Here is a 115,343-nt window from a genome sequence, read left to right as displayed (position 1 = left end):
AGGATAGCCAAAAGCAATCCGCTCATCTATTCCATCTACTTATATAGGGCTCAAGATCAAACGATCCTTTCAGGAAGTTATGTCGAGAAGCTTGATAATTTCCCTGATAAGAAATATGTGCAGGACATGGAAAAGAATCCCCAGAAACTACGTTGGTCGCCTATTCGAAGTTACACAGAAATTCCTATGATCGATCCGCCTGAAAGAGTCATATCTATTTCCAAAAATTATATGGGGAATCAAGGAATAATCGTTTTAAATGTAAAAGTCGATTTCCTGTTATCAATGGTAGATAAACTCAAGGATAGTAATAAAACATTCATGAACATCTATGACATTCAAGGCACACCTGTTTATTCTTCAAATCCCAACCTTCGTCAAGCAAAAACGATAACACACATGGATTCTGATTATATGGGCTTGAGTTTTATAAGCGGGATTACAAACAACCATATATTTAATCAGGCCGTTTTACTTTCTCGAACCCAAATTATCGCCGGAATCGTTTCCATTCTTATCATTATCGCTGTAATCATGTACATCTCAAAAAGGAACTACAGGCCAATAGAAAAAATAATGCGCAGGATTTCTGCTGAAAACCACTTGATAAAATGCAAACAATTTTTCATGGAATTACAAGAAGAGGAAAAAACAATTTCAATGCAAGAGTGGCAAACTTATGCATCGCATTTCGAACTGAATAAGAAGGGTAATCATCTATTCATCGCGATTATTGAGATCGATAAATACATCCCCATTCTACAGAGTGATAGGCAGGGAGTTCTCTCAGACAAAAAGAGATTAACTGATGCAGTTCATAATGGGGGGGATCCGAATGGAAAGGCCGTTTGTTTGGATTGGATATCAGGAGATAGATTGGCCATCTTAATTCATGGCGTTCCGGAACAGCATACGGAATCTCATGCAAATTATGAAAATTTGGACAAGCTGCGGATATGGGCAGAAAGAGAATTGTGCTTCTCAGTGACAATTGGTATCGGTTGTACGGCAGTTGATATCCCAGACATTAAAAGCTCTTGCCGGGAAGCATTAACTGCGTTGCAATATAAAATATCGGCTGGAAGTAATAGGGTCATAATTTTTAAGCATATCAAAGACGAGGAGAATAAGGTCAGTTCGCTATATTTCAAATGGTTGGAAGATCTAATTCACCATTTCAGAATGACCTCGCCCGAATGGGAAATGGTATTAGCCCAGATTTTTGATCATTTGGAAGAGATTTTGCTGAAAGATGAAGTCATGCAGCAGTTGCTAAATCATTTGGTACATCGATTTGCCCGGGATATGCGAGAAATATCGCTTGAGATCGATGAATATTGGAACAATGTAACGCATCCACGTTTGAACAATTCCTTAAACCAATCCGAATCCATGCAGGAAATCCGGAACTTGTATCTATCGTCATTAAAGCAATTATATGAACAATACGTGATGATTCTTGAATCCAAAGATCAAAACAAACTTATCTATGAAGTGAGAAAATATATTGAAACCAATTATGCTAATCCTGATTTGTCCTTAAATCATATTAGCGACCGATTTGGAATTAATGGCAAGTATGCCAGTCAGTTGTTTAAAGAAGAATTCGGTATTAAATTTATGGATTTTCTGCTAGGGCTTCGAATGGAACATGCAAAAAAAATGCTGGTTGAAACGGAAATATCAATCAATGAGATTTCTCTGAAGGTAGGATACGTACATACCATTTCTTTCGGGAGAACCTTCAAAAAAATGTTAGGAGTATCACCAGGTGACTATCGGAAGCAGATGGTTTTACCGTAAATTTACAATAAGGCATTTTCAGCCTAAATGTATGCTAACGGAATATTGTATATGATGCCTGAATATCCTCGCTTCTAGTATAATCTGCTTTTTTGTATGAGTCGCTGAATCTTGTAAATTGCTCTCTCTCCTTTATCACTGCTATAACTGAGTCGTAACTACCAACAAAAAATATAGGATGAGGTGTGTCATGGAGAGGCGAACAATGTCTACACTGATGGCGGCTGTATTAACGTTAGGTATTTTGGGTGGCTGTACAAGTGGTAAAGATCAATCAAGCGATAGCACAGGCAGTTCAAGCAGTTCAAAGTCAGGTGATCCGGTTACGTTGCGGGTGGGTATTTTCGACAGAGGCAATTCGCCGGCAGGCGTAACGGTTTCAAATAACTATTGGACCAATTGGGTGCAGAAAAATTTCGGGGATCCGAACAATATCAAAGTAGAATACGTACCTATCCCACGTACCGACGCTACTGGAAAACTGAATGCAATGATGTCTAGTGGCGATGCACCAGATATCGCATTCGCTTCAACGGACAATCTCTTACCCTACAACTATGCGAAACAAGGCGGGCTGATGGATATTACCCAGCTCGTTGATCAATATGGGCCTAATTTAAAGAAATATTTGGGAGAGACCTTAAATTACGGTAAAGTGGACGGCGTTCAATATTCCATTCCGGGAAGACGGGTCAACTTGGGGAAATATGATTGGTTAATTCGTCAGGATTGGTTGGAAAAGTTGAATATGCCGATGCCGAAGACCACAGACGAAGTTTATCAAACTTTAAAAGCTTTTAAAGAAAAAGATCCTGGTCAAACGGGGGGGAAAACAATTCCACTGGGTTTCAGTTTAACAGCTGCATCCATTGAACCACTGGTCTGGTCATTCCTTAATAAATCTACGGATGAACAAAGATATACACTATCCCAGAAGATCGGTTATCCAATCTTATTGCCGGGACATAAGGATGCTGTCCGGTTTATGAATAAATTGTATAACGAAGGACTCATGAGTCCTGATTTCGCCTTAGATAAGGATAGGAAAAAACTTTTACAGGATGTGATGACGGGGAAAGTGGGTATGTACAGCGAAGACCTTGGCCAAAGCTTTCAGGACAATCCAGGTGTTATGAAGGTTCTTACCCAGAACATCACCGGCGCAAATCTTACTCCCGTCGATCCTTATACGAATGAAGAAGGGAAGCATCTCAAACCGCAGTATGTCTCAACCGGATTTTATTTGATGGTTCCAGCATCAAGCAAACGTGGTGTCGAAGCCATCAAATATTTGGATTGGATGGCCCAAGACGATGTGATGTTCACGCTAATGCACGGTGAAGAAGGTAAAGATTATAAGATGGTTGACGGGCTGCCGCAACGGATAGAGTCTGCGGAAACAACTAACAAAATGTACAATTCTAATGATATTGTGATGATCACCCAAGGTGAAGACTTCGGCAGCAAAGAGAAAAATCTTCAGTCTGTTGCTGCAGCTGTCCCTGTTCAGTTCCGGGAAAATTTGAAAAAAGCTTATGAAATGTCGATGACGGACACGATTGATTATGCGAATTTCGAAAAACCGATCGAGGCCGAGGTTAAATACGCGCCGACTTTACAAGACAAATATTATGAGATCATTGTAAAAAGCGTTATGAGCAAGAAAGAAGATTTTGATAAAACCTATGATGAAATGATCAAGGATTACATGGAAAGCGGCGGAGATGCCATTATGAAAGAACGTACTGAGGCCTATAAGGCTATGAAGAAGTAATTGGAGTGAGAATAATTGAAAAAAACGGGATTATCTCTCCATCGTCATTGGCAATTATATGCACTTCTTTTACTGCCACTTATTTACTTTATCATATTTAAATACGGTCCTATGTACGGTGTAATCATTGCTTTTAAAAATTTCAATCTATTTAAGGGAATAGCGCAAAGCCCGTGGGTCGGACTGGATGTGTTTAAGGAAGTTTTTCAGATGCGAAGCTTCTATTCCGCATTGAAAAACACATTCATGCTGAACTTTCTGGATTTGATTGTATCCTTTCCCGCACCGATTATTTTGGCGCTTATGCTAAATGAGATAAAGGCACGCCTGTTCAAAAAGTTCGCGCAAACCGCCCTGTATCTTCCTCATTTTCTTTCTTGGATTATTATCGGAGGCATTATGTATCAGGTTTTTGCGACAAATTCAGGTATAGCCAATTTGCTGCTTGGTCACCTCGGGTTCGATCCGATTCCATTTTTGACAAACAAATACTACTGGCTGATTACTTATTTAGCTGTTGGAATCTGGCAGAGCGCAGGTTGGGGAACCATTATCTATCTGGCTGCCATTACCGGGGTGAATAAAGAGTTGTATGAAGCTGCTGCAGTCGACGGTGCAGGTAGATTTGGTAAAATGCGGCATGTGACGATTCCGGGAATCAAGTCCACTATTGTTATCCTTCTCATTCTCAAAATCGGAGAAATTGTACAAATCGGCTTCGATCGTCCGTATGTGATAGGGAATGTGAGTGTCAATGATTTCTCGGAAGTAATCAGCACTTTTGTATACAAAGTTGGCATACAGACATCACAATTTTCCATAGCAGCTTCCGTCGGATTGTTCCAGGCTGTCGTTGGACTCGTACTTCTTTTAACAGCTAATTATATGGCTAAAAAAATAACGGAAAATGGCATATTTTCTTGAATGCGATGAAGGGACAACAGATGATGAACGTGAAAGACGGCAACCGGATTGTTGATTTCGTGAATACGTGCTGTATCACACTGTTTGTAATATTGTGTCTTGCCCCGTTATTGCATATTGCTTCAATATCATTAAGTTCCAATAAAGCCATTCTGTCGGGAGAAGTGACTTTGCTCCCTAGCGGCATCAATTTTGAAGCTTATAGTAAAGTATTTCAGGATAATGCCATGCTGAGGTCGCTTCTCCTCACACTGATATTGACGGTAACCTTTACGATTCTCTGCATGCTGATGACTATTGCTGCCGCATATCCTCTTACGAAAAGGGTATTGCAAGGCAGGAAAGTGTTTATGTTTCTGATTGTGTTCACCATGTTTTTTAGCGGAGGAACGATTCCGGAATATTTACTGATAAAGGATTTACACCTGACTAACAATTTATGGTCTCTTATATTACCTGGATTGATTAATCCGTTTTTTCTCATCATCTTGATTTCTTTTTTTCGCTCCATTCCGCAAAGTTTACCAGAGGCGGCTGAAATCGATGGATGCAGTCATTTCGGAACTTTGTTTCGTATCATTCTGCCTTTGTCGATGCCTGCGATTGCTACGTTGAGTCTCTTTTACGCTGTGGGCCGATGGAACGGTTTTATGGATGCGCTAATGTATATCTCGAAACCTCAGCTGTATCCGATCCAACTCAAGCTGTATCAAATTGTTATGAACAGTATGATGAGCGATACGATATCAAGAGAAGGCGACCCGTATATTGCGGTTATGCCTGAAAGTTTAAAAGCAGCCAGTATTATGTTTGCGACGGTACCGATTCTAATTGTATATCCTTGGCTGCAGAGATATTTCATCTCGGGCGTTATGCTCGGTTCTGTTAAGGAGTAAGAAAATATCGAATTTGAAAGGATGTATAACTACTATGAACATTGAACTGATCTCAAAATACGCGCCGTATATTTATTTCGATCAAAAAGAACCTTTTTTTCCTGTCCGCATAGGGGCCACTGTTCTGGAAGAAACCGGTGATTCCCCTTCTTTTCGCAGAAGCTTTTCATTTGAAGATCCGAAACTGAGGTATGTTATTGAATACGCCATCTATTGGGATTTTGATATTCAACATTTATATGAATTGGAACATATTTGGATTTATGTGGGTCATGATGGGGAAGTGCTCGATTGCGATGCAAGCTTTCATGGGCGATATTTTAAAGGACTGCTCAAGGACCGCAGCAACTTGCTTGACGAAACGCATGTTAAGCTCTATTCCCAGCCTGGAAAACATGCCTTTCTTCCCAGAGAAGACATGTTTCAATTGCTTCCCAATTTGATGACTTGTACGGACGAAGACGCTGGGATCAGGGGATTACTCATTACCGGCCCATTTCAAGGGGTATACACAACAGATGATGAAACCAATTTAATGGTGGAGCGCTATCTGCAGAAGTTCAGATTTAAACCATCGCTGAAGTTTACTGAATACCGTATTGATCCGAAGCTGTACGTTACTTGGCCGGAGCTGCACCAAGAAATTCCCGGACGTATTAAGGACAGGCTTGAGGAAATGTTACAACAACAATCCAATTAGGAGGTACCTGTTATGAACAAAAAGTTAAAGGTTGCTATCATCGGCTGCGGGGGAATTGCTAACGGTAAACATTTACCGAGCTTGAGTAAGTTGAATGAAGTAGAGATTAGTGCATTTTGTGATATATCGCTCGAAAAGGCCCAGCTAGCTGCAGATAAATTCGGGGCCGCAGGGGCGAAGGTGTACGAGGAGTATCAGGAACTGCTAGAAGACAGTTCCATCGATATCGTTCATGTGTGTACCCCGAATGATATCCATGCAGAGATTACCATTGCGGCATTAGAATCCGGCAAGCATGTATTGTGCGAAAAACCAATGGCCAAAACAGCCGCCGACGCACGCCGTATGGCGGAAGCGGCCAAACGTACGGGGAAAAAGTTGACGATTGGCTATAATAACCGCTTCCGTCCCGACAGTATGTACTTGAAACAAGTTTGCGATAACGGTGAGCTGGGTGAAATTTATTTCGCCAAAGCGCATGCTGTTCGTAGGCGTGGTGTACCGACCTGGGGCGTATTTTTAGATGAAGAGAAACAGGGTGGCGGACCGCTCATTGATATCGGCACGCATGCGCTTGATTTAACGATGTGGTTGATGAATAATTATGAACCACGTGTGGTTCTTGGAACGGCTTATCATAAGTTGTCGCAGAAAGAACACGCTGCTAATTCCTGGGGTTCCTGGGATCCGAAGACCTTTACTGTAGAGGATTCCGCATTTGGGATGATTGTGATGAAGAACGGCGCGACGATTATGCTTGAATCTAGTTGGGCTTTGAATACGTTGGATCCGAAGGAAGCGGTATATACACTTTGCGGGACAGAAGGCGGAGCAGATGTGAAGGATAAGACATTACGTATTAACGGTGAGAAATATGGACGACTGTTTGCAAACCATGTTCAGTTCGAAACCAAAGGTGCCGATTTCTATGAAGGCAAGCATGAAAAAATGTCGGATAAAGAAATTCGCCTTTGGATCGACGCCGTATTAAACGATAAGGATCCCATGGTTACCCCGGAGCAAGCATGCGTGGTATCCGAAATTATCGAGGCCATCTACGAGTCGAATAAAACAGGTAAAGCAGTTTACTTCAATTAGCAGGCGGAATGAGGAGGATTACTCATGATTAGAGTAGCAATGTTAAGTTTCTGGCATGTGCATGCCAAAGACTATGCACGCCAAGCTGAAATGAATCCGCATACCCAGATCGTAGCGGTCTGGGATGAGGAACCTGAGCGTGGGCGGCAGAAGGCTGGCGAATATGGCGTTCCCTTTTATGAGGATTTGCAGGAGCTTCTGGCAAATCCGGACATTGATGCCGTCATCGTGGATACCCCAACGACGATGCACCCGGAGGTATTGATCGCTGCTGCCAAAGCAGGGAAGCATATTTTCACTGAAAAAGTTGTAGCTACCACCACCAAAGAGTGCAATGAAATCTTATCGGCTGTCACGGCTGCGCAGGTGAAATTGACAGTATCGCTACCTCGTGCATCCACCGGTTTTACTGACGTTATATTGCGTTCGATTCGTGAGGGTTACCTCGGAAAAGTAACTACGGTTAGGATACGGCTTGCGCATAATGGTGCTCTTCCGACGGAGAAGCATCCGAACGGATCGCTGCCTTCCTATTTCTTCGACCTTGCTCAGTGCGGGGGAGGAGCTTTGATGGATCTCGGCTGTCATCCGATGTACTTGACACGATTATTTCTAGGTTTACCTGAAAGTGTCAGTGCCAGTTTTGGCTACATCACGGGTCGTGAGGTAGAAGATAGCGCTGTAGCCATACTACGATATCCTAGCGGTATGCTAGGCATTGTGGAAGCAGGCTTCGTTAACAGTTACTCGCAATTCGACATTGAGTTGCAGGGGACAGAGGGGAGCATGAAGTGCTCCAGGACGGATAACACCGTGTACATTCGAAGTTCCAAACTAGGCGGCGAAGCCTCTGGGTGGCAAGCCATATCGGAGTTAAGGGAGAACATCCCTACTCCTTTTGAACAATGGGTGTCTCATATACAGCATGGAACGACGGCCACGGAGAACATTGGATTAGCACTTGATTTGACTCGTTTGATGGAAGCATCAACGATATCAGCAAGAACGGGAGCGGCTGTTCAGCTGCGAGATTTGACTGAATAAAGCTCCCGTCCAGTGAAATGGCCAGGTCATCTCCTTGCAAATAGTGTAAGGGTGATCTGGCCTTTTTCGATATTTTACTTATGCGAATGATTAGGAGGAAGATAGATGATCAACAAAGGGGAGTATTCCTTTTCAACCTGCTGGAACATTAAGAAACATACGATTGGCCGGGAAATGATTGAAGAAATCAAAGAATTAGGATTCCGCCATGTAGAGCTGAATTACAATGTGACCGAAGAGATGATGAGAACCATTGAACCGATGATCGACAAAGGGGAAATTGGCGTTTCGAGCGTGCATAATGTATTTCCATTCATTGACGATAAAGATTACGATACGGATTCCGTCATGCTGGGTTTTGATGATGAAGAAAAGCGCAAGCGCTCCGTAGAACTGCTGATTCGATCCATGGAATATGCGAACAGATATGGCGCCAAAGCCGTCGTTGTACATCCGGGTGAAGTGCCATTTGCTTATAATATTGACCTCGATTTGAAGAAGCTCTATCGTGATCATGGGAGGGCATCAGTTGAGTATCAAGGGTTGTGGAAGAACATGCTGGAAAGACGCGAGAAATTAAGTCAACGGTATACGAAAAGGATTCAGGACAGTTTGGAAGAAGTGAGCGATTACGCGGAGAAAAAAGGCTGGAATATCGCGATTGGCATCGAAACGCGTTCAAGATCGTATCAGATGCCAACCCTGATGGAAGCAAAGACGATCTGCGACAATTTGGAAGGCAGTCCCGTTCGTCTATGGTACGATATCGGTCATGCCATGATGATGGACCGAATGGGATTGTACGAAAATTTGAAGGAGCTGCAGGAAGTAAAGCGCTATATTTATGGTGTTCATATTCATGAAACGCTGGAGCTGTCGGACCATTGGTGTCCATATGTGCATAGTAAGGATCTGCATTTCTTTGATCATTTCCTTGAAGTCATCGATGCAGCTGAGGTTAAAGTATACGAGCTGAAGGCATCATGTCTGCCGGACGAGATTGATGAAAGTCACAGGCTGATAACAACTAAAATTGCAGAGATGAAGCAGGCGAAATGAGTTGTGTAATTTCGGGATGGGAAGTTGAGTGAAATTGGTTAGGTAGGTAAAAGAACCGGATCTCCATTGGAGTTCCGGTTTGTTATTTTTCATTTAGGCACGTGATTAAACTTAACGGGTTGTTTAGTTCCAATATGTGGTAAAAAAGCGCCCTTGAATGCCACAGCCGATGCACTTCATTCATCCTCTAAATATCAATCTCAGACACAATTTAATAGATGTTCGTGCATTTCCAATTGTAAACGCATACATTATGATTTGAATTATAGACAGTCCTACTAATTTTCAAGAATTGGAAAGGGTGTGTAGATGATGAGTAAAAAGTGGTCATCGATTGCTGCGGCAATTTCGTTAACAATCGCGTTAACTGCATGTACGCCTAATGTCGGAGAGTCTACATCTGGCGAAAATAAAAAAAATGAGCAAACAAATGCAGACGGGAAAAAGCTAACATTATGGGTGTTTGCAGAGCCTCATAAACGGTTCTTTGAGGCCGTGAAGGAAGAATTTAAGAAAAAACAGCCAGATGTTACGGTTGAAATTAATTTAATGGAAAGCACAGCACTTGTCGATAAGTACTTAGTTATTTCCAAATCTGGAGGAGATGGTGCACCCGATCTTATCGATATTGAACAAGGACAGTTTCCTAAATTTATTCGCGGTGACATCCCCTTCGTGCCCTTGAATGATTATTTAAAAAGCGACAATCTAACTGAAGTGATGTCTAAAGGACGGCAGGCGCTGTATACCATTAACGACAAGCAGTATGGGATCGAGCATGCTGCAACTGCCTCTGCTCTTTATTATCGCAAGGATTTATTTGATAAAGCTGGAATTAACGTATCCGAGCTAAAAACGTGGGATCAATTTACGGATCAAGCTAAAAAACTAGTAGGTGATAAACATTTTATTTTTCCCGGAAACTCCACAACGAAAACAGGAGGGGACCAAACGTATTTCGAGCTGTTCATTAAGCAAGAGGGCGGAGATATTGTCACGAAAGATGGCCAACCCGGATTTAATACTCCGGAAGGCCAAACAGCTTTGAAGCGGATGTACGCGTGGAAAAAAGATGGCATCATGGATAAAAACTATTATGACGGCCCAGCCTATTGGGATCAATTCAAGAAGGGGAATTACATAGCGGCTTTCGGTCCAGATTGGTGGGTCAATCTGCTCGCGGATAACGCACCGGAATTGGAGGGCAAATGGGCGGCTGTTCCAATGCCTTTGGGCGGTCCCCAATCAGTTCCGACTACCGTATGGGGCGGAACAGGCTTAATGATTTCAAAGTTTTCCAAGAATCAAGCGTTAGCCTGGGAGTTTATGAAGCTTGCTCAATTAACACCGGAAAACTCAGTCAAGCGCTTCCAAATTGTTAACCTGTTCCCTGCACTTCTGACTTCCGTCAAGGAGAAAGGCTTGCATGAGCAAAGCAAATATACGAAGTATTTCGGCGGACAGGATTTGGGAGATCTGTATGGGAAGCTGGTAGCTGTAGCTCCGAACCAAAACCAGGCTTGGTGGCGGACCTTATTCGCGGATGCTTGGAATAAGTATCGATTTGAATTGGAAGAAGGCAAGTTGACTCCCGAGCAGTTTCTGCAAAAGGTTGATGATGAGTTGAAGCAGTTGATTAAGAAAAATGAAACTGCCGGTTAGATGGCAGGCAGATTGAACGACAAAGGAGATGAGGGGAACCTGCTTCTCCTTTCTTCTTGTTAAATGAGGTTTGGATATTGGGTTAATAGGAGGTCTGAATGTTGTTAATCAAACAGTCTAAGTGGTTTAAGCTTGCACCCTATCTGTTCATTAGTCCTTTTTTCATTCATTTCGCCGTGTTTAGCTTATATCCGACTCTGTACGGGTTCTGGCTCAGCTTATACCAAGGTGTCAGCAAGCTGACCTATGCAGGATTCAAAAATTACTCACTTGTTATGAATGATGACGTTTTTTGGAAATCGATGTGGAACGGGCTGAAGGCGACAGGGGGCAGTGTCTTTATCATTTTACCCATTGCTCTAATGGTTGCTCTGCTCATAAACCAGCCCTTCATTGATAAGAAGAAAGGGTGGTTTGCAACCTTCTTTTTTACTCCCAATATTACATCTGCTGTTGCGGTAGCAATCATTTTCGGATTCATCTTCAACAGATCATTCGGTATTTTAAATACATTGCTTGCTTTTGTTGGCATGGATCCGATCGGTTGGCTGGAGAATCCAAGGTGGACTCTCCCCGCATTAATCATTTTATTAACATGGAGATATTTGGGCATTAATATCCTTTATTTCATGGCAGGCCTTCAGAACATCCCTAAGGAGCTTACCGAGGCAGCCAAAATCGATGGGGCTAACGCGATCCAAAGGCTATGGTATGTGACTTTACCGTTGCTGAAGCCTATCATGACCTTTATCGTCTTTCAAGCAATTATCGGCTCATTCACCATGTTTGCCGAGCCGTTTGTGCTAGCTGGCCCAGGCCAGTCAGGACCCGAGCAATCGCTGTTATTCCCGACGATGTACATTTACCAGCAAGCCTTCCGGTTACAAAACTTCGGTTATTCTTCAGCTGTTGGTTATGTGTTTACTGTCATCCTACTGATCGTAGGTAGCATTCAAATCCGGTTGTTTCAGGAAAAAAAGTAAAGGGGGGAATGCCACAATGATAGCAAGCCGAGTTCATCGTATAGCTGTATATACTGCTTTGGCTTTATTGAGCTTATTATTCAGTCTCCCTTTTCTTTATATGGTGGGAGTGTCATTTAAAACCTATGATGACATCGTTGCTTCTCCGTTGAATCCGATCCCCATGCATCCAACCTTGGACAACTTTATCTTGCTGTTTGAGAAGATACCGTTTTGGACACAATTTTTCAATGGAGTTTTTATTGCAGTAGCGGTCTCTGTGCTCTCTATGATTGGTAATGCATTGGTTGCTTATGGCTTTTCACGGTATGATTTTAAAGGGAAAAATGTGCTGTTTACTATTGTTATTGCAACGATTCTGATTCCTTCGCAGATGACACTGGTTCCGAGTTTCATTATGTTCAAACAGTGGGGCTGGTTGGATACGTTCTTTCCTTTAATATTTCCGGGAGCCATATCGGCCATTAACATTTTCTTGATACGCCAAGTGATGGCGGCGATACCTAAGGAGCTGTATGAAAGCGCACGTGTGGATGGTTGTACGGAATGGAGGACGTTTATGAGTATCGCAGTTCCTTTGTCCATGAGCAGCATCGGAATTGTGGGTCTTCTCAACTTTATGAGCTCGTGGAATGACTATTTAAGCCCGTTGATATTTCTGACTTCGGAGCACAAAATGACGCTATCTGTAGGAATTTCGACGATGAATAATCCCTATAAAGAGGATTATGCTACGCCGATTACAGGAGCGTTTCTGATGGCGGTACCCGTTTTGATTCTTCTAAGTATTGTGGGAAGGAAGTATTTTATCAGTGGAGTTGCGGCTGGAGCGGTAAAAGGATAATTCACTAAGCCCGTACTGCGCTTTGAAAGCGTGGCCGGGCTTTTCTTGATTATATGTGAGGATTAATCCTGAACAGGAGTAGTGTGACTATTCGCCCCAGAGCGATAGGGCTTGTTGTAGTGCTCCTTACGGATTTCACTCGGTGTCAGGCCGGTATGACGTTTTATGGTTCGTGCAAAATGGTAGGAGGTTTTAAAACCGGACTGTTCGGCAACTTCACCGATATTCAAGCCTGTACTGCGCAGTAATTCCAAACCTTTTTTTACCCGATACTGCCACAAGTATTGGATAGGCGTTACCCCTTCATCGCGCTGGAACAGGCGTATCATATGCTCAGGCGTTTTTCCAGTAATCTGGGATAATTCGTTAAGGCTTAGCTCTTCACCAAATCTTTCGTGTATGGTTTCCACAGCAAGGAGAACAGCCGGATGTTTCAGGTGATTCAGGCCCAAATGCAAATATTCCGTCGCATACAACCACACAGCAGATTGACCTAGTGCTTTTACCACTTCATCCCCCGTAGAGCAGCCATCGTTTTGCAAAGACATTAGCATATTCGTCAATTGATTTAGTCGCGTCGTCAAAGGGATGTAAAGCGGTAGAGACTCGAAATAAGTCGCTGCATCCGGTAATAGTGGCTCGACAGTCACAGCAATCCAACGGTGCCACGTGTCACGTTTCTCATTAAAATGAAACATCTCCTCATGACCCGGTTTGAGCAGCGCAATGCTCTCTGGAGGAACAGAGAAGGGCACGCCGTCTATTTCTACAATCATGGAGCCGCTATGTACCAGGACAAGCTGCAGATCCATCTGAATACGGGGACCGTATTTCCCGCCGGGGCCATAGACCACGGTACCTGCGTAAGTATTGGTTACAACAAAAGAAGGTGGAATGACTTCCACCTTGGATTCTGTTTCCATTTGAACATTCCATCCCTCTCTGGCAGCCTTTTCTTTCATTATACAAGAGGGATTTTCTTTTTTAAATCTTCTCTCTCAATCGTTGAGTCATGACGGATGTAGTGGCATACATAGGAACGTCTCCAGCGGTTGGAACGGTTCCGTGTAGAAGAGTGGATAAGGTTGCTGTCAAAAATTAATACATCTCCTTTATCCAAGATAACCGGAATTTCCTTGCTTAAATCAATGTCTTCCACCTCATGAGTCCAAGCTTCATGTTCCTGTAAGTTTTTCACATCGCCGTGGGGTAGAACTCCGAGTTTCTGAGAACCGGGGATGACATACAGACAGCCGTTTTCTTCATTTGTATATTCCATGGCAACCCATGCGGCTGTCAACGTATTAGGATCATTCTTAATATAGTAATAGTCTTGATGCGCAGCTTGCCCTGGAGAGCCGGGTTCTTTGTAAAAGTACATGCTTTGTACGCCGGAGGCTTCATCGCCCAGAACTTGGGCAAGTGCCCCGCGTACTACCGGCAACTTCATCATTTGCAAAGAAAAACCGTCATGCAGATGAGGATTGAACAACCGGAGAGAAAAGCGGTCCTTGTCATCCACCACGGCTCCGCCTTTTCTTGGTTTTGCCCATTCGGGCATAGCGTCGGAAGAGCGGATAGAATGAATATGCGAATTAAAAGCATCTATCAGATCGTCGCTGCAGCCTTTTTTAATAATCATATAGCCGTCTTCGTGGTACTGCTTGATCTGTTCCGGTGTTAGTGGATTTACTCTCTCCGTGTGCATTTGAATATTCATAAAAAAGCCTCCTTTGTTAGTATGAAACTGATGTGCAATTCCTTTATATGTATAATTTTAGTTGATTTAAAATGGGAATAAAATGCACGTGAGTTAAAAATTTTGTGTCTGTAATTGATAATTTTGAAATGAAAAGGGGAGGACAAAATGGGTCCTCCTCTATTTGCCATTATGCTAACCGGTAGAGGGAGGAGCGCTTGAACACTCCGAAAAGGGCACGTTGCAAGACTAAATTCAACGACGAATGGACGAAGCTTTCAATTTGAAACCGTTCATACACGTATCCCAAGCTTGGTTAAATCCTCTCCAGTCTTCTCCTTTCGGTAGGAGCACCGAGCTAATTCCACCCAGCCCCCAATCCTCGTAAATCACGTCTTTGCTATCTTTCTGGTGGTTATTCACGATCAGAAGGTGGAACTTTCCATGCATCAGCTTTTTTAATGCAGCGTGTAGCTCCAGCGCTTCCTTTCTTTCAGCATTTGTTCGAATAAAAAGAATAGGTCGAGCTTGAATAGTTCTCAAAAACCGATCTACGCGTCGATTGAGCTTTTGTTTAAACGCGGGATAAGCTTCCTGCCACCGCTCCGCAGTGAGATAAAGAGGAAAGTCATGGAAAGATATAACGTCATTTGCGTGATCTCTTACCACAAAGCATTCATTGGTAGTGCCAATGAGTTCAAGCTGGCTAAGTTCCATAAATCCGTTGAAACGATGATCTATCAAGCGAATCACTCCCCCGATCGAATCGGAAACAAACCAATCTAAGGGACCCGCATATTTTCGTAAGCCCAGTCTTTTAAGCTGATATGCTGTTTGACATGTAGAACCCAGACTAATGTAGGCCGTATATGCACCCAGGGAATCGCGCCATTTCATAAATCTCACTCCCGTTTCAACAACCGATCTCCTCCACAATGACGAGTAGAATTAAAATATGCAAAAATTAAAATTGCGCTTGGGCAAACATACAGCAACGGGGGCATTTGTTTAATAAAGTAACCAGGGCGAGTTTGCAGGCATAATCGGCATCTCATGGGCCGTTGATTTATATTAGTGCTATAATATTCGTGAAATAAGTGATGCACTCGTGACATTCGTCCAATCAATCCGTATTTAGTGAACATATATTTATTCCGTAGTGACAAATCACTAGAGGGGAATGAGTAAATATGAGTGGTGCAAGTTGTGCAGGTTATGGTGTTAACAACGCAGCAGCTATTTTGGTTCTTTATATTCTTTTGGTTATTATCTTAATGACTTTTGCATTTTAAAATAACGTCACAAAAAACAAAAACGGTCTTATCGCTAAATAGATGCGATTACAGACCGTTTTTTTCTTGTTTAAATGAAGGCGACGATGGCTCCGCTATAGGTTGATACCCATTTCGTGAATACATGAGAGCTGCCGCATGGCGGCCCTCACTCCGTTGACGCGCAGGATAATTTCATAGAAATGGATGCGGATGCGGATTGAGTTGCCCGGCAGTCAGCTGCTTTTTCGCATATCCAAGCTCCACCGGCACCCGAAGCACTCTCTTCAGGCCCGTCAAACGTTGTAAGTGATGTCCGAACGTCATCGGCAGCATTCCCGGGATCAAAATTTTCACGCAATGCAGCCCGTTTCGCAGCGTTTCCATCGACGACTGATCCACCACAATCACATCGAGGTTCAATCGGCGAAACACATCGATGGTGTCCTTCAGATCATCGGTCAGATCCGCATGACTTGCCTTACGCTTGAATTCCTCGTCAAATGTTCGGAGCGGACGTTGTTCGTCCAGCAGAAATTGCAGCCGTTCCTCTGCTTGCGGCAAACCGTACAGCATGGCATGGTCCTCCATTTGCAATACGAGAGACGGATCGTCGAGCATTTGTTTAAAATGTTCCTGGCCCGCCTCAAATTTCTCTTGCAGGAAGGCTAACCTGCCGGCCAATTCGTGAATGGCGCTTTTCGCGGCCCGTAACGGATCCAAATGAGCTCCCGCTGCACAGATAAGATTCATCTTCCCGGGGCTGATGCTTTTCGCGAGCGCCCAAATGCAGGGAATCCCATTCTCCATCGTCATGTTAAATAAATATACATCGTATTCGGCAACTGTGCGCATCCTTTGGAGCATGAGCAGCAGTTCCTGATCGTTAGCGGAATAGGGGTCCAAGCGAGGGATAGGCAACTGCGCGTACCAAGTCATCAGGAACGAGTCGCGCTCCGCCACTTCCAAAATCCCATGTAAGACGGCTTCTTCCAGGCTTCCGCCTAAAGCACACCCGTTGGAACCTTCCTGAACAAAGCCGCTGCCGAATCCCGAACTGTAATAAGCAAGACTCTCCGGAACAAGAATCGGACACTCTCGCACTAGCGAATAGCCCCATACCCAATCGATCGGGAGGTCGGGATCAAAGGGTTCGAACGTGAAATCAGGCTGCGCGTACTGTTCCTTTGAATATAGCCCAACCTTGGACGGGTCAAGCGCTTGATCCGCTACCTGGTTAAAGCTATCGTAGATTATGGTACGTTTGCCGCGGGGGGTTATACCGCAGTGTCGCTCCAATCCTTCCAAGATTGCGGTCAATTCGCTTTCTGCATAAGAGAAGCTGCGGCCTCCCGTTACCTCATCTCCCATCAGAAATGACGGCAGATTGACCCCCACTCCGGCAAAAGGTGACACGAGGTCAAGCATCTTGGCATTAAAAACGCCTGTCCGAGAATCCATATAATCCTTGGCCAAATGTGGTTTCAGGTCGTCTATCGGACGGCAGCGGTAACTATCAGCGCTTATCTTCGGTCTCGGCTTGAGCGAAATGTTGGATGCCGCCGATGAATCGTCGGGCAAGCTGCCGCACACCTCACAGAGCGGGTCAGGCAGAATGAAGTGGAGCGAGCTATTCAGAGTTCTCAGGTTAACGATATACATATGCTCCTCTGTATGGGCTCGGCTGCCCTGCAACACTCGCTCTATCTCGGCAATCAACAATTGAGCTGTATGCCAAAGTCCCGAAGGTGAAGATTTTACACTTTGTGTGTCCCCGGGCGACGCCGTGAAACGTCGGTTATCTGCGCACTGTGAGCATCCTGGCGTGCTCGGACGAACCAGCGGTCCGACTATGCCCTCATCCATTGAAATAAAGCCGCGCAACCACGGGATGCCGGCTTGCTGTAGAACCTCTTCAGCCTCGAAGAAACCGGAGGAAGGCCAGTCATCGTGCAGCACCACTACCAATTTTGCTGCTTTCGGTATGTCTGAAGTGAAATCTGACTGTCGAACGAACGCATAACGGTCTAATAGCTCTCCACATACGTAATCGGCCAATAAACCTTCTCCGACAACTGATATGAAAGCATTCACGTAGTTCACCCCATCTCACAGCAATATGTCCGCACGTATCATCGAGTATCTCCGCTAATCTCCCCGTAATGAAAGGTGAAATCCTCATATGTAAGTTCATTTTATCCTAATATCAGCCCATCTTTAAGATGATTTCATTATATATGAGCGATGACTAATATATGCACGTATTGGACAATGTGCTTACAATTTTATTGGTTTTGTTTGTTCGACCCTCACGACCGGATCTGTGAGAGTCCAATGCTAATGCGCTTGGGCCTACTCGGTATAAGACATGAGGGACAAATAGCTATACATAAAATTACTTGTAAAGAGAAGGGAAAGATCGGGAATGACGAAGGAGGAATACAATGATAAATTTGAACCATTCGATCCATGCTCACCGCTTTCAATTCAATCGTCAGACCAAAGTATTGGCGGTCGGCTCTGGTCCATTTTTGATTGCGGTTATTTCTGCGCTGCTTGTATCCGGAATGCCCAAGTTTCACGTGCTAGTCTCTGGCTCAGAGCCGACTGATCGGCAACGGATGTTAGAACTAGCGGTACATGCCCGTAAAACAGACCCCGAGGTGACAATAGAGGAAGTTACCCTGCAGAAGAAGGGGCTTAGTAGTTGGCGGAAGGCAGTGAGGCCATTTGATTCAATTTTGTTTGTGTCACAGGAGGGTGATATCGAGGAATTGCGGATTCTTCACGCGGTTTGCAGGGAAGAAAGAAAGGTATTTCTTCCCGCAGTGTGTCTGCAGCAGGTGGGTCTGGCGGGTCCGATAGTGCATCCAGACTGTGAGGGATGCTGGGAGTCAGCATTTCGCAACATTCACGAATCTGCGATATATAAAGACCCTCAACTGCACACCTTTTCCTCCACAGCGGGAGCGATGTTAGCGAATGTGATCGTGTTTGAATTATTAAAAAAGATTACGGGAGCGAACGATGCGGAACAAAGTAATCAAGTCTTCCTGCTTAATCTGGAGACATTCGAAGGAAAATGGCATTCGTTCATGCCTCATCCTCTTGTGACAAGACGTACCGCAGCTGGATGGATGCACGATTTCGATCTGCAGCTCGAGCGGAGATCAAGCAAAATTGAGAACGGATTGTTTCCTTACTTCAGCCGGTTGACATCGACTGAATCAGGGATTTTCCATATTTGGGAGGAGGGAGACTTAAAGCAGCTACCGCTATCTCAGTGTCGTGTTCAGGCAATCGATTCCCTATCGGAAGGCCCGGCTAGGCTTTTGCCAGACATTATTTGTACAGATTTGACGCATGAGGGAGCGAGGCGGGAAGCGGGGCTGGCTGGAATTGAAGCGTATGTATCTCGAATGTCAGATCTGCTCGTTTCGACGCTTCCATCCTCTCAGGAATCTGAGTGCAAGAGGATAGGTCAGCAGGAATTTATCGGCGTTGGAGCAGGAGAAACGGTTGCAGAAGGCATTGGCCGAGGGCTGCAAAGAAGTTTGACCGAGGTACTGAGAAAGCGACAGGCAGATCAGTTGCCTACGGTCTTTCGAGTACAGTTATCTACAGTAGAAGATAAACGCTGCCAGTTTTATTTGCAGGCTCTGACGACCATGAAGGGAGCACTACTGATTGGTTTAGGGAAAGAAGTATCCGGATTCCCTGTGATGTGGGTCGGTACAAATGATCGTTGGTATGGCGGTGTAGGCTTGAATGTGACCCTGGCATTGCGTGATGCTTTGCAACAGGCTTTGTTGGAGGAACAAAACCAACCCTCTTGCTTCAAATTGAAAGTGTTGGAGCTATCGTCCGTGCATCTAGCTGAACAATTGCCGTTAATCTTTGAGATCCCGTCATGTGAAGTGACGTTAAATTCGGATGTTCTACAGTCCGCCCTACAGGTCTTGGAACGGAACCATAAGCGGCTCTTGGTCTTGGATCTGGCAGTAGAACCGTTTTTGAAAGAGGAAATGGCAGGGGTGTTTGGCGTGTTACTGCGAGAAGGGTGAAGAGTGACTTTTTATATGATAAAAACAACGAGAAAAAACGACCACGCATGTTATCTCGCGGCCGTTTCTTCTTGTTATTCTTTGTGTTGGATTTAAGAAATTACCATACAAAAGCTGATGTGATGATTACCAAAAGAATAAAGAGAACCAAAATAGCTGCTGCGCTCGAACCGTATCCTGCACAACTTGCACCATAACCAACTGCTCCCATGTGTACTCATTCCCTTCTGGTGATTTGTCACTACGGTATAAGATATGTTCGATAAGTAGTGTGTGATTGGACGTATGTCCCGATTTGACTATAGAAAAGTAACCACAGATTCCCACTATGTGCCCACGCATAAGTTGTAAACTTGAATATTATATTTTAACCCGTCACACCACTCATCTTATATTTCACCTTCATTTACCATAAAAAAGTCACCCTGAGATTAAGATGAGGGGTGACTTTTTTTATGATAAAAAACAACGAGAAAAAACGGCTCGCATGTTATTTCGCGGCCGCTTTTTCTCATTGTTTTTTGTGTTGGTTAAGGAATTACCATACAAAAGCTGACGTGATGATAACCAAAAGAATAAAAAGAACCAAAATAGCTGCTGCGCTTGAACCGTAACCTGCACAACTTCCACCACAACCTACTGCTCCCATGTGTACTCATTCCCTTCTGGTGATTTATCACTACGGTATAAATTATGTTCGTTTATTAGTGATTGATTGGACGTTTGAACCAAATTAAATATTAGAAATAATTGGGTATTTATTATGAATATTTCGGATGGTCTAGGGTCGAACATCGCATAAAATAGATATTTATAGGGTATTTTAATTCATGGTATGGAAATATCGGTAATCAGGTTAAGCAAAAGCTAGATCTTACAAACGTTCCGCAAGCCCTCGAGTCCGTAATGGACTATCGAGGGCTTTTACACTTTAGCTGCTCAACGATTTGGCAGGATAGCGTGGGAAATTTCAGTTATAATTAAACCTCATATACATCACCACATTTCCTTGAAGGGGGACATCTGTTTTGGATGCGCAGTTTCTAGATTTATTGGCCCAGAATTATGATACGGAAGAAAAAGTTGTAACAGAAATCATCAACCTTGAAGCGGTCTCCAATCTTCCCAAGGGAACTGAGCATTTTGTCAGTGATTTGCATGGAGAGTTCCAAGCTTTTCAGCATGTACTAAGAAACGGTTCGGGTACCGTAAAAGAGAAAATCAAAGCTTTGTTCCGTGAGGTTTGGACGGATCATGAAATCAATGATTTTACGGCGTTAGTTTATTATCCGGAAGAAAAAATACAGCTGGTGAAAGGAGAACTGTGCAATAAACAAGCCTTGAATCAATGGTACAGACAAACGATTGAACAAATGCTTAAGCTCATTTCGTTTGCCTCTTCCAAATATACGCGCTCGAAATTGCGTAAAGCACTGCCGGAGCATTTTGTATATTTTGTAGAAGAACTTCTATACAAGACGGATTCGACCAACAATAAGGACCCTTATTATGAGGAAATATACCGGCAAATTATTTCCTTGGGTCAGGCGGACAAGCTCATTATCGGACTTGCTTATACGACCCAGCGCCTGGTGGTTGACCATCTTCATGTGGTCGGAGATATCTATGACCGCGGGCCGGACCCCGATAAAATTATGGACACGCTAATCAACTACCATTCCGTAGATATTCAGTGGGGGAACCATGATGTCCTGTGGATAGGCGCCTATGCGGGTTCCCTGGTCTGCCTTGCGAATATTATCCGGATCTGCGCCAGATACGACAATCTGGACATCATCGAAGACGTATATGGAATCAATCTTCGGCCACTGCTGAACTTGGCGGAGAAATACTATAATGACAATCTAGTCTTTAGACCGAAGCTGCAGAACGACCATAACGGGTCGGAGCAGGAAATCCTGCAGATTACCAAAATTCATCAAGCCATTGCCATGATCCAGTTTAAGCTTGAAATCCCTATTATCAAGAGACGCCCATATTTTAATATGTCTGAAAGGCTTTTGCTTGAGCAAATCGATTACGACAAAACTGAAATTAGGATCGGCGGAAAAACTTACCCGCTGGAAAACACCTGTTTCTCAACCGTAGATCCGCTGCAGCCTGGAAAATTGCTGGAGGAAGAACAGCAGGTGATGGAAAAACTGCTGTTCTCCGTTCAGCATTCCGAAAAGCTGGCTAGACATATGAATTTTTTTATGAAAAAGGGCAGCCTTTATCTAAAATACAACGGGAATTTGTTATTTCACGGCTGTATTCCTTTGGATGAAGAAGGAAACTTGGAAGAAATGCAGATTGAAGACAAGACGTATTCGGGCCGTAAGCTGCTCGATGTTTTTGAATATTATTTACGTTACGCCTTTGCGCATCCGGAAGAGACCGATGATCTGGCTACGGATATGGTATGGTACATCTGGACAGGGGAATGTTCCTCGCTCTTTGGAAAGAGAGAAATGACCACCTTTGAACGGTACTTTATCCAAGATAAAGATGCCTATAAGGAGAGAAAGAACCCTTATTACCATTTGCGTGAAAAAGAGGAGATCTGCCGGAAAATCCTGCTGGAGTTTGATATGAATCCGGATTATGGACATATCATTAACGGCCATACGCCAGTGAAAGAAATTCGTGGAGAGAACCCCGTTAAAGCAAACGGGAAATTGGTTGTCATTGACGGCGGGTTTTCCAAAGCCTATCAATCCACAACGGGTATCGCCGGATATACCTTGTTGTATAATTCCTTTGGCATGCAGCTCGTTGCCCATCAGAAATTTATTTCAAAGGAAGATGTGTTATGTAACGGAACGGATGTATTGTCTGTAAAGAGGCTGGTGGACAAAGAACTGGAGCGGAAGCTGGTGAGGGAAACCAATGTCGGGGAGAAGCTGCTGCAGAAAATCTCAAATTTGAAGAATCTCCTGGAATATCGCTACATGAAATGAAACAATCGCTAAATGAAACAAATTGTACAGCCGCGTTACGTAACTAACGGAAGAACTATAGTTTAGGATCTGCTTCTCGGCAGATCCCATTTTGTTTTTTGAACGGGATAATGTTCTCGTTTTCGTGAAAACGCCCTAGCTAAAAAAAGCCTATTTTAATGCTCAATTAAATTGATAAGAGGGACTTCTTGCTCCAGTTCCGGCTGATCGAGCGTATAGATCATCGCCGTATCATTTTTTTCATCAACAGTTTGAATGTAAATTGGAACTTCATTAAAAGTCACATTCGCCATTTTCTGGGATGCGGCGATTTCAAGTGCTCTGGATTTTTTCACGTCAAATCTCCTTAAAGGTAAATGTACAGACGGTCTTAGCATGCCCTCAAATAGATTGAATTATTAGTTTGTATTACTCCATAAGAGGATATCAGGACATAAATTTACCGTGTAATTAATTTCCCGCGATAACGATTCAAAATTTTAACAAGCATGGAGATTCCCCCTTCAAGTCCTATAATCTATTACTATGAAATTTAAATCGATATGGTTCGGGCTTGTATCACCTCTGATTTTTGAACAAAAAGGTATGATATTTAAACTAGCTTTACATCGATACATAACGTATCGTTAAGTAGAGATGTAATATCCATTAGTTACATTATTGAACCAGAGGAGGAGGAGGAAGATTTGGAAATTGGCGGCCAAGGTCGGGATGGCTTCGATCGAAGCTAATATCTACAGCGCAAACGATATGAGTGTTGGTGATCTGGATGGAGACAAACAGTATGAATTGATCGTCAAGTGGGATCTAAGCAACTCTAAAGATAACTCGCTATCGACCATCCTCGATCTCTACTAACCATGGCTAGGAGATACAACGATTGTTGATTAGCAACGAAAATTGGAAGCGTTTACACAATAAAAATCCACACGAACTAGTTAAACTCGCGGAATTCAGTTTAAGTGCCTTGACCTTTCGGCAGTATACTATAATTTTAGGAGGATAAAAAATATGGTTAAGTTGAGGCTGTCTTTCGCGCTATTATTGGCGATTGTTTTGACATTTGCCCTCGTCCAGTTTTCGGCATTGGCGGCAGAAGGAGAGGCTGAGGAAACGGTTGCAGCTGTATTGAATAATGATGTTGTGCTGAATAAAAGTCCCGGCATTGCCAACACGTGGAGGCTTAGCAACGGTACATTATCGATGGATATATCGACTACTAACGGACAAATAAATAATGTTAAAATTAACGGCAGTGCATCACTATCGGCACCTAGTTATCCGTTCACGATTACTAATAACATAGACAGCTTTACCGTAACAAAAGTGACGGCTGTTCTCGATACTACGGACGAGGTACATATAGCTTTGACATATGCCTATACGGCTGCCACTCAAAGGTTCAAGGCGGAGCGACATTTTGTCATGCGCAGGGGTGTCAATGGTCTATATGACTATGTAATCCTTTCAACACCGGAACAAAGGGGCGGAGCGGCGGAAGTGCGCACGCTGTATGGTTTTAGCCACAATCTCCTTCCCAATGGCTATAATAGCGAAATGAACCAAATAATACCTACCTGGAAGCCGGTTGTTCAGGATACTACATGGAAGGATCCTAATTCAGACACGATTTACTCCAAGTACGATTTTGTGGGTTATCACGCCGAGAATCCTCTTGTAGGCCACTACGGCAACAATTACGGTGCCTGGATGATTAATGCCAGCTCCGAGTACTTCTCCGGCGGGCCGTTAAAACAGGAATTGCTGGTACACGGAGATGATGCATTGATCCTTAACTACTTTACAGGCGGCCACATGGGCGGCGCTAATATGGACCCGCCTAACGGCTGGCAGAAGATTCACGGCCCATGGCTGATTTATTTTAATGATACTGCCTCCGTCGACGGTGGCGACCTTATAGCCGACGCTAAGAGGCAAGCGGCTGAGGAAAAAGCAAAGTGGCCTTATAATTTCGTAACAGATACTGCTAATACTCCAGGACTGTATCCTAAGGCGGACGAGAGAGCAACCGTTACAGGTAAGCTCAAAACTTCCGACGGCAGGGACTTGGGAGGCGCCATGGTGATCCTTTCCGAGCCGGGCGTAGAGGTAATTCGCCAGGTCAATGGCTATTACTTCTATGCTTACGCCGACGCGAACGGTAATTTCAGCATTCCTAACGTGCGGCCAGGGGACTATTCATTGTATGTGTTCCCACAGCATGGTTCCATAATAGGGCAGCTTGAGTATGAAGGCGTAAATATGACAGCTTCCGATGGAGGAACAACAAAAGAACTGGGAACCTTAACCTGGTCTCCTACCATAGACAACAACTATCTGTTCCAAATTGGCAAGGCCAGCCATTCCACGGTAGGCTTCCGAGGCAGCGACGAAAAGAGAAACTACTCTCTTATGCGCGACGCCCCCGCGAACTTAACCTATAACGTGAACACCAGCGTTACAAAAGATTGGTATTACGCTCAGGTAAAAACCGAAACCGTCGGCACCAGCCCCAATATATGGACTTCGACTGCAAACGCTTTTGGAGCATGGCCTGGCACTGGTCCATGGGCCGAAACCGGTGCATGGAAGATTGATTTTAATTCAACTAAAGCATATACGGGTGACGCACACCTGCGTATTGCCTTTGCTGCGGTGTCTAATCAGCCGATACTGGAGATCAAGGTCAACGGAACCGTTGTTAAAGTGCTGAACTACGTTGGCAAAAACGACCAGACCATATATCGCAGTGCAAACCGCAGCGGACGCTACCTCAGCGAGGATATCCTATTTGACGCGAGCTTGCTGACAAATGGCACAAATACGATAACCATTACGAATAAGTCGAGGGACCTTATTATTGACACGAATCCGCCGCCATTTTACCGGGGTTCGGTTATGTATGATACCATAATGTTGACAACAGATGAACAGGGCAATATTGATTCTCTTAAGCAACTTGTTAATAGCGGGAAAGGAGCGGGCGATATTACAGCTTCCGCTGTTACTGCGCTCCATAACTACCTTGATAATAACGCCGCTAACTTTAGCAGTGCGCTTGCCGGCTTTATATCGCTAATGGATACACAAAACGTAGGAAGCGACTATAAAGAATTGCTGACTATCAGCGCCAGAAATGTGGCGGATGGCTCCGGCGTCAACAAAACAACGCTTAAAGAGTTGGTCTCAACGGCTAATGCATTCGATGAAAGCGATTACAACCGCGAGCACTGGAATGATTTTGCACAGGCTCTGAGCGCAGCCAATGCTGTCATGGCTAATACTGGTGCCACTCAGAATACGGTTTACGCAGCGAGGGACAATCTGCAGCAGGCTATGGATAATCTCTCCCGTGCCTTACCTCCGGTTGCGGGCTATGAAGGACTTTATTACACCGATTTTGAGGACGACACCCTGTGGGGATTTGACAGAACGGAACCAGGTCATATCTTCGCACAGGTCGATAATGCCGATATAGCCGGGAACACTAGCAAAAAGTTTCAGCTTTATGCGAACAATGTGATTAACCTTTCCATGCGGAAGGCATTACCTAAACCTGTCGATAACGACAAAATGATGGTCGTATTTGACTGGTACCCCGCTCCGCCAAGAAACAATAGCACTGCCAAAAGTGCCGAACTGCGTATATTGGACGGCAACGGCGACATATTGGTCGCTCTTACAAACAGACACAACACCAATCTGGGCGCATACGCGCAACTCAGCCGTCCGAAAAATAATTACACAAGTGTTAAAAATACTACATTCAGCGATAAACTCGCTTGGTATACGGTAACCGTAGTTGTGGATAAGACGGCTAAGAAGATAACCGTCACCTACAAGAATAAAGCTACAAGTGTTGAGCAATCTTTGGATTTTGTTTACGATCCCTCAAAGAATGATGGCACGATTGCTTTCCTTGACGTAGTCATTCTGAGTGAGGATACTACAGGTCAAGTTATGACGACTTACTTGGATTCCATCGCTGTTTACGAAGCGGGGGCTGAAACGGCAGCAGCGTCTTTAACCGGTCCGGCATCTGTTGTATCAGGTACGCCATTTGATTTAAGCTTCAATATCCGTGCAGTGACCGATAGCGTTTATCAAGAAGTATATGCGCAAGATCTGACGATACAGTTCGATCCCAATGTACTGACATTCGTAGAGGCGAAATCACTGACGGAAGGTTTAGAAGTAATTGAGTCTAAAGAGCTGTCTCCGGGGAATATCAGATTCCTGACGGCTGCGCTTGTTAATGACCAAGTGACTCCAGCCAATGGCAATTTCGTTAGTTTTACATTCAATGCCAAACCTATCACTGAACCAGTTAAAGCTGCAGTAGCCGTTGGGAATGTGATCATTGCCAACAGTATGGGTCAGGAATTACAAATACAGGGATCCGCCTTCACATTCGACGTACAAATGAAACCTGTCGATATGGCTGCTCTTAAGACATTAATTAGTTCAGCGCAATCCAAGGTTAATGCCGCAGTAGAAGGCAGTGCCGATGGTCAATATGTAGTCGGGTCGAAGGCACTACTGCAAACGGTGATCGATCAAGCCCAAGCTGTTGTCGATCAACCCTTGGTAACTCAACAGCAAATCGATCAAGCTGCAACCAACTTAACATTGGCCATTACCGCCTTCGAATCATCCAGAATTTCTGCAGATGTTATCGGTGACGGCAAAGTAACCATCGGAGATTTGGCCGTTGTGGCAGCCGGGTATGGCAAGAAGTCGACTGACAGTGACTGGAATCAATTTAAAGCCGCTGACGTGAATAAAGACGGTGTAATAGACATCTATGATTTAACTGCAGTTGCGATGAAGATCTTGGAGTAATTACGTATTAAAATGGGGGGAGGAGTCTATACGATTCCTCCCCTTCCTTGTGCGGCCAGCTGAATAAAGACACCAAGGCAGCCGTCTATGAACTTTTGTAACATTCGTTTGGAAGGGATTAGTAATTCTTGATAGAATAAATAGGAAGATGATCAGGTAATAATTTGTACACATAAGGAGATAAAACTATGGAAAAAAACAAACTACTAAGAATGGACAATGTTGGCATCGTTGTAGAATCCCTTGATGACGCAATCTCTTTCTTCAAGGAGATTGGCTTGAAGCTCGAAGGGCGAGCTACTGTCGAAGGTGAATGGGCTGGTCGCGTAACCGGGCTGGGTTCACAGTGTGTAGAGATTGCTATGATGGTTACCCCAGATGGCCACAGCCGAATTGAACTTTCGCGATTTCTCACCCCACCTACTATATCAGATCACCGAACTGCTCCAGTAAATGCCCTCGGTTATCTACGCGTCATGTTCACTGTTGAAGACATTGACGAAATGGTATCCAGACTCACTAAGTATGGTGCTCAGCTGGTTGGGGAAGTGGTTCAGTATGGGGACTCATATCGGCTCTGCTACATTCGTGGAAATGAAGGACTTCTCATCGGTTTGGCGGAACAACTCGGAAATAAATAAGCGACGTTTAAAAGTAGGAAAGAGGACGGGTGATCAAGGGACCAGGTTAAAGTGATCGGTGGTGGTGGTGGGTTCTTCGTTTAATCTTAAAACATATTAAATTCAATTTGTTATACAATATGTTTCAAGTAATAAAAATTGATTACAGGAGGGTGAATGATGAATCAACGCTTAGGACAGTTGGATTCAATTAGGGGCATTACGGCGTTAACTGTTTTACTTCAGCACTTTCTGTACGTTTTCCCGAAATTTGAACCAGATACATTTAATGAGTCGGGCATGCCAATATTAAATGCTTTAAAATATTCACCTTTGCGTTTCTTTTTTGCTGGACACGAAGCGGTAATTATATTCTTTATCTTAAGTGGGTTTGTTCTTTCCATACCGTTTCTTAACAACCAACAACAAAATTACAAAACATTCGTGGTACGTAGGATATTCCGGATTTATGTACCCTACATTGTAGCAATATTTATTGCATTTTTGTTTAGTTCGCTATTCAATACTCAGAATATCGACTCCCTAAGTGATTTTTTTAATCGAATATGGTCATCTAATTTTTTGTGGAGTCTTATTGTAAATCATCTTGTCATGATCGGTGATTACGACACAAGAGCATACAATCCTGTTATTTGGTCGCTGACTCATGAGATGAGGATATCGCTGATATTCCCTATACTTATGATGCTTATCCGTAAATTTGGATATAAAATAAATCTACTTATTGCGTTATTTACTTCACTTGTGGCCTATGCATTAGTTATTCTGATATCTCCAGCTAATCAAACGAATATTCTTATGACTCTGTACTATACATCGATGTTTATTGTTGGAGCCCTTTTAGCTAAATACAAAGATCAACTCTCTAACCTCTTTGGAAAAGTAAACAAAGCTGTTTTTGGATGTTTGCTAGCCATTGCCTTGCTTTTCTACACCTACGCGTGGAGCTTACCTAATGTTGAGATCATTCATAAATTCATCATTAACGATTGGATGACAGTTATCGGAGCCTGCTTATTCATTGTCTTATCACAATCCTCACAGGGATTTACTAAGTTCCTTTTGCTCAAACCATTCACGTTCCTTGGGAAAATTTCATACAGTCTGTACTTATATCACATAGTTGTTTTGTTCACGTTGGTATTTACTTTACACGGTGTTATAGCTATACCGGCAATATTGGTAATATCTATGGCTATTAGCTTTGTAGTAAGTGCAGGAGCTTATAAATGGATCGAAATGCCAGCGATAAAAGCGGGAAAAAAAATTACTCAAAGATACACAGAACCGAAATCTCATTTGCAAAGAGCCGCAATGTAATTTATATTTTAAAACCCCAATGGTCTTTTTTTTTAGCGGCGGAGCGGGATAAGAAAGCAAATAAGGGTTGTTGCAAAAATGCCAAGCTTAAGTGTTAATACTGAGGAGGCCTTCATATGTCATTCCCCTTTGATTGTATTAGTGATTTTATGTTTTTCGAAACGGAGTTGGAACAGTCAGACATTATATTAATTCCAGGAGCAAGTCATCCTCAATTAATGGAAAGAGCCGCAACATTGTACCATAACGGTATCGCTCAATTTATTCTACCTTCTGGTGGTACTACCCCTCATGTAGCAACAACCGAATGGGAGTTTCTTAAAAATGTCGGGGTAGCGTTAGGAGTACCTTCAGAATCATTACTTAAAGAAGATAAAGCAACTAATACCTTTGAAAATGCACGTTTCTCACTGGAAGTATTGCAACAACAAGGAATTCACCCCCGACGCGTTGTTCTAGTCTGTAAAAATTATCACGCGCGTAGAGCACTATTAACGTATCAATTTGTTTTTCCAAGAGAGACTGTTTTTTATGTAAGCCCAGTGATAGACAAAACAGGGACTTCAAAAGATAACTGGTTTAAAGACGAAGAGAAAATAAAGTGCGTTATGAATGAACTAGAAAAGGTGGGGAAATATTTTAGACCTGCCATACACGAATTGGGATCGAATAGCTTGTTTGGCTAACAAGAACGGAGAATTTAATAACAACAAGAGAAGGCAACCGGATCCAAATGGATCGGTTGCCTTTTCTCAGCTAACGGGAGTTTACTATGGATTGAAGGAAAGTAGATAACAATATAGAAATACCAATTACTACAAGATTATTGGAGGAAGAAAATGTCGATTAAGAATGAGTGTGGACTATATACAATGTGCTTAGTACAAGATAAAGATAAGATATTATTACTAAATCGACCTGACAAACTGGGGTTCCCAGGGTATCTCGGTCCTGGAGGAAAAGTTGATTTCCCTGAGAGTTTAACCGAAGGAGCTGTTCGTGAGCTTAGAGAAGAAACAGGACTAATTGCCAAGCCAGAGGACTTAATTTTCAAAGGAATAGACGAATATGTCGTGCCTAAAACGAATTACAGATATATGGTCTTCAATTATCTGGTTAAAAATTTTGAAGGGGAATTACTATCTAATCCGCCTGAAGGTGAGTTGCACTGGGTAGATATAGACGACGCTATAAACCTACCGATGCAGTCATGGTTTAAACGTAGATTGCCACTATTTTTCGAAAAGGGAACTTTTGAAATATCTGTCGTATGGGATGAGGATAGTAATAGCTCGATTAAAGACAAGCTTAGGTTGCTCGGTTAGTTATTACGCTAACATATAAAGGTTAGTTCAGAATAAAACAACGGCAGCTGAATACGATCGGCTCCCGTTTCCATGCTACCTGGTAATTTTGATTGAGCTTAACAGTCAACAAATTGTTTTCTTAAATTGGGGGATTCTCGCAGAATGTACGAAATAGTGTTTTTTGATGTTGATGGTACGATATACAGTGAAGTGGATAGAGTAATCCCTAAAAGTACAAAAGTGGCGATTAAGAGACTTCATGAAGAAGGCATTAAGGTCGTAGTTGCAACAGGTAGACCACATAATTTATGTGAAGAACTAGTTTCTCTAGGTATTGATACATTAATCTCATCTAATGGCGCTCTTGTGAAAAACCAAAGAGAAGTCATTTATAAGTCAGTCATATCTCAAAAGACTGTTCATGAACTGTCGAGTTTTGCCGAGTTACACGGACAAGGTATTTCCTACTTTACAGATTCAATTTCAATGAATGGTATCGGAGTAGAAGAGAAACGTGTTAGGAATGCTCTAGAAGAGACCCTTGGTCTTGTCGATTATCCTAGCAAATTAAACACACTTCCAGAGGAGATTTACTGTATATGCTTGTATGCTGACGATAGTGAAGCTGAAAAATTTATAGCTAACTTTCCGCAACTTCAGTTTGTACGTTTCCACGGTTATGTAATGAACGTCCTTGAAACTCAAATTGTATCGAAATCGCATGCAATCAAAAGAGTGTTGGATTATTACGAAATTGACGTTTGCAATTCAATTGCATTTGGAGATGGTGGAAACGATTTGGATATGTTAGAGTTTGTTGGTTTGGGGATTGCTATGGGAAATGGTGATAAAATGCTTAAGCAAAAAGCAGATTTCGTGACCAAAAAAGCAAGCGAAGATGGTATACACTATGCTCTGACCCAGTTCGGAATAATATAATTCAGTTATTCATCATTAAACTAACTGTGAACGATAGTTAAACATAAGGGTTCCACATATTATATATGACTAATATGTGGAATCCTTTATTTCATCTGATAAACTAGGGAAAATTAGTATCAACCTACAAAATACTATGGAAGTCTCGGGCAGAATAGGATGAAATGTAAAACACTAAGGGAGGCAGCACTATGTCAGTTATTTTCCTGTCTGTTGATTTACAGAATGACTTCGCAACCGAAGGCGGTGCACAACATCAACCACGTTCGAGCGTGCAATTCATCCAGGACACATTACTCCCGTTTGCTCGGGAGCGAAGGTACACGGTTGTTGAGATTATATCTGATTATCGTATTAGCCAGCCTGGAGCTTCCGTATGTGTTCCCGGTACGTGGGGTTATGAGTCTATCATCCCCAACGACATAAAACACCCGTCTGTATGGGTGAAAGCCGAGCCGTCGCCAACTTGGATTCGTGAAGGAGCGGGTAAAGCGGATAGCGTCCCGGGTGTTCCTTATCCCTCGACGGATGGCTTCAGCAGGTGGTTGCTCGAAACAGTTGGACCACCAAGCTCAAAGCAAGAGCTCGTTTTGATTGGACTGGTGTTCGAAATCTGTGTTCTAAGTACGCTGCAAGAGCTGTTCTATCGCGGCTATCGTGCTAAGGTATTGTTCGAAGGTGTTGACACATACTCCGGCAATGTGGAACAGAAGAGGATGCTTTTCGGGACCCTCTTCCCATTCTGGGGCCAGCCTATCTATTGGGAGGAGGTTGAAGGAGTATATTAAACTTACGATGAGATGAGGGAGTTTCAATGAGGAATACGTTTTGACTAATTTATTTAAGCTATCGGGTAACTATAGCACAATACAGGATCCTCTAAGAGCGCTGCCGTGCAATACCATGTGCTCTAATTATTACGGCTTATTCTAGTAGCAGAAAGGGATTTACTTCAGGATTCGGAACCAGTTATCATTTCAGAGAGCATGTTAGTGCCGGTAAGATTTAGTTAGTGGAGAAATATGTTAAAATTGAATCGCGGCTGATATCGAACCGGGGTGAGATATCGTGGAATATTGAATGGCTTCCAATATTTTTCCTGCTTTTCAATGTAAAACTATTGAGAAGGGTGTTGAGGATGTCATGGAAATCAATTGGCTGGCAGAGGTGGAAAAAAGAAAAGATGATCTTTTAAAGGACTTGGAAGGCTTATTGCGTATTGCGAGTGTTAAGGATTTAACAACGAGTACTCCCGAATATCCAATGGGTGAAAAGATTGGCGAAGCATTGGATTATGTTTTGGGATTAGCCCAAAATGAGGGTTTTAAAACTAAAAACTTAGACGGCTTTGCCGGGTTTGCTGAATGGGGAGAGTCTGAAGATTATATTGGGGTAATTGCCCATGTCGACGTGGTTCCAGCTCCTGGGGAATGGACAACACCACCTTATGAGCCAACTATTCGAGAAGGAAAGCTGTATGCCCGCGGTACCATTGATGATAAAGGACCTGGAATGGCTGCATTTTATGCGTTGAAGATATTGAAGGAACTTGGCCTGCCCTTAAAAAGGAAGATCCGTATGATCTATGGCACAGATGAAGAAAGTGGTATGTGCTGTGTGAAACATTATCTTGACGTTGAGCCCGCGCCAACTTACGGTTTTTCTCCTGATAATGAATTTCCGATAGTGTACGCCGAAAAAGGGCAAATTAATGTGAAACTGACTTTAAGTGGCAGTGAAGAAGAAAAACATGGAACTATTTTAGTTAACTTTTCTTCGGGTGACAGGGGAAACATGGTACCTGGACAAGTCGCTGCTGAAATTAAAACGAATCAACCTGAGGAACTTGTGAACCGTTTTAAAACATATTGTAAGGAACTGGGACTACATGGTGAGGTCAGCAACTCCGATGAAACAATTACTTTAACTCTTTACGGTAAAACCGTACATGGTATGGAACCGCAAAATGGAGTGAATGCCGGACTTGAGTGCCTGCATTTCTTAAACACATTAAGCTTTGCGGATAGTGACCAATCATTTATCACATTTGCGGATAACTGCCTATATAGAGATCCTTTTGGGGAAAAGTTGGGAATCGAATACAGTGAAGATGTGCTCGGACCTTTAACGGTTAATGCCGGCATTTTCAATTACAATCATGCAGATGGTGGTTCCATTCAGTTGAACATTCGCTTTCCATTAAATAATGTTTACCAACATACCATTGAAATGATCAGGAAAAAAGCTGAGACCTGCCATTTCACAATTGCTGATGCGTGGCAATTCCCTACACATTATTTCCCTGCCGATCATCCTATGATTAAAACACTGCAATCGGCTTATCAATCAATTACAGGGGATGAACCTACACTTTTAACATCGGGTGGGGCAACGTATGCGTCGTTAATGAAAAATGCGGTGGCTTTCGGTGCGCTTTTCCCTGGTAAGGTAGATAGCTCTCACCAAATTGATGAATTTATTGAAATCGATGATTTAATCAAAGCGACAGCCATCTACGCTAAAGCATTATATGAATTAAGCCACATATAAAACATTGGGCTATAGAAAATGATTGGGACGTTGAACGATAGTTAAACAGTGAAGGGCTGCCGCGTGGCAGCTCTTTTGCTTAGCTAAACGGCAACCTTATTGAGCCGCAGACTTAATGAACTTATAGTGTTCTAAGTTGTATTTTTCAATTTAAAGAACAACTTTAATGTGAATGGATTGAAGTTGGTGGTAACAAGTGTTATTCTAACAACGGTAAACTCGAAGTCTGTGCTCTTTAATACATCTAATAATAGTCACTATTTTAGTTATAAAGAAAGGTAACACTATGATAAAAGTTGAAAACTTATCCTTCTCATTTCCACAAAAAGAACTATATACAAACATTTCATTCACGCTTGAAGAGGCACAACATTGCGCTTTTATAGGAACAAGTGGCAGTGGGAAAAGTACATTGATCGATATACTGATGGATCCAGAAAGATATTTGTTCGAGGGCAAGTTAGAAATTGACCCTACTTGCAATATTCGGCATGTAAGTCAATTCCCACAATTCGACAAAACGAAAGAAACAACAGTTTTTGAATATATAGGGGAAGAATTTATTAAGATACAAAATGAAATAACAGCTATTTGTACGGAAATGGAAACATCATCGGATATGGATGCGTTATTAGAAAAGTATCAATTAGCATTAGACACATTTGATACAATCGGTGGGGCTGATTTTGAAAGCAACATTAATAAGAAACTAAATCTAGCAAACCTCATGAAGCTAAAAGATCTTAGGGTATCCGACCTAAGTGGTGGGGAATTCAAACTTATTCAAGTGATGAAGGAAATGCTTAGTAGTCCAGACTTAATGATTATGGACGAACCCGATGTATTTTTAGACTTTGAAAACCTAAATGCGCTAAAAAATCTGATTAATTCTCACAAAGGAATGCTGCTAGTTGTCACGCACAACCGATATCTATTGAATCATTGTTTCAACAAAATTCTACACCTTGAAAACATGGAGATCCAAGAGTTTGATGGGCGATATATTGAATACAACTTCTCATTACTTCAGACAAAAATTGAGTTGCAAGAAATTGCAGTCGCTGAAAAAGAAGAAATTGAGAGATACGATAACATTATTGATAATCTTAGAGCTATCGCAACGTATAATTCAGAAGCATCTAGAGGGAGAGCATTAAAAGCTAGAGTTAGGTTTCAAGAAAGATTGGAAGCACGTAGAATTAAAGCGCCATTTGTTGATATTAAGCAACCTAAAATTAGTTTTGGTATTGAAAATGAGATGGAAGACACCATTGTTGTAAGTGTCAATAATTATAGTGTTACGTTTGATGAGTTGCTTCTAGACAATGTTAACTTTGAGATAAAATCTAGGGATAAAGTAGCCATTATTGGTCCAAACGGTACCGGGAAAACGACTTTACTTCGAGATATCTTTACAAATAATCATGATTCAATTGAAATAAATGCTGATGTTAAAGTGGCTTATTTATCTCAGATTCAAGGCGAAGTGCTAAAGGATTCTAATACAATACTAGAAGAATTCATCGATGCTGGGTTTAAAACGTATGATGAGGTTAGATCGTATATTTCAAACTATGGCTTTGAAGGAGAGATCGTTAATCAAAAGATAGAGTCTTTATCTGGTGGAGAAAAAAATATGCTTCAATTGGCTAAAGTTTCTGCCAGTAAAGCTAACGTATTGCTTCTTGATGAACCGACAAGCCATTTAGACACCTATACACAAATAGCACTGGAGAAAGCCATTGAAGACTATAAAGGTGCGATTCTCATGATTTCTCATGATTTCTATTCGGTTGTAAATGGTATGGATTATGTTTTAATCATTGACGATAAGACGATTAGAAAAATGAGTATGCGTAAATTTAGACAGATGATTTATGCTAGTCATTTTGATAAAGACTATCTAGAAGCTGAACAAAATAAAAAATCAGTTGAAATGAAAATAGAATTGGCTTTAAAAGATGCTAATTTTGAACTTGCAAAAGTATTGGTTGATGAGCTAGAAGAGCTGATTAAGTTGCTTTAAATCTTGGGGTGAATGATGAGACATTGGACACCAGGTTCTGGACTAATAAATGTCCGGAAGCATCTATGGATAAGACAGAGCTTACATTACAAGATGGCGACGATTTCTAGGCGCTTGTCGAATGTGGAAAGTGAGTTCAATATTAAAAGGGCTGCCGCGAGGCAGCCCTTCATTTTATTCATTAGAAAAAGGGGTTTATTGCAAAATATTGAATATTTATAAACAGGATGTCTTCATCATTGTAAACATGAAGAGAGGAGAGGGGACTTTGCAGAATACAATAGAGGTTGATTTAGTTGAAGTAGCGCCCTTCAAGGTCTTGGCAGTACGGACGGGGATGACACCTGACAAGAGTGGCACGCGAGAGGCGTGGAGCAAGCTTAGAGCACAGGTGCCTATTAAGGATATGAGACTCACTGATGTACCTTCTGCGTATGTACTCATTCCTCAGGAGCAATGGAGCAAGCAAGTCGATACGCTGTGGGTCGGACTGGCGGTTCATGAATTCGGAGATGTACAGGCTGGCATTGAGACTCTGGATGTAAGTGGAGGTCTCTGTGCGAGCGCCCGCGTGAATGGGAACGAGGCACACATGTGGCACGTATATGATGCAATGTTTGCTTGGCTAGAGCAGTCGCCAGATTACGAGATCGATCGGCGTGAAGGAGTACTCGGGATGGAGACGGTACCGCTTGAACCTTTGAACGCTCTGACAATCCCCTATTCGGAAATCGAAAAATTCGACTTTACGATGTTATACCCGGTGCGAAAAAAGACGATGCTTTAATACTTTAGTTAAAGAAGCGACTTATCTAAGCTAAAGCAAGAATAATGGACTTATTTTCAGCCGTTAACAATAGTAGAGGAGAAGAGTTACCTATGGAAGGTGTACATTTTGTTCTGGGATCGCCGAATGCCTATATTCAAGAAGCGGGAATTATTCGTAAAGCAGGAAAGTGGATCGCCAAGTATGGCAAATCCGTCATTATCGTTACAGGAACAAAATCGTGGAATAGCTGTGGTAATCAATTAACAGAGAGTTTAGATGAAGCTGGTATTCATTATGGCGTACATACATATCGAGGAGAGTGCTCATATGAGGAAGTATCCCGATTGAAAACTCTCACGCCACCCGAAACTGAATTGATCTGCGGTGTCGGTGGCGGGAAAGTGATGGATACCGCAAAAGCGCTTGCGAATGAGCTTAATAAGCCTTTTATTGCCATACCAACACTTGCTGCAACTTGCGCAGCTGTGGCTAATTTATCGATTATGTATACAGAAGAAGGTGTTTACATTAATTTTCCCGTTTTTGTACGTGGAACGCTGCTTTGTCTTGTCGATACCGAGGTTATTGCCAAAGCTCCGGTTCGTTTCTTGGCAGCCGGAATCGCGGATACGCTTGCGAAATGGATCGAGGCCCCGATGTCCGCATCCGGGAAAAAACAAAATTTAGCAACACTTGGCGGGCTGCATATGGCTAAACTCTGTTATGACACATTAATAGAATATAGCGGACATGCAGTAAAGGATGCCGAAAGGGGCACACCAAGCGAAGCGTTGCAGCGTGTTATCGATGCAAACATATTATTTAGCGGAATGGTCGGTGGACTCGGGGAGGATAATTGCCGTTCTGCGGCGGCCCATGCCATTCATAATGGTCTTACGGTCATCCCGGAAACACACAAAGCTTATCATGGAGAAAAAGTGGCTTACGGAATTCTCGTTCAATTAGTTCTTGAAGATCGCCCTCAGGAGGAGATTAAGGAACTTTGTGATTTTTATAGATTGATCGGGCTGCCGCTTAAGCTAAAGCAGCTAGGTATCAATCGCGAATTATCTCAAGAAGAATTGAATGAAATTTCGAGAATATCGCTTCTTCCAGAAAGCACAATGGGAAATATGAACTTTCCTGTCACTTCTGAAATGATAATTCGAGCTATTAAAACAGTAGAGGGTTTGTAGTACAAAGTAATCCAATAAGAAAAAGCTTGAGACATCAGGCTTTTTTTTATGGGCAAAAGGACTCGCAAGCGTAGCATTCATTACAACATTTTATCATCCTAAAAAAAACGTTTTATTAAAAACCCCTTCATATAAATGGTATGATAGGAGTCAAACGAAAAAAAGGGAGTGCTTCCTTGGTTGATAATTCTTGGAAACGTAATCTTTTCGTACTGTGGGTAGGGACTTTCCTTGTCAGTATGGCCTATACGGTATCCATCCCGTTTATGTCTCTATTTTTACAGGACGATCTCGGTGTACAAAGCCATCTGGAACTATGGACGGGTGTTGTATTCGCTATTACATTTCTTGCTGCAGCTTTAATCGCTCCGTTCTGGGGCTCCATGGCCGATAAGTATGGCCGGAAGCCCATGATGCTTCGCGCCGGGATTTGTCTAGCAATCGCGTATTTTTTATACTTCATCGTGCAAAATCCATACGAGCTTATTCTCATAAGAATTATGGAAGGATTGCTCGCAGGATATATTCCGTCAGCCATCGCTTTGGTAGCAACCAATACGCCGGAGAAGCAAGTCGGCTATGCACTCGGCATTATCTCCACCTCCAGTGCAGCTGCTTCCGTACTAGGACCGCTTCTGGGGAGGGGTAGTAAGCCACCTGATCGGCACGCGTGAAACCTTTTTGCTGGCAGGCGTGATGGTACTGATTGCCTTCGTTATCGCATGGGTTTGGGTGAAGGAGCCTTTCTTTGTTAAATCCGAAGCGAAGCGGTCCGCGGTTCTTAACGACCTTAAGGAAGCGGCGGCCAATCGGACGCTCGTATCCGCGCTGTTCATTGTTTTTATTACATCGACGTCGATCATGATTTTGGAACCGCTGCTAACGATTTACGTGCTGAAGCTGGGCTCCAGTCAGTCGTCCGCATCACTTCATGCGGGGATCATTTTCTCTGCGGTAGGAGTCGCTACATTGATTGCAGCACCTCGTTGGGGCAAAATCGGCATAAAGGTGGGCTACGAGAAGGTGTTGTTCATCGGTCTTATCGGCGGAGGGATCGGGAATTTGCTGCAAATATTGTTTCACGATTTGATCGGTTTCGGAACGCTGCGGTTTGTTTACGGTCTCTTTTTCGCTGCCGTATTTCCGGCGCTTAATGCTTTTATTGCTACCCATACGGAACCGGGATTTCGCAGCCGTGCGTTCAGCCTGAATCAATCGGCCAATCAAATGGGCCTGTTATTGGGTCCGCTAATTGGAGGATTTCTCGCAACCCAATTGTCAATTCCCGTCGTGTTCGTCATCAACGGCTGCCTGTTATTACTGGTCGCTGTTCTGCTCAAGCTGCCGAAGTTTTCTTTCCAGCGTAGTACATCCGCAATCAAGGAGATGTCGAAATAACGACAATTCAATCACAACACAACGGCAGCCATCACTGAATGGCTGCCGTTGTCTGTTAAAGTCTAACGTGGCCTCCAAGCGGAGAATGTCGTAAAACTGTAATACAGAAATTCCAGCCTGTTCTTGACGATATGTCAAGAGCGGGCTTTTATTATTTCTTTTCCATGAAGTTACTGAACTCTAACGGACAGGAGAATTTAACAATAGCTGTTCTCTATCAACCTAAACTTAAATAATTTGTTATCATGTTAGATAGTGAGACCATTTTTTGGGTCAATTTTACTACTTAGGAGGAAAATACAATATGAGTATGCCTATTCAAATCCGTCCAATGACATTGAGCACTATTGATTTGATATATTTGGGGTTGTCTGGTCATGACATCAGTAAACCTCGTGATTATGTTGAAAGATGCTGGGAAGAGAACCAAAGTAAAGAAAGAGTCACACTCTTAGCGTTTAATGAGAGTGAGTTTGTAGGGTGGGGACATGTAGTATACAAATCAAAATACCCTTATTTTGTTGAAAACGGAATACCTGAAATTCAAAACTTTGACGTCATTCCTCCATATAGGAAACGTGGTATAGGAAGTATACTAATTGAAGCTCTTGAAGAAAATGCTTTCTCTAAATCGGATTCTATTGGGATTGGATTTGGGTTATATGCTGACTATGGAACTGCGCAAAGGCTCTACATAAAGCGTGGTTTCATCCCCGATGGTAGAGGAATAATATACAATAACATGCCTGTCAAACCTGGAACTCAAGTTCGCGTAGATGATGATTTGGTCTTGTATCTTACAAAATCGAAAGTGAAGTAAGGAGTTCTTCATATGTTTTTTGTATGCGCTGAGTAGGATGTTTGTACTTAATCGTAAACGTAAGAGAAACGATTACCAAATGAGAGGAATTTATGAATGACGATACAACGTAGTAGCATGAGCGTGGAAATTACAAAAAATGTACAGATTGATTATCTCATTTCTCATCCAGAAGGATATGCAGACTTAATTTGTGAGTGGGGACTTATTTTTTTTTTACATGGAATGGATATGAGGGGCGAAGACGTATCCCAATTATCGAATTATGGACTACTTGAAACAAGTAACGAGGGTGAATTATCACTACCATTCATAGTTGCAGTCAATGAATGAGTTTACTTACTATACTTTCGTTAAGTATGTAAATAAAATTTCAGTACTTTTAAAAGAATACCGTGTGCTTTATCATTAGGTAGTCAAGATAGTAGAACAAAATGGAGGGAATAGTGCACATGAAATACCGGAGATTAGGCAAATCGGGACTAAAGGTTAGTGAGATTAGCTTAGGCAGTTGGCTGACATACGGCGGTTACGTCGAAAAGAAAAATGCAGTAGATTCGATTCACAAAGCATACGATCTGGGTATCAATTTTTTTGATACGGCTAACGTGTATGAACGTGGAGAAGCCGAAAAAGTGGTAGGAGAGGCTCTCAGCGCTTACTCCCGCGATTCTTATGTGCTTGCGACCAAAGTGTTTTGGCCAATGGGTGCTGGTCCCAATGACCGGGGATTGTCCCGTAAGCATGTGTTCGAGCAATTACATGCCAGCCTTAAGCGTTTGAATACGGAATATGTGGATATCTATTATTGTCACCGTTTTGATCCTGAAACTCCTGTAGAGGAAACGCTTCGAACCATCGATGATATGGTGAGACAAGGCAAAATTTTGTATGCTGGAGTCAGCGAATGGACTGCTGTACAAATGGCAGAAGCACTAGCAGTAGCTGATAAATATTTGCTTGATCGCATCGTCGTCAATCAACCGGTTTATAACATGTTCAACCGCTATATTGAAAAAGAGGTGATCCCACTCGGCGAACAAAAAGGCATCGGCCAAGTCGTATTCTCGCCGCTCGCTCAGGGTCTTCTTAGCGGGAAGTACACATCGATCTCCGAGATTCCTGCAGATAGCCGTGCCGCTAAACTGGAAGGTATGCGGAACGGGATCACGGAGGAGAAGATCGCCAAAGTCGGACAGCTCGATGGTATCGCTAAGGAGCTAGGAATCTCTGTAGCTCAACTAGCATTAGCTTGGATTTTGAGGCAGCCTAATGTTGCGAGTGCGCTAGTGGGTGCAAGCCGCCCAGAGCAGGTAGAAGAAAATGCGAAGGCATCTGGTGTCGAGCTCTCATCGGATGTACTTGATAAAATTGAATCCATATTGGCTTAAAAGAATGTTGGATATAAACTTTCGATAATTTTAATAGAAATTTGAAGCCGGCCACAATGGCCGGCTTTTTGCTTCATGAATCGAGTGTGAATTCAGAGAAAAGTTTATGAGACAATAGTTAACTGCAGGTAACTTAGTTTAAAAGTTTTCACTTCTTCTCATAACAGGAATGATTATCTATAATTGATAATGTTAGATCATATGTTTTGGGAGGATGAATATCTTTCCTAAAACAGAAACGCACATGTTTGTGACAAGTATTCTTATTCTTTTTAACGAAAGGTGAGAGATTATGGAATATGTAAAACTTGGAAAGTCTGGCTTGAAGGTATCTCGCATTAGCTTGGGCTGCTGGAATTTCGGTAGCGCGACCCCGCGTTGGGGAAAGCCGGGCAAGGTGAGCCCGGAGGATTCGATACGGATTATTCATGCCGCAGTTGATAAAGGAATCAATTTGATCGACAATGCCAATCGGTATACAGGCGGCGAAGCGGAAGAAATTCTCGGCCGAGCGGTCAAAGGAATGAGAAATAGGGTTGTCATAGCTACGAAAGTACACGGAGAAGTAGGGAGTGGTCCGAACGACAAAGGGCAATCCCGTCAACATATTATGAGAGAAGTCGAAAATAGCCTTCGGCGTCTTGGAACAGACTATATCGATCTTTATCAGGCTCACGGTGTAGATTGGGATACCCCTCTAGAGGAATCACTACGTGCTTATGACGATTTGATTCGTCAAGGCAAAGTAAGATATATAGGATGCTCTAATTTTCCGGCATGGGTCCTCGCCAAATCGCTATGGGTCAGCGATGTCAACAAGATCTCAAGTTTTGTATCCGTTCAGCCCAATTATAGCCTGATCAACAGGGCTGTGGAGAAGGAGCTGCAGCCGCTCTGCGTGGATCAAGGAGTTGGCATGATTCTGTACAGCCCTATAGGAGGAGGGATTCTCTCTGGAAAGTACGATAATGTGATTCCCGAAGGAAGCCGTGGATACATGGAGCCGGCAGTTGCCGAAAGGGCGGGAAATGTTCAGGACGCGGTCAAGCAGTTGAGGGCAATAGCAAACGAATTGGGAAAAACTCCTGCACAAGTCAGCTTGAACTGGATCATCCATCGTCCTGCCGTATCTTCGGCAATCATAGGTGTGAGTCGATTAGAGCAGCTGGAGGAAAACGTTGGGGCGGTCGGCTGGGAGCTCTCCGAAGAGCATGTACGTCAATTGGATGAAGCTTTCGCCGTATAAAACTCCTAAACATAAATAATCTCTATCCAATGCTGCCGAAGAATTTGATATGAAGCTGCCGTTTTAAAATAACTTGTACTTGTAAGGAGATTACTATGATGACAATACCTTTATTGTTCGGTCCTTACGGTAGCGCAGACCTGCCCGATAATGTGAAAGATTATGGGGTTAATGCTGTCTGGTTTCACGGTTTCAACGAACAATCGTTTGCATCTTGTGAAAGACGAGATTTGCATGCCTGTGTGGAATTTAAAACGTTTCGAGCAGATTTTGATCAGCATCCTGAACTTATACCAATTGGAAAAGACGGCAAGCCGATTCGATATGGCAAACTGGTGCAGGGCATATGCTTATCGCAAAAGGAGTATCTGTCCCAAATCGAGGAGCAATTGACAGAGGGGTTGAAAAGATTTCAACCAAGAGGCATTTGGCTCGACTATTTGACCTACGGAGGTTGGTTCGAAGAGCCGGAACCCGACTTGCAGGAAAGCTGTTTTTGTTCCACATGTATCGAGGATTTTTGTCTTCATACAAATATTGATGCAAGGACACCGGATGAAATTTTATTAAAATATCCGAAGGAGTGGACATTACACAACTGCCGGAAAATAGCCGGATTTGCGCTTCAATATACGAAGATAATAAAGAGCAAATTACCAGAATGTATGATTGGTGCTTACATGTGCCCTTGGACTCCGGAACAATTCGACGGAGCTTTGACAAGAATATTCGCACAGGACTACAGATTGTTAAAAAAATCCATTGACGTTTTCACACCACTCATTTACTGCAAAAAAAGCGGCCAAAATCCGGGATGGGGAAGGACTTGGCTCGAGCATTCGCCTAATTTCGTACCCCAAGATTGTAATGTACAACTGATCCTGGATGTTTTGGATTTTCCGATGAGTCTTACGAGAACAGCGACTTCTCAAGTACCGTCTTTTGGATTGCAAATGTTTGCTGGAGCCCCTTTATTCCAAGATCGGGATAAAGCCCTATTGTTTAAATTCTCAGTTGAAGTGATTAAGGAGCGTCTGAGTCAATGAACGCGTACGGGAGGGTTGTGCATTTACGGGATGGGCGATTGAGTGAGACTGAATAGGTGGATAAGACCGGGACCTGAAGGGGTTCCGGTTTCTTATTTTGTTATTATGGCTTTGGGATTAACCAAAAAAAATGCTTACCCAACAATTACGAGAACTGGAGTATAACGATATCGTTCATCGTGAAATATATCACCAAATTCCCCCGAAAGTGGAATACTCCATTACAGAATACGGGAAAGGTATGGCATCGGTCATGCAGGCATTAAATGATTGGGGTGTAGGTCATGTCGCTCATTTGGAGGAGAAATACGGTGCGAACCGTTCAATGGAATCATTCGCATTAGACAAAAGAGATAAAAGATTATGAAGTAATGGGGAATCAACTAACCTATATTAATCTTCTTCGTGGTGTTCTTTATTAGCATGTTTTAAATGAAGGGGTTTTACTGGAAATTATTCTTCTCCGCATACATACTATTGGCATCTATTGGAAATCATAATGCCTAATTATTGTTTGTAGAGGAGTGTTCTAGATGAATGATTTGATCAAGAATGCAGTTTCGCTCGGTCTGGGAATCACGATAGTGACCAAAGAAAAATTGGAGAACTACGTCAAAGAGCTTGTGGTAAAGGGAGAAGTTGCCCCTGAAGAGTCGAAGGCGTTGGTAGCAAAGTTGATCAAGAAGGGGGAGGAGCAACAGGACGCTCTTAAAGAAATCGTACGCGTACAGCTTCAGAAGCTGCTGGTTGATTTGCATCTGGCGACCGAGGAAGATATTAAGCGGCTTGAACAGCGCATCGACCAAATGGAACACAAGCTACAGGCATAGTCGATTATGAGGAAAAGGATACGGCAGTTACAACGATACCGGGATATTGTTATTGCTTTGGTTCGCCATGGTTTCGGCTTCTTGGTAGAAGAGTCAGATGTGCTGCAGCGGCTTCGTATTCCAATTAGAAGATTTCAAGTGGATGACGATACAGACCGTAAATCGCTTGGACTGCGAATTAGGGATGTCGTTGAAGTGCTCGGACCAACCTTTATAAAACTGGGACAGATCGCCAGCACCCGTAGTGATCTCCTTCCGGAAGACATTGTAAAGGAGTTGGAGAAACTTCAGGATGATGTGAAGCCCATCCCTTACAAACAGGTAAAGGATATTATTGAGGCTGAACTAGGACAAAGTATCGGGACGGTTTATGACCGCTTCGAGGAGCAGTCACTTGCAGCGGCATCCATCGGGCAAGTGCACCTTGGCGTGCTCCACACCGGAGAACATGTGGCTATCAAAATCCAACGACCTCAAGCCGCAGAATCAATCCGGATCGATCTTGAAATTCTAGCGGATTTGGCTGCGATCGCCGAGCGACGCTTTGCATGGGCGCGCCGGATTCAAATGGAGGTCCTCATTGCGGAATTCGGCAAATCGCTCTTAAATGAGCTGGATTATACCAAAGAGGCTAGGAATGCGAAGAAGATAGCTGAGCAGTTCGAGGGTGTCGCCCATATCAATGTGCCGCTGATTTATAGCGATTACAGCTCGAAAAAGGTCATAACGATGCAGTATATCGAGGGTGTTCGGCTGTACCAAGAGGATCAACTCAACGCACATGGGTATGACCGAGCGCGAATTGCCAATCGGCTCATTCAAGCATTGTTTCATCAGATATTCGTTGAAGGTTTGTTTCATGCAGATCCTCATCCAGGGAACATAGTCATACAGCCGGGCGAAGTAATCGCTTTGCTTGACTTTGGCATGGTGGGCCGGCTCACGGCGGAGTCAAAATTTCATTTTTCCTCACTGATTATTGCTCTTATGCGCCAGAACACCGATGGGGTGATTAAGGCGATCTACCGGATCGGACTTATTGACGAGGAAATCGATATGGCGGAGCTGCGTTTTGATATTGAGGAGCTTAGAGAGCGATATTTCAGAGTCCCTCTTAGTCGTGTAAGCCTGGGGGGAATCGTCAACGATCTGTTCGAGGTGGCGTACAAGTACCATATTCGCGTTCCGGCGGATTTTATCTTATTAGGGAAAACGCTGGTAACGATTGAAGGGGTTGTCACAAAGCTAGATCCTACGATCAGTATCGTAAAGATAGCGGAACCATTCGGCCTCCAACTACTGTTGGAACGACTGCGCCCGAAAAATCTGACAGCAAGTTTACTCAAGGATGTCACGGATTATGGGGACTTGCTAATTGATTTTCCAAGACAGTCCCGAGAGTTATTTTCATTGATAAAAAAAGGGAAGCTGCATATGAATATTAGCGTCCCTGATGCCTACGATTTCCTGCGTAAGCTGGATCGCATTGGCAATAGGATCACGTTCGGCATCGTTCTCTTGTCTTTCAGCCTCATTATGATGGGACTCATCATCGGTTCTTCCATTGTTGGCCGGAAGCATTATTTCTTGCTGAACGTGCCAACCATCGAAGTGGGGTTCGTATTGGCATCTTTAATGAGTCTCTGGCTGTTATTTTCGATTTTTAAATCGGGCAGATTCTAGAAATAGTCCTTTGTCAGCGCTTAGAGAATGAAGAAACGACTGCCACACGCTGGTCAGCCGTTTTTGTAAAGCACCTAATTTAAGATCCGCCTAAAAGGCGGCTTTTTTATTTTACCGGAACATATTCTTGTCATTTTACAATGTCAAGAATATGTTCCGATTGCCGAGGATCCGCGACTGCTCCCTGGCTTCATTCATGTAACGGAAGTTTAATGCAATTTCAATGTGGTACAATGTGGGGTAAAATTAGATGAAAACAGTTAATTGAGGTGAAACTAATGGAGATATTAGTAATTCGACATGGTGAATCTGAAGATGAGATAGTAAATGTACTTGAACCGTTAACAAGCTTAGGAATTGAGCAAAGCAAAAAAATGTCTGTACGTGTTTCAAAAGAATTTCCACCAGAGTTAATTTGGTCAAGTACACTTCAACGTGCAAAGCAGACGGCGAATATTTTAGCGAACATCGTTGATTGTGAAGTGAAATACCTTGATCATTTATGTGAGCAGAAAGTTGATGAAAGTGACTTGAAATTCTATGAGCGAGTCCAGCAAATCTTTTCTTACATAAAAGAAAATAGCAGTCAATATAAAAGAGTTGCCATTGTTTCTCACGGAGGAACTATTACAAAACTCATTGAAAATTTTCTTCAGTTACCTTCAAATAATAATGTCTGGTTCCATACCAACAACACCGGGATTCACTTCTTACACTATCATCCCAAAGCAGATATTTTAAAATTTTCTAATAGCACCAGTCATTTAAACTGACTCAGAATGATACATTTCCTAATTGAACTTTTTTCGCTTCTTGAATTATCAACAATAACGCGACAGTAGGTAAAAGTAAGTAGAGCCGTTGCGCTAACGGACAACTATAGTTCAATCACGACATGACGGCAGCCGGTACACGATCGGCTGCCGTTGTCCGTTGAAGGAACGGGAGATTAGCATGGTGAACTATAAACTTTTTCCACTTATTTCCGTCAATAATTAAGTAGTCATTAATCTTAAGGGGGCGTCACTTTGCCTAAGTTAATTGGTGCAGCAGCAGTTGTTTTGGATTCTGAGGGAAGAGTTTTATTGGTAAAACATAGCTATGGCAAAAATAATTGGGATCTGCCTGGAGGAAAAGCTGAAGAGAATGAGTCAGCTGAGGAAACTGCAAAAAGAGAAGTTCACGAAGAAGTAGGGTTAGAAGTCGGTATTGGGCAATTAACTGGTATATACTACGATCCAAACTATGACATGCATCATTTCGTTTTCATTGCGAATAACGATACTAATCAAATACCTCAGCCAAGCTCACCTGAAATTTTAGAATGCAGATTCTGCTCAAGAGATGAACTTCCTAAACCGATTAGTGATTTCACATGTAAGCGTATTGAGGAAGCATTAAATCATGAAAGACAGCATCTTTTCCATACTGTGGGACCAAGACAGTGGATTGAATAATAAGTTGTTCCAATAAAGGCTTTCAGTGTTCAAGTTAAGGTGACAGGAAGCTCATCGTTTGGTGGAGTTGAATTATTCTTAGTTAATGAAGTTTCAAAATCATTTATCTGGGTGAAGAAAAGTTAGTTTTTCCAGTAAATTACTGTAATTAGGAAATATTTGTATTGCACGTTCGATGCATGTAATATAATCAATAAGAGCTATACTTGTAGTCGAATATGCCATCAGCTGGTGAGTTTAGAAAATACAAGGATGGGGAGTGTACAGATGGACATTAAATTTGCGAAAGAAGTTTATCAAAAACTTGAGTCTAAAGGTTTCACTGTTTTTGAGGGTGAAACTTCTGACATAATTGCCATCTCTAAAATTCTACATAACCAAACTGGGCATTCATATGATTTAGCACTTACGTTCAAAGATGGGAAATATGATGGGTTTACTTTAGGTGGCGATCAGGAATTGAATAATGAAACGTTTAAAAACTATGAGACAATGGGGATCATGGATTTGATTATTAACACCATAAAAGAGGTTCTATTTAGACGATGAAATGAACTGTTTTAAGAGAGTTATCTATTCAATTAAATACATCATAACGGGAGACTATAGTTGAATGACGAAGCTGCCGGCACGGTCGGGCAGCTTCGTTACGTTAACGGGCAATAGTGCAATCAAACTATCTTATTTGACATTAGGGTATGGAAGTTTTGATCTTTTGATTTGGAACTAATCATTACGAATTATTAGATAAACAATTAGTCCTATGATTGGGAAAAACAACATCGCCAGCAGAATAATTAATGCAAATTCCGTGCTTTTACCTCTTCTTTTACTATCTCGATATGCCCATACGCATAAAACTATGTGTGCCAAAAACAGCGCAAAGGATGTTAAAACAAATAATAAAATAATACCTGTGCCAAATGCAACATTACTAGACAAGTTTGCCCCCCCCCCCCTTTTTTTTTGAATTATTAATGTTACGAAATCACAGTGAGAAAGTTTCAAGGTTTTACCAAATTATATAGTAAAAAGTCTGTTGTACTGCCGAGAGCCAATCACCGCTTTTGTAAGGCAATCGCAAGTAAATCAGAACAACTTCTTGTCGCGCATGATCGTAGTTATATTGAAGGTCGTGATTAGTAATAGTAATCGGGCAGGATCCTTGAACAAAAGCGAAAATTCTACAAGCACTAAAACGTCTTATTTTCAAGGGATTTATTATGCTGATAACGAAAGTAATGCTACCATAGGGGGCAGATTGTTGAAAGAGGGTAAATTAACTTTTATTACACTTACAATTTTGTTACTGTTTATTGGATTCTTAGCTTTTTATTTTATCGATAATCATCAACTGTATGGAAATGATAAAGTTTCCGCCACGGCAGTTTTCTCTTTTGTCATAAAGCTATAGGCAGTATTGCGGAATACTGTACCAATTGGGATTACATAAAATAAATAGATATAGAGATGTGCTAAAGCGTTCGTATCAGTTAATGCTAGTTCGAACTCTTTTTTTGTTCTCTAATATCAACTTTTTAGAGCGCTTATCCGAATAAGAAAGCCACCCATTCCTTCATGAATTGCAACCAAGTGTTTCGACAATCGTAATATAGCATATAATGATGTACGGAGGTGCTTGAAATGGATTTTCTAAAGGATTTAGGCAAACTGGCAGGCGATGTGACAGGCAAAGTGCTTGGAGGAACTGTCCGTGTGGCAGGGGAGCTTGTTCGCAGTGATTATATAAAGGAAATCGGGAATGATGTAGAACAGGTCACGGCCAAAACTGGTGAGATCGCAGGCCATGCAGCGAGCGGTGTATGGGATTTAGGCGCAGGCTTAATTACCGCTGATAAGCAGCAATCGAAAGCTGGACTTCATGAGCTTGAACAAACGGTCATTACGACGGCAAGAGGAGTAGGCCATGGCATTGAGTATGTGGTCGAGAGCGGAAAAGATGTCGTGACAGGCTTCAAGGACAGCGATAAAGCGCGGTTGAAAGACGGCGTGAAAAAGCTGGGAAAAGCGGCCGCTATCAGCATTCTGGCTATCGGTGTGATCGATGTCGTTGATGGTCCGGACGTACCGGATTCCTCAGGTACGGTATAAGACATGTGCCTTCATAAAAACAGACCCAACGAGATATCGTTGGGTCTGTTTTTAGTATTGGTGTTAGTTAGCGTACCAGAACAGTGGACACTTTCTGTCTATGGGCCCAGCGTTTTTCAAAAATAATAGCTAACCTTGCAAGGATTTAGATCACCCTTATGTAGAAATTAAAGGATATATTGATGAAATGGAAAGTGAGAATGTATTTCATATTGGACACGGTACTTAACATCGTGAGCCGTCGTTTTTTCTGTGAAGGGAGTTGTGTATGTTATATGCAAAGAGCAATAATTGTCAGTTACTTGACCGACCAGCAAACCCTTTAGTTTGTTCGCTTCTTTACACTTCAAATCATTATTGGCATCCAACATCCACTCAATATTCGTTGACAAATAATGATTTGTCCCTAATGAAAACACACTGGGTCTAACCAAACAATAGCTATATCAGTCGATACAGTAATAGGCGTGTTAAGAAAGATTGGCGGGATGCGGTATGATTAAAAAAGCCGTGACGCCTGATTGATGTTTAGCTATTGTTACCTCTTGACTTGCGTACGTTCTTGGCACCTGTCGTCCGGGCGTTGATGATCTTGACCAATTGCTCCTGCATGTAAGCAGGCGAATAATGGTAATTATGCTCGATCCAATAAAATACGAGTCCAAGTAGCGCATGCATGGAGTAAACAACGTGAAGCTCTTGATTGATTTGATCGTCGTTCTCTTCCAGCAGCAGCTCGTCCTTCAAAATATTTTTTAAGGAAACGAGCATGATTTCCTTGACCTTCGGGAGGACATCGCTCTTCAGCAGCATCGTATAGAGAGAGCGGTGTTGATAGAAATGATCGAAAATTAATACGGAGTTGGCTGACAATTCCTTGATGCAAAACACCTCGGACGACTCGTAAGGAGCTCGGAATGAGCGAAGTAAATCTTGGATCAAATCCGCTATGATGTCGTCTAGCAGCATCTCCTTGCTTTCGTAATGCGTATAGAACGTGCCGCGGTTGTAATTTGCCAACTCCACAATTTCGGTAATTGAGATGGAGCTAAAGCTTTTGCTATCCATTAGTTCCAGCAGCGCGCGTCGAAGCGCCTCCTTGCTGCGCAGGATGCGGCGGTCGGTTTTCGGTTCGAGCTCAGCCATAAGATTTCCACCTTTGCATATGTTATTGAACAACTTCAAGAATAGTGTGCGTTAGCGTACAAATGAGAGTGAATTACTGATTGTAATCGCCTCCAAGGATGATTATACTCGTTTTATACAGATGAATGTTAATGAACATTTGTTCAAAAAGGTCAATCATTCTTAACCTGTTGCGCGAGGTTAAAAGGCTAGCGGAAATCCATACTATATGAAAGTGGAGGTATCATAATGAGACTTAATGGAAAAGTAGCAGTTGTTACGGGTGCGGCATCGGGCATGGGTAAAGCAATCGCTGAATTATACGCATCCGAAGGAGCCAAAGTTGTTGTGGCCGACCTGCGGTTGGAACCGGCTCAAGCCGTCGTAGATGGAATTACGGCCGCTGGCGGAATGGCAATTGCGGTAGCTGCCAACGTTACCAAGGAGGAAGACGTAGCGAAAATGATCGATACGGCCGTCCAGGAATACGGCACGCTCGACATTTTGGTCAATAATGCGGGCATCATGGATAATTTCGTGCCAGCCGCCGATTTGACGGACGAGCTATGGGAACGGGTATTTGCCATCAATACGACGGGGCCGATGCGGACCACTCGCAAAGCGCTACCGATTTTCTTGGAGAAGAAAAGCGGGGTAATCGTCAATATCGCGTCTGCAGGCGGCTTACAAGGCTCCCGTGCCGGAGCGGCATATACGGCTTCCAAGCATGCGGTCGTCGGGTTCACGAAGAATGTCGGCTTCCAATACGCGAAATTGGGTATTCGCTGCAACGCGATCGCGCCGGGCGGAGTAAATACAAACATCGGTACGTCCATCAACGAGCCGAACGCATTCGGGATGGAACGGGCGATGGCGGGCATGGCCTTAAATCCGCGCGGCGGCGAACCAATCGAAATCGCGAAAGTGGCGTTGTTTCTAGCATCCGACGACGCCGGTTTCGTTAACGGCACGGTCGTTACGGCCGATGCAGGCTGGACGGCATACTAACGCACTTCTTTCATTAAGGGCCGCTTAAATCGCGGCCTTTTTTGTTTTATGCGCAGGAGTAGTACTGAACGGAGCGGTATCATTCATGGGAAAGAATCCTGGAAAGTGAGATTTGCATTTGAATTGGCTCTCTATCTGTCTCATCGAAATGGTACAAGCGTATTCAAAGATATAACGTGTCACTAGAGGACTCGAACGTACTTTCCACCTTGCGGTTGATGGTGCCATTATGTAAAATGGAAACTATAGAAACCAGTATGGTTTCCGCAGTGGACAGGAGGTATCGTACGATGGATGAATCGATCCGGTCGCGCATTGTGCAGGAGGCGGCATCTCTGTTTAATGCCAATGGGTATCGCGGAGTGACGCTGAACGAGTTGGCGTCACGGCTGGGGATGAGCAAGAAGACGCTCTATTTGTATTTTAGCGGGAAGGAAGAGATCGCTGAAGCGGTGCTGGACACTATTATGAAAGCGATTACAATTCATGTGAAAGAGCATATGGAGTTCCCCGGCGATCCGCTTGACGTATTCGAGCGTGTGTTCATGAGCATTAAGGGTGAGCTTGTCAAATTGCATCCGTTATTTTTGAACGATATCCAAAAATATATCCCAAACTTATGGTCGAAGCTTGAAGCGTTCCGCAGCGCACAGCTCACATTTATAGAAAAGCTTCTTCAGCGGGCGATGCAGGAGGGGCATATCCGGAATGTGAATCCGAGGCTGGTGACAGCCATTATGCTGGAAAGCATTCAGCGCATGGCGCGGCCGGATATGGCTGCCAAGTACGGGGTGACGATGGTCGAGATGGGCGAAACATTGTTCAGTTTGTATATGCACGGTCTTCGAGCAGACCAATCCAATAAGAGGAGCGAATAAGCATGAGCGTTTATGTGCTTGATTTTGAACATCTGGATAAGAGCAGCCTTCCCCTCGTCGGAGGCAAGGGGGCTAATTTGGGGGAAATGATGAAGGCGGGCTTTCCTGTCCCCTCGGGCTTTTGTCTCACCACGGAAGCGTACAGATCCTTTCTTAAGCAGAGCGACGTCATGGACGGTTTTTTTGGGCGATTGGACAGGGTTGAGGCGGATCAGCTTGAGGAAATCATGGCGTTGGGGCAGGACATCCGTGAGCATCTGGTAACATTGCCGATTCCAGATGACATTCGTACCGCAATCATCCTGGACTGGAGCAAGTCCGGAGAGGATCAAGCATATGCGGTGCGCTCGAGCGCCACGGCGGAGGATTTGCCGACGGCTTCATTCGCCGGTCAGCAGGACACCTATCTGAATGTATGCGGGGAAGACGCGCTGCTGGACGCAGTCCGCAAATGCTGGGCGTCGCTTTTCACCGACCGGTCGATATCGTATCGGGCCCGCAACCGATTCGAACACCGTGCCGTGCAGCTGTCCGTCGTTGTGCAGCGCATGGTGTTCCCCGAGGTATCCGGCATTATGTTCACCGCCGATCCGATTACGGGCCACCGGGATACCGTGTCGATTGACGCTAGCTTCGGCTTGGGGGAGGCGCTTGTGTCTGGGCTAGTCTCCGCGGACCTGTATCAGGTGCGATCAGGGAAGCTGCAGAGGAAATCCGTCTCCCGCAAGAAGCTGGCTATATATGCCCTACCAGAGGGAGGAACCGTCACGACGGAACTTCCTGAGGCGGAGCAGGAGCTGCAGGCGCTAGACGATGCGCGTGTCCTGGAGCTCGCGGCACTAGGCGATAAGATCAAGCGGCATTATGGGTCGGAGCAGGATATCGAGTGGTGTTTTGCGCAGGGGAATTTCTACATCGTTCAGAGCAGACCGATCACCTCGCTGTATCCGCAGCCAGAATTGAACATTCCGGCAGGGGAGAGCCCTCATCTGCTTGTTTCCTTCGGCCATCAGCAGATGATGACGGATGCGTTGAAGCCAATGGGCTTGTCCGTGCTTCGTACTCTTTTTCCTTTCGGGAAAACGGGCATCCGGATGATGAACGAACATACGGCGGCTGTTGGCGGAAGAGTCTACGTCGATATTACCAAGCTGCTAACGGTGAAGCAGGCCCGTGTTATTTTGCCGAAAGTATTGACCAACGTGGATGAAATGATCGGCCTCGGCGTGGCGGAGCTCGTGAAGCGAGAGTCGTTTATCCAGCATTTGCCTTCAGCTCCTGGTGTGAAAAAAGGCGTTATCCGCTTTATTCGTCCCGTTCTGCGGAGAGTGGCACGCAAGCTGCTTTATGCTCCTATCACTGAAGCGCATCCTGAGGTAAATGCGTACTTCAAAACGTCGATCCAAAAAGGGAAATCTCGGCTTTCCGGCGTCACCGGTCCGGAACGGGTCCTCCGAATACAGGAGCATATAGGCATGCTGCTACTGACCATTTTCCCCCAGCTGATCCCTTATCCGCTCGCGGGTATCATTTCGTCCCGACTGGTAAATGCGCTGTCAATCAAGTGGTTGGGTGATACCGAGCTCGTGCATATACTGAATCGTGGGCTGCCCGGCAACATCACGAGCGAAATGGGGCTTATGATCGGCGACCTGGCAGATGCAGCAAGATCGTATCCGCAGGTGATCGAGTTGATCACGCGCGGCGATCCCCATCAGTTCCGCGAACAGCTGAGACAGGCAGAGGGCGGCGACGCGTTCGGGCTGCTGTGGGATCAGTTCATGGCATTGTACGGGATGAGATGCCCTGGGGAAATCGACATTACGCGGCCACGCTGGCGAGAGGATCCGAGCACGCTGCTGCCGTCGATTGCCAGCCATATGCGGAACATGGAGCCTGGGGAGCACCGGACCAAGTTCACGGAAGGAACCTTGGAAGCTGAAGCCGCATCAAGTGACTTGCTGAAGCGCTTACGTGAACAGCCTTTCGGGAGGCTCAAAGCGAAGCTGATGTCGCGGCTGGTAAGCGTATACCGCGGGTTGATGGGGCTGCGGGAGCATCCCAAATATTTGATGATGCAACATTTTGGCCTCGTGAGAGAAGGGCTGCTTGACGAAGGACGATCTCTGGTCAAGGCTGGCGTGCTGAAGAAGACGGATGATGTATTTTATTTATCGCTAGATGAGTTGCTGAGACTGACCGAGGGCGAGCGGTTGCCCGGGCTTGCGGCGCTTGTCGAGCAGCGGAAGGAGGAGCTAGAGCGATTCCGAGGCATGACGCCACCAAGGCTGATGACGAGTGAAGGGGAAATCATTACTGGCCGGCGCAAGTTGCAGGATTTCCCCGAGGGGGCATTGGTCGGAACGCCGGTATCCGCTGGCGTCATAGAGGGCGTCGCCCGTGTGGTACTGCGGCCGGAGGAGGCGAAGCTGAATAGGGGTGAGATTATGATCGCCCCTTTCACCGACCCGGGCTGGACTCCGCTGTTCCATTCCGCTGTCGGGCTGGTGATGGAGGTCGGCGGACTGATGACGCATGGCGCTGTGGTCGCCCGGGAGTACGGGCTGCCATCGGTCGTCGGCATTGACGGAGCGACTACTTTGATCCGAGACGGTGACCGCATTCGCTTGGACGGGACGCGCGGCTATGTACTAGTGCTAGAGCGGAGCGAGTGAGGCTTCAATTACGCAGAATAAAAGCGGCAATCTGAGACTTTATTTTTCAAGTCAAAGTTTGCCGCTTTCAAATGGGTGACTAATGCAGAACTATGGTAAAAACCGGAGACACATTTGTTCTCGGGTGACAAGAACTTTGTAACATCCCCGACTGAACTGTCTTTAGCAAAATCCTCTAACGTGAGGTTAACGCAACTACCAAGCAATGGAATCGTATAAAGTTTAACGAGGAGGAAGTGAAAGGGGAATTTAGTGGGAAAACCTAAATTGCTTACAACTATAATGGTGGGACTCACTTAGTTCCAGTTATTTTTGAATGAAGCATTAGCCATTAAGCTAAAGGGAGTTTAGTGTGGTGTTTGATGATGAGAGGGGACTTGAAATGAGCAAAAATAACATTCATGAAACCCAACCCAAAAAGGAACTTTTGTACAGTAACGATAATTATGTCGATGAAAACCTTGGCTCTATTCAAAATATTGAGGGTGGAGGACCAATGAAAAAAATCGATTTAAATTCAATGCCGCGTCCTCTTAAGAACTTCGGCTATTTTGTGTTTTCAATTATATTGTTAATGGGTGGGGCAGCATTCTTAATTAATTTTATACGATAAAATTAACAACATTACCTCGCTGCTCAACTAACGAAGAAAGATATTTAAATATCAGAAGGGCTGCCGTGGCGGCTCTTTTTTAATTGGAATACGAGAATAGGAGTTTACAAATGGATACTGATCGGGTAATATGAATTTATTACTTATTTACGTAATTACGTTATTTAGTAATAATAGAAATAAGGTGTAAAGGCGAGTTGAGCAGAGATTACGGTGCGAAATTGGAGGCTATGTCATTTAATGCTTTCTCATAAAATGTATTGACTCGATGTGCACTCGTGTTTAGCGACGTCTACCACTCGGCTTTGATTAAAAATATTCGTAACTGAAAAATTTTCATATAGAAAGAAGATGTTGAAAAGATGGATAGATGTGATTCACTTGCTCTCAGAGGCATACCAATGACTGCGATGTACGCTCCCGAACGAACATCCACTCACGGGCATTCCGTTCAACTCAATAACATTGAGATGCACTATGAGGAGTACGGAGTCGGAAAGCCCCTGGTGCTCTTGCATGGGTTCGGCGGTTGTTCACAGAACTGGTATCCATTTACCGCCCAGCTCTCAGAGCGCCATCGACTGATCGTCGTGGATTTGCGAGGCCATGGTTACTCTACCAATCCCGAGAACAAGTTCAGCCATCGGGAAGCGGCCATTGACGTGTTCCTGTTGCTTGATAAGCTAGGGGTGGATCAATTCTCGGCTATGGGGATGAGCACTGGCGGGATGACACTCCTGCACATGGCAACGAGCCAACCCAAGCGCATCGACTCGATGGTACTAATTAGTGCAACTTCCCATTTCACCGATCAGGCAAGGGCCATAATGCGCCGAGCTTCGTTTGGCACCATGCCCCAACAAGTGCAAGAAATGTATCGAGAGTGCGCAAAACGCGGTGACACACAGATTCGCGAACTCATTTCTCAGTTTAACGCCCTGGGCGATAACTACGACGATATGAATTTTACTGCACAAGGTTTATCAACCATTACAGCACGTACACTCGTTATACATGGTGATCGCGACCATTTTTTCCCCGTTGAAATTCCTGTGAACATCTACCGTTCTATCCCGGATGCCGCTTTATGGATTATTCCTGGCGGTGATCACGTTCCTATTTATGATTCCATGGTTCCATTTACCTCAACAGCCCTGCGATTCCTTGATGGACCAGACTCAACGCCGGATTCCACTTCCGACTGACCCACCTCCCGGAATGAGCGTCGAGCCGATTAACGATGGCGGGGCCGCTCATCGAATAAACCAGAAATCAAACTTATACGATGATTTAATCAAACGAACAGCTGTTTTTGGATTGGGGAAAGTTGTTTCAAACTAGCCCTATTGGCTTTAATAGGATGTAGTCTATAGGAAAAGGAGTGTTTGGAATGTCTTCTATAAATACACTATACGTCTCTGTATCCAACAAAAGTCTTGATAGGGAAGCTTCTATGAATGAACAGCTTGAAGTCCGCGGGACAGACGAAGAGCTCGAAAAGCTACGACAAATACTTGAGCAACTAGAGCGGGACGATCAAGTGACCCAATTAAGAGCTCCAATTCCGTATAAATCCGCCGATCACGATAAAGCAACGGATCAGTTTAACGATGATCTGCTCAAACTCTATCAATTAATCTACAATTTGGGAACTGACAAGACAAGGGCTCATATTCATGATATGAACATACTTAATAAGCTGCAGAATACCGATTACGATTATCCTGGCTACGAGCGTTAATTGGACATAGGATGAATTAAGAAGTAGAAATTCGCAATTGTAAAAGATCCTTGACCCTAGGTCGAGGATTTTTTTCTAGGTTCAGTGATCGAACGATCGGTTTTCGGGGAATGGGGCTCACCTAATGGGAACTGCCGGAAAGAGCAAGTGATCCGGCAGTCTTTGTTGAATAAGAAATTCAGTCTTTTTTGTTATGTCTTATTTATAACTCTTTGAAATGTAGTTCTTCATTTTTGTTTACACGAATTACTGTCCCTTCACACAGATTATTGTGAAGTAGTTTGCATTGTTGATTGAGCCTGACTAATCATTGTTTGTGCTTGTGCTATTTCAGATGATGCTTGCTTTAGAGCTTCTTCACTTAGTGTAGGATTAGCGATAGATTGTTCAATGGCTTGGCCAATAAGACTTTTAGCAAGAGTTGTTGCAGCTTCTGCTTTCTTTAACTGGTTTGCATCAATTTGTTGTGCCAATTTCGGATCTCCAAGAGAATGTATTTGTCATAAACAACTGTTATATATTCTTCGATTACTAATGGTTTTATGTATGCAAGGAAGAACGATTTAAAGCATAATCTAGGGACATCAATTAAAAAATTGTGAAACCGTGGACTATTGGCCGAGTATGGAAAATGGACGGAAAGAATGATAAATGAAATTATTGTGGGAAAGATTAGAGAATTGGCTTAAAGTTCATACACCAGGTGTATTGAATGATTTAAATGCTGGGGCAAGCGAGCAATCTAAGCTAAACGAGGAACGTTTGTTCAATGATAGCGATGTGAGGTTGTTCAGCAATTTGTACAAGACGTTTTGTAATTGTTTCATCAATAGGGCCTGCATCCCTTGTAAGGAGATTTCCATTGAAATCATTTGGCTGAAGAGGGATTCCCAATTCTTGAGCTACTTGATACTTTAGTTGGTTAATTCCGCTTTAGCCTGTGGTACGAGTAAAGTGCTGTTATTGCCAGGGGATAAAATCGTTGCTTTTCACAAAGTGCTTTATTTTGTTGAGATTAACGGAGGATTATGCAAGAATCTCATTTGAAAAGCTTTAGTTCCCATTAAGAAATAATTGTTTAAATTCTTCAAGCAGCTAAGTGATTAGCACAATGTGTCTGCTTATTTTACTTCTTAAGTGAGTACAATATATATGTTTCAAATTACTCAAAGGGGTGTGCTAAAGTTATGACTAATCAAAAGAAAAGCGTGAAATCCGAAAAGCAAAAAAACCAAAAACCAAATCAAAAGGGTAAAATTGATGAGGCAAATATTAATTAAGGTGGTTATTAACAAAATGGTTCACACAAAAAGCGCTAAAAAAGCCTGAGGAAAATTTCCCACAGGACAGGCTAAATTTTTAGCTTATTTCATCAATATAGAAAAGGAGTAATCTCAATGTCCGATAAAACTAAAACTAAGATAACCAAATCTCAGCGAACCGTAGATAAGGAACTGCAATCTCGAACTCGAAAATCGCCTGACCAGTCTGCACAAAATAATACACATGATCAACCAGGTGATGCTTAAGGGAGATCAACTTTCGAATTAGGAGGATAAATACAATGACATCCAGTAGAGGACATCAAGGAGCTCATGGCACAGGACAAATTGTTAAGCAACTGAACAATCAAGCCCAAGCCGCGGAGCAAATTCAAGGAAGTAATAAGGTCGATCAAGAAATTATTGCAGCCGCAAACGAACATAGTTCAGAACTGGATGAAATCATAGATACGGATATCAGTTCCTAAGTTGAGCTTCGGCATGGAACAGTAAGATGAGTTAGAGACCTGCGGCCTTCTTCATGCTGCGGGTTTTTTTCTTGTTCGGCAGCAAGAAAGTGGACTTGGCATCTTTGTGACAGGTCTTGCATGGCTAGAAGACGCGTGTTTGCTGCTGGGCATGCTGTATAGAAAAAGAAGGTTGCTGGTAATTAGCAACCTAACTTTAATTAATGTTGGTACTGTCGTTAATTGAAAAGTTGCACAGGAATTGATTTATACCCGTACACAAAAGAACTCCTTAATGGAGAAGGAATTTCACCCTTCAAACTCATATTCGGGGCGGTCTCAAGTAGAGCAGTTAAAGCAATTTTAGCCTCGAGTCTAGCTAAAGAGGCTCCAATGCAATTGTGAATCCCGTTTCCAAAGGCTAAATGCAAGTTAGGATGACGTTCAATAACAAATTCTTCAGCTTGTTCGAAATTTACTTCATCACGATTTCCGGAACCTAACCACACGGTAACTTGGTCGCCCGATCGCATTTGATGCCCTTGAAACTCGATATCACTAGTCAAGATTCTTCCTAGACTTTGAATAGGAGATCGGAAACGAAGTACCTCTTCAATTACAGACGGCAATAAATTCAAATTTAATCTCAATTGCTCCATAAGTTCAGGTTGCTCTAGCAAGGTCAAGACTGCATTGCCTATTAGATTAGTGGTTGTTTCATTACCTGCAACAAGCAGAAGTAAACAAAAACTTAATATAGCTTTTAAATCAAGACTTTCTCCATCGACTTGAGCGTTTATTAGAGATGTAATTAAATCATTTTGGGGAAAGCGCTTATGCTCTTCAATAACGGTGCCAAAATATTGATAGAGTTCACCAGCAACTCGATTTTTTTCTTGTATCATATCTTCTATTGATTGCCACGCTGCTACATCCAAATAAGCGACTAAAGCATCTGACCATTTCTTGAATAAATCGCGATCCTTTGGAGGGGCACCTAACATTTCAGCGATAACTATAACTGGTAGAGGGTAGGCTAAATCTTTAATGATATCCATTTCTTTTCGTATCTGATCCTGAGCTAATAATTCCTGTGTTATTGTCTGGATAGACTGAGCCATCACCTCAACAGCCTTCGGGGTAAACGCTTGGCTAACAATAGAACGATATCGTTTGTGTTCTGGTGGGTCCATTGTTATCAGGCTATCTCCGCTGCCGCCCGACGAAAATGTCTTATAATCACTTAACACCTTCTGTATATCCTGATAATTAAATATATCCCACGTTTGCCTATATTAGCGATTTTATTTCCGCGCTGGATGGAGCACGTTGCTTCTCAAAAACCTGAGAAAGTTACGCAATTAGGTGTTCGTGTATTTGATATTGATCCGAAAGGTAAGACGGTAGAGAAGCTTGCGTAAGAGACCATTGCGTCATTAAAACAATTTTGGACTTCCATCGGCGCTCCTTCAAACCTTTCTGACTACAACATTGACGATAAAGAACTCGACCTAATGACAGAACGCGCGATGGTGGGCTCAACGATCGGCAGTTACGTTCCATTAACGAAAGAAGATGTAAGGGAAATTTTAAAAAAGTCGCTATAAGATAAATAATAAGTTTCCAATCCATATAAGAAGGCAGCCTACGGCTGTCTTTTTTCAACGAGCAGATTAGTTCCAATAAGTGGTAGTATATAGATAACGAGAATGACGATTCAACATTAGGTTCTTAGTTCGACAGAATAGTTAGCTTAAATTAATTCGTGAAAGAAGAGGAGGAATATCATGCAAATTATGTTCCGTTACAATTGGTTGGTCAGGGAAGAATGGTACCGGTGGTGTGAGGACGTACCGGAGGAGGAACTGCTTCGTATTCGTACAGGTGGAGTCGGAGGGATATTGCATACTCTTTTTCACATTATCGATGTGGAGTGGAGTTGGATTCGTTCTCTGCAGGGAAAATCAGATTTTCAAGAAAGTTTTGAAAGTTACAGTAGTTTGGAGAAAGTCCGCAACCTGGATGTAGCTTTCCGGCCTGAAGTGCAAACGTTTGTACATTCATGGGACGTAAGTATGGAGACTCGCCCATTTTACGATCCCCAACCGGACGGGAAAATGGCCGTCGATGCGTGGGGTGAAGTAATGCGTCACATAATCGCACATGAAATCCACCATATTGGCCAACTATCGGTCTGGGCGAGAGAAGTTGGTAAAAAGCCTGTGTCAGCTAATGTTATTGGCAAAGATCTCATCAAACCCCAGTTGTTACGTTAACGGAAGTTTTTAACATTGAGGTGGATGCAAATAGCTATTTGTCTTGAGTTTGAACTAATTGAAGTAATCGGCACTATAGCAAGGTATAGATTCGGCAACTGTTTATGTGAATTAGATGGCGTAATCGAACTTGATTTATTTAAGTTGAAAAACGGGGAAGTACCTGGAGATACTCCTATCAATGAAGTTGTTAAACTAATCAACGATAAACAAAAACAAGCAATGGCGAACAGAGTTTTCAGTAAGGTATATAAACATTTTCTTGAACATAATGAGTATCCAGTAAAAGGCGGATATTACGCATAGTTTCATTTTCAGGTGTCAGTTTAACAAAAAACAATGGAACTATTTGTAAAATTACTAATAGCATCTAGGGGGTTGGCTTTGAAGAAGATAACATTAACTTTAATTGCCACTATACTAATTTTATTAGCTGGATGTAAAAATAATGAACCCACAACTACCGAACTTCAGTGGTTCAATACAAAAGATAAAGCTATTGAAAATGGACTAATCAATGAAGGGATTAATAGATCTTCGATTTTGTCCTCTGAGAATGTTAATGATGAAACAATTATTTTTTATGAAGGACATAATGCACTTGGGGTGGCAAGTATTGCTGAGAGTCCAATGGGATATAGCTGGTATCGAAGTCAAGCATATACAGGTTTTCAAGGGCAAGATGTGCCTTATATGACAGTCGGCTTTGATTTTCAAACATATAAAGGACCGAAAATTAAGATAATAGCGGGAAAGATTTACGATAATACGATTCAAAAAATGTTGTTAAAAGGTGACGGAAGCAATAGGGAATTATTGATTTATGGTGAATTGCGATTCTTTTTTTCAGTTCATGAAGCACCCTTTAATAGCCTTGAAGTCGTCCCAGTAAGAGGTATTTAAGGTTTTTATTGTTCAACTAACTGGAAATTATAGTTTAATCACAAAATGACGGCAGCTGGTAAGAGGGGCTGCCGTTGTCCGTTGAAGTAACTGGTGAATAGATAAGCATTCTTATGGGAAATTATAGTTATGATCTGCTTTCTTTGCTCCATGATAGCTATTTTTTCTATTCTTGGCCCTCACAAATTACAAAAGCCGTCTGCTTTGCTTTCTTCCAGTATTAGTTCTTGCTTTTCAATTAGGACCCTGAAACAGCTGCCGCACATATGAAACAAAACTTAATAAAACCTATGCATGAACTGTATGCCCTAATCTAATAGTGAAAGGATCGATGAGAATGTCTGGTCATAAGGATTTAAGAATTCGGAGCAAAGTTATAAGTGAGGGAGTCAATCGGGTCCCTAATCGTGCGATGCTAAGAGCTGTAGGTTTTAAAGATGAAGATTTCAAGAAGCCGATGATTGGTGTAGCGAGTACATGGAGTGAAGTAACCCCATGCAACATGCATATTGATTCATTAGCGCTTGCAGCGAAAAAGGGAATTCAGCTTCATGGCGGTGCTCCTCTGATTTTTAACACCATTACGGTTTCAGATGGAATTTCGATGGGGCATGACGGGATGCTATATTCCTTACCAAGCCGTGAAGCTATTGCAGACTCCATTGAGATTGTTACGAACGCAGAGCGCTTCGATGCGCTTGTTGCAGTTGGCGGATGCGATAAAAATACTCCCGCGTGTTTAATGGCCATTGGGCGACTGAATGTACCCGCGGTATATGTATATGGCGGAACAATTCAGCCTGGTAAGTTAGATGGTAAAGACGTAGACATAGTCAGTGCTTTTGAAGCAGTAGGTTTGTATCATGATGGTAAAATAAGTGATGAGGAGCTTCACAAGGTTGAGTGCAACGCTTGCCCTGGGGCCGGAGCTTGCGGAGGGATGTATACGGCTAACACAATGGCATCTGCTGCAGAAGCTTTAGGCATGAGTCTTCCTGGATCATCCTCTACCTCAGCGATATCACCGCGAAAAGTCCTGGAATGCGAAGAAGCCGGTGAGAGGGTGCTTGAGCTACTTGAGAAGGGAATCTATCCCCGTGATATTATGACAAAGAAAGCATTTGAGAATGCGATTACACTTGTAATGGCATTGGGGGGCTCTACAAATGCTTTCCTGCATCTAATTGCGATTGCACACTCTGTACAAGTGGAATTAACCTATGATGATTTCGAACGTATTCGTGTAAAAGTGCCACACATTGCAGATCTTAAGCCGAGTGGAAAGTATGTCATGCAGGATCTAAGTGATATTGGCGGTGTTCCCGGCGTGATGAAGCTTCTTCTTGAACAAGGTCTTCTCCATGGAGATTGTTTGACGATCACTGGTAAAACTTTAGCAGAGAATTTAGGAGCATCAGAACCGTTGCATGAAAATCAAGACATTATTCGTCCTTTCAATAATCCTTTAAAAACAACTGGACCCTTGGTCGTTCTAAAGGGCAATTTGGCTCCAGATGGCGCAATTGCCAAAATGTCAGGGATGAAAAAATCTCGTTTCACTGGCCCTGCACGCGTATATGATAGCGAAGCAGAGGCTACTGAGGCGATATTACAAAACCAGATCCGTAAAGGAGATGTGTTAGTTATTCGGTACTGCGGACCGAAGGGCGGTCCAGGCATGCCGGAAATGCTTTCAGTTACCGCTTTAATAGTCGGGAAAGGGTTTGGTGGGGAAGTTGCCCTCATAACTGATGGTAGATTTTCAGGTGGCTCACATGGTTTTGTAGTCGGTCATGTTGCACCAGAAGCGCAAGTAGGAGGACCAATTGCTCTTCTGCAAGAGGGTGACAACATTACCATTGATAGTGAAACGCAAGAAATTTCCTTTGAAGTTTCAGAAGAAGAGCTTGCGAAGCGTAAGAATGAATGGGTTCAGCCACAATTGAAATTTACTACAGGTGTTCTCAGTAAATACGCAAGATTAGTTTCATCTGCTTCCAAAGGGGCCGTTACAGATTTATTCTAGTTAGTTATATGATGCGATTAGAACGAACGACGTAGAACAATTCAAAAAAAAGGTTAACAAAAACCCTTACCAAAATGGTAAGGGTTTTAAATTTGAGTCGCGTATCGTTTCTCAAGAACACAAGTGATTATGCAGTGAGGAAGTCAATGGGGCATGTCAGGGATATTAAGGAATCGATAAGCTTTATGTATTATTACGATAGAAGAAGGAATATTGATAGTTGAGGGCTCACTTTAGTAACAGTCAAGGTTCAGGATTAATCAATATTTGCATTACCCTAATGCAACATACAAAGAGCTCTACAAGAGCTTTGTTTACTCTAGAGGTCCTTTAAAGCAGTTTATCAATGACCCAGCTGATCATTTTATTCGTATCGATAGGGTGGTTAAGTAAAATGCTCGCATACAATAGAATTCCAATTGTGCTCAGAACTAGACTAACGATCTTTTCACGAAGCGAAGCCTTTAAGTGGAACATTAACCACATAGATAGGGTTACGTAGATGATGAAGATAGTAACTAACAGCTTCATGCTTCCGTTAACCTTAACTGTTTTGTTCTAATCCAGGATACGACAATGAGCAGAAGTGGAATGACAACTGCAAAGAACGTATCAAAAGCAAACGAATATTTATGATCCCAGATCATGTTCTCAATTACGTTATCAAAAAACAATGAAATTGGGAGTATGATCCATATCAACGATAGGGTAGTGAAAGTTCGATTTTTTAAACCAAACGATTGACTTAGTCCTAATACAGCACAATACATAGTTATAGACAGCTTCATCGAGATCGCTGAAAACCAAATGACTACAACAACCACTTCCAGATGATCAATGAAAAACGAAAATGGAAGTTCTTGAGCTAAAGTAAACATGGGATACATCAGGTGCGAAGAGCGATAAACACCTACAATACCAAGTACGAAAAAGACATTTAGACCAATGATAACTGCTGCAGCTCCTATTCCTGTCATCAAGGATGTCGTGAGTTTCTTCTGTACAAATGGAAAAAACATGGTTAAACATACGGTCTCGCTAAAAGGGAAGCCCAACATCGGCTTCGTTTGGCTAATGAGTTGGAGGGGCTCAAAATTATGAGCCGGACCGAAATTTGCCCACTCCCATCCTTTCAGCATGATGAAGAAAACGATCCAAAAAACAATGACTAATATCGGCGTTACAAATTCATTTAACATGGCTAGTGATTCTGCGCCTTGTATCACGATATAAGCGGAGACAAGTAAAAAGGTCAGGTGAACAAACGAGATCGGGGTATGCATCAATACATTAACCTTAATAAAATCCCCTAAGTTTCTAACCACCCATGCAGCGATCTGGATAAAGAAAATGATGTATAGGCAAGCGAAAAGAAAGCCGACTTTACGGCCAAATACGTGTAAACAGATCTGAATGATACTCAACCCCGGATGTCTTCGGGCAAGATAGATCCAAAGTGCTGCAATGAGGACACCATACAGGCCAGCTACAAGTGGCAAAGACCAAGCATACTCTTTGGCCATTGTAATTAAGCCTCCTGGCCGTATAAAAAAAGAAGTTCCTATCGTAAATGAGAACGTGAGGAGGAACATTTGCCAAGCTGAAAGTTGCGCTTTCTCCATAGGGTTAAGAATTCTCCTCTCCGGCGTATGAGGACTTTGTCCGCCCAATCCATTTAACCTTTAGATCCGTGATAATGTTTACATTCGTATGCATCCAAGCTGATGGATCTGACTTATAAGACGACCAAGCCTTACTATGTCTGCGGTCTATTTGATCTTGAATACCTAACAAATCCCAATTCTTTTCCCTCGAATAGCTCACGAATTGCAAACACTCGCTTTTAAATTTGTTATTTATTAATTGTTCAATTTCCTTATAGTTAAATAAAACAGAATCCTTAGGTCTATTATCTAATAAAATCCTTAGTGAACCTTTGATAGTTAACTGAAGATTGGATTTCCCATGATCTAAGGATAACTTCCGAATAATTTTCGGTTCTTCAACCATCACTTCAATATCTCCACTATCATGTACAACTTTTAGCAGGTAACGATCGGCTTTTTTATTTAACAAACCATTCATATTGCTTTTTCTGTTATCGATCTCACCTTGCACTTTATCCTTAATAAAGACAATTCCCCCATTGAAAAGTATGCTTTTCCTAGGGGCGTTAATTTCTTCAAGTTTCGAGAATTGCGGATTTGTTTTGGAATTCATGACCGAAATGAAAGGCATAACAATAGGCTGCTTTCTAGAGAGCGTATTAATCGCATCGCGTGCTCGAATAAGTGCATATGTCCCGCTCATTTTATGTTGGAGTTCGATCATGGCATGCATAGCTCGTCCCGGAACACGCTCTAAAGGCACAATCGTATTCATAATGGTATCTATAGGTGCATCCGTCATTAGAAGATAGCCAGTTGGGCGTCTTGTCGGGTTGCTTTCAATAAATTCAAGAATTTCTCGATAGTATAAGTCGCAATAACGCTGCGTCAGTAGATAAATTTGAACATCGTTTGTAAAAACAAGCCTCGGGATTTGGCGATTAGACAGAATGCTGAACCCGGAAATCATATCAATGTTATTCATTTTATAGGTGTATACGGATGCTTTAGAGGATTCTCCGGATTTTCCTCCGACGCCAGCTGGATTTACGACTTGAAAATAAATTAATCGTTCTTTTGTTTTCGGATCGATGTCCAACCCAATGGCATCAACGATAGCCAAGTCATTAATTTCTTTCTTATCCCAGCATCCCGTTACCATTAAACTACTTAAGAAAATAACCAGGCATGTAAGGAAGAAATTTTTCATGTTTTTGCTCCTTCCGGACGTCATTCAGGACGCCTTGAGAAAAAACGGCGAGAACGCTTCATTTGAGGTCTTGGTACTCGAACTATGATGTCCTTTAAATTTTTAAGACTAAGAGGCGCAAGTGGTGCAAAGTACTTCATCCCAAAAGATCGAATGGACACAAGATGAGAGAGCAACAAAAGCACGCCGCACGTTATCCCATACAATCCCAAAATTCCGGCAAGAACAACAAAAGTGAATTGAACGATACGCTGCGCAATGCCAAAGCTGTAGGTTGGGGCGACAAAGTTAGCGATCGCTGTAATAGACACCACGATTACCATTGAAGCGGAAACGAGACCGGCTTCAACGGCCGATTGACCGAGTACAAGAGCGCCGACAATGGATATCGCTTGGCCTGCAATACGAGGCATGCGGAGTCCGGCCTCTCGTAAGATCTCAAAAGTAATAAGCATAATAATCGCCTCGATGAATGCGGGGAATGGAATACCTTCGCGCTGCGAGGATAAGCTAATCAGAAGAGAGACAGGAATAACTTCTTGATGAAAGGTGACGGCGGCGATGTAGACGGAGGGAACAAATATGGCCAGTAAGAAAGAAATCATGCGAAGCAATCGAATGAAGGTCGCAATGTCGGCGCGTTCATAATAATCTTCAGGGGCATTAAAGAACTGAAAAAAAGTAACAGGTCCGATTAAAACGCCAGGTGTCCCAGAGGTTATAATCGCAAAAGAACCTTCCAGCAAATGTGCCGTGACAACGTCCGGCCTCTCTGTTTGATACACTTGTGGGAATGGCGTCCAGGGACTATCTTGAATCCATTCTTCGATATAGGAACTGTCGAGAATACTGTCCGTTTGAATGCTCGCTAACCGGCGTTTTGCCTCCGCAACAATTTCTGGTTTAGCCAAATTGCTCAGATAAATCAAGTAAACATCCGTCTTCGTCTCCTCGCCAAGCGACAATTGGGAAAACGTTAGATGACTGGATCTAACACGCTTACGTACTAACGCTAGGTTTATATTAATATCCTCGGTAAATCCTTCTTTCGGACCGCGAGTCGTAACTTCAATCGTCGGTTCGCTCACGCTTCGAGCAGGTATTTTCGAGAAATTTAAAGCATATGGGATGCCTTCCTTCAGTGGTAATATAACGATATTTCCATCCAGCAAATATTTGATACATGCTTCTCCGTTAGATAGAGTATGTAAAAATGACCCTGGCAGATGGGTTGCAAAGATACTGGTCATGGGCATATTTCCGGAACTAACTTTGATTAGCGGTTGCAAGATAAATTCATCGAATCTTGTTTTATCTACAAGTGAATCAATATAGAAGAAATGAATCTCTGCTTCCTCAGGAATAGGCAACACGTGGTGATTAAAGTCAGGTGAATGGCTTAACGCTTCAAGTATGATTTGGATGATATCATATGACGATTGGGCAGAAAGAGCAGTCATAACTTACCTCCATGAATAACATGTCATGATTGTTACTATGGGTAATACTGGATGCTTTTATACAAATAGATAAGAAACGAATGTCGGTCTTCAAACGGATGAGGAGGCATCAACGAAGCGAAGGTTGCCAGGCGGGGCTATACGCCGAAAGTACATCAATTCGAATCGGTTACTGACTAGAGATTGACGGAAAACCACATTGTGTTCGCGACTAATTAAAATCAAAGTTATAATATAGAAAATTCACATTAAATTTAAAAAATGAGGGAGCAACTATGTCTAAACTAAAAAAAATCGTGATTCTGATCTTATTTTTTACGGTAGGTCAAGGAACCGTAATGGCAGAGGAAAATTCTATTGCAGTTTTCTATAACGGCGAACAACTGATTTTCGAACAACCACCTTATATTAGTAATGGGAATACTCTCGTTCCTATGAGATCAATTTTTGAAAAATTAGACTATCAAGTTTCATGGGTTGAAAAAGACCAATCCGTAAGAGCGACTAAAGGGAAAAGCGTGATATTTCTTAAGATCGGAAGTTTTTTGGGTAGTGCAAATAACATTGAATATCTAATTGAATCTCCACAACTAAGGAACGGTACAACGTTTGTTCCATTAAGATTCATTTCTTTAGCCTCAGGAATGCAAGTTGATTGGGATGAAGATAGTCAACAAATTCACATTCACCCATTTGAAAATGATACGATAGAGAGTAAGCTTCATAGATTGCTTGATACATATGCGACATCCAATAGTATGACTGAGTTTGCTTTAGCTCTTACCAAGGATGCTTATGGAGTAAAGAATGATGGTTATGAAGAAGAGATTATAAACATTGATCCGAATAATCAAGAAGCAGAAATAAAATTTCGTGTAAAGTTTTCTTTATCAAAAGTTAGAGTCGTACGAAAGTCGGACTTAAGTGATGCCTCACCGTCGACTCCATTAGAATATGTCTTAGAAATAACTCAAAAATGTATTTGTGTTGATGGGCAATGGTATATTTCTGATAATTTAGCGAATCGTCAATATAGAGTAATATCAGATGTTTAAAAAGAAATTTAACTGAGTGCTTACATAAATAAAACTAACATAAATTCATTTATGTTAGTTTTATTATTTTGTAATTGGTGTTTTATTTAATTGACTTATAAACTACATTCATGTGGTAATTGCTTACTGGGAAAGGCTTCCGCTATATATGACATATAGGTCGGACTTTTGATTGGAGCTTTATATTGCAAAACTAAATCGGATTGGAGAAAACTAGAACAATAGTAAAATGGTACTTAAGGCGAATCTGCTTTCCGATCCGCAGGCGGTGAAAACAGATAACAAGATGGATACGGTTCGCCGACCTATCGAAATCGAGTTTGCAGATTCGCATCGACAATCTTCTCTTCAACGCAGTTGAAGCTGAATTGGTAAAAGTGACGGTAACGAAGTGCCATACCGAATACGGGCAACTCGTTGTGGGAAATGAGCATAAACCAATAATCTAGAATTCACATAACGCATGGGTCGGGGGCATCTGTCACTTGATGCTTGCTGGCCCTTTTTGAAATGTATGGAGGAAATAGATGATGAACATTTTGTTATTAGTACACTTAATCGCGGTTTGCGCCTGGGTAGGCGGTGCGATTTACGAGCGTTTCTTCGTCTTGAAAGCAGTCGATCATGCGAAGAGAACGAATTATGAAGCCCGCATGGTACAAATCATGCTTAAAGCTGTGCCTTACTTTAAAGTTGTAACCGCCTTGCTCATCTTGTCCGGCCTTGCGATGACAATAATTAATGCTCAAGGATCATTCAGTTGGTTCGTTCATTGGAGCTGGCTATCTCTTAAAGTGTATATCATGATTGCGATCATGGTGTTTGGGTTTGCCTTCATTAATCCGCTTCTAAACAAAGTCACCACGCATATCAAATTGGCCATTGAGAATGATCAAATAGTAACGGATGAAACCCGCGCTGCAGTCCGCCGAATCGGGGTTTTGTTGGACATCGCTCACCTTGGAGTAATCGTCAACTTGATTCTAGGCGTAACAAAGTTCTTTTGATCCACAGAGAATCACGCAAATAAGGTGAATGCGAAGCGTAAGTTTTTTTGAAAAATTAACATAAATTCATTTATGTAAGTTTTATTATTTTCTAATTGGTGTTTTATTTAATTAACTTATAAACTACATTCATGCGGTAATTGCTTACTAGAAAAGGCTTTCGCTAAATAGGACATGATTGGTCATTACACGACTAGAGAGGGTACGAATTCATGAGCAAAATAATTATTATCCACGAAAAACCTAAAGATATCGAAAGTTTCGAGAAACATTACTTTGGTGTTCATATTCCGCTTGCCAAAAAACTCCCGAAGTTGACCGGGGCATCTGTGCATCGCGTCGTTGGCGCCCAGCATACGGACAATGAGCCGTACCTGGTCGTGGAGGTTGAATTTATGAACAGCGAGGATCTTCATGCAGCGATGGCAAGCCCGGAAGGACAAGCAGTTTCCGAAGATGTTACGAATTTTATTCCTTTTATGAATCGTCGTCCCTCTATCCTTATTTTGGAGTAAATAAGAATTCCGCTTGCTTACATGAAAGGGATAACCTTTCCGATGACGAAATCATCGAAGCAAAGCGGATAGTGAAGGCGGGACTAGATCACGGCTATAAGAGCGATATTTAAGCCGTATTTGTAAACGCTCAAACTGGGGAGATCGTTTCTGTTGAGAAGAATCCAACAGCTCCAAAGGGAACTAACTAGATCGTAAATAGAACTTCGGGTCGTATAAGATTATACGATCCGAGGTTTTTTATTGTCACCAAACACGCCAGGATATTCAGGGGAACTTTACGAATGGTATGGACAAGATAAGTTTTCTGATATACTGAAAATGTAGAATAACGTAATGATGCAATTACACATTCATCAATAAAATAGATACTTGAAAGGAGGATTCTCTTGGACATCCAATATTTTATTACTTTTCGTGAAGTTTCACGCTGTCAGAGCTTAACACGAGCTGCTGAGCGTCTTGGATATGCGCAGTCAACTGTCAGTATTCAAATTCAAACGTTAGAGAAACATTACAATCTAAAGTTATTTGATCGGACCAATAAATTTAAACTGACCGAATCCGGTTTGCAATTGCTTCAGTTCGCGGATTCAATCGTCAATGCTTACTTCAACGCGGAAGAGCATTTCACCAAGGAGCCAAAAACAATCCCTGCAATAGGAGCAATCGAAGCCTTATCGACTTATTTTTTGCCCCCCTATTATGAGGCTTATCATAGAAAATTTATGGATCAAAACATATCATTTTACCCTAGTAGCGAGCTTGACGTGATCCGGAAGATCAAGCAGAATGAACTCGATATGGGTCTCATCCTCAGTACTCATCTTTCTGATCCTGAGTTGAAGACGATTCAAATCCGTGAGGAAAAACTTGTCATTGTTTGCCAGCCGGATCATCCTTTGAGTGGGGAGAAAAATCTTAATATGTCGGTATTGCAGAACAGTTCCTTTATACTGACCGAGAAAGATTGTGCATACCGCGTAGCACTGGAAAGATTAATGGATGAGCACGATATTTCTTATCAAATTGTTACCGAAATGGGCAGCATTGAATGCGTTAAACAGTGTGTCATGTATGGCATGGGGCTTGCTTTTATCCCATTGATCGTGGTTCAAGAACAAATCGACAAGAATCAGTTATCGTTCTTTACTTTGAAGGATGAGCTTCTTCCATCTTTTTATTCACAAATTATTCTGCACAAAAACAAACGGGTATCCTCATCCCTTCAAGAATTCGTAGATATGTTAACTCCCCGCTCAAATCAAGCGGAAAGCGCCTAAAACATTTATAAAGGCGATCGCGTTTCCCTAAGGGAGTTAAGCGCGATCGCCTTTAACAATTATTGCGTTATTCGGTTTGACTGACTAGAGAATGGCTATTGACTCGCCAGGAAACCGTAAGAATGATGATTAGCAAAGCGAACGAGAACGCTCCAAGCCACATCGCGGCGGTTACATTGGTCATATCGACTGCCAAACCGCCTATTAAAGCTCCTATGCTGACAGCCAACTGATAAATACCTACATAGACCGGAGTTATGGCTTCTACAGCATTCCGAGCACTTGAAAGAACCAATAGCTGGAGGCCCAAAGGAGCCATCCCCCAGGCAATAGCCCAAATAATGAAAGCAATGATTGAAATAACAACGTTATGTCCAAACAGTGAAATGCTCAGTAATGAAATAAGGGTAAAAACTACTGTTAACACGATCAATCCCTTGAGGCTGCGACCCGCTATGAAACCAGCGGCAAAATTGCTTATGAAGGAAACAATCCCGTAGACTAGTAGTATCGCACTGAGTAGATTCGGGCCCATTCCAGTCACTTGCTGGAAAAAGGGTGTTATATACGTGTAGGATGCAAATTGACCACCCACAAAGAGAATCGCAATAACAAAGACCGTTCTTACTTCCTTCATCTTTAACAGTTTCAAGTAATCCTTTCCACGAACTCCCTGTTCCATCGGAATTCTCGGAAGCAGAATGAGTTGGATGATAAAAACAGCAATCCCAAGTATGCATCCTATCGTGAAAGCGATTCTCAAATCAAAATGTGCGGCTATAAAAGACGCTAATGGAACACTTAAAACCGTGCCAATCCCGAATCCTCCTAGGACAATCGAGATTGCTTTTGGTACCTTCTCTTGCGGAACTAGCTTTGCTTGAGCAGGCAAAGACACAGCCCAGAATCCTCCAACACTTATCCCAAGGATGATTCGTGCAATGACTAGCACAAAGAAATGGGTTGTAATCATCGAAAGTACACCAGATATAATAAGCAGCAACGACAGTCCGAGAAAAACCATCCGCCGATCCAGACGTCCGATAGTTATCATAGCAATAGGACCCGCAATGGCCGCCAGGATAGATGTGGACGTCACTGTAATTCCGGCAGTACCCTCCGATACATCAAAACTTCGACTAATTTCAAAAAGTAGACCAACTGGCAAAAATTCAGTAAGAGAAATTGAGAAAGCACCTAGTGCAATTGCAATAATAGCAAACCATGGATTCCGATTCGTAATACCCAATGTCTAACATCTCCCTGCAAAATAATTTTTCATATATGAAATCAGAAACCGTGATTTATGTTAAAAACATACTAGTGATCACCTGATCACCTCCTGTGCAATTGAATATGTGGGATGAGATATACAATATAGCATAACTTTTTCGTAGTAATTACCTATACATTTTGATGATAATGTTTGTGATTTTCGATGGATGCGCTTACGCAGGAAGATGGTCGAGAAGAGTGGGGCGATCCCAAAGCCGTGATTGATATGCTAACCCAAACGTTTGTTAACGCTCCAATCTTGGCGTCGTCAATAGCAGAGACGAATCATTCCTCCTCTAAGTGGTAAGAATAATCCTGAGCAAGTCTTCTATCATTTGGCGAAGCTCAAGCGAGTTTCTGGTGACAATTTTGAACCCACGCGATGCGCTAGTTAAATGATGGGCCAATTTATTTGGAGCAGGAGTTGTATAATACAGACAAATTGACAAAATATTTTTTTGTCAAAATCATAAATGAGGAGACTTGTTATAATGACATCAGCCCAAAAACCTTTAGATTCGACATTCGGATCACAAACAACCGCCCAAGAAGCACTTGATGGCCGCGACCTCCGAGGAAAAGTTGCGATAGTAACAGGCGGTCACGGAGGTATCGGATTAGAAACGACGCGAGTTCTGTCCAATGCAGGAGCCACCGTCATCGTAGGTGCACGCGACATTAATAAAGCACAAGACAAGCTTTCGACAATGAAAAACGTCGGGGTCATTCAGCTCGACCTGGCGGATCCTAAATCCATTGATCAGTTCGCCGCCGAGTTTCTGAAGTCTAACCAAGCTCTTGATATTCTTATCAATAACGCAGGTGTTGCAAACCCCCATGTGATTAAAGACGATCGCGGATTCGATACCCAGTTCGCGACGAATCATTTAGGGCATTTTCAACTGACATCTAGGCTATGGGAAGCGTTAATAAAATCCGGAAATTCCCGCGTAATCACACTTTCTTCGATCAGCCACATGGTAGGTCCGATCGATTTCAGCGATTTGAATTTCACCAAGAGGCCGTATAACAAGGACATTTCCTACGGAGAATCGAAGACCGCATGCTCACTCTTCGCAGTCGAACTTGATAAACGAGGCAAAGAGCACGGCATTCGCGGGTTTGCCGTCAATCCCGGCGCTATTCTCACCGGTTTGACTCGTCACATGACTGATGAGGAATTAGCAACTTGGGGTGTTCAACGAGGAGAAAACGGTGAATTCATTTCTCCAGCAGGCTTCAAAACCGTCGAGCAAGGCGCTGCAACGTCCATTTGGTGTGCAGTGAGTCCGTTGTTAGAGGGAAAAGGCGGAGTTTACTGTGAGAACTGTGACATCGCGGCTATTGTACCTGCGGACAGCAAGCTTATGACTGGCGTACGTGAATGGGCTATTGACCAATCAGCGGCCGAAAAGCTTTGGACCATTAGCGAGGATCTCTTGCGCCTTGGATCAATCCCGGAACTCTCCAAATAAACATTTCGATAGATGCCTTTGCAGAGAAGTTTCTTGCCTTAGGCTAGCCTCTGCACAAAATTATCCAATGACACAAAACTGCCTATATTCTTTACAATCTCAATTTAAGATGATAGTCTATAAACACGACGTTAACGTTATGTTTAGAGGTGAGTAATGAAAGACCGCATGCGCATAGGTGATTTAACAGAACGAGCCGGGGTAACTCACCGTACGGTTCGATATTATGAGAATATAGGACTGATCCCTCCTGGTGAGCGAGAAGGAAACGGCCAACACTATTACAGAGAAGAGACGGTTGCCCGCCTCCGAAAAATTGACCAATTAAAGAAGCTTGGACTCAGTCTGGAAGAAATAAGAGACATTATTGATCTCTATTTCATTGACCAAAGTGGTGTACAACCTAAACAGAAAGTCCTCGCTATTCTGCGACAGCACCTCTCAGAGGCTGACCAGAAGATCAATGGGTTACAGCAATTTCGGGCTGATTTACAGGCCAACATCGAACGCTTCGAGCAATGGTTTAAGGAAAGAGAGAGAGACTAATTTTTTTTTTGCTACAAACATGACGTTAACGTTATGTTTTGCTCATAATCTTTAAGAGGAGGGTTTAACGTTATGAAAGACACCATCGGATTCATCGGGCTTGGCAATTTAGGGTTACCTATGGCTACCAATCTCCTAAATACCGGATACGATCTCACGGTGTACAACCGAACTGCGAGTAAAGCGGCACCACTAGTTGCTCAAGGCGCACGGTTGACGTCCCGGCCAGCTGAGGCTGTAACGGCCGGAGGAATTGTCGTCACGATATTGTGGGATGATGAATCTGTGGAAAGCATCGTCAAGAGCGACGGCTTTTTAGAGCAGTTGGGATCCGAAGGTATTCATATTTCCATGAGTACGTTATCGCCGCATTCAGCAAGGAAGCTTGCAGCTCTTCACGGAGAGTATGGCAGTATCCTGGTGGAAGCGCCGATCTTCGGAGTGCCACAGGCAGCAGTCGGCCGTGAACTCTCTATCCCCATGGCAGGACCGCAGAAGGCCAAAGAACGCATTCGACCAATTCTGGAGGCGATGGGAGGGTTGAATATTTTCGACTTTGGCGAGGAAGTCGGCGCTGCAAACCAAGTTAAACTCGTTGGAAACTTCATGATTGCTTCAGCTGTGTACACAATTCGAGAAGCCCTCAAGATGGTCGAAAAGAACGGAGGCGATCCCAAAGCCGTGATTGATATGCTAACTCAAACGCTTTTTAACGCTCCTATCTATAAGAGATATGGCCATATGGTTGTCGACAAAGAAGATCATCTCTTCACACAGAACAAGATCCCGTTGAAGGATGTGGGTATCTTCAAAAAAACGTCACAACAAGTGGACTCTCCCGTCCCTATGTCAAGTCTATTGTATGACCTTATGAGCTACGAGCAAGGACAAGACTTACATCAAAATCCGGTGCGCGTACATGAGATGTCTAAAGACGGCTAAACGGATTAGGGAGAATGTTGGCTTAGTAGCTTGATGTTAACTGATGACGATAGGCGCATTACGTTAACGAGGAACTATTGCTTTAAAAATACCGCGGCAGCTGATCAGGGATCAGCTGCCGCTTTTATTTAACAGAAGGGTAGGATAATATTCTTATCCAACTACATAAAAGAACTTAGGCTGCCGTTTAATAGAAACCCTCGCGCGAAATACCCGCTGCTTCTGCTATTTCATTCATTGATACTCGCTTATAGCCATACTTGAAAAACACATCCAATGCAACGGATAGTATATGAAGTTTCTTTTTGTCGTCCATGAAGTTAATATTATACACTTTACAAACTTTGTCTAGTTGTATAATATAGACACATAGACATTTTAAATATATTGTCTAAAATTTTAAATAAGGAGCCCTGGTATGATGATCACAGCTTAAATCAAAGAAGTACGGCAAGGGTTACAAATATATCAGATGGACATTGCGGTTTCGTTCCAATGGGTAGCAAGCGCATGACAAGACATATATACACTAACCTTTAAAGGAGATCTTAATTATGACAACAAAGCAAACACCAATTGGCTCTGGCTTTGGAGCTTCTGTGACAGCCGAAGACGTTATTAAAGGTATTGATCTTTCCGGCAAAATTGCCATCGTCACCGGAGGCTATTCCGGACTCGGTCTTGAGACTGTACGTGTGCTGCGTTCAGCTGGCGCCAAGGTCATCGTTCCGACGCGCGACCACAATAAAGCGGTAACCGCCCTTGCGGACATCGACGGCGTTGAAATTGAAGTGATGGATTTGCTAGACCCTAGCTCGATCGATGCCTTTGCAGAGAAGTTTCTTGCCTCGGGCCAGCCGCTACACATGCTAATAAACAGTGCAGGCATTATGGCATCTCCTCTGTCACGCGATTCGAGAGGATATGAATCGCAATTCGCAACGAATCATCTGGGCCATTTCCAGCTTGTCGCCCGGCTTTGGCCAGCGTTGCGTAAGGCGAATGGCGCGCGGGTGGTTTCAGTTTCGTCCTGGGGGCATCACTTTTCACCTGTCGTGTTTGATGATCCCAACTTCGAACAACGTGACTATGATCGCTGGGGAGCCTATGGCCAGTCGAAGACGGCCAACATTCTCTTCGCGGTCGCGCTAGACAAACGCGGCCAGGCCGATGGCGTGCGCGCCTTTTCCGTTCATCCGGGCAGTATTGTTGGCACCGGTCTCGAAAAACATCTTTCAAAGGAAGAACTGCTTGCCGCGGGCGTCATCGATGAGTACGGGCAGCCAGTCCTCGACCCGACGAAAAATCTGAAGACGGTAGGGCAAGGAGCCGCTACCAACGTATGGTGTGCGACGAACCCACAGCTTGAAAATATGGGCGGCGTCTATTGCGAGAACTGCGATATAGCTCCTTTAGGACATGACGCTGAGTCTGAATTTCAATTGGACAACAATTCGACATTAACGGACTCCGGCGTAATGCCATATGCGGTCGATCCTGAGGCGGCCGATCGACTCTGGAGTCTTAGTGAACAACTGATAGGTTTAAGGTTTGCAATATAAAAGAAGAAAATTCTAAGGAACATTACCTAGCATTTTAGAAAAAAGATGGATAGAGTAAAGGAGGATGTAAAATGGAACATACAAATAAAGCTTTAACCGGGGCAGCCGTTACTTTCGCGAAGGATCTCGAATGGTTCGACACGATGCCAGGCGAACAAATGGCCATTCGCATCCACAGCAATCAAGTTGGAGGAGCGATCACTGTCATCGAAGCGCGCGTACCTGTTTTGATGGGTCCACCGAAGCATATTCATAAGGAACGTGAAGAGGTTTTTGAGATTCTAGAAGGAACTTTCCGTTTCCAATGCGGAGAGGAGGAATTTGAAGCTACTCCAGGAACGAGTGTCGTAGTTCCTCGTGGCGTACCTCATGCATGGGCTAACGTCGGAACCGAAATGGGACGTATCCTTTTCACCTTCGCACCTGGTGGAATTGACGATTTCTTCCCTGAAATCAGCAAACATTCACTCGAGGAAATTGGGCGACTGGCGGAGCAGAATGACACACTGATTATTGGACCACCGATTCTTCAGCAATCCCGTTAACATTTGGAACCTGACTATTGGACTTCATATAATTAAATAAACAAAGAGAAAAGGGACAGTCCAGGATTACATCTGAACTGTCCCGTTATTTATATGCTGAGAGAATGATAGAGAAATGAAATGGATTAGACCTTACATAGTCTCAAGCGTAGAACGATTCGTTCAGCTTTTTTTATTCTAGTTTCCATGACATAGCGGTTGCTTCGGCAGCCGTTGATGGAAAAGGCGACTATCTCATGCTCATTCCGCCGATTATCGACGGTGGTTACTGGATTTCGCCAATGGAAGGTTAATGCAACCTTGATTCATTGTGCCACTGCAAGGAAAATAGTGGTAATATATTTTTATTAATTGGATAATGGGGGGAGATAGTGTGGGTTCAAGAATAATGCATTTAATTATTGCAAATAAAATTGCAACTCGTCTAACTATAGAAGAAAGAACGCTTTTTTTACTCGGAAGTATTGCTCCAGATGCTGTATCAACTAAAAACGAGTCACATTTTTTTATAGGTGAACATCAGGACTATTCTAGAAGTGTTGACTATAAAGGATTTTTATATAAATATAGTTCGCAAGCAGAAAGCCTTTATATATTGGGATATTATACACATTTGATTGCTGATGAAATATGGTTGAAAGGTTTCTACCTACCTTGGCTGAGAAACAGAATGGATGCCGATAAAGAAATACATGGTTTATACCATAATGATTTCAGATTATTAAACGGGAAATTACTGGACCACTATGGTCTTCGTGAAGAATTGAAAAAGACACTATATTACATTCCAACAATCATTGATTTACAAGAGGTTAACTCAAAAGATGTAGAAGAGTTTGTTCCTATTGTACTGAGTGATATGGAGTACGAAAAGGAAGTTGTAAACCAGAAACTTAATGTTTTTATGTTTGATCAAATTGTAGGTTACATAGAAACATCAGTTGAAATGGGGTTATTAAAGTTAAAACAGGCTGTCATCCTACATCGGCTGCACACTGCACGCGAATGGTTAACCGCTCATCATTAACGACTTTTAGTGTCTCCTGTAGTGTACGGTCCCATGCGGATCGATTGCTTTTTCCAATTATCGGGCAGGATTGCTTTACCAATTCACGAATAAATAAAGTAATACTTCGATTTAATATATTATCGATTAAAGCGAATTAGGAGGGGTTGATGTTGGGTTTGGATGAAGAAATAACCATCTGCAATTATGATCCTGAGAGGCTTCGATGGTATACAGAAGAAGTCTCTTCGTTGTTTTCCATTTTTGGTCCTGATGTTCCCATTGAACATTTTGGTAGCACATCTGTTCCTGGCATGGCGGCAAAACCTATAGTTGACATACTCGTTGGTATTTCTGAATTTCCGCACATCCCGACATCACAAGCTCAAGCATTAGAAGATTTAGGATATGAGAATCTTGGAACTGCTGGGGCTTATGGAATCACTGGATACGAAGAACCGTCAATCGCAGTAAACAGCTATTGCATCATGCGACTGATGATTGACAAGCAATACCAGAATAGGGGTTATGGTCGGGAAGCTATGAATAAAATCTTGGAATATATCCGCACTTTTCCAGCAGGGCCAGCACATTACTGCTGGATACCTTATAAATCGGATAACGTCGCTACCAAAAGGCTTTATGAAAATTTCGGCTTCCGTGATAACGGTGAAGTTTTTAACAACGAATCAATAACTGTACTGCGACTCTGATTTACTGTCAAACCTATAATCGAGCTCGAAAGAACGGGTATTTCGCTACCGGGGAACGTTAGATCAATTTTTAAGAATTTAGAACCAAAGATACAAGGTATGAGGACGTCAAAGGACTGTCATACTTCTTAACTTAAGCACCGATTCATGTAGTAAAGGATTTGCTTCCTCCACCAGTACCAATCATGATTAACATCGTGCCCCCAAATTCCACGCTTGCTGGGACGTGTTTCTCCTGCAGCACTTCCAAGAGCTTCTGCGTCTCCGATCGCATTAAATCTTCATAAGCGCCTTGGCCTGTACAAACGATGATTTTGCTGTTCCTGTATTGATTCAAATAGGAATCGTCCTCCAAGTTTTTTAAATAGTGAAGTGGGGAATGGTAATAAGCTGAAGGAGGGACCTCTTCTCCAAAAAACGATTGGTCGAATACAAACCGCTTAAAGCAATTAAACTGTCAAAATAGTGTGGATGCCGGAAAAACATGTTGGCACTGTGATAAGCCCCCAGCGAACATCCTGTCGCCATGATCTTCAGAGTTCGTCCTCCGTTGCTCTCCTTGCTTTGATCCAGAATAGAAGGAATGAGTTCGTCTTTCACATAGGCATCATATTGGTTATAGCGTTTCATTTTCTCATCGGTCGTCGAGTTCTTGGCATAAAATGTCTCTTCATCAATGCTATCGCATGTCCAGACTTGAATTTGCCCTTGTTCAGTATAACTTTCTAACGTGCCGATCATGCCGGAATCTTCATACTGATAAAACCGTCCGCAGGAGGTGGGAAAAACAAGAACGGGCTTCCCTTGATGTCCGTAGGTTTTGTATGCCATGTCCCTATGCAAGTTGTCACTATATGACTTGTGATAGGTAACACTCATGCATACACCTCGACTCTGTTTTCCACTGCATGAATAAAAGCTTCAATTCGTTTCACTTCATCAAAGTTTTTTGAGCGAAATTGATACGCATAATTTCCCCTTGACTGGCTTTGTACATCTTCAATGCTGAAGTGATAGACAATTTCATGTTGATATCGCTGCATGATCTCTTTATGCCCATGGGCGTAGGGGAGGTGGTTTTTGTGGCTGGCAAACCCGGTATAATACTTCCCGACAAAAGGTCCTTCCACCTGATTATTAACAACCATATTCGCCCATAGTTCGTAGATATCGATATCGTAAGAGTAATTGATCGCATCCGTCATCCACGAACCAGGCGGCCTCATATTGACTTCAAGCGCAATAATATTTCCATCCGCATTGGATTTGAAAAACTCGAGATGAAAAAAGCGTTCTTTGATCCCATAGGTTCGGATGATCTTTCTACCGGCTTCCTCAATTTCCGCGCTTACTTCCTTTAAACAATAATAGCTAAAATGATTTCCAGAATTTACGCTTTCCATGATGCTATGGGGAAATTCGTGGCTTGCAGCAAATATGATTTCTCCATCTTTGTTGACAAGACCATCATAGGTTTGCAGTACGCCGTCTATATGCTCTTGCATGATAAACTCGACTTCTGGCGGTTTGGTATGCAAGAAATGCGCGAGCTCCGACTCGCTCGCGATTTTGTAAGTCATGTTTGCTCCCACGCCTATATTCGGTTTTACAACGACGGGATAGCCGATTTTCTCAATGAATTTCTTTGCCTTCGCACGATTGAATTTCGTTATGGAACGTATGGACTCGACACCGCTTTTTTTAAAAAACTTTTCCATCTTTGATTTTTGTTTCAAATTTGAAATGAAATCGAGCTTCGTTCCGAAAATGTTGAAGTCCGTTCGAATGTACGCATCAAGCTCTAACCAATGCTCGTTAAGAGATTCGAAACGATCAATTTTTCCATATTTATGGGTATAGTAACCGACCGCGCGAAGAACCTCGTTATAATTTTCCAGACGATCGACTTTGATATACTCAGTAAGTGAATGTTTCAGCTTCTCGTTCAGTGAGTAATAATCCACATCGCTAATGCCAAGTACATTCACTCCGCAGTTTTTCAAGTGAAAGCAAAATTCCGTGCAGTACTTTGGATAATTCGGCGAAAAAAAATAAAGTTCATATATTTGCCCCCCTGACTCCTGTTATTTAAAATCTTATCCTGACATTACCATGTTTTCAAGAAAATGAATTGTAAAGATCAATATGCGGTTATATGTATGAGAAACACTTCTGGTGCAAAATAGCAACTACGGAACGTGCGTTACTTTTTGCAGAGAGACATACGCGTAAACAAAAGACGGTTAATGAAGGGAATTATGTGTCATTTATGTACATGTACGGCGACACAAATATAGGAACGGAAGTTATGTTGAACAAGTTGTAAATTTAACATTTTAAAGTAAGAGCATTTCTTTGTAATGAGAAATGCTTTTTATTTTTGTCAAAATTAAAAGGATATTTCAATAACAAAAAATATAAACAATATAAATTTATTGTTTATCAATAAATAATATGCTAAAATCATGTTGTCATTAAATAAGTGAGGTGTTTTAAATGAATGTTAAACGAGGTTCAACCACTTTCTTAAAGGTAATTATTTTTCTGGCTGGAATTGCAGTGCTTGCTTTGTGTATCTGGTTGCCTGAGATAGCCGTTAGAGATGCAAGGGTACATCCCGATACGGCTTACTTCCTAATCCCCTTTTTAGTATGTGCATACGGATTCTGTATTGCGTTTTCGGTTGCGTTGTATCAAGCATATAAACTATTAACCTACATCGAAAAGAACAATGCTTTCTCTGAATTATCCCTTAAATCATTGAAGATTATAAAGAAATGTGCTTTTACAGTCATTTTCCTCATTTTGATAGGAATAGTAAGTTTAAGGGTGCTTACTACAGTTACAGGTAGTGATGATGCAGCGGGTCCTACATCATTATGTCTAATGGGGATTTTAGCAACAAGTATCCTCGCGGCCATTGTGGACGCACTTCAAAAGCCATTAAAAAATGCCCCAGATATAAAGTCAAAAAATGAGTGATTAATGGATATGTAAGACTTTGGATTGTCAGCGAGGTGACATCACTAACGCTATTGTTAAAGAGTTTCATGGATAATTGATGAAGACCATGGATTGAACTAACGAAAGAACGTTAGTATATATGCATAATCAGGAGGAGGCTGCCAGCATGATCGGCAGCCTTTACTCAATAAAAGGTGGGCAGTTCAGTTCCAATTTGGTTAGCAAACGGTACTGTGGGACTGCCATTACTTGAAGGTATTGATTATTCTTGCCGCGGCCGGCAAATGTTCCCTTCTTTCATTGAAGTAACCGGCAGGATACTTCAATCATTTTATCGAACACCTAGACAATGGGGGGGAATTACGACACCTTACTTTGAAAAGTCTAAAGGAATAAACGACAAACGCTACACAACGACAAGGAGTGAAGTTATGAAATTATTGCTCACATCTGCAGGCATTAATGCCGCTGGTCCGGGAGACTGACGTCCTGCTGGTGGCGGGCGGAGACGCCCTCTATCTGTGCCACTGGATGAGGCAGTCCGGACTGGCAGACCTCTTGCCGTCGCTGCAGGCAGTTTATGTGGGAATGAGCGCCGGGAGCATGGTGATGGCACCTAACATTGGGGAATTCTTCGTTGGCTGGACTCCACCCACCGGTGGTGATGAAACGCTGAGTCTGGTTGATTTTGCAATATTTCCGCATCTGGACCACGAGATGCTGCCTGGAAACACCATGGCTGCTGCAGAGAGATGGGCCGCTGGGATGCAAGGACCGACGTATGCGATTGATGATCAGACTGCCATCAAAGTAATCGACGGAGCAGTCGAAGTTGTTTCCGAAGGGAATTGGAAACATTTTTCGCCTTGATATACTCCGCTGTGGAGTAACTGGGAACCTTAGTTTCATGAAAGCAGCGACAAGTCTAGGACTTTATTTTCTGTTGACAATAAAAAGGAGAGTTTACGAGACCGTCTAAAAATGAAGGAATAAAAAAAGAGCCCTCGATTTTTCCATCTAAGAACTCCTACCAGTTAAATTTCCCAGAAAATATTAATTCACCGTTTCCCGTAGGTAGGTCATAAACTCCATATATAGTAATCATAGGCGGAGATTCGATATAAGTTTTTGATAAAGTGGAATAAACTTTGACCTCAATCGTATCACCGGCTGCTATTGCGTCCTCTTTCGTTTCCCAATAACTTATGGCACCGAACTCATTACTTATATCTTCTCCCAAAAATGTAATACCTCTAAATCCCTTTAATGATCGATGGACCATGTGAGTTTTCTCCGCCCATTGCTCTGCAAATGAAATGGGGGCATCAGGTTTTAATCTAAACATACTTAATCTAGCGTACATTAGGAATCTCCACCTTCTACAGTCAATATTAAAATGTTATGTTAAATCAGTTCGAAAAGTGTATGTTGATTTAAATTTTGAATTTTGAGTGAGTAACATAAAAATCCAATTAATAATCTCAAGGCAGAATGGAGAGGTGCATTAGTCAGATTTATCGTCGAATCATTAAGCAATCGAGGTTAGTTCCAATCCTCCAACATAACATAGCTGCAAACTAATAACATCACAACAATCCATCGATTTCTCATGATCTTTGCCTCCATCTCGACATTCATTCTAAGTCGTTAGACTATGATAACATGCCTAAAAAGGTGATTTTTAATGGGAGACTATAGCTCCACGACAGCGGGCTACTGGGGATATCGGTAAGCCTGTTCAAGTAAAGGGCGGCTATGTGGAACAAAATGGAAGGATTGTAATCGGTGTTGTCGAATATACATTGAAGATAACTTTGATTATTCGGAGGTGAATAGATCATGCTCATATCGTTTGAACATGATTTAGAAATGTTGAAAAATAATGCGATTGGAGGTCATATGAAATGAAGCATCTTGTAGTCTATGCCCATCCAGAACCTGAAAGTTTTAATCGTGCTATATTGGAAACCACGATCACTGTATTGAAACAAAACGGTCATGAGGTTAATGTGCGTGATTTGTATTCGCTCAATTTCCAACCTGTGCTAAAACCAGAAGATACGGCTGCTATGAGAGCTGGACACACTCCGCAGGATATTAAAACGGAACAGGAATTTATCACCCAAGCGGACGCAATTACATTTATTTATCCAATCTGGTGGACGGGGCTTCCCGCTATCCTTAAAGGTTATGTTGACCGTGTGTACTCTTACGGCTTTGCCTATAGTATTGGTGAAGAAGGCATCATTAAGATGCTGACAGGTAAGCAAGGTTTTATTATCAATACACACGGTACTCCTCAAGAGATTTACGATAAGATTGGTATGACCGATGGATTGAAAATCACGTCTGATATTGGTATCTTTGACTTCGTTGGTATTGAGCCTGTAGGACATTTATTATTTGGTAGTATCGGGTTCCTCGATGACGAATCGTATTACAAAGGGTTGCTAAAGGAAGTTGAAGATAAGATTGATTCATTATTTCCACAATGAGTTCAAGCCACATAAGTGTACAGGCTGCCAAAGATAGGCAGCCTGTTTTATTAATTTGCATTCGTTATTTTTCTTTAGAAGAAATTAATTTGTTGAGGGACGTAAGAACTATAGCTCAATACTTAAACAGGTTGCCGGCATGCTGGCAGCCTGTTTAAGTAACGATCAGTAGAGCGTGGCAGTCCTTCACCCTCGAACGGGCAGGATAGCTGATTGACTTCGCGACATTTCAAGGAGGATTATATGAAGACCATTATCTATATGGTTAGGCATGCTGAATCACCATACACTGAAGGAACCGAAAGAACAAGAGGACTCACCATTAAGGGCAAGAGCGATGTTGAAAAAGTTACAGAAGTTCTTAAAGAAGAAGGAATAGATGTTATTATATCTAGCCCTTATAACCGAGCAATCCTGAGTATTGAGGGATTGTCACAAAACTTAGGATTAGATATCAAAACATTTGAAGATCTCAGGGAAAGGAATTTTGCTGGAGAAAATATTGCTGATTTAATGTCAGTTATTAGAGAGAAATTTTATTATTTTGATTATTCTTTACCGGGTAGGGAGTCTAATTCTGATTGCCAGAATAGATCGATATCAGTGATAAAAAACATATTAAAAGAACACTCTGGGAAAAAAATAGCTATTGGAACACATGGACTTGTAATGACTGTGATGATGAATTATTTTGATTCAAGTTATTGTTTGGATTTTTTAAATCAATTAATGAAACCAGATATTTGTAAATTAAGTTTTGAAAATTTAGGAGCTTCATCACGGCAGCTCTTTTTTTGCATTAATGAAATAACGGTAGGGAGTTTAACACTATACTTGAAACGGTATCTTTTGATCATTTTTCCAACCAAATTTGTTTAAAGTCAATCCAGCCGTTAGAGTTGAATGAAGCGCCTCTAACCGAAGGATGCATATAAGTATTCAGCTGTCGATGATGCAGGAAAATGATATGACACTCTTCCCTGAGACGTGCCTCGATATCGCGCATGTGGCTTCTACGGGCTTGAATGCTTTCAGAGGCAAGAGCCAAGTCAATCTTGGAAAGAATCCAGCACTTGAGTGAAGGAGTTAGATAAGTACTGGAGATGCATTCCTCATGTTCATACATGTCGATCTCGCAGACATCATCTTCGGCTAGAATGATCCCCGAAATAGTGAAATCAGCGCTAGATATGATTTTAGGATCTAAAACTTGCGTCCAATTCGCCAAAAACAGCTCGACAGCAATGCCAAAGTTAGTCATGCGCGTTACGATCCATCGTCCGTCTCGTTCATACTTTTCGTGTACGACAAGTCGAAGCTCGGTCCCGTCGTAGCTGGATTGGGACAGTGCATGATAGATTTCCGAATCGGTTGCAGTTTTGCGCTCATATTGCAAACTGTCTTCAGGGCGCAAATAATAAGCAGGCAGCACGCGTTCTCCGCCTAGTTCGACTTGCATAGCCACAGGATCGAGCATGAGACTTACGGCTTTGCGGAAGTTCTCGTTCTGTGTCCACCCCTCTTTATTGCCGTTCCATGTCATCATTGTGCAGCCGTCGCACAACCGGACGAGAGATTGCCAATTTTCTTCTGGATGCTCTTCCTGCACCGACTTATCCCCATCATGAGTTTGTATCACGGAGGGCAAGCCAATTGTAGACTCCTGTTGGCAATCTTCCGGCATGATGATGATATCGACGTCATCCAAGTAGGGTCTTCCCGCATAGAAGGAGGTATTGGCAGCTAACTCAATGCGATGTGGAGAAAAGGAGAGCAGTTGGAAAGGTCCTGTGCCCGTCGGCAGTCGCCAATAGTCTTCTTCAATGTGTCCGTTCAAATCCAGAGGCAAGATGGAAGAAGCGGCTGAGCATAAAAAACGGTCAAAAATCCGATTTGATTGCGAGAGTACAAAACGCACAGTACGCGGTCCTAGAGCTTCCACAACCGAAAGGTTTCTCATCATCCAGCGGTTAGGCATGTTTTGAGAGCGAAGCCGTTCGAAAGTAAAGACTACATCCTGAGAGGTCAGTTCACGACCCGAATGGAACAAGACACCTTTACGTAAGTAGAAAGTCCATTCCATTGCCTGCGAATCTGTGTTCCACGTATGAGCTATTCCGGGAATTATCCGATCTACCGTCTCGTCATACGTGACTAGACGATCGAAGATTTGCCGGATGATGTGTGAGTCGAAGGCATAATTCACTTTAGCAGGATCAAGCGTTTGGACGCTACGGTAGACGGGAAAACGAAGCGTATCGCATTCGGTAAGACCTCTCACCGTTTCCTTCTGGTAGCCGAATCTCCCCTGCAGCCATTCGATGAACTTGATCTTGGCTTCTGTTCCTTCACCGTACATGCTGAGCACTTCGAACGATGTGCGATAATCGCCTTGATCTGCTTTGGACGTAGCCAGGTTGAGCAAGAAGTTTTCTTTATGCACCTTGAAAATTATGTGTGATCGATTACCGCGACCGCGGCCAGGTAGCCAATTTATGAGACACTCTTCCTCTAATTTCTTCAGCACAAGTTTCGCGTTCCTTGACGTGCAGAATAGCGCATTTGCCAACTCTTCCAGAGTTGCCTCCACAGCTTCGCCATTCGAGTTTCCACCGCCAAAACGGTCGTATAAAGTCAAATAGCGTTCAGCTATCAGCATGCTGATCACCCCTTTGGTTGCTAAAAATACACATAATAGATTATTGAAGTATAACATTTTAGGATATTTGAGACTACGGAACAATTTCTATCTTATAAAATGTTGTGAATGGTTTCAATGAAAAAGAGAGAATTAGTATTGGAACGCTAGTTTGGGTGTGGATTACGCTGCATTGAAGCAACTCTTTTTATGATTCACTGAAGTAACGGAGTAGAGCGTGGTCATGATGAGATAGTCATAGGTAATCTAGACCCCTAAAATTAATCTGTGAGTGACTAGGAGATTAAAAGTGTAATGGTAAAATAAGACTAATTCCCACCTATCAGGTTGAGTAACGGAATAACTAATTTGATGTAATTTGCTTCATGGTGACAACGAATAATAGACTAATGTGATGGATAAAATTTTTGCAACAATTTCAACCAATCATACGTTTAAGGTACTGTAAGCGAAAACTAAACTCATCGAGGGGATAGAAACTGGCGTAAGCATTAGAGAAATGATGGGGAAACAACATGAGGAGGAATTTACTTGAAGAAGAAATTATTAATTGCGCTTGGACTTACTGGTGTTATCACAGCATCTATTGCTGTTGGCGCTTATGCGGCAACGGATATTAAATTATTTATTAACGGGAAAATAATCAATGCTGATTTGCAGATCGTAGATGGATCCAGCTATGTTCCTTTGAGGGTTGTTTCTGAGTCACTTGGAGCTAATGTAAAGTGGGATGGGGACAAACGGGAGATTAGTATTACGGGACAAACGGGTCAAGTAGGCCAAACCGTCTATGAGAACACCCAATATGGCTTCCGTTTCACGCTGCCGGACAGTTGGAAAGGGTACACGATCGTAACGGACAAATGGGAGGGTCTTTCTGTAGGGGATGCGCAAGGCGATAAGGTCAGCGGCGCGAAACTCAGCATCCGCCATCCCGAATGGACCGCTGAACAGCCTAAACAGGATATCCCTATTCTCGTCTTTACTGTCGACCAATGGAACGACCTTCAGCAGGATAAATTCCACATCGGCGCAGCGCCTATCGGCCCAAGCGAACTGTTGCGCAATGACAAATACGTGTTCGCTCTTCCGGCGCGCTATAACTTTGCCTACCCTGATGGCTACCAAGAAGTGGAAGACATCTTGAAGAGCAATCCGATTCAACCGATGAAGTAATCAAATACTACAAAAAAAGATTACCCTTTGACGTATACGGCCTGTTGTTGTGCTAACTGATAACGTTACTTAAATAGGGATCGCCGGCTGCAATGCAGTTTGACGATCCCTATTTTGCTGAAGTAACGGGCAGCATTGCGTAATCACTTCGTAGAATATCTCTTGTATGGAATGCCTAAACGATCAGCTGCTTCGAACAGTTTATCGATGAGTTGAGCACTATTTTGCTCAGGAAATACATTAATGATGGTCAAAATAAGCTTTGAAAAACAGCATCCGGCGTAATGCCATTCCAGCTCGGAAAATATAAGGCACCACAGTATATTTGTACGTGCCTTTCCATGAATAGATCCTTTCACATACACAAATAATGTAACTAGTACGTGAAGGAGGCCGGAAAATGAACAATCAACGCGCACAAGAGATTGCAGTTTCACCTACCATGGTTGATGTCACTTATAACGGGAAGCCAATCTACATTCAACATGTCGACGAAGAGAATGAAACCGCCACAGTTTATCCTTTGGATCAACCAGAAAATGAGCAAAGCGTCCCTTTAAGCAGTTTAGTCGAGAGCTCTCAAGTGTTAGATATGGAAGATATTAAAATGGTATGCCCATCCCCTAAATAATTGAAAAGATGATGTTAAATGCGTACCTATTGCAACCGAGAGTTCAATATTAACATGAGAAGGCAACGGACCAAGTCGGATCCGTTGCCTTTTCTCAACGAAAGGGGAGCATAGTTGAAAAGACCGTTGGTTTATTTGGAACTATGTGGTAGAATGTTGGTGATTTATTATGAAACACGGTTTCATTAAGTGAAACTTTAAAGGGGGATTTAAATGCCTATTAACTTCCACGAAGATAAAAACAGAATGACCTATACAACAAGAGATGCCGACGAATCATGGATTTCTATAATCGAAAAAAATGTTGATGTCATTGGTAGTCAAGTTGTTGATATCGGTTGCGGCGGAGGCATTTACACCAAATCCTTTTTAAGTATGGGTGCATCACAAGTGACGGGCGTAGACTTTTCTGAAGAAATGTTAAAAGGTGCTTCACAGAACTGTATGGATTGCAAAAACGTTATGTTTGTTCAAGGAGATGCTTATGATACGAAGCTTCCTGAAGGTGGATACGATATAATTCTAGAGAGAGCATTAATTCACCATCTAGTTGACTTGAATAGGTGTTTTAAGGAAGCAAATCGCATTTTGAAGAATAACGGTATTTTAATAGTTCAAGATAGGACATCTAAGGATTGCTTAATGCCAGGAGACGAGAGCCATCTTAGAGGTTATTTTTTTGAGAAGTATCCTAAATTAGTTCATAAAGAAATTAATCGCCGACATGAATCTAATAATGTACGAAATGCACTCGAATCTAATGGATTTAGACTACTTAGCGAAAATCAGATATGGGAAACTAGACGAAAGTACAATGATGTTGAATCATTACACCACGACCTTCAAGAAAGAACAGGTCGTTCAATTTTGCACGAGTTAACAGATAACGAACTTAATGAACTAATATTGTATATTAAAAGTAAAATTGATGGAACACAATTTCCGATAATTGAAAAAGACTCTTGGACGGTGTGGTTTGCTGATAAAATAAGTTAAGCTAGCGCAGAACGATAGTTAGTTCAAAGTAAGGGAAGAGCCAGTATTTTTAATTCTGAAGTCATAGCGTAGTATACGTTCAGTATTAATAACTATTGTTTCCACGCTTGTCAAAACAAGCTCACGCTCATCCTTCTTTACAAATCGCATGGTCAAGAAAAACGAAGAACGTTTGTTAAATAAACACACTTACTGGGGGCTGCCTGCCAGAGTGGGTAAGTTACTTGGTTGAAATGGATGGTGTGTTAGATGTTTTATAAACGAAAGTTATCAAATTGGATGGCTATTATTATTTTAATACTTCTAGGGATAACTGCTATCGCGTTGATTCTTAGCTTACACTCACTCGAAAAGAAACATGATGCCTCGAATATAGCATTAGACAGAGTCGGAAAAGCAGACGATATCGGCGAGGTGGTTGCCTCTTTGTGCACGGATGAGTTTGGATGGGTGAATCCAACACGCCTCGAAGTATCAGGCGGGCAGATGCTTAAATTTAACAAGACTTGGTGAAGTGCTTTAGAAATAAAGGGGGCTGTCCTATTTGGGACAGCCCTATTATTCATTCGGCTCATTTTCCTAAAGTCTTAACAAAGAATAAAATATACATTATGTCTGATTTGAATGGGCATCATTACGGGAACGGAGATAATGCACTGGTGAGAGTCCAAACAACCTCTTATACTCACGGCTAAATTGAGTCGAACTTTGGTAGCCCATTTGCAATGCCGTTTCTGTTACATTTGCACCGTCAAGTAGAAGCCTTCGCGCCTCTTGAAGCCGAAGTTGTTTTTGATATTGTAAAGGTGTTATACCGGTCACTTCTTTGAATTTGTAATGAAGACTGGAAACGCTCATATTCCCAAGTTTAGCTAGCTCTTTAATGTTAATGGTACTATTAAAGTTATGTGTGACCCAGTCGACCACCTTGCTTATCTGGGAAGCTTCCTGATGCCATAACATGCTGAAGTAAAAATCGGTACCTTCTTCTCCGGTTAGTAACCAGTAGATAATTTCTCTTTTTATTGATGGTGTGAGGTACTTTGCGGCTTTGGGGTTTTGTAAGAGTTTAAGCAATTTTTCGAAACCTTCCAATATCTCAAGTGTTGTTTTGCCAACAAAAATACCATGTTGCTGTTTAGATTTTGGTTGGAGCTTTAAGTCCGCTTCAGTTGCGACAGCGGCGACTTCTCCAGGTGGCAATTCAATCCGAACTGCCATATATGGAGCAGCAACTGATGCTTCTACCACCTGACCTGTAACCGGCATACTTACACTTGTTGCAAGAAAATTCCCCGGCTTGTATTCAATAATATCTTCTCCAATCTGCATGTGCGTTTTCCCTTGCACAATAATGCAGAGAGACGGTTTTAATGGACCTTTTGATGCAACCGTAGGACTTTTTTCGGTCAAGATTTGAAGGAAGGGGATTTCTGTCTGAAATATGTTTGTACGTAAAGGTATTTTTAATATTAAGTTTATTAAGCGGTTCAGGACCTCCTGAACATTTTCCTGATTGTTGTCCATGGAATTAATCCCCTCTTATAACAAAAGGTTTTCTTAATATGCATTAGACCACGTAATTCATAAGATAACAACTCCATTTGGATTATTAGGCAGACAATCAATACGATTGAACTATCTATAAAAAAGAAATAGGCAGATAATAACGGATGTAGCGGACAGATACTTGCTGGTTGCGAAGCGAGTATTATCATGCTTTAGAATACCCGATGTTAAGGAGGATATACAAAATGAAGTATAAGCAGCTTGGAAATACAGGACTTTTAGTTTCACAACTTGCGTTAGGCACAATGACGTTCACGAGTGGAAAGGATAGCTATAAAATTCTCGGTTCAGTTGGGCAGGAAGAAGCCGACAAGATGATAAAAAAGAGTGTCGATATCGGAATTAATTTCTTTGATACTGCTGATATTTATGCGGAAGGTGAAAGTGAAATTATTCTGGGACAATCCTTCCGCAATCTTGGTATTGCACGGGAGGAAGTTGTAATTGCTAGCAAAGCCGCCGGACGAACAGGTGCGGGACGTAACGATGTTGGTGCTTCAAGAGGACATATTATGAATGCAGTGGAAGCAAGTTTAAAGAGATTGAAGACTGATTATATCGATTTGTATCAGATTCACGCCGATGATTTCGTGACACCTGTAGAAGAAACTTTAGGTGCTTTAAATGATCTGGTAACACAGGGTAAGGTGCGATATATTGGAGTGTCGAACTGGCTAGCTTGGAAAATTGCTGATGCTCTTGGTATTTCGGAACGCAAGAATCTGGCTCGCTTTGAAACGGTTCAGGGGTATTATTCTCTTGCCAGCCGCGATGTTGAGCGAGAGCTGGCACCTTTGATGGAAGCGAAGAAGATGGGGCTTCTGGTGTGGGGTCCGCTTGCTGGCGGTCTGCTGTCAGGGCGTTATGATCGAAACAATCAAAAGGCAGAGGATTCGCGCCGCTCTGCGGCTGATTTCCCGATTGTAGATAAAGAGCGAGCTTGGAATATCATTGATACGTTAAAACCGATCGCTGAAGCACACGGGACAAGTATAGCAAGTGTAGCGCTCGCTTGGCTGATGACAAGACCAGTTGTAACCTCCGTTCTTGTTGGAGCGAAACGATTGGATCAGTTGGAAGAAAATCTGGAAGCTGCAAATTTAGAACTGACGGATGATGAAATTCGCCAACTTGACGAAGTGAGTACACTGCCTCCTGAATATCCAGGTTGGATGGTTGACTATCAGAAAAGAGATCGCCTGGAACCGCTTTTTTGACAGAATATTCAGTCCAGAGTATCGTGAGCTTGAACACACATTAGGTTAAATGCGACGATGAGGACAAGCAGATCCGGAAACGCTGTTCAGAGAACTTTCGGTTGGTGAAAGGCAGCGGCTTCGAAATAATAGTAGTAGGCATGCCGTTACAATGAAGCATCGTTGTTGGATGATGTCTAAGAGGTTGTATTTGCTTAGGTTGTAACGCGAAGAAAGGGGCTATCCCGAAGGTCATCATAAATGACTAGAGGGCAGCCCCTTCTTTGTAAACAAAAAGAAATCTCTCTTTTAATTATATTAGAAGAATAAGATCGGGTCCCACACTGCCATGAATATATAAACCTGATTTATGTAATAGATGGACTGGGCGAGCATAGCGAAGAAAGTATTGAAAGGAGAACGATACTACACCCACACGGTAAGCGTGTGGGCAACTGTCCAATGACACAAAAGTACCTACATAACTATAAATGTATATGCGTGAGGAATCAGGCTTTTTTATTTTTATGTGGGTGGATTTGTGTCATCAAAAAATGCACAAATGTCCCAACATTGTAGTCTTGCGACACAAATTCATCTACTTTATAGGAGTTCAATTTTCAGGTCGGATCAAAGAAAAAAATTCTCCTAATACCGGCGACTAAACTTTACCGCTCCACTAACATGACCCATTGTAAAGTCAAGAAGAACGCCTTTCTCGATAACCCAATAGCTTTCGACAAAGTAGGGACATGTGAACTGACCTGTTACCCGACCTGTAACTCCTGGAGAGGCACAACTGAACATTCAACTTGCAAGAAGGAACGGATGAAACAAGTACATCAATTTATTTTGATTAAATGATTGACCTCATATGAAAAAGATGGTAAATTGAGATCATTAAGTTAAATCAAAAAAAATTGATTAATAGTAGTGGAGGTGTTAAAATGAATCTGAATTATTATTCTATTGAGAGTCAGATGCTTCAGCGCAAATCAGAAATTGAAAAAGCTGCTGTTACAGCATGGCAAATAAGCAATGAGAGAAAAAATCGCCGATTGTTGAAAAATGCAATTTTTGGACTTAAAGCTTTGACTATAAAAACTCGCATACAAACTCAAACAGCATGTTGCAGCTGCTGCTAATTTCAAAAGAAGGTGTAGACAATGATCAAAGAAATACCGATTACATCAGTAAATGAGCCAATTGTATCCTTAAAAGAGTATGAATCAAAATTCAAAGCACTTGCCGATGTGAAACGATTGCAAATCATGTATGAACTTACTCAGCGTGGTAACACCTGTGTGTGTGATCTTACTGAAATTGTAGATATGCCTCAATCTAAACTATCGTATCATTTGAAAATTCTGTTGGATGCGAGGATGATTACAAAGGAAACACGCGGTACTTGGAGTTACTACGAAATAAATCAAACTGAAGTAAGTCGAATACTTTCTGAGCAATTGTGCTGTATTTTTAAACCTGCTCGGAATAACGGTAGTGATTGTTGCTAAATTTTTTGGACTTTAAATCAACTTTTTTTGATTAATATTTTAGGAGAACAATGAAGAAGAGGTTAATTGCTGAATTTATTGGTACTTATTTTTTGGTCTTTGCTGGGCCAGGCGCGATGATAATAGACGAAATCACCAAAAGTATTACGCATGTGGGTGTTGCTCTCACCTTCGGGCTCGTAGTTATGGCTCTCATCTACACTTTTGGGCATATTTCCGGTGCTCATTTCAATCCTGCGGTTACCATCGGGTTTTGGTTGCGTGGCGACATGTCTTCAAGAGAAAGTCTTTACTATATCGTTATACAGTTTGTTGCAGCGACTGCCGCGAGTTATACGCTATATTTATTATTTGGGAATATTGCAGATCTAGGTGCAACTATTCCAATTTCAACGGAAGGGCAAGCATTTGTTCTTGAATTTATTTTAACGTTTGTCCTTATGTTAGTCATTTTAGGATCTGCCGTACATGGTAAAGCCATTAAAAGTTTTGCAGGAATCGCAATAGGGGGTACTGTTGGTCTCATGGCAATGTTTGCTGGCCCTATAAGCGGCGCTTCCATGAATCCAGCTCGATCGTTTGGCCCCGCAATCGTTTCGGGTACAACGCAGCATTTATGGTTATATTTAGTGGCATCCATCCTTGGAGCTACAACTGCCACATTGGCATATAAACTATTAGATGAACAAGGAGATTAAAAAAAATGGATAAGAAACTCGTGTATTTTCTTTGTACAGGTAACTCTTGCAGAAGCCAAATGGCAGATGGATTTCTAAGAGCGTTAGGAAGTGATAATTATGAGGTCAAAAGTGCTGGATTGGAAGCGCATGGACTTAATCCTCGCGCCGTAGTTGTAATGAAAGAGGCTGGCATCGACATTTCTGAGCACACTTCTGATATAATCGATCCAGAGATCCTACAGAAAGCTGATTACATCATTACTTTGTGCGGTCATGCAAACGATAACTGTCCTGTCGTGCGTAACGATAAAGCAGAGCGTTGGCACTGGGGTTTTGATGATCCAGCAAAAGCAAGTGGGACAGAATTAGAAATTATGGCTAAATTTTGTGATGTCAGGGATTCGATTAAAAACCGTGTTGAGCGGTTTGTGAAAGAAGGTAAATGACATGATTAAAAGAATGCACGTAGCGGTAAACTGCAGCAACCTCCAAAAATCACTCGATTTTTATAAAGCCTTTTTCGGAGAAGAGCCTACAAAAGTGAAAGAAAATTATGCCAAGTTTGAGCTGATTGACCCAGCGCTTCATTTTTCATTTAGCAATAGGTGATCGCCTCAGCCAGTCTGGGCTCCTTTTAATTGATGAAATGAAAATAGAACAAGAATGGCCGATTGGTTAAGAATTTGCGTTTGGTTAGGAATCCATTCATAAAGGCAAATAGAGGATGCATATGTCGGGTGACAAGAACATTATCTCATTAAGTCCCGCGAAAATCGCGGCTTTTTTGTATTATGGGATAAAGTTCTTGTCAAAACCAAATGACAAGAACTCTATCTCATTCCCGACGAAAGGCATGGAGGAGTATTTCAAACTGAGGGACGGTGAACTATAGTTAAACAATAAAAGCTCAGGAGTTTGCTTCTGTAGACTGACCTTTTATTATTACGTTTATTCTTCTCAATAATATATTCTATGATTATTAGTAAATGGAACTTAGTACAAATTCTTTATCATGCCGGTATAGACCACTATGGCGGCGAGCTCGGTTTTGAAGAATTCGTCACTTCCGAATGGATTTCTGTGCAATTAAATTCGCTTAATTTCCGGTTCAAACATTGCTAAAGCCTGTTTCATTCTATTGTGAAGGAAACAGGTTCTTCTCATTTTTGGATATGAAAATGGTTCAAAAACCGTTGAATAAACATTTTGGACACTTGTGAGCCCTTACTTGTTTTGGAACGCGCCCAGCCTAATCGAATGGGCTCTTGCTCCACACCGCTAATTTCCAATTGTATAAGCTCCCTGCTCCAAGCAAGAGGGCTGGTTATAAATGAAAAATCATACCCCACCGTTACCGCTAAATTTTCCTTCAACGCCGACATTAGGGCATACGGGTTATTGGTTGTGAACAACTGGGTCAAAGGTCCATACATTTCTGTGAAACTACGGACAAAATCAAGGACGAATGGCTCATCATATAAAACGTAAGTGTGTTGGCGCATTTCCTCTGGGGTTACCTTCTTCTTAGGTGCGAGCGACGAGGCTTTCCAAACGCCGATAACCATTTTCCCTTCCCAAATGGGTTCGAATATAATACCTGTTCTGAGTGCCTCATCGCCTTTGATGGCGATCAGTCCGATATCAACTTTATTATGGATGATTTCTTCAATGATTTCTTGTGACGAACCTTCCATAATGCGAAATGCCACATTGGGATAATCCGATTTGAAAGCGCCAACCGTTTTTACCAAGGGAGACATGGCGCCAGGGACCGCCGATACCCGCAATTCAGCATCTTTAATCTCCGCTAAACGCATAGATCTGTCTTTGATTTCCTGCAGTATGCTGACGACTTCCACCATCTTACCAATCACGTACTGTCCTTCCCTGGTCGGCTTAGTTCCTGAACGAGAGCGAATAAAAAGTGGGAATCCGAGCTCTGACTCCAGACTTGCAATCGACTGACTGACAGCGGATTGGGTGACATGCAAATTGGTCGAAGCCGCGGACAAAGACTTGGTTTTGGCGATTTCGATAACATAGTGCAATTGATCAAGGTTCATGTATTTCGCTTCCTTTTACCATTAATTCATCTTATATTAAACTAAAATTTATTAATTATATTAATGTTTAATTCTAATCTATACTGAAACAGAAAGATACTTTATTGATAAAGGAACGCCAATATAGGATTATCCAAAAACAAAACTAGGAGACAAAGAAACCATGAGACTACAAGGAAAAACAGCCATTGTAACCGGCGGAGCAGGCGGGATCGGTAAAGCGACGGTCAAGAAGTTTTTGGAGCAAGGTGCACGTGTTGTATTTACAGATATTAATGAGCAGCTCGGTCAACAAACGTTGGATGAGCTTAAGTCGGTCTCAAATCAAGTCATATTCGTAAAGCACGATGTGCAAAAGGAAGAAGTTGGAGTCTTGTTGTGAACGCGGCAAAAGAACACTTCGGTAGTATAGATATCCTATTCAATAATGCAGGTATGTACAGTGCCAAGCCTGTTACTGAATATGCCGTAGATGAGTGGAATTTCGTACTTGGCATTAACGTTGTCGGCGTATTTCTTGGCATGAAACATGTTGTTCCGACGATAATTGCGCAAAGAAGCGGCTCCATCATCAATACTTCTTCTCTTGCAGGTATTGTGGGAAGCTCTAATCATACTCTCTACGGAGCAAGTAAAGGAGCTGTTCGCATCATGTCCAAGGATCTGGCAAAGGAAGTCGCCGAACATCAGGTGCGCGTCAATTCAATTCATCCAGGTGTTATCCAAACCGCGATGGGCGATGCAGTAGTTTCTGGTAAGCAGATTACAACAAGTCAGCTCGCAGCAGGGATCCCATTGAAAAGTGTGGGAACAACAGAAGAAGTTGCGAGCTTGGTCGTATTCCTGGCTTCCGATGAAGCCAGTTTCATCACGGGGACAGAAATGATCATCGACGGCGGCATGAGCGCTTAAGCCGGACGTTATAACTAACCTACACCTTGGAGGGAAATACAGATGAAATTCACTAACAAAGTAGCTGTAATTACAGGCGGAGGCAGCGGTATCGGCCAAGAGACTTCTCTAAAGTTTGCCCAAGAAGGTGCAAAAGTAATTGTCGCTGACTTTAATGAAATAACAGGGCAAGAAACCGTTGAAATGATCACGAAGAATGGCGGCGAAGCGGCATTTAAACAAGTGGATGTCGGCAGTTTCGAGCAAGTTGAAGCGTTGGCATCGTTCTCAGTGTCAACGTATGGACGGCTTGACGTGATGTTCAACAATGCAGGCATTGGGCTTTCGAGTCCTATTTTACAAGGTAGTGTGGAAAATTATCATAAAATCATTCGTATTAACCAAGACGGCGTTTATTATGGTATCGTTGCCGCTGCTCGCAAAATGGCCGAGCTCGGTCATGGTGGAACGATTATTAACACGGCGTCCGTTATGGGGTATATCGCGACGAATATCGGATCTCTGGGCTACAACTCCTCCAAAGCTGCTGTCGTGATGATGACGCAGTTTGCCGCAGCAGAGCTAGCACCGCAGAACATTCGCGTTGTTGGCGTCGCTCCAGGTTTCGTGCATACCAATATTTTAAATGGGTTAAAAGATAGAGGCTTGGAAGATCCTATTGCCAAGAAGCATATGCGCGGTCAATTGCAGTATCCTGAACAAATCGCGAACACAGTTGTGTTCCTAGCTTCGGAAGAAGCATCCGGTATTAACGGCTCCACAGTCAAAGTGGATGATGGGTATTCATCATTCAAATAAATATAAAGAGCGCTGGCCTTTAAGAGCTAGCTGCTCTTTTTTACTGAGCATCCAAATTTGTTCTTGAAGGGATTCGGATAGTTGAACAATCGTAAATAGGCTGCCGCGTGCAGCCTATTGTGCTAATGTGCAGCTGAGGAATTGGGGTAACTTCCTTGTTTGTTTCGCTAACAGAAAACTGTAGTGGAGCAAAGAGTGGCGGCTTTGAGGACTAAATAACATAAGTACCAGAGAATAACACGACGATTATTTTTACTGCGAGGTGAGAAAATGACTAATCTGGCATGTTGGGTGACTAGAACATGTTCTCATTAAAGGTTGTAAATACCAAATGACAAGAACTTTATTCCATTCCCGATTTATAATAAGAACTTTATCTCATTCACTACGGAGGGTAGAAAGGACTAAATTTCAAATGGTTAATGCTATGGGGGAACAATAGTTGAAACACCGAATGGTGTGACGCGCTGTAACCCTTCACTGTACACTGTACGACGGGCAAATTAGTTAAGTTAAAGTAACTAAGTAACAATAATATCACTACTTTTTGGAACACCGGATATGGTGTATTCTAAAATCGATGATAAATGAAGGAGGCTATCCTATGCAGTATAATAACTTGTCAAAAACAAGTCTTAAAGTTTCCAAGTTAAGTCTTGGAACCATGATGTTCGGAGGGCAAACAAGCGAAGCTGATAGTCTTAAAATCATGGATTACTCATTTGAGCATGGCATTAATTTTTTTGATACTGCAAACTCGTATAATCAGGGTGAAAGCGAAAAGATTGTCGGCAAAGGTCTCAAAGGGAGGCGTGATGAGATTATTATTGCGACAAAGGTACGCGGTCCTATGGGTAAAAACCCTAATAATGCGGGATTAAGTCGCCGAAATATTCTATCTGCTGTTGATGCTAGCTTAATGAGATTGGATACTGATTATATCGACATCTACTACATGCATGCGCCTGACAACGATACAACCATCGAAGAATCACTTGAAACGATGTCTACTTTGGTAAAAGCGGGGAAAATTCGATATATTGGTGTCAGCAACTATGCCGCTTGGCAAGTCGCTGATATGTTGTCTATCTGCGACAAACGCAATTATATCGCACCCATAATCACTCAGAATGTCTATAACCCTATTACCCGCGGCATAGAAACAGAACTCGTTCCTTTTTTAAAAGCGCATGACGTGGGCATGGTCATCTATAACCCGATTGCCGGGGGGTTACTGGCTGGTAAACATAAGCCGGGTCAGCCTACGGAAAATACTCGATTTGCCAATAATGAAACATACTTTAACCGGTACTGGTCAGATGAGAATTTTGCCGCAGTAGACAAGCTTACTCAAATTGCTGCGGAATGTGGATTGAGTATCCTGCAACTTGCGATGAAGTGGTGTGCCGCGCAAGAATCCGTGACGAGTATCATTTCTGGAGTAAGCCGATTAGCCCAAATCGAGCAGAATATTGCGTCGATAGAGGGGCAACCGCTGGATGCCGAGACTCTGTTGAAGTGCGAAGACGTATGGCGTTCATTAGCAGGAACACGTTTCGGATACAACCGATAAGTAACCCGAATATTAATATTACTGAAAGTATAAGGCGGGATCGGATGATCACGCCTTATTTCTATTCTCGTTGGGCCGATCGCCTGTGACTATCGCTTCAAGTAATATCTAGTGCCGATAAATATGATCTTTTGATATGATATCCGACGGGATGAAATGGGGACAAATTTCACGGCTTTTTTAGGCCATATGTTAAATCCAGACGACATTGAACAATTATGTGATGTTCTAAATTCAAGATCTTTAAAGTACGTCGACGAATTTACAAATTACCTACTTACATATAATCCAATAGACAATGGAAAGGCTTGGAAGGTCCAGGCTGGGATTGGTGGCACTGTGGAAATCAGCGGACCTTGCTGTGTGGATTTTACTTTCTCTGAGAAGGTTTGTTATTTTCATCATTATATTAGATGGAAGAATTTTCTCCTTGATGATGAGATTCAGCTTTATCTTAGGAAAGTTACATTCGATCTAGCAAACTACTTTTCATCAATATACGCAATTTATGTACCAGACAATGGCTCTAAAGAATCAGTAATTCTAGATTTTATTTGGGAAGATGAAAATAAAGATATTAAATATATAAAAAATTGGCTTCTTAAACGTTGCGGGACACCCAAGGAAAAGATTCTTCATATTTACCAAAAATACAATGATTACTGGGATTCTGAAGGGTACTATGTAGATTATTTTAGTGATTTAATTAAGGGGCCGGATAGTCCAATACCTAACTAGATTGGCGAAGGTATAGATGACACAGTCTAAGGATACTCCAACGTTGAGGACGGAAAATACTTTAATTATCAAAGGTAATCTGTTGTAGAGCCAAATACGTGAGGAAAGGGAATTCGAGTATCCCTTAACAACTTTCTGCAGGTAACTGCCGGGAAATATGAAAATTAAGAGGAAATGACCTTTATGAGATTGTGATTGGATGCTCAGATCAAGAAAAATAAAACTCTGGGAAAATGTTGAATTTGAATGGTGATGTAATGAATATTTGCTAGTGACGATGGAACTAACGCAGAACGATAGTTCAATCACGACATGACGGCGGCCAGAAAACGATCGGCTGCCGTTATCTTTTGAAGTATGGGCAGAATAGTACGAAATTAAAACGTGACTTGCGGAGGAAGAAAGATGGAGAAGAGCTTCGATTTATTTGAGGGCGCGTTAAAATTGATAAACGCTAATGCAGAGCTACAAAAAGAGAAAATATCAGATAAGACAACTTCCTTCTTATTTAACAATAAGATTCCTAATGAAATTATTGATTTCTTTATTCGTTTTTCATTTGACCAGCATATTAAATTCAACAAAGTGTCATTTTATCAAGTCAATGAAATGCCTGATGAAAATTTATACGAGGAAAACCAACGATGTATTGCAGAAAGGTTGCTAATTATAGGCTGGGGGTTAAACGGAGATTTCATAGTATTGGATTTAGAAAACCTTAAAGTGGGGTATGTATTCCATGATGAATTATGGGAAGATGCAACCATAAATCCAAGAGAAATTTTAATTAATCTACAATGTTCAATCGGTGAGTTTTATTATAGTGCGGTTACAGTTGAAAATTTTCCTGTTGATGGATACCAGGCAGAACAATATTTAAAAAATGGCTAATTTCAGTGCCATGTATCATTAAGCTAACGGTGAACTGTTTGTTCAATACACAGCAATGGGAGGCTGCCGGCACGATCGGCAGCCTTTCGCTCACCTAACAGGCAGTTTACCGCAGAAGCTGTTTCCTATCTTTAATATTTAGCTAATGGTTAAATATTAGATTGACAGGGATTATTTGGGATTATATACTGTCATTACAAATCAAAATGTTATATTTCGAAACGCAATGATTGGGATTATTAAGGAAAAACTATTGCCCAGAGAACTGTCGGACGGTGCGAGACAGTGTATAGGTTCCCCAACTCACCCATAAGTGGTAAGACTGAAGTCGGTAAGTCTTAACGGTTAACCTCCGTAATCGGGTCCTAAGGATTTGCGATGTATTTTTTGCGAATCAAGAAGAGTGGTACCGCGATGGTAATACCTATCGCCTCTTTGAGGCGATAGGTTATTTGTGTTTAAAAAGGGAGGAAATAAGGATGAAGAACGTAATTGAGTATTATTCAAGTTTTGATGAATGGGGAAGGTTGGATAGGGAGCCTTTAGAATTCACTATTAATTGGCATTTTATGAAGAAATACTTGCCGAGTTCTGGTTCTATTTTAGATAATGGTGCTGGACCAGGAAAATACTCGTTTGAATTAGCGAGAAATGGATATAACGTGACCCTCTCTGATATCACACCTAAATTAGTCGAAATTGCAAAAGAAAAAGCTAACGAGCTGGGATTAACTGAAAAATTCAACGGATTCTATTCGTTGAATGCTACTAATTTGCAGGGGATTTCAGATGAAAATTTCGATGCTTCTCTTATGTTAGGCCCCCTATATCATTTGCAGATAGAAAATGATCGAATAGACGCTGTTAGGGAATTGCATCGTGTGACTAAGTATAACGGTATCATTTTTGTTGCTTTCCAAAGTAGAATGAGGATGGTACTTACCTCCTTGCTGTTCCCAACATTTTGGAAACCAAATGATAATATTGGATCCATTAATAGTTTTATGGAAGATGGGATTTTTAATCATACTGATCAAGGTCGTTTCACAGGAGCTTATTACTACAATGTTGAAGATATAAAACCATTTATGGAGAGCCATGGGTTTGAAACGATTGACTTAATTGGCTCTTCAAATATCGGTGCATTAATAAATAACGAACAAAAACAGTATTGGGCCGAGCAAGGGGAAAAGGAAAAGTTGATTGATCTACTTATTAAAATAGCCGGGGATCCATCAGTGTTAGGGATATCATCCCATTTGCTTTACATAGGGAGAAAGAAATAAATATAAGATAGTCAAACAAACCTAGGAGCAGATTGCGGTGGCAACTGCTCCTTTTGTCTTTAAGCTATTGGGCAGATTAACGTGACGAGTGATAAGCCTAAGTTGAAGGATGTTCCACATTTGTGACGAAAAACGTTACAGGAGGTGTTTGTTATGGAAGTTACATTAGACTTAGATTTCACCCCGAGATCACCACGTCCTGGTGTCCCTTATACGGAATCATGCTTTAAACGTTCATCTTCCCGGGTTCAATTTCGAAGTGAAGAAATTGGAGTTGTCCTTGTTGACTTGTGGAACTTTGGTTGGGAAGATGGCCCAGTTATTGATTCCTTAGGTTTTGAGTTAAGCACTGAGAGAGGTACTTCCCATGCATTTAGGAAGAAAGAGATCATTCTAAACAAAATAACGCCAGCAGTAACTTCACTGCGAAAACATGGCATCCAAATTTTCCATTTTAATCATTCTCAGTTTTTAAGTCCTTATCCTCAGTGGCTCACATCGACGAGCGAGGAAGAAAGGTATCATTTTGAAAACCTTCAGGAGTTTTCTGAGGTACATTCTAAGGGAGGTATGGAAGAGAAGAGTAATCCATTTCCAGAATCAGAGTGGGTTGAAACTTGGAGATCCAGACATAGTGATAATGTTTTTAATGGTTCCTGGATGAGTGTGCATGGTAAGGTCTATGATCAAATCAAGATACCTAACGAAATAGAACCGAAAGAAGGAGATCTGCTCATTTATTCTAAAGAACAATTCGACCGTCTTCTCCGGAGTCGTGGTATTAGAGTTCTTTTTTATATGGGATTCGAGACGGACGAGTGCATCATAAACAGCAATTACGGCATTCGGAACATGCATTCTTATGGATACATGACAAATATCGTTCGAGATTGCACGTCAACATATGAGTCGGCTGAAACGTTAAAAGGGTTGTGGCGCACAAAAGTAGCCGTTGAACAAATTGAGAAATTGTGGGGGTATTCCATAACTTCTACTGAGCTTGTGAATTTTGTTCGTGATAAAATAAACAGGGAGCAGACTGCCGTGGCAGCTGCTCCCTGTTTTCATTCAAGTAACGGTTTAGTTACAAAAAAAGTCTGTTGAACCTGCTTACGATTGTGTTGATGGTGTCAATTTACTACCAGTTTTGATGCAAATATCACCGTCAATATTATCCTCCAATACATATCAAATAACTACATTGAAGTAATGTCATAAAAGTTGGAAATATTTAGATGAGTTTCTCCTTTTTAGTAATATAATGCTAATGAGGATGATTAGGAGGTGTACGTGTGAATCGATTGATTGTGTTTATGTTTTTTATGATCTTTTTCACCGCTTGTTCTCAAGAGCCGTTACGGGATAGCCACACTACAGAAGAAGTTACCAAAGTAAATGTCGAAGAAGGCACGATTCTTTACAAGCATATGAATGATAATATGGCTCGTAGACAAAGCGAATTCTCTGGTTCTGATGTTGTTATCGATCTGAGCTATTACACATCCAATACCATTCAAAGAGGCGACATCGTTTACTACCAAAAGCCAAAGGCGGCAATCTCCAATAATGGATCGCCTGATATAGAGATCTCTAGGGTAGTAGCGCTTCCTGGAGAAAGTATTAGGATTGAAAAAGGTCGAGTCTTTATCAATGGAAGAAAACTCGATACCTTTTATGGTAAAGCACTTTGGGGTGGAATGGACGTAGAAGAATTAAAAAAAGCGCTTAAGAACGACCCAAGTTCGGAAGGTATCAAAAATGTAATTAAGATTATTCAGGAAAGCGATGAAACCAGTAAGAAAGAAATCAGAGTTCCTGACGGGCAGTATTATATTATTGGCGATGACTGGATTCGAAGTGGGGATAGTAGACATTATGGTCCGATTTCAAAGGATAGCATACTCGGAAAAGTAGTTGGCTATAAATAATAGTTGCGGAAAGTATATTAAAAATTTTCGAAAAGAGGGGGGATTGCGTTGCTTATTAGTAGTTTAATTTCACGAAAGTTAATCAGTGCATCTGTCTCTTCTTGTATTTTTGTAATTATTTTCGCTTGTTTTGAGCCAAGTGTTTGGAGCGATATTCCTATCCTTGAATACAAATCATATAAGGGGTATATAAAAGACAGTATTTCTTCTATCCCAATATACTTTACTTATGCTTTTCCAGTAATATTAATCTATGGAACATTAACATCTTTAATCTGTGAATTTATTGTTTATAACATTTTTGAATATACACCATTACGAAAATCTAATTTGATTAAATTTACTCTAATGGGCATATTACATCTTGCATTTGGCATGGTTCTCCTTTATATCAGTCTTCTTGCAGCAATTTTATTTTTTCTAGTAGATCAATGGTTTTCTTATAGGCGACAAGTTTATAACTGGACATCCGTATTCAAAAGCTTTTTGGTCCCATTATGCTTTTTCATATTTTGGGTTTCGTTACTTTGGTTTATAGATCATAAATCCACTGTGGTACCATAATTTCTGCTTCGAGATCATAAAGTTGATAGCTTTATCCCTCTTCTTTCAGCGCCACTTTGCCCTCCATGTAGTCCCTTACGCTCCCTCGGAATGATTTGATTTCCTCACGTAAGCTCGTCTATTCGCAGGATTTCATCCTTTAGATTTCGATGATGAATGAAAGATAGCGAGATATATTAGGATGTGTCGTTAAAAAGGCATGCGGGAACAGAGGTGGGGTTGAATCACCCAATTCATTCCAAATGCTGCACGCATTCTCCACGGTGCCCTTAGCGATTTTCACTCCCATGTCTCGACGGGTCAATAGCCCTCTCATTCCTTCGTCACATCTATCTAAGGGGTGGAGGTCGGTCTTTCTAACGGAACAGGTCAGAGCCTTTTTGCGTAATGTATCCCGATACTCCGTGCTTTCTTTGTCTCCTGCGAATACGCCAACTTACGTGAGATAAGGTATATTCTAAGCTGCTAATGCAAAGATTTTATCGGGGTTGTAGGTTTCATTACTACGAGCCATACCAACTAAGAGTCGAGCTAGCTTTCCACATAGCTTCATGATTGATTTCATTTTTTTGAGTTTTTTTACTTGAACATTATGGTGATGAAAGGTAATGTTTTCAATGAGTTGATTTTGCTTATCTTGTAATTTAAACTTCATAGTAGAGCGTCCTCCTGGATGGGATTTTGAGGCAATGACCTCGTGCGTAACCCCATCGTACCGAGGCGCTCGTTTTTTTACAAAGCTGAAATTTATCCATCTACAGGAATCTAACGGGACACTATAGCGCAATAACCAGGGAGCAGCTCGCCACGCGGCAGCTACTCCCTGGTTTCGTTAAACCCTGAAGTATCACAATTATTATCCAAATTCCTTCATTTCTTCGGGCGAAGGATAGCTATTAACGAAACAGCAGTTATTGCAGTACCCGCAGCGAAGTATAGGATTGAAATTCCTGCAAACGCTTGAGCACTGAAGAATGAGAACAACCATGGAGGCTCTCCTCTTACAGCAGCAGGCTGCAGGACCCGGTCGACTAGCGGACCCAAAGCAAAGAATGATAACACCGAAGAAATCATGTTAATTTGGTACAGGAAGGCGAATACTCTTCCTTGTATTGCAGCGGGCACAAACATTTGAAAGTGGGAGCTTAACATAGCGTTGCCAACTGGTAGCGGTATCATCAGCAACAATAACGCGATTCCACGCCCAACTGGGCCCATGACCGTTGCGATTACAATAAACATAAGTCCTGTCAGAATGTATCCTACTGACATTACCTTAATCCGGTCTCGAAAGTGTCCTACCCATGCTACGATTAGAGCTCCTAGAAATGCACCGGCATTCATACATAGCAGTACAAATGGAGTTCCCCAGCCCATTTCCTCCGAAGAGCCGGCGGACACGTAAGGAACAACCATTTCAAGTGTGCCGTTCAGCAGGAAATTGATTATGCCAACATATACGACTAGGTTTATTAATCGATACCGAAACATAAACCGAATTCCTCCTAAGATGTCACGAGAAGCCTCTTGTTCTTGATGTAGGATTCGCTCTATCTTGGCCTCATCTGGCAAACGCACCGACAGCAAGAAGGTCGCCGACGCAAGAAAAGTAATTCCATCCACGATTACAATGCCTGTTATTCCTAGCGGTTCATAGAGAATGCTTATGCACGCAGGGGCAATGATTCCCGCAAGAGGAAATATCATTTCTCTAATGCCGTTAACCCGATCCCGCTGATTCTCATTTGTCAGCATGGTGGTGACGGTTTGCAAGGCAGGACTCTGGAACATGGTACATGTCCCCTGAAAGAAGACAATCACAAACAAAAGCGTCAGACTAAAAAAGCCAAACCCTAAGCTTATCACTAACAATGCGCTGCCTATTGCTTGCCCTGCATCGCTTAGTAAAAACACGATACGTTTTGGGAACCGGTCCACCCATATTCCAGCAATACTTCCGGCGAGCATTGCCGGAAGTTCGTTAAATAATGCAATCCATAAAATCGGCGTTGTTTGATGCGTCGAATGATAGAGCCAAATACCAATCGACATGGAGGTCATTCGAGTGCCGAGTAGCGATAAACCCTCCATGATCATCAACAAATAAAGAATACTCAATCCGCTCTTATTTATAGGTTTCAATGGGAATCCTCCGGATAAAAATTCATCTGCTTCTTGCTGTCGTCTCTTCTAACCGACGTCGTATAGATAAAAGCACACCTAAAGAAACCTGCCGTTACGGGCAAATTTTCTCATACCGTGTACGAACGCTATACAAGTTACTTCGGCTTAGTTGAGAGTGATGAGCAACATGCTGAAGATTCTCCTTTTTATCCCGATTCTTACAAACTCATAGTACCACCAAGGATTTGTCCATGTGAATAGATTTAGAAAAAAATCCACGACCTCAAACGGTTGTGAATTTACATGGTTGAGGTGAACCATATCATATATATATATCATTACGCTCCCTCGGAATATTGATGCTATAATATAATCAACCTTCGTAATTAGGTGGTGTGTACATGATCGTTGCATATCTAGGTCTAGTTGGAATGTTATTTTTTTATGCTATTTTATTTATTGTAGTTTTAAGTATTATTCGAAAAAAATTTGGGGCAAAACCAGCTATAATTTTATTAGGTTTAATGTTTATTGCTATCTCTGTATATTCGATTTGGAGTCATAATTGGTTATTGACTGCATCTACTTTAATATTGAGTATCAATATTTACAAGGGTTTATACAGAAAATTTTTGTGAAAAAGCTAGACGAGAATAGCACAATAAAACAGCGTCAGACTAGGACTATATTTACTAGTCCATGGCTGTCGCTGTTTTAATTTTTATGCTCAGTCTAAAACTTATTTTTAGGGGTCTCACGGTGTTAAAGGATATCGGGTTTTTATATTAGTTCCTTAAACTAACGAGGAACTATAGCACAATAAACAGGGAGCAGTTTGCCGCGGCATCTGTTCCTGTTTTCGTTTATGTAGCGCGCAGATTAGTTGAATTCCGTTGCATCGAATCATAGGTTGGGCGAACCTCTTTGAGAAAAATTGAATAAAAGAACCTCTTCGATGAAGTATCAGAGAGGTTCTTGGTAATTCAGAAGGAAGGAGGAATAGTGAGTCCGAATTCGCTTCTAAGTCCCTGCATTCCTTCGTTCGTTACGCGGACTGCCCGTCCGTTAGGCAATCTCTCAATCCACTTCAACTCGAACAATCGAGTGGTTATCGCGGATCCTAGACTTCCTGCCAAGTGATGACGTCGCTCGCTCCAATCTAAGCATTGTCGAGCAAAATACCGACGTTTCTTAGGAATAACTTCGATTTCCACGCCCCAGTTCTGCAGTTTTTCCTTGCCCTCCGAGCTTAGCGCATAATCTTTCTCCGACTCTTCCAGCCATCGCATATCGACTAGTCGATCCGTAAGAGCAACCCCGATCTTGCCGGCCAAATGATCGTAACAAGTTCGGGCATGCCGTAAGTGATTAAGCTCGTCCGATTCGCGCAAAGAACGAATCGGCTTAGGAGGGGAAATCGCAAGGAGCGATTCTAGAGCGTGCGCGACTTCATGATTGGCAAGACGGAAGTACTTATGTCTGCCGTAATTCTCGTGTAGCAGCAGGCCGCCCTCGACCAACTTGGCTAAGTGCGAACTTGCCGTCTGCGGCGATATTCGTGCGGCTCGAGCCAGATCGCTGGCGGGCAACGCTTTTCCTTCAAGCAAACTCAATAACATCGCAAGACGAGAGGGGTCGCCAATTAATTGAGCGGTCTCCGTGACGTTCGGGTTCATAATCAATTCACTCCAATCCCTTTGTTATTATGATTCGACCGCGACCGAAGTAATCTCATGGTAGCATAGAGAAACAAAACAAAGGAAGAGGAAAAGTTTATGAAGCGTTATGCTTTGGGATTACTTGTCGTGCTTGCCACATCTCTAATGGGCTCATCTTTTGCGGTCGGCAAGGTTGGACTATCGTACGTCTCTCCCCTGCTACTCGTAGGCATACGCTTTACGCTGGCAGGTGTTATTATGGCGCTGGCCGTAACGTTAAAAAACAGGCGTTTGCCTGTAATCACCCGGGATTGGGCTAGACTTCTGCTTATTGGTGTTTTTCAGACGACAGCGGTAATGGGATGTATATTCTTGAGTATGCGTACGATTCCGTCGGGGGAAACCTCGATTTTAACGTTCGTCAATCCGCTACTCGTCGTGGTCTTAGGAAGCGCGTTTATGGGCTTGAGATACCGGCTGTATCAATGGATAGGCGTAATCGTCGGATTTGCCGGCGTATTCGTAACGCTAGGATTCCACATGCAATTCTCGATTGGAACGTTACTCGGACTAGGTTCCGCGCTAGCATGGGCGATTGCTACCTTATTGGTCAAAAAATGGGGGGAACGATTCGACAACTGGGTGTTGACGGCGTATCAAATGTTGTTCGGAGGATTGCTCCTCCTGGTGTTAAGCTTAAGTATGGAAACTCCGCGCCTTATTCTCAACTGGACCTCATCCGGAGTCATCCTCTATTTAGCGATACTAGGATCGATCGTCCAGTTTGCAACATGGTATTATCTGCTCAGCAAAGGAGACCCGGGCAAAACAAGCGCTTTTCTGTTTTTAGCTCCGTTCTTCGGCGTCCTGTCCGGATGGTTGATTCTGGGTGAGGTTATCCACTGGTATGTTTATGTCGGGGGGATTGGTATTTTCATTGGCATATTCTTGGTCAACTGGAAGGCTAAAAATAAAATCGGCAGGAAGAAGGATTAGTTATGAATCGTTTGCTTTTTTCGGCGTTATTGATGCTAAGTCTCATCTGGGGAGGCTTCTTTTTCTTCATTAAGCATCTGCTTGAGGATTTCGGTCCTTGGACGATCGCGTTTCTTAGGTCCAGCTTTGGTTTGATTGCCATAACAACGATCATGCTCGTATTACGGAAGCCATTCGAGCTGCGAAAGATCCAGTGGTTCAGGATGACGGTTATGGCTTTGTTCAATACTGCCGTTCCATGGGCAATTATTGGATTTAGTGAAACGAGGCTGACGAGCAACATGGCATCGATCTTGAATGCGACAACGCCGAACAGTTAAAAATGATGAGTTTCCAAACCGTTCCGATTTCTGAATATGATATTCACTATGAGAACATTGGTTGCGGTATTGAAACTATTCAATGGATATTTGCTAATTCCCATCCAAACGCTGTTTTTTCATTACATAATTATTACCGATACAAATTTGATGAACATGAATTTTCACTCTATGAAACTAAGGTGCAGGATAAAGAAGGTGGAATTCTAGCTCGAAAAGTGTAATTCTAAGTTAATTGAACTATTACATATGACACCGAGGCAGCCGACATTCTCGATCGGCTGCTTTTTGCTGAACTAACGGGGAGGAAAGATAAAATCTTCGTTATTTATTACCTTTGAGGTAAAGAATCATAATAGTTAAAATTATTAGTCCTATAATTAATAAAGGACCGAGACCTGTGATATACACAATGTATATTTTTATATTAAGGATAGCGTTCACAATAAGAACTATTAATAAGGAGATACACAATAAAATGATTAGAGGCATGTTCTTATTTCTACGCAAAACAACCAGCCCCTTTTATAGAAGATTACTTATACAGTAAAGAATAAAAAGCCAAGCAATAAAATGGCGTCACCATAATAAATTTATCTGTTATAAAACATTATGCGAATCACATCTTGTACTATTATGGAAAGCATACAATGTTTTTTCTTCAACTTAACTGTTCCGTACTTATATGTCTCAATGGATGGATTAAATAAATTGATGGTGAATATTCAAATCAATCACTAGTTTTGAAAGATAACAAAAGGTATTGACGGGCACGATAGTTAAAACATCGAAAGAGATGCCGAACGGCGCAACTATTGGTTGTTTCCCGAGTCTTGAAATATGGAGATTTGATGGGTTGGACACGAAAACAAACTGAAGAGGTGAAATATGATTCGGGGAGTAATTATCGAAGGGTTATCTACCACAGAAAAAAGTTCAGTATTTTCTGCATTAAAGAAATTACATAGCCAAACACATAATAGTGAAAAGACAGTAATTGCAATAAGTGAACACTATTCGCAAGTATTGCATTCATACAAAGGCGTTCTAAGAGCGATGGACAAGGATGAACATATTCAACTTGTAATTCGTCATGTTGATTATCTTGAGCAGCAATACAATTGGATTGATTCACTTAGTCATACGAAAATATCAAAAGGTGTATTTTATCTTCTAGAAAGGTTCCATATAAATCATCGAGCGGCATTCATAACTTCTAATGAAATTTAGATGTTGGAAAAACGTCTATCAAGGCTTAATTCACATTGTGTCCTCTTAACTTTGTCCGAAGATTCAGTTAAGCCTAGATATATTGAAAGTCGTGGCGAAGCTTGGAAATCATATGTGATGGAGAACTATTCCACGGAAAAAGAAGCATGTCAGAAGTTCTTAGAGGATCAAGAAAAACTTCGCATGCATGCGAAACAATTACTAATTCCTACTTTAGAGATAAACACAGACAAAGCAGATTGGGATTATTATGCAAAACAAATACACATTACATTAACATCTAACGGCGCAGCTCTACTATATTCAGAACGATACATATGAATTAATTCGGGCTGAATTAAGTGGCTCAAGCAAGCAGAAAATTATTGAAAATGTTTCAAAGAGTTTCATCATAGAAGATGGATGGGGCTATTACATTAAAGCAAACAACCTATATAAATCAAGTATAGACGGCACTACGACTATTTTGCTACACAGCGTTGATCCAATGAAAGACAATTGTCCATTGTATGATTCTCTTCAATATCGTGATGAGTGGATCTACTTTTTGCACGGAAAAGTAGGGTTTTCTTCAAGCATAAGTATTGAAAAAATTAGGGTTGATGGAACCGGGCATACACGGGTGGCTAACGCTAGATACGGAATGCAATTGTATGACGCTGATTCCCTTTTCTTTGTATGGACCAAAGGTTTTAATACGACAGAGAATAGTATAGAAAAAGCAAATAACTACTAAGCATAACAGCTAATAACTTGTCAAGATTTTTCAATAGAAAATCGAAAAGATGATGCTATACTAATTACTGAGCATGCTAAATAACCTTCCAATATGGTTTTGGAAAGTTTTTCATGG

General features: G+C 42.2%; 116 protein-coding genes, 7 pseudogenes and 1 other annotated feature (1 of these 124 running past the window's edge). Of the genes and pseudogenes, 94 read left to right on the top strand and 29 right to left on the bottom strand.

The features are described from left to right. The 11 genes from AC58VC_RS06495 to AC58VC_RS06445 all read left to right on the top strand — a co-directional run. A protein-coding gene (locus AC58VC_RS06495; protein ID WP_497368027.1) for a helix-turn-helix domain-containing protein crosses the window boundary here: on the top strand, positions 1–1,803 show its 3' portion. It extends 300 nt beyond the left edge of the window; 1,803 of the gene's 2,103 nt are visible here — the last part of the coding sequence; its start codon lies off the left edge, out of view; it ends in the stop codon at positions 1,801–1,803. Between the two features lie 205 nt (positions 1,804–2,008). Further along, a complete protein-coding gene (locus tag AC58VC_RS06490) occupies positions 2,009–3,577 on the top strand; it encodes an extracellular solute-binding protein (protein WP_497368026.1) in 1,569 nt (522 codons plus the stop codon). A 15-nt stretch (positions 3,578–3,592) separates the two neighbouring features. Further along, entirely contained in the window at positions 3,593–4,501 is a 909-nt protein-coding gene (locus AC58VC_RS06485; protein WP_497368025.1) for an ABC transporter permease, read from the top strand. Between the two features lie 23 nt (positions 4,502–4,524). Next, positions 4,525–5,397 carry a carbohydrate ABC transporter permease gene (locus AC58VC_RS06480; protein ID WP_497368981.1) on the top strand — a complete coding sequence of 291 codons (873 nt, stop codon included), beginning with the start codon at positions 4,525–4,527 and terminating at the stop codon, positions 5,395–5,397. A gap of 34 nt (positions 5,398–5,431) precedes the next feature. Further along, complete coding sequence (locus tag AC58VC_RS06475) at positions 5,432–6,097, top strand: hypothetical protein (protein WP_497368024.1); 666 nt, start codon at positions 5,432–5,434, stop codon at positions 6,095–6,097. Positions 6,098–6,109: 12 nt separating this feature from the next. Next, positions 6,110–7,195 carry a Gfo/Idh/MocA family protein gene (locus tag AC58VC_RS06470; protein WP_497368023.1) on the top strand — a complete coding sequence of 362 codons (1,086 nt, stop codon included), beginning with the start codon at positions 6,110–6,112 and terminating at the stop codon, positions 7,193–7,195. A gap of 24 nt (positions 7,196–7,219) precedes the next feature. Further along, positions 7,220–8,239 (top strand): Gfo/Idh/MocA family protein, encoded by a 1,020-nt coding sequence (locus tag AC58VC_RS06465; protein ID WP_497368022.1) that lies wholly within the window; start codon positions 7,220–7,222, stop codon positions 8,237–8,239. A 105-nt stretch (positions 8,240–8,344) separates the two neighbouring features. Beyond that, positions 8,345–9,298: a sugar phosphate isomerase/epimerase family protein gene (locus AC58VC_RS06460; protein ID WP_497368021.1), complete on the top strand. Its 954-nt coding sequence runs from the start codon at positions 8,345–8,347 to the stop codon at positions 9,296–9,298. A gap of 312 nt (positions 9,299–9,610) precedes the next feature. Next, positions 9,611–10,960 carry an ABC transporter substrate-binding protein gene (locus tag AC58VC_RS06455; RefSeq protein ID WP_497368020.1) on the top strand — a complete coding sequence of 450 codons (1,350 nt, stop codon included), beginning with the start codon at positions 9,611–9,613 and terminating at the stop codon, positions 10,958–10,960. A gap of 98 nt (positions 10,961–11,058) precedes the next feature. Then, positions 11,059–11,943: a carbohydrate ABC transporter permease gene (locus AC58VC_RS06450; protein ID WP_497368019.1), complete on the top strand. Its 885-nt coding sequence runs from the start codon at positions 11,059–11,061 to the stop codon at positions 11,941–11,943. A gap of 16 nt (positions 11,944–11,959) precedes the next feature. Further along, positions 11,960–12,787 (top strand): carbohydrate ABC transporter permease, encoded by an 828-nt coding sequence (locus tag AC58VC_RS06445; protein WP_497368018.1) that lies wholly within the window; start codon positions 11,960–11,962, stop codon positions 12,785–12,787. Between the two features lie 62 nt (positions 12,788–12,849). Here the strand turns inward: AC58VC_RS06445 and AC58VC_RS06440 are convergent, their stop codons facing one another. The 4 genes from AC58VC_RS06440 to AC58VC_RS06425 form a co-directional block, all read right to left on the bottom strand. Further along, positions 12,850–13,749, bottom strand: coding sequence for a helix-turn-helix domain-containing protein (locus AC58VC_RS06440; protein WP_497368017.1), 900 nt, complete (start codon positions 13,747–13,749; stop codon positions 12,850–12,852). Next, positions 13,749–14,507, bottom strand: coding sequence for a phytanoyl-CoA dioxygenase family protein (locus AC58VC_RS06435; RefSeq protein WP_497368016.1), 759 nt, complete (start codon positions 14,505–14,507; stop codon positions 13,749–13,751). Before AC58VC_RS06435 ends, AC58VC_RS06440 begins: the two co-directional genes overlap by 1 nt. A gap of 234 nt (positions 14,508–14,741) precedes the next feature. Further along, a complete protein-coding gene (locus AC58VC_RS06430) occupies positions 14,742–15,383 on the bottom strand; it encodes a DUF1796 family putative cysteine peptidase (protein WP_497368015.1) in 642 nt (213 codons plus the stop codon). Between the two features lie 569 nt (positions 15,384–15,952). After that, positions 15,953–17,851, bottom strand: coding sequence for a TOMM precursor leader peptide-binding protein (locus AC58VC_RS06425; RefSeq protein ID WP_497368014.1), 1,899 nt, complete (start codon positions 17,849–17,851; stop codon positions 15,953–15,955). Between the two features lie 350 nt (positions 17,852–18,201). On the opposite strand from AC58VC_RS06425, the gene AC58VC_RS06420 reads away from it, so the two are divergent. Beyond that, on the top strand, positions 18,202–19,821 hold the full coding sequence (locus AC58VC_RS06420) for a bacteriocin maturation protein (RefSeq protein WP_497368013.1): 1,620 nt from the start codon (positions 18,202–18,204) through the stop codon (positions 19,819–19,821). Positions 19,822–19,921: 100 nt separating this feature from the next. Here the strand turns inward: AC58VC_RS06420 and AC58VC_RS06415 are convergent, their stop codons facing one another. Together AC58VC_RS06415 and AC58VC_RS06410 are read right to left on the bottom strand one after the other, a co-directional pair. Continuing rightward, on the bottom strand, positions 19,922–20,032 hold the full coding sequence (locus AC58VC_RS06415) for a YjcZ family sporulation protein (RefSeq protein WP_163954161.1): 111 nt from the start codon (positions 20,030–20,032) through the stop codon (positions 19,922–19,924). 327 nt (positions 20,033–20,359) lie between these two features. Continuing rightward, the gene (locus tag AC58VC_RS06410) at positions 20,360–20,470 is read right to left on the bottom strand and encodes a YjcZ family sporulation protein (RefSeq protein ID WP_497368012.1); all 111 of its coding nucleotides are present in this window, start codon (positions 20,468–20,470) and stop codon (positions 20,360–20,362) included. A 379-nt stretch (positions 20,471–20,849) separates the two neighbouring features. Between AC58VC_RS06410 and AC58VC_RS06405 the strand changes: the two genes are divergently transcribed. After that, positions 20,850–22,781, top strand: a complete 1,932-nt coding sequence (locus AC58VC_RS06405) for a fructose-1,6-bisphosphatase (RefSeq protein WP_497368011.1) — start codon at positions 20,850–20,852, stop codon at positions 22,779–22,781. Between the two features lie 155 nt (positions 22,782–22,936). Here AC58VC_RS06405 and AC58VC_RS06400 read toward each other — a convergent pair whose 3' ends face one another. Beyond that, positions 22,937–23,116 carry an H-type small acid-soluble spore protein gene (locus tag AC58VC_RS06400; protein WP_497368010.1) on the bottom strand — a complete coding sequence of 60 codons (180 nt, stop codon included), beginning with the start codon at positions 23,114–23,116 and terminating at the stop codon, positions 22,937–22,939. 400 nt (positions 23,117–23,516) lie between these two features. On the opposite strand from AC58VC_RS06400, the pseudogene AC58VC_RS06395 reads away from it, so the two are divergent. From AC58VC_RS06395 to AC58VC_RS06275, 25 genes and pseudogenes are all read left to right on the top strand, one after another. Continuing rightward, positions 23,517–23,612: pseudogene (locus AC58VC_RS06395) on the top strand (rhamnogalacturonan lyase family protein); the annotation flags it as partial. A 180-nt stretch (positions 23,613–23,792) separates the two neighbouring features. After that, on the top strand, positions 23,793–27,623 hold the full coding sequence (locus AC58VC_RS06390) for a polysaccharide lyase family protein (protein WP_497368009.1): 3,831 nt from the start codon (positions 23,793–23,795) through the stop codon (positions 27,621–27,623). Between the two features lie 188 nt (positions 27,624–27,811). Continuing rightward, positions 27,812–28,264, top strand: coding sequence for a VOC family protein (locus AC58VC_RS06385; RefSeq protein WP_497368008.1), 453 nt, complete (start codon positions 27,812–27,814; stop codon positions 28,262–28,264). Positions 28,265–28,423: 159 nt separating this feature from the next. Further along, the gene (locus tag AC58VC_RS06380) at positions 28,424–29,584 is read left to right on the top strand and encodes an acyltransferase family protein (RefSeq protein WP_497368007.1); all 1,161 of its coding nucleotides are present in this window, start codon (positions 28,424–28,426) and stop codon (positions 29,582–29,584) included. Between the two features lie 116 nt (positions 29,585–29,700). Beyond that, a complete protein-coding gene (locus tag AC58VC_RS06375; RefSeq protein ID WP_497368006.1) occupies positions 29,701–30,270 on the top strand; it encodes a YdcF family protein in 570 nt (189 codons plus the stop codon). Positions 30,271–30,423: 153 nt separating this feature from the next. After that, positions 30,424–30,909 (top strand): 8-oxo-dGTP diphosphatase, encoded by a 486-nt coding sequence (locus AC58VC_RS06370; protein WP_497368005.1) that lies wholly within the window; start codon positions 30,424–30,426, stop codon positions 30,907–30,909. Between the two features lie 144 nt (positions 30,910–31,053). Then, a complete protein-coding gene (locus AC58VC_RS06365; RefSeq protein WP_497368004.1) occupies positions 31,054–31,830 on the top strand; it encodes a Cof-type HAD-IIB family hydrolase in 777 nt (258 codons plus the stop codon). Between the two features lie 191 nt (positions 31,831–32,021). Further along, positions 32,022–32,618, top strand: coding sequence for an isochorismatase family protein (locus tag AC58VC_RS06360; protein WP_497368003.1), 597 nt, complete (start codon positions 32,022–32,024; stop codon positions 32,616–32,618). Between the two features lie 355 nt (positions 32,619–32,973). Continuing rightward, entirely contained in the window at positions 32,974–34,380 is a 1,407-nt protein-coding gene (gene pepV, locus AC58VC_RS06355) for a dipeptidase PepV (RefSeq protein WP_497368980.1), read from the top strand. A gap of 286 nt (positions 34,381–34,666) precedes the next feature. Further along, complete coding sequence (locus tag AC58VC_RS06350) at positions 34,667–36,406, top strand: ABC-F family ATP-binding cassette domain-containing protein (protein ID WP_497368002.1); 1,740 nt, start codon at positions 34,667–34,669, stop codon at positions 36,404–36,406. Between the two features lie 268 nt (positions 36,407–36,674). After that, positions 36,675–37,193 (top strand): GyrI-like domain-containing protein, encoded by a 519-nt coding sequence (locus tag AC58VC_RS06345; RefSeq protein ID WP_497368001.1) that lies wholly within the window; start codon positions 36,675–36,677, stop codon positions 37,191–37,193. A 92-nt stretch (positions 37,194–37,285) separates the two neighbouring features. Further along, on the top strand, positions 37,286–38,371 hold the full coding sequence (locus AC58VC_RS06340; RefSeq protein WP_497368000.1) for an iron-containing alcohol dehydrogenase family protein: 1,086 nt from the start codon (positions 37,286–37,288) through the stop codon (positions 38,369–38,371). Between the two features lie 176 nt (positions 38,372–38,547). Beyond that, the gene (locus tag AC58VC_RS06335; RefSeq protein WP_497367999.1) at positions 38,548–39,045 is read left to right on the top strand and encodes an MFS transporter; all 498 of its coding nucleotides are present in this window, start codon (positions 38,548–38,550) and stop codon (positions 39,043–39,045) included. Positions 39,046–39,067: 22 nt separating this feature from the next. Continuing rightward, entirely contained in the window at positions 39,068–39,769 is a 702-nt protein-coding gene (locus AC58VC_RS06330) for an MFS transporter (protein ID WP_497368979.1), read from the top strand. 304 nt (positions 39,770–40,073) lie between these two features. After that, positions 40,074–40,589: a GNAT family N-acetyltransferase gene (locus AC58VC_RS06325; protein WP_497367998.1), complete on the top strand. Its 516-nt coding sequence runs from the start codon at positions 40,074–40,076 to the stop codon at positions 40,587–40,589. Positions 40,590–40,685: 96 nt separating this feature from the next. Beyond that, on the top strand, positions 40,686–40,922 hold the full coding sequence (locus tag AC58VC_RS06320; RefSeq protein WP_497367997.1) for a hypothetical protein: 237 nt from the start codon (positions 40,686–40,688) through the stop codon (positions 40,920–40,922). 119 nt (positions 40,923–41,041) lie between these two features. Continuing rightward, a complete protein-coding gene (locus AC58VC_RS06315) occupies positions 41,042–41,980 on the top strand; it encodes an aldo/keto reductase family protein (RefSeq protein WP_497367996.1) in 939 nt (312 codons plus the stop codon). Between the two features lie 292 nt (positions 41,981–42,272). Then, positions 42,273–43,226, top strand: coding sequence for an aldo/keto reductase (locus AC58VC_RS06310; RefSeq protein WP_497367995.1), 954 nt, complete (start codon positions 42,273–42,275; stop codon positions 43,224–43,226). 98 nt (positions 43,227–43,324) lie between these two features. Further along, entirely contained in the window at positions 43,325–44,272 is a 948-nt protein-coding gene (locus AC58VC_RS06305) for a hypothetical protein (protein ID WP_497367994.1), read from the top strand. Positions 44,273–44,402: 130 nt separating this feature from the next. Then, positions 44,403–44,639, top strand: coding sequence for a winged helix-turn-helix transcriptional regulator (locus tag AC58VC_RS06300; protein ID WP_497367993.1), 237 nt, complete (start codon positions 44,403–44,405; stop codon positions 44,637–44,639). Between the two features lie 166 nt (positions 44,640–44,805). Further along, on the top strand, positions 44,806–45,102 hold the full coding sequence (locus AC58VC_RS06295; RefSeq protein ID WP_497367992.1) for a phasin family protein: 297 nt from the start codon (positions 44,806–44,808) through the stop codon (positions 45,100–45,102). Between the two features lie 6 nt (positions 45,103–45,108). Continuing rightward, a complete protein-coding gene (locus AC58VC_RS06290) occupies positions 45,109–46,785 on the top strand; it encodes an ABC1 kinase family protein (RefSeq protein WP_497367991.1) in 1,677 nt (558 codons plus the stop codon). Positions 46,786–47,063: 278 nt separating this feature from the next. Then, positions 47,064–47,558 carry a phosphoglycerate mutase family protein gene (locus AC58VC_RS06285; RefSeq protein ID WP_497367990.1) on the top strand — a complete coding sequence of 165 codons (495 nt, stop codon included), beginning with the start codon at positions 47,064–47,066 and terminating at the stop codon, positions 47,556–47,558. Between the two features lie 255 nt (positions 47,559–47,813). Next, positions 47,814–48,242, top strand: coding sequence for an NUDIX hydrolase (locus AC58VC_RS06280; RefSeq protein WP_497367989.1), 429 nt, complete (start codon positions 47,814–47,816; stop codon positions 48,240–48,242). Positions 48,243–48,509: 267 nt separating this feature from the next. Continuing rightward, the gene (locus tag AC58VC_RS06275) at positions 48,510–48,791 is read left to right on the top strand and encodes a hypothetical protein (RefSeq protein ID WP_497367988.1); all 282 of its coding nucleotides are present in this window, start codon (positions 48,510–48,512) and stop codon (positions 48,789–48,791) included. Between the two features lie 177 nt (positions 48,792–48,968). Here AC58VC_RS06275 and AC58VC_RS06270 read toward each other — a convergent pair whose 3' ends face one another. Further along, complete coding sequence (locus tag AC58VC_RS06270; RefSeq protein ID WP_497367987.1) at positions 48,969–49,184, bottom strand: PLDc N-terminal domain-containing protein; 216 nt, start codon at positions 49,182–49,184, stop codon at positions 48,969–48,971. Positions 49,185–49,407: 223 nt separating this feature from the next. Between AC58VC_RS06270 and AC58VC_RS06265 the strand changes: the two genes are divergently transcribed. Together AC58VC_RS06265 and AC58VC_RS06260 are read left to right on the top strand one after the other, a co-directional pair. After that, entirely contained in the window at positions 49,408–49,656 is a 249-nt protein-coding gene (locus AC58VC_RS06265) for a hypothetical protein (RefSeq protein WP_497367986.1), read from the top strand. Positions 49,657–49,886: 230 nt separating this feature from the next. After that, positions 49,887–50,354, top strand: coding sequence for a hypothetical protein (locus tag AC58VC_RS06260; RefSeq protein ID WP_497367985.1), 468 nt, complete (start codon positions 49,887–49,889; stop codon positions 50,352–50,354). Between the two features lie 528 nt (positions 50,355–50,882). Here AC58VC_RS06260 and AC58VC_RS06255 read toward each other — a convergent pair. Next, the gene (locus tag AC58VC_RS06255; protein WP_497367984.1) at positions 50,883–51,500 is read right to left on the bottom strand and encodes a TetR/AcrR family transcriptional regulator; all 618 of its coding nucleotides are present in this window, start codon (positions 51,498–51,500) and stop codon (positions 50,883–50,885) included. Positions 51,501–51,725: 225 nt separating this feature from the next. Here AC58VC_RS06255 and AC58VC_RS06250 point away from each other — a divergent pair, with 225 nt between their 5' ends. The 6 genes from AC58VC_RS06250 to AC58VC_RS06225 all read left to right on the top strand — a co-directional run bounded on the left by AC58VC_RS06250 (position 51,726) and on the right by AC58VC_RS06225 (position 58,394). Beyond that, positions 51,726–52,487: an SDR family oxidoreductase gene (locus AC58VC_RS06250; protein WP_497368978.1), complete on the top strand. Its 762-nt coding sequence runs from the start codon at positions 51,726–51,728 to the stop codon at positions 52,485–52,487. A 290-nt stretch (positions 52,488–52,777) separates the two neighbouring features. Further along, the gene (locus AC58VC_RS06245) at positions 52,778–53,365 is read left to right on the top strand and encodes a TetR/AcrR family transcriptional regulator (protein WP_497367983.1); all 588 of its coding nucleotides are present in this window, start codon (positions 52,778–52,780) and stop codon (positions 53,363–53,365) included. 2 nt (positions 53,366–53,367) lie between these two features. Continuing rightward, positions 53,368–56,040, top strand: coding sequence for a phosphoenolpyruvate synthase (locus tag AC58VC_RS06240; protein ID WP_497367982.1), 2,673 nt, complete (start codon positions 53,368–53,370; stop codon positions 56,038–56,040). A gap of 355 nt (positions 56,041–56,395) precedes the next feature. Then, on the top strand, positions 56,396–56,653 hold the full coding sequence (locus AC58VC_RS06235) for a hypothetical protein (RefSeq protein WP_497367981.1): 258 nt from the start codon (positions 56,396–56,398) through the stop codon (positions 56,651–56,653). 362 nt (positions 56,654–57,015) lie between these two features. Further along, positions 57,016–57,858 carry an alpha/beta fold hydrolase gene (locus AC58VC_RS06230; RefSeq protein ID WP_497367980.1) on the top strand — a complete coding sequence of 281 codons (843 nt, stop codon included), beginning with the start codon at positions 57,016–57,018 and terminating at the stop codon, positions 57,856–57,858. 185 nt (positions 57,859–58,043) lie between these two features. Continuing rightward, on the top strand, positions 58,044–58,394 hold the full coding sequence (locus AC58VC_RS06225) for a hypothetical protein (RefSeq protein WP_497367979.1): 351 nt from the start codon (positions 58,044–58,046) through the stop codon (positions 58,392–58,394). Between the two features lie 266 nt (positions 58,395–58,660). Here AC58VC_RS06225 and AC58VC_RS06220 read toward each other — a convergent pair whose 3' ends face one another. After that, complete coding sequence (locus AC58VC_RS06220) at positions 58,661–58,867, bottom strand: hypothetical protein (RefSeq protein WP_497367978.1); 207 nt, start codon at positions 58,865–58,867, stop codon at positions 58,661–58,663. A gap of 274 nt (positions 58,868–59,141) precedes the next feature. Next, positions 59,142–59,374 (bottom strand): annotated as a pseudogene (locus AC58VC_RS06215) (alpha/beta-type small acid-soluble spore protein). A gap of 584 nt (positions 59,375–59,958) precedes the next feature. Between AC58VC_RS06215 and AC58VC_RS06210 the strand changes: the two are divergent. After that, complete coding sequence (locus AC58VC_RS06210) at positions 59,959–60,144, top strand: hypothetical protein (protein WP_497367977.1); 186 nt, start codon at positions 59,959–59,961, stop codon at positions 60,142–60,144. A 218-nt stretch (positions 60,145–60,362) separates the two neighbouring features. Here AC58VC_RS06210 and AC58VC_RS06205 read toward each other — a convergent pair whose 3' ends face one another. Continuing rightward, a complete protein-coding gene (locus tag AC58VC_RS06205; protein ID WP_497367976.1) occupies positions 60,363–61,373 on the bottom strand; it encodes a cytochrome P450 in 1,011 nt (336 codons plus the stop codon). 36 nt (positions 61,374–61,409) lie between these two features. Here AC58VC_RS06205 and AC58VC_RS06200 point away from each other — a divergent pair, with 36 nt between their 5' ends. The 6 genes from AC58VC_RS06200 (at position 61,410) to ilvD (ending at position 65,328) form a co-directional block, all read left to right on the top strand. Next, positions 61,410–61,544 (top strand): hypothetical protein, encoded by a 135-nt coding sequence (locus tag AC58VC_RS06200; RefSeq protein WP_497367975.1) that lies wholly within the window; start codon positions 61,410–61,412, stop codon positions 61,542–61,544. Positions 61,545–61,550: 6 nt separating this feature from the next. After that, positions 61,551–61,730 (top strand): hypothetical protein, encoded by a 180-nt coding sequence (locus tag AC58VC_RS06195; RefSeq protein ID WP_497368977.1) that lies wholly within the window; start codon positions 61,551–61,553, stop codon positions 61,728–61,730. A gap of 180 nt (positions 61,731–61,910) precedes the next feature. Further along, positions 61,911–62,399 carry a DinB family protein gene (locus AC58VC_RS06190; protein WP_497367974.1) on the top strand — a complete coding sequence of 163 codons (489 nt, stop codon included), beginning with the start codon at positions 61,911–61,913 and terminating at the stop codon, positions 62,397–62,399. 24 nt (positions 62,400–62,423) lie between these two features. Continuing rightward, positions 62,424–62,705 (top strand): hypothetical protein, encoded by a 282-nt coding sequence (locus AC58VC_RS06185; protein WP_497367973.1) that lies wholly within the window; start codon positions 62,424–62,426, stop codon positions 62,703–62,705. A 78-nt stretch (positions 62,706–62,783) separates the two neighbouring features. Further along, positions 62,784–63,302, top strand: coding sequence for a hypothetical protein (locus AC58VC_RS06180; RefSeq protein ID WP_497367972.1), 519 nt, complete (start codon positions 62,784–62,786; stop codon positions 63,300–63,302). 337 nt (positions 63,303–63,639) lie between these two features. Continuing rightward, the gene (ilvD, locus tag AC58VC_RS06175; RefSeq protein ID WP_497367971.1) at positions 63,640–65,328 is read left to right on the top strand and encodes a dihydroxy-acid dehydratase; all 1,689 of its coding nucleotides are present in this window, start codon (positions 63,640–63,642) and stop codon (positions 65,326–65,328) included. A 330-nt stretch (positions 65,329–65,658) separates the two neighbouring features. Here ilvD and AC58VC_RS06170 read toward each other — a convergent pair whose 3' ends face one another. The 4 genes from AC58VC_RS06170 to AC58VC_RS06155 are packed head-to-tail and all read right to left on the bottom strand — an operon-like array spanning position 65,659 to position 69,605. Then, positions 65,659–65,859, bottom strand: coding sequence for a hypothetical protein (locus AC58VC_RS06170; RefSeq protein WP_497367970.1), 201 nt, complete (start codon positions 65,857–65,859; stop codon positions 65,659–65,661). Then, complete coding sequence (locus tag AC58VC_RS06165) at positions 65,856–66,950, bottom strand: GerAB/ArcD/ProY family transporter (RefSeq protein WP_497367969.1); 1,095 nt, start codon at positions 66,948–66,950, stop codon at positions 65,856–65,858. Before AC58VC_RS06165 ends, AC58VC_RS06170 begins: the two co-directional genes overlap by 4 nt. Before the next feature lie 4 nt (positions 66,951–66,954). Then, positions 66,955–68,145 carry a Ger(x)C family spore germination protein gene (locus AC58VC_RS06160; protein ID WP_497367968.1) on the bottom strand — a complete coding sequence of 397 codons (1,191 nt, stop codon included), beginning with the start codon at positions 68,143–68,145 and terminating at the stop codon, positions 66,955–66,957. A gap of 20 nt (positions 68,146–68,165) precedes the next feature. Next, positions 68,166–69,605: a spore germination protein gene (locus AC58VC_RS06155; protein ID WP_497367967.1), complete on the bottom strand. Its 1,440-nt coding sequence runs from the start codon at positions 69,603–69,605 to the stop codon at positions 68,166–68,168. Positions 69,606–69,880: 275 nt separating this feature from the next. Between AC58VC_RS06155 and AC58VC_RS06150 the strand changes: the two genes are divergently transcribed. From AC58VC_RS06150 to AC58VC_RS06130, 5 genes are all read left to right on the top strand, one after another. Next, positions 69,881–70,660: a copper amine oxidase N-terminal domain-containing protein gene (locus tag AC58VC_RS06150; RefSeq protein ID WP_497367966.1), complete on the top strand. Its 780-nt coding sequence runs from the start codon at positions 69,881–69,883 to the stop codon at positions 70,658–70,660. A gap of 229 nt (positions 70,661–70,889) precedes the next feature. Continuing rightward, a complete protein-coding gene (locus AC58VC_RS06145) occupies positions 70,890–71,021 on the top strand; it encodes a hypothetical protein (RefSeq protein ID WP_497367965.1) in 132 nt (43 codons plus the stop codon). A gap of 166 nt (positions 71,022–71,187) precedes the next feature. Continuing rightward, positions 71,188–71,667: a hypothetical protein gene (locus AC58VC_RS06140; RefSeq protein ID WP_497367964.1), complete on the top strand. Its 480-nt coding sequence runs from the start codon at positions 71,188–71,190 to the stop codon at positions 71,665–71,667. Positions 71,668–71,879: 212 nt separating this feature from the next. After that, entirely contained in the window at positions 71,880–72,182 is a 303-nt protein-coding gene (locus AC58VC_RS06135; RefSeq protein ID WP_497367963.1) for an EthD family reductase, read from the top strand. Between the two features lie 389 nt (positions 72,183–72,571). Continuing rightward, positions 72,572–73,465, top strand: a complete 894-nt coding sequence (locus AC58VC_RS06130; protein WP_497367962.1) for a LysR family transcriptional regulator — start codon at positions 72,572–72,574, stop codon at positions 73,463–73,465. A 67-nt stretch (positions 73,466–73,532) separates the two neighbouring features. Here AC58VC_RS06130 and AC58VC_RS06125 read toward each other — a convergent pair whose 3' ends face one another. Beyond that, positions 73,533–74,714 carry an MFS transporter gene (locus AC58VC_RS06125; RefSeq protein ID WP_497367961.1) on the bottom strand — a complete coding sequence of 394 codons (1,182 nt, stop codon included), beginning with the start codon at positions 74,712–74,714 and terminating at the stop codon, positions 73,533–73,535. A gap of 517 nt (positions 74,715–75,231) precedes the next feature. On the opposite strand from AC58VC_RS06125, the gene AC58VC_RS06120 reads away from it, so the two are divergent. The 3 genes from AC58VC_RS06120 to AC58VC_RS06110 all read left to right on the top strand — a co-directional run bounded on the left by AC58VC_RS06120 (position 75,232) and on the right by AC58VC_RS06110 (position 77,703). Continuing rightward, positions 75,232–76,215 (top strand): SDR family NAD(P)-dependent oxidoreductase, encoded by a 984-nt coding sequence (locus AC58VC_RS06120; RefSeq protein WP_497367960.1) that lies wholly within the window; start codon positions 75,232–75,234, stop codon positions 76,213–76,215. A gap of 156 nt (positions 76,216–76,371) precedes the next feature. Next, positions 76,372–76,761 (top strand): MerR family transcriptional regulator, encoded by a 390-nt coding sequence (locus tag AC58VC_RS06115; RefSeq protein WP_497367959.1) that lies wholly within the window; start codon positions 76,372–76,374, stop codon positions 76,759–76,761. Between the two features lie 72 nt (positions 76,762–76,833). Continuing rightward, on the top strand, positions 76,834–77,703 hold the full coding sequence (locus AC58VC_RS06110) for an NAD(P)-dependent oxidoreductase (protein ID WP_497367958.1): 870 nt from the start codon (positions 76,834–76,836) through the stop codon (positions 77,701–77,703). 187 nt (positions 77,704–77,890) lie between these two features. Here AC58VC_RS06110 and AC58VC_RS06105 read toward each other — a convergent pair whose 3' ends face one another. Beyond that, the gene (locus AC58VC_RS06105; protein WP_497367957.1) at positions 77,891–78,019 is read right to left on the bottom strand and encodes a TetR/AcrR family transcriptional regulator; all 129 of its coding nucleotides are present in this window, start codon (positions 78,017–78,019) and stop codon (positions 77,891–77,893) included. Between the two features lie 238 nt (positions 78,020–78,257). Between AC58VC_RS06105 and AC58VC_RS06100 the strand changes: the two genes are divergently transcribed. The 4 genes from AC58VC_RS06100 (at position 78,258) to AC58VC_RS06085 (ending at position 81,529) form a co-directional block, all read left to right on the top strand. Beyond that, on the top strand, positions 78,258–79,265 hold the full coding sequence (locus AC58VC_RS06100) for an oxidoreductase (RefSeq protein ID WP_497367956.1): 1,008 nt from the start codon (positions 78,258–78,260) through the stop codon (positions 79,263–79,265). Positions 79,266–79,336: 71 nt separating this feature from the next. Next, positions 79,337–79,810, top strand: coding sequence for a cupin domain-containing protein (locus tag AC58VC_RS06095; protein WP_497367955.1), 474 nt, complete (start codon positions 79,337–79,339; stop codon positions 79,808–79,810). A gap of 373 nt (positions 79,811–80,183) precedes the next feature. Continuing rightward, a complete protein-coding gene (locus AC58VC_RS06090; RefSeq protein ID WP_497367954.1) occupies positions 80,184–80,837 on the top strand; it encodes a zinc dependent phospholipase C family protein in 654 nt (217 codons plus the stop codon). 152 nt (positions 80,838–80,989) lie between these two features. Next, positions 80,990–81,529: a GNAT family N-acetyltransferase gene (locus AC58VC_RS06085; protein ID WP_497367953.1), complete on the top strand. Its 540-nt coding sequence runs from the start codon at positions 80,990–80,992 to the stop codon at positions 81,527–81,529. Positions 81,530–81,674: 145 nt separating this feature from the next. Here the strand turns inward: AC58VC_RS06085 and AC58VC_RS06080 are convergent, their stop codons facing one another. From AC58VC_RS06080 to AC58VC_RS06070, 3 genes are read right to left on the bottom strand one after another with little or no spacing between them, the layout of a single operon-like run. Then, positions 81,675–81,866: a hypothetical protein gene (locus AC58VC_RS06080; protein WP_497367952.1), complete on the bottom strand. Its 192-nt coding sequence runs from the start codon at positions 81,864–81,866 to the stop codon at positions 81,675–81,677. A 23-nt stretch (positions 81,867–81,889) separates the two neighbouring features. Then, positions 81,890–82,360, bottom strand: a complete 471-nt coding sequence (locus AC58VC_RS06075) for an alpha/beta hydrolase-fold protein (protein ID WP_497367951.1) — start codon at positions 82,358–82,360, stop codon at positions 81,890–81,892. Between the two features lie 44 nt (positions 82,361–82,404). After that, on the bottom strand, positions 82,405–83,532 hold the full coding sequence (locus AC58VC_RS06070) for an ATP-grasp domain-containing protein (RefSeq protein ID WP_497367950.1): 1,128 nt from the start codon (positions 83,530–83,532) through the stop codon (positions 82,405–82,407). Between the two features lie 493 nt (positions 83,533–84,025). Between AC58VC_RS06070 and AC58VC_RS06065 the strand changes: the two genes are divergently transcribed. The 3 genes and pseudogenes from AC58VC_RS06065 to AC58VC_RS06055 all read left to right on the top strand — a co-directional run. Then, on the top strand, positions 84,026–84,511 hold the full coding sequence (locus AC58VC_RS06065) for a DUF2975 domain-containing protein (RefSeq protein ID WP_497367949.1): 486 nt from the start codon (positions 84,026–84,028) through the stop codon (positions 84,509–84,511). Between the two features lie 176 nt (positions 84,512–84,687). Continuing rightward, positions 84,688–84,978, top strand: a complete 291-nt coding sequence (locus tag AC58VC_RS06060; RefSeq protein WP_497367948.1) for a hypothetical protein — start codon at positions 84,688–84,690, stop codon at positions 84,976–84,978. Next, positions 84,956–85,363, top strand: a pseudogene (locus AC58VC_RS06055) (Type 1 glutamine amidotransferase-like domain-containing protein); the annotation flags it as partial. The gene AC58VC_RS06060 and the pseudogene AC58VC_RS06055, both read left to right, overlap by 23 nt. Before the next feature lie 157 nt (positions 85,364–85,520). On the opposite strand, the gene AC58VC_RS06050 reads toward AC58VC_RS06055, so the two are convergent. Further along, positions 85,521–85,856 (bottom strand): antibiotic biosynthesis monooxygenase family protein, encoded by a 336-nt coding sequence (locus AC58VC_RS06050; RefSeq protein ID WP_497367947.1) that lies wholly within the window; start codon positions 85,854–85,856, stop codon positions 85,521–85,523. A gap of 541 nt (positions 85,857–86,397) precedes the next feature. On the opposite strand from AC58VC_RS06050, the gene AC58VC_RS06045 reads away from it, so the two are divergent. Continuing rightward, the gene (locus AC58VC_RS06045; RefSeq protein ID WP_497367946.1) at positions 86,398–86,988 is read left to right on the top strand and encodes an NAD(P)H-dependent oxidoreductase; all 591 of its coding nucleotides are present in this window, start codon (positions 86,398–86,400) and stop codon (positions 86,986–86,988) included. 243 nt (positions 86,989–87,231) lie between these two features. Then, complete coding sequence (locus AC58VC_RS06040; protein ID WP_497367945.1) at positions 87,232–87,867, top strand: histidine phosphatase family protein; 636 nt, start codon at positions 87,232–87,234, stop codon at positions 87,865–87,867. On the opposite strand, the gene AC58VC_RS06035 is transcribed toward AC58VC_RS06040, so the two are convergent. Continuing rightward, positions 87,842–89,647 (bottom strand): SgrR family transcriptional regulator, encoded by a 1,806-nt coding sequence (locus tag AC58VC_RS06035; protein ID WP_497367944.1) that lies wholly within the window; start codon positions 89,645–89,647, stop codon positions 87,842–87,844. The genes AC58VC_RS06040 and AC58VC_RS06035 overlap by 26 nt on opposite strands. 531 nt (positions 89,648–90,178) lie before the next feature. On the opposite strand from AC58VC_RS06035, the gene AC58VC_RS06030 reads away from it, so the two are divergent. From AC58VC_RS06030 to AC58VC_RS06020, 3 genes and pseudogenes are all read left to right on the top strand, one after another. Next, positions 90,179–90,823, top strand: coding sequence for a stalk domain-containing protein (locus AC58VC_RS06030; protein ID WP_497367943.1), 645 nt, complete (start codon positions 90,179–90,181; stop codon positions 90,821–90,823). Positions 90,824–91,223: 400 nt separating this feature from the next. Next, positions 91,224–91,397, top strand: a pseudogene (locus AC58VC_RS06025) (small acid-soluble spore protein H); the annotation flags it as partial. A 270-nt stretch (positions 91,398–91,667) separates the two neighbouring features. After that, positions 91,668–92,450 (top strand): methyltransferase domain-containing protein, encoded by a 783-nt coding sequence (locus tag AC58VC_RS06020; protein ID WP_497367942.1) that lies wholly within the window; start codon positions 91,668–91,670, stop codon positions 92,448–92,450. Positions 92,451–93,059: 609 nt separating this feature from the next. On the opposite strand, the gene AC58VC_RS06015 is transcribed toward AC58VC_RS06020, so the two are convergent. After that, positions 93,060–93,977, bottom strand: coding sequence for an AraC family transcriptional regulator (locus tag AC58VC_RS06015; protein WP_497367941.1), 918 nt, complete (start codon positions 93,975–93,977; stop codon positions 93,060–93,062). A gap of 227 nt (positions 93,978–94,204) precedes the next feature. On the opposite strand from AC58VC_RS06015, the gene AC58VC_RS06010 reads away from it, so the two are divergent. From AC58VC_RS06010 to AC58VC_RS05985, 6 genes are all read left to right on the top strand, one after another. Next, a complete protein-coding gene (locus AC58VC_RS06010) occupies positions 94,205–95,236 on the top strand; it encodes an aldo/keto reductase (protein ID WP_497367940.1) in 1,032 nt (343 codons plus the stop codon). Between the two features lie 926 nt (positions 95,237–96,162). After that, complete coding sequence (locus AC58VC_RS06005; protein ID WP_497367939.1) at positions 96,163–96,360, top strand: hypothetical protein; 198 nt, start codon at positions 96,163–96,165, stop codon at positions 96,358–96,360. A 21-nt stretch (positions 96,361–96,381) separates the two neighbouring features. Continuing rightward, positions 96,382–96,729, top strand: coding sequence for an ArsR/SmtB family transcription factor (locus AC58VC_RS06000; RefSeq protein ID WP_497367938.1), 348 nt, complete (start codon positions 96,382–96,384; stop codon positions 96,727–96,729). Between the two features lie 50 nt (positions 96,730–96,779). Beyond that, positions 96,780–97,427, top strand: coding sequence for an MIP/aquaporin family protein (locus AC58VC_RS05995; protein WP_497367937.1), 648 nt, complete (start codon positions 96,780–96,782; stop codon positions 97,425–97,427). Between the two features lie 5 nt (positions 97,428–97,432). After that, positions 97,433–97,855, top strand: coding sequence for an arsenate reductase (thioredoxin) (gene arsC / locus AC58VC_RS05990; protein ID WP_497367936.1), 423 nt, complete (start codon positions 97,433–97,435; stop codon positions 97,853–97,855). A 1-nt stretch (position 97,856) separates the two neighbouring features. After that, the gene (locus AC58VC_RS05985; RefSeq protein WP_497367935.1) at positions 97,857–98,018 is read left to right on the top strand and encodes a VOC family protein; all 162 of its coding nucleotides are present in this window, start codon (positions 97,857–97,859) and stop codon (positions 98,016–98,018) included. A gap of 551 nt (positions 98,019–98,569) precedes the next feature. Here the strand turns inward: AC58VC_RS05985 and AC58VC_RS05980 are convergent. After that, positions 98,570–99,472 carry a LysR family transcriptional regulator gene (locus AC58VC_RS05980; protein ID WP_497367934.1) on the bottom strand — a complete coding sequence of 301 codons (903 nt, stop codon included), beginning with the start codon at positions 99,470–99,472 and terminating at the stop codon, positions 98,570–98,572. 163 nt (positions 99,473–99,635) lie between these two features. Between AC58VC_RS05980 and AC58VC_RS05975 the strand changes: the two are divergent. The 8 genes and pseudogenes from AC58VC_RS05975 (at position 99,636) to lepB (ending at position 107,598) form a co-directional block, all read left to right on the top strand. Beyond that, a pseudogene (locus AC58VC_RS05975) lies at positions 99,636–100,384 on the top strand (SDR family NAD(P)-dependent oxidoreductase). A 42-nt stretch (positions 100,385–100,426) separates the two neighbouring features. Further along, positions 100,427–101,182, top strand: a complete 756-nt coding sequence (locus AC58VC_RS05970; protein ID WP_497367933.1) for an SDR family NAD(P)-dependent oxidoreductase — start codon at positions 100,427–100,429, stop codon at positions 101,180–101,182. A 604-nt stretch (positions 101,183–101,786) separates the two neighbouring features. Next, entirely contained in the window at positions 101,787–102,755 is a 969-nt protein-coding gene (locus tag AC58VC_RS05965; protein WP_497367932.1) for an aldo/keto reductase, read from the top strand. A gap of 189 nt (positions 102,756–102,944) precedes the next feature. Further along, on the top strand, positions 102,945–103,493 hold the full coding sequence (locus AC58VC_RS05960) for a hypothetical protein (protein WP_497367931.1): 549 nt from the start codon (positions 102,945–102,947) through the stop codon (positions 103,491–103,493). Between the two features lie 405 nt (positions 103,494–103,898). Beyond that, on the top strand, positions 103,899–104,384 hold the full coding sequence (locus AC58VC_RS05955) for a hypothetical protein (RefSeq protein ID WP_497367930.1): 486 nt from the start codon (positions 103,899–103,901) through the stop codon (positions 104,382–104,384). A 217-nt stretch (positions 104,385–104,601) separates the two neighbouring features. Continuing rightward, positions 104,602–104,822: a binding site (T-box leader), on the top strand. Between the two features lie 41 nt (positions 104,823–104,863). Further along, the gene (locus tag AC58VC_RS05950; protein WP_497367929.1) at positions 104,864–105,670 is read left to right on the top strand and encodes a class I SAM-dependent methyltransferase; all 807 of its coding nucleotides are present in this window, start codon (positions 104,864–104,866) and stop codon (positions 105,668–105,670) included. 153 nt (positions 105,671–105,823) lie between these two features. Beyond that, complete coding sequence (locus AC58VC_RS05945) at positions 105,824–106,774, top strand: isochorismatase family protein (RefSeq protein WP_497367928.1); 951 nt, start codon at positions 105,824–105,826, stop codon at positions 106,772–106,774. 188 nt (positions 106,775–106,962) lie between these two features. Continuing rightward, positions 106,963–107,598 (top strand): signal peptidase I, encoded by a 636-nt coding sequence (lepB, locus tag AC58VC_RS05940; protein WP_497367927.1) that lies wholly within the window; start codon positions 106,963–106,965, stop codon positions 107,596–107,598. A 703-nt stretch (positions 107,599–108,301) separates the two neighbouring features. Here lepB and AC58VC_RS05935 read toward each other — a convergent pair. The 3 genes and pseudogenes from AC58VC_RS05935 to AC58VC_RS05925 form a co-directional block, all read right to left on the bottom strand. Then, on the bottom strand, positions 108,302–108,451 hold the full coding sequence (locus tag AC58VC_RS05935) for a hypothetical protein (protein WP_497367926.1): 150 nt from the start codon (positions 108,449–108,451) through the stop codon (positions 108,302–108,304). A gap of 168 nt (positions 108,452–108,619) precedes the next feature. Further along, positions 108,620–108,763, bottom strand: a pseudogene (locus tag AC58VC_RS05930) (IS110 family RNA-guided transposase); the annotation flags it as partial. 269 nt (positions 108,764–109,032) lie between these two features. Continuing rightward, on the bottom strand, positions 109,033–110,304 hold the full coding sequence (locus AC58VC_RS05925; RefSeq protein ID WP_497367925.1) for an MFS transporter: 1,272 nt from the start codon (positions 110,302–110,304) through the stop codon (positions 109,033–109,035). Positions 110,305–110,687: 383 nt separating this feature from the next. Between AC58VC_RS05925 and AC58VC_RS05920 the strand changes: the two genes are divergently transcribed. Then, positions 110,688–110,924, top strand: coding sequence for a hypothetical protein (locus tag AC58VC_RS05920; protein WP_497367924.1), 237 nt, complete (start codon positions 110,688–110,690; stop codon positions 110,922–110,924). A gap of 345 nt (positions 110,925–111,269) precedes the next feature. On the opposite strand, the gene AC58VC_RS05915 is transcribed toward AC58VC_RS05920, so the two are convergent. After that, the gene (locus AC58VC_RS05915) at positions 111,270–111,968 is read right to left on the bottom strand and encodes an ArsR/SmtB family transcription factor (RefSeq protein WP_497367923.1); all 699 of its coding nucleotides are present in this window, start codon (positions 111,966–111,968) and stop codon (positions 111,270–111,272) included. Between the two features lie 93 nt (positions 111,969–112,061). On the opposite strand from AC58VC_RS05915, the gene AC58VC_RS05910 reads away from it, so the two are divergent. From AC58VC_RS05910 to AC58VC_RS05885, 6 genes and pseudogenes are all read left to right on the top strand, one after another. Continuing rightward, positions 112,062–112,940, top strand: coding sequence for a DMT family transporter (locus AC58VC_RS05910; RefSeq protein ID WP_497367922.1), 879 nt, complete (start codon positions 112,062–112,064; stop codon positions 112,938–112,940). A 2-nt stretch (positions 112,941–112,942) separates the two neighbouring features. Beyond that, positions 112,943–113,251, top strand: a pseudogene (locus tag AC58VC_RS05905) (EamA family transporter); the annotation flags it as partial. Between the two features lie 14 nt (positions 113,252–113,265). Further along, entirely contained in the window at positions 113,266–113,484 is a 219-nt protein-coding gene (locus tag AC58VC_RS05900) for a hypothetical protein (protein ID WP_497367921.1), read from the top strand. A 664-nt stretch (positions 113,485–114,148) separates the two neighbouring features. Next, positions 114,149–114,490: a hypothetical protein gene (locus AC58VC_RS05895; protein ID WP_497367920.1), complete on the top strand. Its 342-nt coding sequence runs from the start codon at positions 114,149–114,151 to the stop codon at positions 114,488–114,490. Then, complete coding sequence (locus tag AC58VC_RS05890; protein WP_497367919.1) at positions 114,491–114,811, top strand: hypothetical protein; 321 nt, start codon at positions 114,491–114,493, stop codon at positions 114,809–114,811. Further along, positions 114,792–115,226 (top strand): hypothetical protein, encoded by a 435-nt coding sequence (locus tag AC58VC_RS05885; RefSeq protein WP_497368976.1) that lies wholly within the window; start codon positions 114,792–114,794, stop codon positions 115,224–115,226. The genes AC58VC_RS05890 and AC58VC_RS05885 overlap by 20 nt, the downstream gene beginning before the upstream one ends. Positions 115,227–115,343 lie beyond the last annotated feature (117 nt).

It is taken from the genome of Paenibacillus sp. J22R67 (assembly GCF_059692175.1).
The sequence above is the reverse complement of the archived record's forward strand: the minus strand, read 5'-3'. Positions and strand labels throughout refer to the sequence as shown.

Coding starts and splice junctions, on each gene's coding strand:
- AC58VC_RS06340 (WP_497368000.1), top strand. CDS start 37,286: ATGGAAGGTGTACATTTTGTTCTGGGATCGCCGAATGCCTATATTCAA.
- AC58VC_RS06410 (WP_497368012.1), bottom strand. CDS start 20,470: ATGGGAGCAGTAGGTTGTGGTGGAAGTTGTGCAGGTTACGGTTCAAGC.
- AC58VC_RS06315 (WP_497367996.1), top strand. CDS start 41,042: ATGAAATACCGGAGATTAGGCAAATCGGGACTAAAGGTTAGTGAGATT.
- AC58VC_RS06330 (WP_497368979.1), top strand. CDS start 39,068: ATGGTACTGATTGCCTTCGTTATCGCATGGGTTTGGGTGAAGGAGCCT.
- AC58VC_RS06295 (WP_497367992.1), top strand. CDS start 44,806: ATGAATGATTTGATCAAGAATGCAGTTTCGCTCGGTCTGGGAATCACG.
- AC58VC_RS06150 (WP_497367966.1), top strand. CDS start 69,881: ATGTCTAAACTAAAAAAAATCGTGATTCTGATCTTATTTTTTACGGTA.
- AC58VC_RS06050 (WP_497367947.1), bottom strand. CDS start 85,856: ATGTACGCTAGATTAAGTATGTTTAGATTAAAACCTGATGCCCCCATT.
- AC58VC_RS06075 (WP_497367951.1), bottom strand. CDS start 82,360: ATGGCATACAAAACCTACGGACATCAAGGGAAGCCCGTTCTTGTTTTT.
- AC58VC_RS05935 (WP_497367926.1), bottom strand. CDS start 108,451: ATGGGAGTGAAAATCGCTAAGGGCACCGTGGAGAATGCGTGCAGCATT.
- AC58VC_RS06110 (WP_497367958.1), top strand. CDS start 76,834: ATGAAAGACACCATCGGATTCATCGGGCTTGGCAATTTAGGGTTACCT.
- AC58VC_RS06390 (WP_497368009.1), top strand. CDS start 23,793: ATGGTTAAGTTGAGGCTGTCTTTCGCGCTATTATTGGCGATTGTTTTG.
- AC58VC_RS06190 (WP_497367974.1), top strand. CDS start 61,911: ATGCAAATTATGTTCCGTTACAATTGGTTGGTCAGGGAAGAATGGTAC.
- AC58VC_RS06255 (WP_497367984.1), bottom strand. CDS start 51,500: ATGGCTGAGCTCGAACCGAAAACCGACCGCCGCATCCTGCGCAGCAAG.
- AC58VC_RS06440 (WP_497368017.1), bottom strand. CDS start 13,749: ATGAAAGAAAAGGCTGCCAGAGAGGGATGGAATGTTCAAATGGAAACA.
- AC58VC_RS06040 (WP_497367945.1), top strand. CDS start 87,232: ATGAAGACCATTATCTATATGGTTAGGCATGCTGAATCACCATACACT.
- AC58VC_RS05920 (WP_497367924.1), top strand. CDS start 110,688: ATGATCGTTGCATATCTAGGTCTAGTTGGAATGTTATTTTTTTATGCT.
- AC58VC_RS06385 (WP_497368008.1), top strand. CDS start 27,812: ATGGAAAAAAACAAACTACTAAGAATGGACAATGTTGGCATCGTTGTA.
- AC58VC_RS06480 (WP_497368981.1), top strand. CDS start 4,525: ATGAACGTGAAAGACGGCAACCGGATTGTTGATTTCGTGAATACGTGC.
- AC58VC_RS06000 (WP_497367938.1), top strand. CDS start 96,382: ATGATCAAAGAAATACCGATTACATCAGTAAATGAGCCAATTGTATCC.
- AC58VC_RS06035 (WP_497367944.1), bottom strand. CDS start 89,647: ATGCTGATAGCTGAACGCTATTTGACTTTATACGACCGTTTTGGCGGT.
- AC58VC_RS06450 (WP_497368019.1), top strand. CDS start 11,059: ATGTTGTTAATCAAACAGTCTAAGTGGTTTAAGCTTGCACCCTATCTG.
- AC58VC_RS06155 (WP_497367967.1), bottom strand. CDS start 69,605: ATGACTGCTCTTTCTGCCCAATCGTCATATGATATCATCCAAATCATA.
- AC58VC_RS06005 (WP_497367939.1), top strand. CDS start 96,163: ATGAATCTGAATTATTATTCTATTGAGAGTCAGATGCTTCAGCGCAAA.
- AC58VC_RS06105 (WP_497367957.1), bottom strand. CDS start 78,019: ATGGACGACAAAAAGAAACTTCATATACTATCCGTTGCATTGGATGTG.
- AC58VC_RS06065 (WP_497367949.1), top strand. CDS start 84,026: ATGAATGTTAAACGAGGTTCAACCACTTTCTTAAAGGTAATTATTTTT.
- AC58VC_RS06350 (WP_497368002.1), top strand. CDS start 34,667: ATGATAAAAGTTGAAAACTTATCCTTCTCATTTCCACAAAAAGAACTA.
- AC58VC_RS06465 (WP_497368022.1), top strand. CDS start 7,220: ATGATTAGAGTAGCAATGTTAAGTTTCTGGCATGTGCATGCCAAAGAC.
- AC58VC_RS06015 (WP_497367941.1), bottom strand. CDS start 93,977: ATGGACAACAATCAGGAAAATGTTCAGGAGGTCCTGAACCGCTTAATA.
- pepV (WP_497368980.1), top strand. CDS start 32,974: ATGGAAATCAATTGGCTGGCAGAGGTGGAAAAAAGAAAAGATGATCTT.
- AC58VC_RS06120 (WP_497367960.1), top strand. CDS start 75,232: ATGACATCAGCCCAAAAACCTTTAGATTCGACATTCGGATCACAAACA.
- AC58VC_RS06020 (WP_497367942.1), top strand. CDS start 91,668: ATGCCTATTAACTTCCACGAAGATAAAAACAGAATGACCTATACAACA.
- AC58VC_RS06260 (WP_497367985.1), top strand. CDS start 49,887: ATGGATTTTCTAAAGGATTTAGGCAAACTGGCAGGCGATGTGACAGGC.
- AC58VC_RS06285 (WP_497367990.1), top strand. CDS start 47,064: ATGGAGATATTAGTAATTCGACATGGTGAATCTGAAGATGAGATAGTA.
- AC58VC_RS06135 (WP_497367963.1), top strand. CDS start 71,880: ATGAGCAAAATAATTATTATCCACGAAAAACCTAAAGATATCGAAAGT.
- AC58VC_RS05955 (WP_497367930.1), top strand. CDS start 103,899: ATGGAGAAGAGCTTCGATTTATTTGAGGGCGCGTTAAAATTGATAAAC.
- AC58VC_RS06420 (WP_497368013.1), top strand. CDS start 18,202: ATGATAAATTTGAACCATTCGATCCATGCTCACCGCTTTCAATTCAAT.
- AC58VC_RS06305 (WP_497367994.1), top strand. CDS start 43,325: ATGACAATACCTTTATTGTTCGGTCCTTACGGTAGCGCAGACCTGCCC.
- AC58VC_RS06375 (WP_497368006.1), top strand. CDS start 29,701: ATGTCATTCCCCTTTGATTGTATTAGTGATTTTATGTTTTTCGAAACG.
- AC58VC_RS06430 (WP_497368015.1), bottom strand. CDS start 15,383: ATGAAATGGCGCGATTCCCTGGGTGCATATACGGCCTACATTAGTCTG.
- AC58VC_RS06165 (WP_497367969.1), bottom strand. CDS start 66,950: ATGGAGAAAGCGCAACTTTCAGCTTGGCAAATGTTCCTCCTCACGTTC.
- AC58VC_RS05965 (WP_497367932.1), top strand. CDS start 101,787: ATGCAGTATAATAACTTGTCAAAAACAAGTCTTAAAGTTTCCAAGTTA.
- AC58VC_RS06445 (WP_497368018.1), top strand. CDS start 11,960: ATGATAGCAAGCCGAGTTCATCGTATAGCTGTATATACTGCTTTGGCT.
- AC58VC_RS06160 (WP_497367968.1), bottom strand. CDS start 68,145: ATGAAAAATTTCTTCCTTACATGCCTGGTTATTTTCTTAAGTAGTTTA.
- AC58VC_RS06320 (WP_497367997.1), top strand. CDS start 40,686: ATGACGATACAACGTAGTAGCATGAGCGTGGAAATTACAAAAAATGTA.
- AC58VC_RS05900 (WP_497367921.1), top strand. CDS start 113,266: ATGAGTTTCCAAACCGTTCCGATTTCTGAATATGATATTCACTATGAG.
- AC58VC_RS05970 (WP_497367933.1), top strand. CDS start 100,427: ATGAAATTCACTAACAAAGTAGCTGTAATTACAGGCGGAGGCAGCGGT.
- AC58VC_RS06140 (WP_497367964.1), top strand. CDS start 71,188: ATGATGAACATTTTGTTATTAGTACACTTAATCGCGGTTTGCGCCTGG.
- AC58VC_RS06415 (WP_163954161.1), bottom strand. CDS start 20,032: ATGGGAGCAGTTGGTTATGGTGCAAGTTGTGCAGGATACGGTTCGAGC.
- arsC (WP_497367936.1), top strand. CDS start 97,433: ATGGATAAGAAACTCGTGTATTTTCTTTGTACAGGTAACTCTTGCAGA.
- AC58VC_RS05950 (WP_497367929.1), top strand. CDS start 104,864: ATGAAGAACGTAATTGAGTATTATTCAAGTTTTGATGAATGGGGAAGG.
- AC58VC_RS06275 (WP_497367988.1), top strand. CDS start 48,510: ATGGACATTAAATTTGCGAAAGAAGTTTATCAAAAACTTGAGTCTAAA.
- AC58VC_RS06490 (WP_497368026.1), top strand. CDS start 2,009: ATGTCTACACTGATGGCGGCTGTATTAACGTTAGGTATTTTGGGTGGC.
- AC58VC_RS05910 (WP_497367922.1), top strand. CDS start 112,062: ATGAAGCGTTATGCTTTGGGATTACTTGTCGTGCTTGCCACATCTCTA.
- AC58VC_RS05980 (WP_497367934.1), bottom strand. CDS start 99,472: ATGAACCTTGATCAATTGCACTATGTTATCGAAATCGCCAAAACCAAG.
- AC58VC_RS06095 (WP_497367955.1), top strand. CDS start 79,337: ATGGAACATACAAATAAAGCTTTAACCGGGGCAGCCGTTACTTTCGCG.
- AC58VC_RS06475 (WP_497368024.1), top strand. CDS start 5,432: ATGAACATTGAACTGATCTCAAAATACGCGCCGTATATTTATTTCGAT.
- AC58VC_RS06100 (WP_497367956.1), top strand. CDS start 78,258: ATGACAACAAAGCAAACACCAATTGGCTCTGGCTTTGGAGCTTCTGTG.
- AC58VC_RS06455 (WP_497368020.1), top strand. CDS start 9,611: ATGAGTAAAAAGTGGTCATCGATTGCTGCGGCAATTTCGTTAACAATC.
- AC58VC_RS06470 (WP_497368023.1), top strand. CDS start 6,110: ATGAACAAAAAGTTAAAGGTTGCTATCATCGGCTGCGGGGGAATTGCT.
- AC58VC_RS06290 (WP_497367991.1), top strand. CDS start 45,109: ATGAGGAAAAGGATACGGCAGTTACAACGATACCGGGATATTGTTATT.
- AC58VC_RS06240 (WP_497367982.1), top strand. CDS start 53,368: ATGAGCGTTTATGTGCTTGATTTTGAACATCTGGATAAGAGCAGCCTT.
- AC58VC_RS05895 (WP_497367920.1), top strand. CDS start 114,149: ATGATTCGGGGAGTAATTATCGAAGGGTTATCTACCACAGAAAAAAGT.
- AC58VC_RS06245 (WP_497367983.1), top strand. CDS start 52,778: ATGGATGAATCGATCCGGTCGCGCATTGTGCAGGAGGCGGCATCTCTG.
- AC58VC_RS06010 (WP_497367940.1), top strand. CDS start 94,205: ATGAAGTATAAGCAGCTTGGAAATACAGGACTTTTAGTTTCACAACTT.
- AC58VC_RS06365 (WP_497368004.1), top strand. CDS start 31,054: ATGTACGAAATAGTGTTTTTTGATGTTGATGGTACGATATACAGTGAA.
- AC58VC_RS06225 (WP_497367979.1), top strand. CDS start 58,044: ATGTCTTCTATAAATACACTATACGTCTCTGTATCCAACAAAAGTCTT.
- AC58VC_RS06185 (WP_497367973.1), top strand. CDS start 62,424: ATGCAAATAGCTATTTGTCTTGAGTTTGAACTAATTGAAGTAATCGGC.
- AC58VC_RS06370 (WP_497368005.1), top strand. CDS start 30,424: ATGTCGATTAAGAATGAGTGTGGACTATATACAATGTGCTTAGTACAA.
- AC58VC_RS06210 (WP_497367977.1), top strand. CDS start 59,959: ATGACATCCAGTAGAGGACATCAAGGAGCTCATGGCACAGGACAAATT.
- AC58VC_RS05985 (WP_497367935.1), top strand. CDS start 97,857: ATGATTAAAAGAATGCACGTAGCGGTAAACTGCAGCAACCTCCAAAAA.
- AC58VC_RS06460 (WP_497368021.1), top strand. CDS start 8,345: ATGATCAACAAAGGGGAGTATTCCTTTTCAACCTGCTGGAACATTAAG.
- AC58VC_RS06300 (WP_497367993.1), top strand. CDS start 44,403: ATGCTTACCCAACAATTACGAGAACTGGAGTATAACGATATCGTTCAT.
- AC58VC_RS06435 (WP_497368016.1), bottom strand. CDS start 14,507: ATGAATATTCAAATGCACACGGAGAGAGTAAATCCACTAACACCGGAA.
- AC58VC_RS05995 (WP_497367937.1), top strand. CDS start 96,780: ATGAAGAAGAGGTTAATTGCTGAATTTATTGGTACTTATTTTTTGGTC.
- ilvD (WP_497367971.1), top strand. CDS start 63,640: ATGTCTGGTCATAAGGATTTAAGAATTCGGAGCAAAGTTATAAGTGAG.
- AC58VC_RS06380 (WP_497368007.1), top strand. CDS start 28,424: ATGAATCAACGCTTAGGACAGTTGGATTCAATTAGGGGCATTACGGCG.
- AC58VC_RS06145 (WP_497367965.1), top strand. CDS start 70,890: ATGGTACTTAAGGCGAATCTGCTTTCCGATCCGCAGGCGGTGAAAACA.
- AC58VC_RS06360 (WP_497368003.1), top strand. CDS start 32,022: ATGTCAGTTATTTTCCTGTCTGTTGATTTACAGAATGACTTCGCAACC.
- AC58VC_RS06230 (WP_497367980.1), top strand. CDS start 57,016: ATGGATAGATGTGATTCACTTGCTCTCAGAGGCATACCAATGACTGCG.
- AC58VC_RS05960 (WP_497367931.1), top strand. CDS start 102,945: ATGTTAAATCCAGACGACATTGAACAATTATGTGATGTTCTAAATTCA.
- AC58VC_RS06115 (WP_497367959.1), top strand. CDS start 76,372: ATGAAAGACCGCATGCGCATAGGTGATTTAACAGAACGAGCCGGGGTA.
- AC58VC_RS06325 (WP_497367998.1), top strand. CDS start 40,074: ATGAGTATGCCTATTCAAATCCGTCCAATGACATTGAGCACTATTGAT.
- AC58VC_RS06170 (WP_497367970.1), bottom strand. CDS start 65,859: ATGAAGCTGTTAGTTACTATCTTCATCATCTACGTAACCCTATCTATG.
- AC58VC_RS06045 (WP_497367946.1), top strand. CDS start 86,398: ATGAAGCATCTTGTAGTCTATGCCCATCCAGAACCTGAAAGTTTTAAT.
- AC58VC_RS06310 (WP_497367995.1), top strand. CDS start 42,273: ATGGAATATGTAAAACTTGGAAAGTCTGGCTTGAAGGTATCTCGCATT.
- AC58VC_RS05890 (WP_497367919.1), top strand. CDS start 114,491: ATGTTGGAAAAACGTCTATCAAGGCTTAATTCACATTGTGTCCTCTTA.
- AC58VC_RS05945 (WP_497367928.1), top strand. CDS start 105,824: ATGGAAGTTACATTAGACTTAGATTTCACCCCGAGATCACCACGTCCT.